Raw genomic sequence first — 112,271 nt, 5'->3', positions numbered from 1 at the left:
TGGTGCGAGTCCTTGTCGGCAAACCGGTTGACCTTGTCTTCGATGCTCGGGCAGTAGCGCGGGCCCACACCTTCGATCACGCCGGTGAACATCGGGCTTCGGTCGAACCCGGAGCGGATGATCTCGTGCGTGCGCTCGTTGGTGTGCGTGATCCAGCACGGCACCTGCTTCGGGTGTTGCGATACGTGGCCCATGAAGCTGAACACCGGCACGGGGTCCAGGTCACCCGGCTGCTCGGTGAGCTGAGAGAAGTCGATGCTGCGCCCGTCCAGCCGAGGCGGCGTGCCGGTCTTGAGCCGGCCTTGCGGCAGCTTCAATTCCTTCAGCCGCGCAGACAGTGACACGGCCGGCGGGTCCCCTGCCCGGCCGCCTGCGTGATTCTGCAAACCCACGTGGATCCGCCCGTCGAGGAAGGTGCCCGCGGTCAATACCACCGCCTTGGCTCGAAAGCGAATGCCAACTTGCGTGACGGCACCGACCACGCGGTCGCCTTCGACCATCAGGTCATCCACTGCCTGCTGGAACAGCGTCAAGTTCGGCTGGTTCTCCAGGCGATGCCGGATGGCGGCCTTGTACAGAATGCGATCAGCCTGGGCGCGGGTGGCGCGCACGGCCGGACCCTTCGAGCCGTTGAGGATGCGGAACTGAATGCCGGCTTCGTCGGTCGCAGCGGCCATCGCGCCACCCAGTGCATCGATCTCCTTGACCAAATGGCCCTTGCCGATGCCACCGATCGACGGGTTGCAGCTCATCTGGCCGAGCGTCTCGATGTTGTGCGTAAGCAGCATGGTGCTCGCACCCATGCGCGCGGCCGCAAGCGCAGCTTCGGTGCCGGCATGGCCGCCGCCGACGACGATCACGTCGAATTCATGGGGGTACAACATGGGGACTCCGAGGGCTGGGCGGCCGCGGCATCGCGGGCGACATCTGCGGGCGCAGGTCGTGAATTTTAGGCCGCGGCCTCTTCCCCGTCACTCGCCGCGGCACAAGCCCGCGGCCGTGCGTGGCTTCGTTGCCGAATAATCCTCGCCATGAACTGCCGCCCCGGCTGCGGTGCCTGCTGCATCGCGCCTTCCATCTCGAGTCCGATTCCCGGCATGCCACTCATCAATGGCATCAGCAAGCCCGCTGGCGTGCGGTGCATTCAGCTCACTGCCGACAACGCCTGCGCCATCTTCGGCCACCCCAACCGCCCTGCCGTCTGCTCCTCGCTACAGCCCGCCGTCGAGATGTGCGGCGACAACCAAGAGCAAGCCTTGCGATGGCTGGGCCACATGGAACGCGACACCGCGCCCTGAAGCGACATGCGGCTCATGGCGATTCAAGCAGGCCCTGCCACAGCGGAGACAGCCGAAACTTCTCCGCCTCGGTGAGCCCTTCGCTCAGCAACAGGCACTCGCGATGAAATGCCCGCATGCGCTGTCGCAGCTCGCTCTCGGCAAGCTCCAGTTCAAGCCGCTCGGAAGGCAGCGGTGCGTTCGCCATCTCGTCACCGGACAGCCCCCACAGCCCGAGCGCATTCCACGCCACACGCAGCCGATCGAGCCGGTGCAGCGCATCCGTCACCACGTCGGTGATCTTGGAGGTGCGGCGCTGTTCGTTCAGATCCAGCGCCAGTTGATGCGCCCGTGACAGCTGGCGATCGATGTCGGCCAACTGCGCTTCCAGAGTCGACGCGAGGGGAAGTGAATCGCCCGCGAAATCTTCATCTGCTTCCTGCGCCGCGTCGCAGATGAATGCCGCCCATGTCGGGTCGAATTCACCCGGGACCACACGCAGCGCAAAGCTCGCGCGCGTCAGCGGCGCATGCGCGACGTACAAGCTGCCCAGTGCCACCTCCACCACCGACAGCACGCGCCCCAGCGTCGACACCGCCTCGTCTCCCAGCCTGCCCGGGTATCCTGAACGATCGAGTCGCTCGTGGTGCTCGGCAACTGCCTGGCCGAGGCTTGCCGGGTAGTCGGTGAGCGTCGTCAACAGCATCTGCGCCACACGCGGGTGCACCACGAGATGCTTGTGGCCGAGGATGTCGAGTGCCTGCGCGTAGTCGAGGTAGAGCGGGTTGATGTAGACCTCGCCAATGTCGTGCAGCAAGCCGCCCAGCATCGCGAGGCGAATCTCGGTGTGGCTGGCCTGCCGGCTCGCCAGCATCGCCCCGGCCAACGCCATGCCGGTCACTGCATGTGCAAGCGTCGCGGGCCGCGTGGCGGCGGCGGTGGTCAGCAGCAATTGAGCGACCGAGTGCAGCGGAATCTGTTTGAGCTGCTCCACCAGTACTGGCGCCCAGGGCTTCAGCGCAGGCGCCAGCGGGTTGGTCGACTCGATCAGCTCCTGCAGGTCGTGCATCAGCGTGAAAAGCGTGACGCCGCCTTCTGCCTGCAGGCACACCTCCAGAGGCTGCTGCAACCTGCGCTGCAGCAGGCGCTGCTGCAGCGCAGCCGTCACCGGCTGGTCACGCGCCCACAGCTTGACGCCGCGCACATCGACGATGTCTTGCGAGGCAATGATCGGATAGGACTCGCCAGCCCGCGTCATCGCGGCCAGGGCATGGGGGTTGGGCTCGCTCCCTGGTGAGAGAGACAGGTGCATGGACACAGGTGCTCACCGGCCCGCGCCTGTGACGGTGCGGAGCTCTTGCGCTACGCGGCCGTCTTTCAGCACGATCACACGGCCAGCCGAGGCAATGGTTTCAGGGCGGTGCGCGACGATCACGCGTGTGAGGTCGAGCTGTCGAATGGCTTGGTTGACCAGGCGCTCACGGTCCACGTCGAGCGCGCTGGTGGCCTCGTCGAGGAACAGGATCTTCGGCTTCTTGTACAAGGCTCGCGCCAACAAGATGCGCTGCTTCTGCCCGCCCGAGATGCTGGCCCCCATGTCGCCGATCAGCGTGTGGTAGCCCATGGGCATCGCGCCGATCTCATCGTGCACGGCGGCGAGCTGTGCACATTGCGCCACCCAGGCCGGGTCCGCGTGCGCGTCGAAGAAGCTGATGTTGTCGGTGATCGAGCCGGCGAAAAGCTGATCGTCCTGCATGACGGTACCGATCATGTCGCGCCAGCTGCGCAAGCCGAGCTGGCGCAGAGGGACGCCGCCGACGCGAATCTCACCCGACTGCGGTGCGTGAATGCCGAGCATCAGCTTGAGCAACGTCGTCTTGCCGCAGCCCGACGGGCCGGAGATGGCCACCGACTCGCCGGGCTCGATCACGATGTTGATGTCTTTCAGCACCTCGGGCTCGTTGTCCGAGTAGCGGAAGCTCACGCCGTGCAGCTCCAGCCGCGCGGGCAGGTCGCCATCGCGAGCAGGCACGTCGGGCTCGGCCTCGGGTGCGGTGAGCACGATGTCGGCCAGGCGCTCGCCCTGCAGCTTCAGCATCTTCAGCTCGACCAGCTTGTCGATGAGCCCGCTCACGCGCAGCGCGAAGGTCTCTTTGTAGGCGAAGAAGGCGAACAGCATGCCGACCGAGAACCGGTGATCCATCACCAGCAGCGCACCGACCCAGATCACCGCGATGCGCTCCAGGCCGAACACCAGCTTGTGCATCACGCCGAACATCAAGTCGAGCTTGCGCGTGGCGATGTTGGCGTTCATCGCATCGACCACGCGGTTCATGAACTGCGCCTGGCGATCTTCTTGCCGGTTGAAGAGCTTGATGGACTGCACGCCGCGCAGCGATTCGAGGAAGTGCGTGGAGCGCTTGGCGTCGTGGACGATGGACTCCTCGGTCGCATCGCGCTGCGGGCGAAAGAAAGCCCAGCGCAGCAAGGCGTAGGCCGCCACGCTAGCAAAGGCAATCGCCGTGAGCGTGGCGCTGTAGAACCACATCACGGCAAACGTCAGCACCACCAACAAGCCGTCGAGCACCGCCTCGACGAAGCTTGTGGTCAGCGTCTGCTGCATCTGTTGGATGGCACCGAAGCGCGACAGGATGTCGCCCGTGTGGCGCTTCTCGAACCAGCTCACCGGCAGGCGCATCAGGTGCGCAAACACGTTCGACAGCCACTGCAGGTTGAGCGTGGCGGAGAGGTACAGCACGGCCCATGAGCGGATGGCGCCTGTCGCCACCTGCACCAGCACCAGCAGGCCGAAGCCCACGCCCAGCGTCACCAGCAGATCGCGGTCGGCGCTGACCAGTACGGTGTCGACCACCCATTGCATGAAAAATGGCGACAGCAGCATGAACACTTCAAGCGCGAGCGCCAACGCAAAGATCTGCCCCAGCGACCGCTTGAGACCGACGACGCGGCCGAGCAGCTGCCGCGTGCTGACCGCCTGCTTCTCGACCTTGGGTTTGAAGTCCGCCGCAGGCGACAGCTCGAGCACCACGCCGGTGAAGTACTTCCCTACCTCGCTCAGCCGCAGGCGCCGCACACCGCGCGCCGGGTCATGAATGGTGGCCCAATCACCGTGCAGCTCAGCCAGCACGACGAAGTGGTTCAGGTCCCAGTGCAGCACGCAGGGCAAGGCCAGCTGCGGCAGGTGTTCCATCTCGGCGCGCAGCGGGCGCGGGTTCAGCTGCATCTGGCCGGCCATGCGGACCAGGTCGGCCATGGTCGCGCCCTTGAGCGACAACGAGAAGCGCTTGCGCAAGCTCGGCAGATCGGTGCGCAGGCCATGTTGCGCGGCGACCATCGCAAGACACGCGAGGCCGCATTCAGCGGCCTCGGTCTGCAGAATCAGCGGAACGCGGCGCCCGCCCAAGCCCAGGTTGAGTCTGTCAAACATGGGCCGGCATTCTCACACCCGGCCCACGATGCTCAGCACAGGTTCGAAGACCCATTCGATCAGGCGGCGCCGGTCGAGCATCACGTCGGCATCGAGCTGCATGCCTGGGGCGAGCGCTTGCGCCTGGCCATAGGCCTGCACCGCCTGCTGATCGAGCGTGACGGTAATGCGGTAGAGCGGCTCGCTTGTGTCCAGGCCACGTGCCGGCAAGGCCAGGCTCGCCAGTTCGGCGGCCTGCAGTGGTGTGCGCGACACCTGCAGCACATGGCCCCCCTGGTGGCCGAACTTCTGGTACGGGTAGGCCTGATAGCGCAGCAGCACGGTTTGGTCCGAGCGCAAGAAGCCGACGGCGCTCGACGGCGCGAACAAGTGAGCCTGCAAATGCGCATCCGACGGCACCAGACTCGCGAGCGCCGTGTCCGGTGTGGCGGGCTGGCCACGCTCGGCCAGCACGGAGGTCATCACACCGTCTTGCGGTGCGCGGATCACGATGCGTGTCAGCGCCTGGCTCTCAGCCGATCGCTGTGCCAGCAGGGCCAGGTCGCGATCGATTTCGCCTTGCTGCGCCTGGGTGCGAAGCGGCAACTCGCGAAGCTGCGCTTCGAGGTTGCCGATCTCGCGCTGCTGCGCGGCGCTCTGGCGCTCAAGCCCCTGCAGCTGTGCCCGCAAGCCGAGCACCTCTTCGGTCTTGGCCTGCACCTGCGCCGACGAAACGAAGTTCTCGTTGCGCAGCGATTCCAACCGGGCCTGGGCCTGCTGCGCCAAGGCCAAGCGCTGGCGTTGCAAATCGGCCTCGGCACCCATCTGCGCCATCTCGCGGCGCATGTCGCCAATCTGCCGTTGCAGTGCCGCCGACTGCGATTGCTGCAACTCCGCAGTCTGCTTGCTCGATGCCTGCAGACTGCGCTGACGCGCAGCGAGGCTCGATTGCACGGTTGCCTGCGTGTCACCGCTGAGCGTGGCCCGCTCCAGCGACAGCACAAACAACACGTCACCCTGACGCACGGCCTGGCCTTCAACCACGTGCCGCTCGACCACGGTAGCCGCCTGCGGCGTCACAAGGCGAATCACGCCCCGGTCCGGCACCAAGTACCCGCTGACCCGGGCCTTGCGCGTGTACTCGCCATAGCTGAGGTACGACGTCACCGCCACCGCCGTGACAACAACAAGCGTTGTCAACACAGTGAACGACACCGGGCGTATCAGCTGGATGCTACCCAGCCAGCCCTGGCGCCGGCCTTCGACTACTTCGGGGCGGAAGAGGCTGCTCATGGCCGGCTAGCCGCAGGAGGCAGGTCGATAGCAAGCAACTTGCGTTACGACTACCAGCTTCCGTTCGGTGCGTCTCCGCCGGCGCCACCACTGATCTGCCCCAGGGTAGCTGCATCCAGAGGAATCGGTGCACTCGGCAATGCCGCTGGCTGACGATCAGCCAGCGGAGCAGGCACAGATGATGTCGTGGGAACGGTCTGATTGGTCGTGGGCTGCATGATCTGCTCCTGTAGGCGTCGTGCACGAAACGTTGTGCACTGACTCCATTGCAGCAGCAGCGATGCTTGCGGGTAACTGTCAGCTCTTACAGGATGACAAGCACCATGGCCTTGGAATAGGCCGCAACACAATCAGCGAATCAAACCCAAGCGCAATGCCTTCAACACCGCTTGGTGCTTGTTGACACACCCCAATTTGTGCATCGCATTGTTCGCATGCAAGACAGCCGTCCGCTCACTGATTCCCAGCACATTGGCAACCTCCCACGCCGTTTTGCCTTCCATCGTCCAACGCAGCGTCTCTAACTCTCTGGGCGTCAGTACAGGCAAGCCTGGCTCGGCTGCAGCAGGAATGAGGATCCGCACCGCAGCCTCCTGGGCGTGCACTGCAAACAGCTGCAACGCGGCAACCATGCGGGTTACTTCATTGGGATCCGTAGGCAGCGATTGATCGCGGTCTACCCCTAGCAGGAAGTGGCGCCCCTCTGGCATGTGCAACGCAAGCGATATTCCATGGCGATAGCCAAAACGAGCTTGTTGCTCCCACTTGTCCACTTGATCAGCTTTGAGATAGGTCGACTGGTCCCAAATGATCGGCACGCTCTTGATCTTGCAGTGCTGCATCACCGGATCACGCTTGGCGTTGTTGCGGTCCTGGAAGGTCGCCCGGTAAGCGGCAGGAGTGTTGTCAACGGTGATGAATTCAGGCTCGCCCAGGAAATGGTCGATCACAGTCATCGCAGACACGGTTTCGAAACCGAGTTGCCGCGTGAAGCGCACAAGCTCGGCCTGAAACTCGTCTCGCGTCTTGGCTTCCAACACAGACAAATAGCCACTTTGAAGCATGTTTTCCATTCGCTTCACGAGTCCCAAAGGCTCAGGCAACGCACAACTACGCTCCTACCCAGACAAAGGCTGCATCCAACTGGAGAGCAGGCTCGCTCGTTTAGTCATTGTGCAGAAAACGCACTTGACCACATTTTCCAAAAAGCATCAAACAGCCTTGGCGGCCATGCGGCTCCTAGACCATCCCACTCCAGCTTGATTCGCTGCAGCGACTACCAGATGAGTCCCAGACGCAAGGCCTTCAAAACAGCCTGATGCTTGTTCACACAGCCGAGCTTCTTCGTCGCGCTATGGGTATGACGTACCACCGTATGTTCCGCAATACCCAAGATGCGACCCAGCTCCCACGCAGTCTTGCCTTCCATTGTCCAACGCAGACACTCCAGCTCGCGTGGCGTGGGGTTCGGGAAGTCCTGCTCCTTTGGCGGCTTTGGCACAAGGACCTGCATCGCGACGTCTTGCGCGTACACCGTGAACAGCTGAAGGTCCGCCGTCATCCTATTGATCTCGGCCAGGCAAGTCGGCAACGACTGATCGCGATCGACACCGACCAAGAAGTGGAGTCCCTTCGGCATGTGCATCGCAAGCGAAATGCCACAACGGTACCCAAAGCGAGCTTGGTACTCCCACATTTCTCCTCGACTCGCCCTGACATAGGTGGCCTGATCCCAGACGATGGGCGCACTGTGAATTTTGCAATGTTGGGCCACGGGGTCACGCTTGGCATGCTCGCGATCCCTGAAGGTCTCCTGATAGGCAGCCGGCGTGTTGTCGACGGCTATGAACTCCGATTCGCGGAGAACATGGTCAATCACTGCTACGGCAGAGACAGTCTCGAAACCCAACTGCTCTGTGAAGCGCACGAACTCGGTCTGGAGCGCGTCACGGGTCTTGACTCCCAACACTGACAGGTAACGACTTTGAAGCATGCTCTCCATCCCGTTTCACGGCCCCATGCGGAGTTGGGTCAAGGTTCAAATGTATTGCCCACGTTCAAGCGAGCACAACTCTGCGTCAAAGGCAAGTAGCAAGAACTTGTCATTACGCAGGCCGCGCGATGTGGATACGCTGTTAACACGCAGCTACCCGGGGAAACTCAGGGCAAGCGAGCACAAAACGAGTCAGGGAGAGGGAGTGGGTAGCGTGTAGGTAAGAGCCGGATCCGAGCCCCGCCCCAGCGGGGCGGACGTGCTTCAACCACCTCCGCGGAACTGAGCTGACCGCAGCGCTTGCTTCGGGCCGTTATGGGACCCTTCGCTCACCCAGCACGCTGATCCTTGCGCAGCGCTACGCACACGCAACGTGTTGGCTGGCAACGCGCGTGACCGAAACTGTGGCAGCCCTGCGCGATAGCGGCGTTTTGCTGCTAGCCGCCCCTTCGCCATGTGGTGGGCCAGTGCCAGAAGGGCTCCCGTGCTGTCCCTGGCTGCTGCGGCGCTCCGATGCTCCTCGTCTGTCCCGAACCGCAACTGACCCGTCAGCGGGAATCTGCCCCTGTCTCCAGCACTGACGCATACCCATCTTGGGCGATGCGTCTTCGCCGTTCCGGCAAAGCTCGACGCCGGTTCAGCAAGTTCCAATGCCGAACCTGACAAGGTTTACACCTGACATCTCTGACAGCTGGCAGGTCTTACAGCTGTGCAGAAGCAGCCGTTCCCCAATGATTGATAAACCATCAAACGGATATCAACATGCTGCGTTCACAACACATTCCCCCCAAGACCACGCCCGCATGGATCGTCTGTGCGTGGCCCCCTGTCACCTGCAAGGCCGTCCAGGCCCCCGAGCTGCACTTCGTGCATCTGGGGACACGGGTACTGAATCCCGGCGACTCCGACACGCCCACGACCGGCCAGACCTTGTGGGGCGGGCCCTCGGGTGATGGTGCCGCCGGTGTCGCGTGGGACTGGGTGCAGATTCAGGAAGGCGTGGTCGCGATGGCCGACCCCTTTGGCCTCGTCACCAACCTGCAGCTGGTCGGCGCGCAGGGTCAGGTGCTCACCGGCTTCGAGGTCGCGCTCCGCCTGAACGAGCTCGTGCACGCGTTGCCTTGGCAAAGCGAAGTGCAGCGCGCGCTGGCGCGGGTCGAGCACTGAGCTCAAGCACAGAGCTTCCTCAGGCTGCGCTGCGGCGCAGCATCTCGATGTGAGGAATGCCGTCTTCCATGTAGTCCTCGCCGACGGCGACGAAGCCCACCTCGTTGTAGAAGCGTTGCAGGCGCGACTGCGCAGAGATGCGAATGCCCTGCCCCGCAAACACTTCGTCGGACAAGGCCAGCACGCGCTTAACGAGCTCACGCCCCAGACCCGTGCCGCGCGCGGCCGCGGTGGTGATGACGCGGCCCATCGATGGCTCGGCGTACTTCACACCCGGGTCCACCAGTCGCGCGTAAGCCAGCGGCTCCGCGTGCGCCGGTGACCATGCCGCGAGGTGGTAGGACTGCTCGTCGGCCTCGTCAGCATCGAGGTACACGCAATCCTGTTCGATGGAAAACACCTGCTGGCGTGCGCGGTAGATGCGCGCCAGTTGCAGTGCCGTGAGTTCGGGCAGGCGAGCGCGCTGCCAAGTGAGGGAAGCAAGGGGCTGGTTCATCCCGACATCATGCGCAAACCACGCGCACGAATCAAACCGCGGGGATTCGCATCCTCTCAGCGCACCGCCGCACTGCGCAGCCGCCGCGCCACGAAGACCACGCCCACCACGGTGAGCAGCACACACACCACGAGGGGCACCACCACCTGCTCGGGACCGAATCCCTCGCCCTTGAGCACGCGCATCATCAGCGTGTACTGCGCGAGTGCCGGCATCCACAGGTGCCACGGCGCCTCGCCGCTCTGGTTGAAGGTCGTCACCAAAGGCAGCAGCGACACGCCCAGCACCACCACCGTGCTGCTGGCCTGCGCTTCCTTGAAGGTCTTGCAACGGATGGCCACCGCCATCAGCACGGCCGACAAGGCGGCCGCAAATGGCAGCAGCACGGCGAGGAACATCAAGGCCTCGCGCAGCCCGAACTGGAACATCGCCTGCAGCGTGTCGCTTCGCAGCAGCCATTGCGCCGGCAGAAAGCTCAGACAGCTCAGCACCGCGATCAGCATGGCGAGCGCCGCCACCGCGCCCCACTTTCCGACCACCAGCGATGCGCGCGCCGCGGGCGTCATCAGCAAGGGCTCGAGCGACGACCGCTCGCGCTCGCCCGCCGTCGTGTCGAGCGCCGCGTTGAGCGCGCCGTAGAGCACCGCCATGATCACGAAGAACGGCAGCATGCCGGTGAGTTGCGCCGCGCGAGTCTGCGTGCTCGCGAGATCGCGCTCTTCCACCTGCAGCGGCTGCAGCAACTCGGGCGAGACGCCGCGCATCAGTAGGCTCACCTGCCCTCGTTCGCGGCCATAAGCATTCAGCAGCTGCACCGCGCGGCTCGCGCTCGACTGCGACTGCCGGTTGCCGCTGTCGGAGATCACCTCGATCACCGGCTGCTCGCCGGCCTGAAGCAAGGCTTCGAAACGCTCGGGCACCACCAGCACCGCGTCGGCGAGCTTCGATCGCCGCAGGCGCATCTCATAGTCGGCCGGTGCCGGCTTGACGGCATAACTCTGCCGCTCCAGAAAGTTCTTCAAACCAGGCGCGTGCTCGATGCCGGCCACCACCACCTCGCGCCGCTCGGCCTGCGCCTCGAATGAGGCCAGCAGGCTCGACAACGCGATCAGCACCATCGGCCCGAGCAGCACGGCAGAGAGCAGCACCACCATCAGCGTGCGGCGGTCGCGCAATGCGTCGAGCAACTCCTTGCGGAAGACGGCAAACGCCACGTTGACCGCGTTCATGCCGAGGCGTCCTCTGCAAATGCGAGCATCACGAAGGCCTGCTCGAAGTCGTCCTGACCGGTCTGCTCCAGCAACTCGGCCACCGTGCCTGCCGCCACCGTGCGGCCATGCGACACCACCACCACGCTGTCGCACAGGCGCTCCACCTCTTGCATGATGTGCGTGGAGAACACGATGCACTTGGCGCCACCCTCGGGCGTGCGCAGAAAGCGCAGCGTCTCGCGCAGCGCGCGCGTGGCCACCACGTCGAGGCCGTTGGTCGGCTCGTCGAGCACGATGTTGGCGGGGTCGTGCACCAGTGCGCGTGCAAGCGCCGTCTTCATGCGTTCGCCCTGGCTGAAACCGTCGGTGCGGCGGTCGAGCAAGGCCGTCATGTCCAGCATCTGCGCGAGGTTTTCGGCGCGGGCATTCGCGGCATCGCGCGCCATGCCCTGCAAGGCGCCGTAGTAGACGATGTTCTCGCGCGCCGTGAGCCGCGGGTACAGGCCGCGCGCATCGCTCAACACGCCCATGCGCGCCTGTGCCTCGCGCGGCCGGCGCACGACGTCGATGCCGTCCACCGCCACCCGCCCTGCGTCGGGTGTGATCAGGCCGGCCAGCATGCGCAGCGTGGTTGTCTTGCCGGCGCCGTTCGGCCCGAGCAGACCGGTGATGCGGCCATCGGGTGCGCTGAAGCTGATGTGCTGCACGGCCTGCACCGGCTTCGCGTCACGGCGCAAGCGCCAGCCGGTGCGCGGTGCGGCGAACTGCTTCGCCACGCCATCGATCGCGATCATGGCGCGCTCCCGGGCGCGACCGGCCTGAACACCGGCGGCCGTGGGATCGACTGCGCGCAACGCGCGTCCACCGCCAGCGCCGCCGCATCGTCAGTCGCATCGATGAAGCGCTGCATCACCTCGGGCATGCAGCCCAGGCTCATCACGCCATGGCCCGCCTGCGGCACGACCACGTGGCGCGCCAGCGGCCCCAACGCCTGCGCCACCCGGGCGCCATGCCGGGGCGGCGTGGCCGGGTCGATGCCGCCGCTCAGCAGCAGCACCGGCGCAGGGCTCTTGGGCAGCGTGTAGAACGCCGGCGGCAACTCGCCGCGCGGCCAGTCGGCGCAGACGCGCTGATAGAGGCGCGCCGCTTCGGAGCCAAAGTCGGCGCCCGGCGCATCGGTACTCTGCGCGAGGCGCGGCACGTCTTCAGCACACACCACCGAGAAGTGCATGCCCATCGCCGGCGCCATGGTCTTGCGGCTCGACAGGCCGCTGCCGAGCGTCAGCAAGGCCTGCACACGGCCGTTCGCCGCTTCGTGAATCGCCTCGGGCAAGGCCTGCGCGAGGAGTGGTGAATACAACGGGCCGCGCACCGCGCCGAGCACCATGTCACGCGTGAGCACGACACTCTCGGACTCGCCACTGAGCGGGTGCTGCACCGTCACGTTCCGCGGCAGGCGCTTCAGCCAAGCCGCCCATTCGTTACGCAGCTGGGGATAGGCACCAGCGCAGCCGGCATCGCCCTCGCAGGCCTGCAGCATCGCGTCGAAGGCCGCCTGCCCGTCCGTCGAGAAACTCGCCGGCAACACCATGTCGGGCGGCGCCACGCCATCGAGCACCATGCGCCGCACCGATTGCGGAAACTGCCGCAGGTAATCGAGCTCGGCACGCGTGCCGTACGAGGCGCCGACGAGGTTGATGCGCTCTGCACCCAGCTGGCGGCGCACGGCGTCCAGGTCTTGCGTGGCGATCGGTGTGGTGAAGAAGCGCAGGTCGCCATGCGGCAGTTTTTGCAGCTGCTCGCGGCATTCACGCAGCCGTGCGAGCTGGCGCTCTGGGTCGAACTGGTCGGCCAGAGGCTGGCGTCGCTTGTCATCGCAGACCAGCGGCGCCGAGCGGCCAGTGCCGCGCTGGTCGACGAACACGATGTCGCGCCGATTGTTCAGTCGCGAGAAGAGCGGCATCACATTGCCGGCCAGCGAAATGGCGCTCTGGCCCGGGCCACCGGCGATCAGGAACACCGGGTCTGGCAGCTTGCGCCGCGCGAGTGCGGGTACGACCACGTAATGCACTGCGATCTTCGCAGCATCGGGTCGCGCCGGGTCCAGCGCACGCTGCACCTCGCCACACAGCACCTCGTGGCGAATGCCTGCCACGCGACAAGGCTGGGCCTGTTCCGCCGCCGAGGCACCAACGCCCAGCAACGTGCCGGCCGCGAAGGCCAGCGCCACACGCCACCGCCGAACGATGCGTTTCACTGCCCGAGCAATCGCTTCAGTTCGCCGCTCTCGATCAGCTTGAGCAGATCGTTCGCGCCACCGACGAGCTGGCCCTTCACGAAGATCATCGGAAAGGTCGGCCATCCCGTCCACATCTTCAGCGCATTGCGGCGCCGCCATTGCCCGAAGTAGCTGCCGTACTCCAGGTAGTGATAAGGCACGCCAGCCGCGGCGAGCGCCTTGCGTGCGGCACGTCCGGGCGCGTTGAGCGCCATGCCCACCACCAGCACCGGGTTCGAGGCCGCTGCCGCCTGCACGTTGTGCACGATGTCGGCATTCAGGTTGGTCACCTTGTCGCGGATGGCGGGGTGCAGCGAAGACTCGTCGAGAACTTGGCGGGGCATTCAGGGGCTCCAGGCGGGAAAGCCGAGAGCTTAGCCTCCGGCCTTTAAGCCGGCTTTAAGAGCCGAGTCGATCCCACGCGTCGTGCCGCTCGCGCCGTTCCTGCCGGTAGTTGGTCACCTCGAGCCGCACGCCATCGGGGTCGGTGAAGAAGGTGGCCCAGTAGTCGGGCGCGTAGCCGGGGTGCAGGTGCGCCTCGCTCGCATCCACGCCAACCTCACGCAGCGCTTTTGCAACCGCGACCACGTCATCGACCGAGTCGACGCGCAAGCACAGGTGATGCAAGCCCGGCGAATACGGATCGTGCGCACGCAGCGCATGCGCCGGTCGCAGCACATAACCGAAGTGGCGGTTGTAGTACTGCACGTGCGGGTCGCCGTTGATCTCGAACCGGTTGGTGCGAAACCCGAGCACCGGCATCACCTTGTCGTAGAAGGCCTGCGAGCGCGCCATGTCCGACACGGTGATGTAGATGTGGTCGATCCCTGTGACCTCGGTCATGGCAGCCCTCTGTTCGATCTTGCGATCGCCGATCCGATCTCAAGCGGCCAGCATGCCGCGCTGGAAGTCTGCCATGGCCTGGTGGATCTCTTGCGCCGTGTTCATCACGAACGGGCCGTACTGCGCGATCGGCTCGTTCAGCGGTTGGCCGGCGATCAGCAGCACCTTGGCTGCGCCGTCCAGCGCACGAATGCGCACCCCATCGGCCGCCGCATCGTTGGTGAGGATGGCCATGCGCTCGCTGTCCACGCGCGTGCCTTCGACCTCCACCGCCCCGCCGAACACGTAAATGAATGCGTTGTGCCCGGCCGGCACAGCCTGCTCGAACACCGTGCCTTGCGGCAAGGCGATGTCGAGGTACAGCGGCTCGGTGGTAGGCCGCCTCACCGCGCCCGCCACGCCGTGGCTGCTGCCCGCGATCACGCGCACCGACACGCCGTCTTCCAGCGTGAAAACCGGCACGTCGGCAGGCGGCACGTCGCGATAGGCGGGCGCGGTGAGCTTGTCCTTGGCGGCCAGGTTCACCCACAGCTGGAAGCCGGCCATGCGGCCTTCTTCCTGCTCGGGCATTTCGGAATGGATGATGCCGCGGCCGGCCGTCATCCACTGCACGCTGCCGGGCTCCAGCAGGCCGACGTTGCCCACGCTGTCCTGGTGGCGCATGCGCCCGGCCAGCATGTACGTCACCGTCTCAAAGCCGCGGTGCGGGTGGCTCGGAAAGCCGCCGATGTAGTCGCTCGCCGCGTCGCTGCCGAAGGCATCGAGCATCAGGAACGGGTCGAGCCGCTTCTGCAGCGGCTGCGTCAGCACGCGCGTGAGCTTGACGCCGTCGCCATCGGACGTGGGCTGGCCGCGCACCAGGCGTTCAACACGGCGCGACGCGGTCAGGGCTGGGGTGGGAGTGGTGCGTGTGTTCATGACGATCACTCTACGCCGCGCCCCTTTGCGACAGACGCGGAGTTTTTGCATGGCGTGCTCAAACCGCTTGCATGCAAACGGGTCGACACAAAAGTGGCGTACGCGGTGTAATGAACACCCCTGCTTTCCGACCTAACCACCATGAAGCTCTACTACAGCCCCGGCGCGTGTTCGTTGTCTCCCCACATCGTTCTGGCCGAAGCTGGCCTGCCCTTCGAGCCGGTGCTCGCCAGCACCAAGACGCACAAGCTGCAGGATGGGACCGACTACTACGGCATCAACCCCAAGGGCTATGTGCCGCTGCTGGAGCTCGACAACGGCGAGCGCCTGAGCGAAGGGCCGGCCATCGTGCAGTACCTCGCCGACCTGGCCCCCACCAGCAAGCTGGCCCCAGCCGCAGGCACGATGTCGCGCTACCGCCTGCAGGAGTGGCTCAACTTCATCACCTCCGAGATCCACAAGGCCTTCACGCCACTCTTCACCCCCGGCACGCCCGAAGAAACGAAGACCGCGTACAAGGCCCGCCTCGCGAGCCGCTTCAGCTACGTGAACGACCAGCTCGCCGGCAAGCAGTACCTGATGGGCGACGACTTCACCGTGGCCGACGCCTACCTCTTCACCGTAACCCGGTGGTCGGGCAACGTGGGTGTCGACTACAGCTCGCTGCCCCACCTCGTGGCGTACATGGACCGCGTGGCGGCCCGACCGGCCGTGCAAGCGGCGATGAAGGCCGAAGGCCTGCTGAAATGAACCGCCGCGCAACTTTGCCGGTGGCCAGCTGATGGGCTGGTCGATGCTTGCCCCGCTGCTGGTCGCCGCAGCGGCCACCAGCGCGCCGCAGACCGGGCACTACGACGCCCGGCTCTGCGTCAGCGTCTCGGCTCAGCCCGCGAACTGCGGCGCGGCGCAGGCGCAAATGATGGCCGACGGCGAGTTGCGCATCCGCGTCGACGACATCGTCTACCACCTCGTGTTCGGCGAGGGCCAGTTGATCGGGGTGACGATGCACGGCAACATGCAGGTCGCCGAGTTCGCATCGCCCTACCGATGGATGGGCAACCTGCTCCAGTTCTCCGACGCGCCGCGCGGTCTGCGCTACGAAGTGCAGCTCGGCACCAAGTAGCAGGCGCTCCCCGTCGAGGTGCATTCCGGCCCCGGCGCCGGCCATCGCGATCCATTTGCGCGGCCGGCCTGCGCGCCACGGCGGCCTTTTCCTACAGGCTGTTTGCCCCATCGTCGGTAGAAATGCAGGGTTGCCAACGCCGCCCTGCCCATGCCCTCCAAGTCCCCCGCTTTTTCGTTCAAGGTGCTGACGGTGAACACCCACAAGGGCTTCACCTTCTTCAATCGAAAGTTCATCCTGCACGAGCTACGCGATGCCGTGCGCAGCGTAAGCGCCGACGTGGTCTTCTTGCAGGAGGTGCAGGGCTCGCACGAGAAGCACCCGAGCCGTTATGTCAACTGGCCCGAGGCGCCGCACTATGAATTTCTGGCCGACACCATCTGGCCCGAGTTCGCCTACGGCCGCAACGCGGTGTATCCGAGCGGCCACCATGGGAACGCGGTGCTGTCCAAGTTCCCGATCATCCACTACGAGAACCATGACGTCTCGATCATGGGCCCCGAGCGCCGCGGCATGCTGCATTGCGTGCTGCGCGTGCCCGGCCCCGACGTCGAAGTGCACGCCATCTGCGTGCACCTGGGCCTCGCGGAGGCGCACCGCAAGAAGCAGCTCGAATTGCTGTGCCACCTGGTCGACCACAAGGTGCCGCCGAATGCGCCGCTGCTGATCGCCGGTGACTTCAACGACTGGCGGCGGCGCGCGCACCGCGTGCTCGAGCGCTGCGCCGGCCTGCGCGAGGTCTTCGTCCATGCCCACGGCGTGGCCGCAAAGACCTTCCCTGCACGCTTCCCGATGCTCGCGCTCGACCGCATCTACGTGCGCAGCGCCAAGGTGCACGCGCCCGTCGTGTTGCCGCGCCGGCCCTGGTCGCACCTGTCGGACCACGCCCCCCTGGCCGCAGAGATCAGCCTATGAACCCGATGACGCGCTGGACGCCCGGCAACCACTTCAAGCTGCTCGAGAACGGCGAGGAGTTCTTCCCTGCCGTGTTCAACGCCATCGCCCACGCCGAGCACGAGGTGCTGCTCGAGACCTTCATCCTGTTCGAGGACAAGGTTGGCAAGGCGCTGCACGAAGTGCTGCTCGCGGCCGCAAAGCGTGGTGTGCAGATCGACATGCTGATCGACGGCTTCGGTTCGCCCGACCTCTCGCCCGAGTTCGTCGACGCGCTCACCAGCGCCGGCGTGCGACTGCGCGTGTTCGACCCGCGGCCGCCGTGGCTGGGCGTGCGCACGAATGTGTTCCGGCGCATGCACCGCAAGATCGTCGTCGTCGATGCGAAGCTCGCGTTCGTCGGCGGCATCAACTACTCGGCCGATCACCTCGCCGACTTCGGCCCCGCCGCCAAGCAGGACTACGCGGTTGAGGTGCGTGGCCCGCTGGTCACCGAGATCCACCGCTTCGCACGCGCCGCCATCCACGCACCGGCCGGCCCGCGACGCTGGTTCACCCGGGGCGGGCGCAGCGAACCCGTCCCCGAGCTGCCGCCAGCGGGCGAAGCGCAGGCGCTCCTCGTCACGCGCGACAACAACGCCCACCGCGACGACATCGAACGCCACTACCGCATCGCCATCCGCGCGGCGCGCAAGCGCGTGGTGATCGCGAACGCCTATTTCTTCCCCGGCTACCGGCTGCTGCGCGAGCTGCGTCGCGCGGCGCGGCGCGGTGTCGAGGTACGGCTGATCCTGCAGGGCGAGCCCGACATGGCCATCGTCAAGACCGCCGCCAACCTGCTCTACGACCACCTGCTGGCAGCCGGCGTGAAGATCTACGAATACTGCAAGCGCCCGTTGCACGGCAAGGTCGCGCTGGCGGACGACGAATGGGCCACCGTCGGCTCCAGCAACCTCGACCCGCTGAGCCTCTCGCTCAACCTCGAGGCCAACGTGATCATCCGCGACCGCGGGTTCAACCAGGTCCTGTTCGAGCGGCTCGACGATCTCATCGAACACAGCTGCAAGGAGGTGTCCCACTCGCAGGCCGGGCACAACAACCCGTGGTTGGCGATCCGCAGCTTCGTCGTCTTCCACTTCCTGCGCCGCTTCCCGGCCTGGGCCGGCTGGCTACCCGCCCACTCGCCCAAGGTCGTGACACGCGGCGCCGAGGACACCGACCTGAGAACGCAAGGCGGTGCCGGCAATGAAGAAGCGCTGCACCATGGGCACTGACATCGTCAGCGCTGCCCCGCCGCCCGTGCGCTCGCAGGGCCCGGCCTTCACCCGCAGCAGCTGGTGGCCGCTGGCCAAGCGCACAGCGACGCTGGTGTTCTTCGGGCTGGTGGTCTGGCTGCTCGTGGCCCAGGCCAGGTCGGTCGACTGGGCCGAGGTGATGGTGTCGATCCGGGCCTATCCGCCGCAGGTGCTCGCCGCTGCCGCGGGCTTTGCGATCGCGAGTTACGCGATGTACTGCAGCTTCGAGCTGCTGAGCCGCCGCTACGCGGGCCACAAGCTCAGCACGCCGAAGGTGCTGGCCGCCACCTTCATCAGCTATGCCTTCAACCTCAACCTCGGCGCGATCGTCGGCGGCCTCGGCTTTCGCTTCCGCCTCTATTCGCAGATGGGTCTGCCGCCGGACGTGATCTCGCGCGTCTTCGGTTTCACCATGCTCACCAACTGGCTCGGCTACATGACGCTGGCCGGCGTGGTGTGTCTGGTGCAACCGCTGGCCTTGCCGCCGGAGTGGGAGATGGGCGCCGTCGCATTGAGTGTTCTGGGTGCTGCGATGCTCGCGCTGTGCGGCAGCTACGTCGCGCTGTGCGGCCTGTCGACACGCCGCTGCTGGACGATCCGTGGCCACGAGCTGTGCCTGCCGTCGTTCCGGCTCGCCGTGCTGCAGCTGGTGGTGTCGTGCATCACGTGGATGATGATCGCCGCGGTGATCTACGTGTTGCTGCAGCACCGGGCCGACTACTTCACCGTGCTGGCGGTGCTCCTGGTGTCGGCCGTGGCCGGCATCATCACCCACGTGCCGGCGGGCTTGGGCGTGACCGAAGCGGTGTTCGTCACGCTGCTCTCACCACAGATTGCGCAGACCGAACTGCTGGCGGCACTGCTGGTGTTTCGCGCCGTGCACTACCTGATGCCGCTGGCCCAGGCGACGGTGCTCTACGCGCTGTTCGAAGCGCGGCTAAAGATCAAGGGCCCTATCCCGCCGAACGAGCCGCTGGCTTGAGCAGGCCCTCGCAGGCGCCGCGCTGGCCGTCGGCCTCGGGCAACGCGGCGCACATGCCGTCTAGCTGCCCCTGCAGGCGCCTCACCACGTCGCGGTGTTCGGGCGCCTTCTGCCAGGCCACCAGCTTGTCGCCCACGCGCTTCAAGGCCCGGGCGCTGCGTTCGTAGAACGCGTTCGGCGTGGCGGCGGCTTCGGTGAACACCTGCCCGGCCGCCTTCTCGATGCGCGCTTCGTCTTGCGGCGCCAGCTCGACCAAGGCATTCACATAGGTCGCGCCCCATTGCAGGCGCGTGGCCGGGCCCTCGCTGCGGTTGAAGGCTTCTTCGTACCAGTGCAGTGCCTCGGCCTTGTCGCCGCGCTTCTTGGCGTTGCCCGCCAGGCCGAGCATCAGGTAATAGGGCGAGTGGCTCTTGGCGAGGTTGGCCTTCAGCAAGGCGTCGGATTCATCGGGCACGCCGGCTTCTTCGAGCAGGTCGGCCGCGGTGGTGATGACGGCCTGCCGCTCGTAGCCGTCAGTCGTCTCGCGGTCGGCGCGGGCCACGTGGTCGCGCACGTCGGCCAGCAGCGCCGGCGGTACGCTGGGCTTGGCGTCCTTGGGTGCGTCGATGTGGGCGAGCTGGGCGCGGGCATACAGCGCTGTCAACCGGTCGGCGCGTGACAGGGTCGCATCGTTCGCCAGCCCGGCCAGGCTCGCGTCATAGGCTTCCAGCAGCTGCTGGCGCTGCGGCGTCTTCGGGGTGCTGAGCGCGCGCGTCAGTTCGACGGCGTTGTAGCTCAGAACGTCCATGTGCACGCGCGAAGGCTCCGCATCGCGCAGCACGGCCAGCAGGCGCTCGCGTGCGGCGGCATCGGGCTTGGCCTTGCCATCGCTCGCCGCCCAGGCCTTCAGGAACAGGCGCGTGTCGGCACCCGCGGTGTCGTGCGGACAGGCCGCCGCCAACTGCTTCAGCACGGCCGGCAGCTCCTTCTGCGGCACGATCTGCTGCTCGTCGGTGTCCCACGAATAGAAAGCCAGCATCTTCCAGTCGTTGGCGCTCAGGCCCTTGCCGCCAGAGCGGGCTTCGGCCAGCACCGCCTTCACCGGCCGCTGCGCATTCATGCCCACCGTGAGCACCTGTGTGTACTGCTGCGCGTCGACTTCGCCGGGCAGCCGCGTCAGCTCATCGCCAGCCGGACTGAACAGCACCATGGTCGGGTAGCCGCGCACCTTGAAGCGGGTGCCGAGCTTCTGCGCGCCGGGGCTGTCGCCGTCGATGTAGACCGGCACGAAGGCACGCGAGCGCTCGATGAAATCCTGCCGGTTGAAAAGCGTTGCCTTCACCTGGTTGCACGGCGGGCACCAGGCGGCGCCCCAGTAGACGAAGACCGGCTTGTTGTCGGTCTTGGCCAGAGCAAACGCGGCGTCGACGTCGGCATCGCTCACTGCCTGGCGCCAAGCGATGCCCTTCGCGGCTTCGGGTGGTGCGGCAGCGCTGGCTGGCGCAGACGGGGCCGCACTCGTGGCCACAGGCGCAGACGCCTCGTGCCTGGTACAAGCGGCCAAGCCCATCAGGACGGCAAGCAGGCTCAGCTGAAATCGGGCGCGTAGGTTCATGGGGGCAGTGTCCTGGAGAGGCGTCGAGCGTACCAAGCCAGGGGCACAACCGCAGCGTCCTACATGCGAACGCGGTGTTTGCCGAGGGGTGGCGAGCGCCGGGCTGCCTACCATCGCGCGAGGCCTGTCCGTCTTGTTGTCGACTCACGCCCACCCACTTTGGCCATGCCCGCCTGTGATGAACCTGCTGTCGCGTCTGCCCGCCCCGGGCCGCAAGATGAAAGTCGCGCTGGGCGTGCTGGCCGCCTTCGCGCTGCTGCTGGCGCTGTTCGACTGGAACTGGTTCCGCCCGGCGCTTGAGCGCCATCTGACCCGCACCTCTCAGCGCAGTGTGCAGATCGCTGACCTGCACCTGGGGCTCGATGCCGCGCTGCAGCCCACCGTGCGTCTGCGCGGCGTGCGCATCCAGAACGCTCCCTGGGCCGATCCGCGCCCCTTCGCGGTGGCGGGCGAAGCCCGTTTCACATTCGACTGGGCGAGCCTGTTCCAAGACGTGCGCGTCGTCACGCACCTGGCGCTGGTGGACGCCGACATCGACCTCGAACGCCAGGCCGACGGCCTGCGCAACTGGCGCCTCACGCGGCCCGACGACCGCGGCCCCGCGCGCCTGCGGGTGCTGTGGCTGGAGGCACACAACAGCCGCCTGCGCGTCATCCACCATGGCCTCGGCCTGACGCTGCAGACCGCCTCCACCACGCTGCCCATGGCCGACGGTCCGTTCACCCAGCGCATCGAGTTCAGCGGCAGCTTGCACGGCACGCCTTTCAGCGGCGACACGCTGGCCGGCCCGGTGCTGAGCCTGCAACGCACCGGCGGCTTCTTCCCGCTGCGCGGGCAAGCACGCTCGGGCGGGACCAAGCTGCAGCTCGACGGCCGCGTCGCCGACCTCGTGCGCCTCGGCGGCATCGACGCGCACGTGCAGCTCAGCGGGCCCAGCCTGAGCCAGCTCGAGCCTTTCTTCCCCACCGTGCCCTGGCCGGCATCCAAGCCCTACCGGGCGGAAGCGCAGGTGACCCGGAACGACGCGTCGATGGCGGCCAAAGACCTGCACCTCATCCTCGGCAGCAGCGATCTCGCCGGCGAGCTGAGCTACCACAAGCCCGACGACCGCGCCTCGCTGCAGGCCACGTTGCGCAGCGACAAGCTCAACCTCTCCGAGCTCGCATCTTTGGTCGACACAGCTGGTTCCAAACCAGCCGCCAAACCCGTCAAGCCCAGCCTGCGGGTGTTGCCCCAGACCGCATTGCCTCTGCAGCGCCTGAACGACGTCGACGCCCGTTTGAGCCTGACGCTGAAGACAGTCCTGCTGCCTGACCTGCCCGACCTGCATGGCGTGCGCGCCGATGCCACGCTGAAGCAAGGCCTGCTGCAGCTCGCGCTGCTCGACACCGAGTTCGCCGCCGGCCGGCTGAGCGGGCAGTTCTCGCTAGACGGCCGGCAAGACACGCCCGCGGTGCGCATCGACCTGCGTGCGCGCGGCCTGCGGCTGGAGAAGTTGTGGCCTGTCCTGCCCGATAAGGGCGGCCTCGAAGGGCCGGTCAGCGGCCACGCCCGCCTCACAGCCCGTGGCAGCTCGGTGGCCGCCTGGGCAGGCACTGCCACCGGGCAGCTCGGCCTGTCGATGGAAGGCGGCCAACTGAGCAACCGGCTCGACGCCAAGCTCGGCCTGAACGTCGGCAAGATGCTGCGCTCCTTCTTCAGCGAACGGCAGGTGCCGCTGCGCTGCGGCGCCGTGGCGATCGACTTCGACAACGGCATCGGCACCACGCGCCAGTTCGTCGTCGACACCGATCAGACGCATGTCGAGGGCCAAGGCAGCGTGCACCTGCGCGACGAAACCTGGGCCGTGCTGCTGACACCCCAGGCCCACAAGCCGGCGCTTTTGGCCCTGAACAGCTCGGTGCTGGCCAAGGGCAGCTTCCGCGACTTCAGCTACTCGCTCGACGGCAACAAACGCGCCACCACCGCCGCGAGCGGCGCCTGCACCGCGACCTGTGCGGCGGCTACGTCGCCCGGCTGCGGCTGAGCAGCGCGCAAAGCCGTTTCCAGCCGGAGTGCAGCGGCGGCCAGGTCCATGGCGCCTAGGGTCGCTGCGCTCGACTTCAAGTCGTGCGCCATGCGGAGGGAGAGTCCGGCATCGCCATCGGCCTGGGCCTGCACGAAGCGCTCGGGCCAGCCGTTCAAGGTCTGCGTGGCGGCTTGCGCCACACGCACGTAAAGGCCCATGTTGCCGTCCATGCGCGCGAGCGCGGTGGCAAGGTCGAAGCCCTCGAGCAAGGCCAGGCCCGGCAGCGGCCAGGGCGCGTTGGCAAAGGCCGCGATCTCTGGCCGCACCGCCTCGGCATCGGCCACGGGCTGACGGGCCAGCGCGCGGCGCAGCTGCGAGCGCGAGAACGGCTTGGACAGGTGCGCCGTGCAGCCCGCCTGCAGGCTGCGCCGCTCGTCGTCGGGCATCGCATTGGCCGTGAGCGCGATCACCGGAATGGGCGCGTCGCCACGCTCGCGTTCCACCGCGCGCATCGCGGCGGTGGCGCGGTAGCCGTCCATGCCGGGCATCTGCACGTCCATCAGAACCACGTCGTAGCGGTGGTCGCGAAAGCGCATCACCGCCGCCGCGCCGTCGTGCACCACGTCGATGTGGTGGCCGTCGCCTTCGAGGTAGGCCTCCACGAGCTGCACGTTCTGCGGGTTGTCGTCGGCCAGCAGGATGCGCAGACCGGGCATCAGGTCCGACGACGCCTCGGGCGAGCTGGGCGCCCACAGCGCCACCGGCATCTCCTGGCTGGCCGGCAAGTCGACCTCGACGTGGAACACCGAGCCCTCGCCTTCGCGGCTGTCGACACCGATCACGCCGCCCATCAGCGCCACCAGCCGCAGCGAGATGGTGAGGCCGAGGCCAGTGCCGCCGTAGGCCCGCTCCACGCCGCTGTCGGCCTGGGTGAAGGCCTGGAAGATCTCCTGCTGCTTGGGCGCGGCGATGCCGATGCCGGTGTCGCGCACCTCGAATCGCAGCCGATCGGGCGCACCTGGCACGCGCCGCACGGCGAGGGTGACGCTGCCGTGGTGGGTGAACTTGATCGCGTTGCCGAGCAGGTTGCGCAGCACCTGCACCAGGCGCGGCCCGTCGCCCACCACCACCGGCGGCAGGTCGGCGTCGAACTCGGTGCGCAGGCGCAGGCCCTTCTGCGACGCACGGGCCTCGAACAGCACCGTCTGCTTCGCAGCCAGGTCGACCAGCGAGAACGGCTGGCGGTGCAACTCCAGCAGCCCGGCCTCGATCTTCGACAGGTCGAGCAGGTCGTTCAGGATCTCCACCAGGCTGGCGCCCGCCGACTGGAACAGCGCCACGTGCCGGCCCTGGCGTTCGTCGAGCTGGGTCTGCGCGAGCAGCTCGGCCGAGCCGAGCAAGGCATTCATCGGCGTGCGAATCTCATGGCTCATGTGCGCGAGGAATTCGCTCTTCACGCGGCTGGCCGCTTCGGCCGCCGCACGCTCGCCTTCGAGCCGCAGTTGCGACGCCATCATCGCGCGGCGCCACTGCAGCAGCGAAAGCAGCGCAAAGAAGGTCAAGGCCAACACAAGCCAGGCCACGTGTGACTGCCGCCCGGCCATGGCATACGCCGTGCCGTCGAGCACCAGCAAGCCGAGCAGCGTGCCGAGCACCCAGGCGAGGTCGGCACCGGGTTTGAGTGCACCGCGCCGCAAGGCCGCCAGAGCGGGCACGCAGGCGAGCAGCAGCCACAGCGCATCGAGCCCCCGGCGCGGCGGCGTGATCAGCTGGCCGCTTTCCATCGCCATCAGGGTGTCGGCCACAGCGCCCGGGCCCCAGCGCGGGCCGAGCACCGTTTGCGCGCGGTCGCCGAGCACGGCGCTCGCGCCGATCACGACGACCTGGCCGCGAAACTCGCTGGTACTCGCCGCGCTGCCCGCCTCACTGGCCGCCAGCGCCGCACGCGCCACCGATTCGTAAGAACGCAGCGGCAGCGCGTCGGCACGGCGGTGAAACGCCGGGCGCACGCGGCCCGCCGCGTCGATGGGCCAGCGCAGGTCGTTCAGCTGCAGTTCGCCATCGAAGCAACGCAGCACGAGGTCTGTGTCACCGCGCGCCGCCAGCAGCGCCGCGAGCGGCAGGGAGGGCAGCACCTGCTCAGCGTCGGCGTGCCACAGCGGCCAGGCACGCAGCTGGCCGTCGGCATCGGTGGGGGTGGAAACCATGCCCAGCCGAGGCATCGCGGCCTGCAGCGATGGCGCCGGCAGCAGCAGCCCGGCCCAGCCCTGCACCGGACACCCCGCGGGCCCCTCTTTCGCCACCGCCTCGGTCGCCGACTGGGCCGGCAGCACGCTCGCCGCCAGCACCACGCGCCCGGGATACGCCGCCAGCACGTTCGCCAGCGCCCCATCGCCCTCGCGCGGGTCCGCCAAAACGAGATCGATCACCACCGCCCGCGCCCCGGCGTCGAGCAGGTGGCCCGTCACCTTCGCGAGCAGCTCGCGGCTCGGTGGCCAGCCGCCGAATTGCGGCCGCAGCGCCTGCACCGACGGTTCGTCAATGTCGACCAGCAGCACGCCACCGGCGGCCCGCTGAGGTGCGAACACGCGGGCCTGCAGGTCGTGCATTGCCGTCTGGGGTTTGTCGAGCACCCCAGCACTCCAGACGATGGCTGCGAGCGCCAGGGCCAGGCACCAGACCGCGGCCACGCTGCGGCGGCCGGGCGGTATCCACCCGTTGGCGACCTGGCCCATCACAACAACAAGAGCACCAGGGCAGCCGGCACCGCCCACCACCACGGGCTGAGCGAAACCTTGAACTGCTGCGCCGATCCGTAAGGCCCGACGAAACCATCGGCGTCGATGGTGCGCACGCGCAGGTAGTAGGTCCCGCGCGGCGGCTTGTCGAGCACGAGCTCGGGCAGGTTCTCGCGCCGCTCCAACACGATCTGCTGGAAGGCCGGGTCGCTGGCCACCTGCACGTCGTAAGCGTCGTCGCCCGACCGTGCGCGCCAGCGGAAGACGAGCTTCTTGCCCTCGCCCTTGGGCGCGTCCACCGGCGGCGGTGGGGGCGTTTCACGCAGCTCGAAGCTGGCCGCATCGCTGAACGGCCCCTGGTCATCGCCTTGGGCGATGCTGGCCAGGCGCCAGTGGTAGCGCCCCGCAGGCAGCGGCACGGCCAGGCGGGTGTCTTCAACGTCGGCACGGTCGAGCAGCAGGTTCTCGAAGCGCGCATCGCTTGCCACCTGGATGCGGTAGCGCACGGCGGCGGCCGCCGCCGTCCAGCTGAACTCGACACGCTCGCCATAGGCGCGGCCTTCATCCCGCGGCTCGCCGCTGAACGGCGGCTCGGGTCGGGCCTTCAGCGTGAAGGCCAGCCGGCCGTCGCGCCCCTCCAGGCCGCGCTCGTTGCGCGCACGCACCTGCAGCAGGTAGTGGCCGTCAGGCAGGTCGGCCCACTGCGCCGCGGGCCGCTCGAACAGGCCGTCGAGCAGGCGCTGGTTGAGGCTCTCGTCGGCGAAGACCTGCGCGCGGTAGGCCACGGCGCCGTCGAGCGGCGGCCAAGAGAAACTCAACGGCACGCGTTCGTACAGGGTGGGCAGCGTGCCGAGCCCGGGTGCCGCAGGCAGTGGCTGCACGCCGGTCGGCGGTCCCTCGGGCGTGGCGACCATGCCGAAACCAGCGTCGACGGCGCGCTCGCCGCGCAGCTTCGGTGACGCCACGGCCACACGCCCTTGCGTCACCTCGGCGGCGGTGGTATTTGCGCCTTCGGCCACGCGCACGCGGAACTCGGTGCCGCGCACACCCAGCGTCAAGGCCGGCGTGCGCACGTCGTAACGCGTGCCTGGCGCGTGGTCGGGGTTGATGCGTGAATCGGCCTCGCCCTTTTCGATGCCGATCCGCGAGCTGGTCACGCCGCTGCGGCCGAAGCTCAGCAGCGACTCCATGCGCACCCGCGAGCCGCCCGACACCAGCACGCGGCTCGCATCGGCCAGGCGCAAGGTGACGCTGGCATTGGCCTCGGTGATCAGCAGGTCACCCGGCTGCAGCGTGTCGCCGGCCGACAGGGCCACGGCGTCGGTCTTGCCGCTGTCGCGCATCGCGCGGCCGGTGACGAAGGCAACCGTCGCCACCGTGGCCTGCGCGTGCAGCCAGGTGACCGGCATCGTCAACTCGCGCCCGGGGGGCAGGCGCCGCGGGTTGGGCACACGGTTCAGGCGTTGCAGGCGCTGCCAGCTGATGCCCGGCGCCAGGTAGGTGCGTGCCACGCCGTACAAGGTGTCGCCTTTGACGACGCGGTAGGTCCAAGAGGGCTCGGTAGGTTTCTCTACCGCCAGCACGCCACATGGCAGCAGCCAGGCTCCGAGACAGGCCGTCTTCGCGATCCACGAACGAGACATGCAGACCCTCCTCACCCGGGAGCCGACACCTCTTCGGGCGTTCCCGAAGTCAAGATATCACGGGCTTGGCAGTTCGTCGCCCAACCAACCCTGAGCCTCGTCGTGGCGCCAGCCTTCGACCGGCGTGGCCCGCGCCAGCGCCATCCACAGGGGCAGTGACATCTTCATCGGGCGCTTGGGAGCCGGGCGCAGCACGTCGAGCTGTGTGACCGTTGCATCGGGCGCGGTGGCCATCACGCCGAACTCGGGCGGAATCTCCTCGGGCTTTGCAATGCCGTGCGCGATCACGTACCAGCATTCGCTGCTGAGCTGCAGGTAGGCGGCTCGCTTGGCCTCACGCCGCAGGTCCGACAGCAAGTCGCTGCGATGCACCTTGACCTCGTGCACGATGGGTTCGAGGTAAGCCTCGACCGTGGTGTGCCGGATGGAGAACACGTCGGGCATGGCCATCGCCCACCCACTTGCATCACCCACGTCGACCTTGGCGCGCAGGCTCAGGCCCCGCCACGCGATGCGCCCGGCCCGCGTCATCTCGAGCGCCACACGCTCGACCAGTGTTTCGTGGGCATCACGCCGTGCGCGGTTGCGCTGCAGCGTCTCGGCCAGCAGGGCCACGCCGGCATCGGTGACGCGCAGCGTCTCGTGGCCCGAGGGGTGGCGCACCCGCTCCAGCAGGCCGGCGGCGAGCAGCTCCACTTCCACCAGGTCCTGGCAGGGCCAGCCCGCCGAGCGCCAGATTTCGCGCAGCCGGCGGCTGTGGGTGACGGTTACGATTCCGGCCATTGGCAAGCCATGCAAACAGACAAGACAGAAAGAGAAGAATGAGTTTAGAGCGCCAGGGGCTCACCCCATGAGCCTGTCACTGATCGAACGCAGCCGCCGCGCCGTGTGGCACCCATGCAGCCAGATGAAGCAGCACGAGACGCAGCCGCTGTTGCCCGTCGCGCGTGCGGAGGGCGTCTGGCTCTACGACACCGACGGCAAGCGCTACCTCGACGGCATCAGCTCCTGGTGGGTCAACCTCTTTGGCCACGGGCACCCGCACATCAAGGCAGCGCTGGTCGATCAGCTGAACACGCTGTCGCACGTGATGCTGGCCGGCTGCACGCATGCGCCGGTGGTCGAACTCTCGGAGCGCTTGAGCGCACTCACTGGCCTCGGCCATGCGTTCTACGCGAGCGATGGCGCATCGGCCACCGAGATCGCGTTGAAGATGAGCGCGCATTACTGGCGCAACCACGGGCACCCGGAGAAGTCGCGCTTCATCGGGCTGCAGCACGGCTACCACGGTGAGACGGCGGGCGCGCTGTCGGTCACCGACATCCCGCTGTTCCGCGAAGCCTATGGCCCGCTGGTGCGCGTGAGCGCCACCGTGCCCAGCCCCGACGCGCGCGCCGCGGCCGAAGGCGTGTCGGCCATCGACCATGCGCGCCACTGTGCGCGGGCCTTGGAGGCGCACCTCGAAGTCCATCACGCCGAAACGGCCGCCTTGATCGTCGAGCCGCTGGTGCAATGCGCCGCCGGCATCGCGGTGCACGACCCCGAGTACCTGCGCCTCGCGCGCGCGCTCTGCGACCGCTACAACGTGCACCTGGTCGCCGACGAAATAGCAGTCGGCTTCGGCCGCACCGGCAGCCTGTTCGCGCACCAGCAGGCCGGCATCCTGCCGGACTTCATCTGCCTGTCCAAGGGGCTCACCGGCGGCACGATGGCGTTGTCGACCGTGCTCTGCACCGACGCCGTGTTCGATGCCTTCTACGACGACCGCACCGCACGCGGCTTTTTGCACTCGCACTCGTACACCGGCAATCCGCTGGCCTGCCGCGCGGCGCTCGCCACGCTCGAGATCTTCGACCAGGAAGACTGGATGGCGCGCAACCGCGCGACGGCAGCGCGCCTGAGCGCGCTGTGCGAGCCGCTCGCAACGCATGAGAAGGTGCTGCGCTCGCGCCAGCTCGGCATGTTGTGGGCCTTCGATGTCGCAACCGACGACCCGAAGTTCGCGAGCCGGTACCACGCGGCGGCCCTGCATCACGGCCTCTTGCTGCGGCCCATCGGCAACACGCTGTACTTCATGCCGCCTTATGTGATCGACGAAGCCGCATCGCAGTGGCTGGCTGACGGTGCGCTGGCCGCCTTGAACGAGGTGCTCGCGTGACGCTCGGCTACTTCGTCACGGGCACCGACACCGAGGTGGGTAAGACGCTGGTGAGTTGCGCGCTGTTGCTGCACCTGCGCAAGCAGCACGCACGGGTCGTCGGCATGAAGCCGGTCGCCGCCGGCACCACGCCGGACGGCGACAACGAAGACGCACAGGCCTTGCGCGCCGCCGGCTCGATCCGCGTCGCACGCGAACTAGACAACCCCTATTGCCTGCCGCTGCCGATGTCACCGCATCTGGCAGCGCGCTCAGCAGGCCAACGCATCGAGGTGAGCGTTCTCGTTGAGCGCTACCACCAGCTCGCAGCGCAAGCCGACGCGGTCGTTGTCGAAGGAGCCGGCGGCTTTCTCGTGCCGTTGAACGAGCGCGAGACCGGTGCCGACCTGGCCAAGGCACTGGGCTTGCCCGTCGTGCTGGTCGTGGGCCTGCGCCTGGGCTGCCTCAACCACGCCCTGCTGACGCAAGAAGCCATCCTGTCGCGCGGACTCACACTGGCCGGCTGGGTCGCCAACCGCATCGACCCGCAGATGTCAGCGCAAGAGGACAACATCGACACCTTGCGCCATCGCCTGCACGCCCCGCTGTGGGCCGACGTTCCGCGATTGGCAGACCCGGCGCCCGCACAAGTCGCGTGGAGCCCTGCTGCACCTTGCACATGAGTTCACTCCTTCTCCGTCTTTCCCCCTCCTCCTGTCAACGCTGCAACAGGCGTCTCATAGACTGCCGCTCCAATCAATCTGTGCCTGCGAGAGCCATGCCCATCCGGACAAAGAATGCGTTTCTTACCTGCTCACTCCTGCTGCTTTCTAGCGCGGCATCGGCGCAAGGCTATCTCGGTATCGCCATCGGCTCAGCTCAGCAGAAAATCGACTGCTCGGGCAAGGTGAGCTGCGACACCAAAGACAAGGGCCGCAAGCTGTACGGTGGCTACAAGCTGTCGTCGATCGTTGCCCTGGAGCTGAGCTACATCGACTTTGGGCGGGTCAACTTCCAAATGGGCGACGTCGTCTTGCGCTACACGGCCGGTTCGACTTCTATCGGAGGCGCGGTGTTTCTGCCGCTTTTGTCCCGGCTGACAGGCGTTGCGCGCCTCGGTGTCTCGTCAAGCAAGGCCGAGGTATCCGACTCCCGGGATAACTTCTACGCATCGACCTCTCAGACCCACACCAACCCCTACATCGGCCTTGGCCTGGGCTTTTCCATCACACCCACGCTGAGCCTCACCGGCAGCTTCGACAGGGCGCGCATCAAATTCAACGGCGCATCAGCCACGTCGACCTTGCTCGCTGTCGGCGTGAGCCAGGCCTTTTGACCATGAGCAGCAATTTCGAGACGCGCCTCGCCGAGCTCGACGCACAGCACCTGCGCCGCAAGCGCCGCGTCGTCGAAGCAAAAGACGGCCCGCATCTGCAGGTCAACGGGCGGCCCATGCTCTCGTTCGCGAGCAACGACTACCTTGGCCTCGCGCAGCACCCGGCGCTGATCCGTGCGGCGCAGGAGGCCGCAGCGCAGTACGGTGTCGGCGCCACCGGCTCGGCGATGATCAGCGGGCATGAAGCACCACACGATGCGTTGGAGCGAGAGCTCGCCGCCTTCGTGCAGCGGCCGCGCGCGCTCTACTTCGGCTCGGGCTACATGGCGAACATGGGGATCGTGCCGGCGCTGGTCGGCCGCGGCGATGCGGTGTTCTCGGATGCGCTGAACCACGCCTGCCTGATCGACGGTGCGCGCCTGTCGCGGGCCGAGTCGCACATCTACCCGCACAACGATCTCGCGACCCTGGCTGCTCAGCTGGCTGCATCCAAGGCGCCGCGCAAGCTGGTCGTCACCGATGCGGTGTTCAGCACGGATGGTGACTTCGCCCCGCTGCAGGCCATGCTCGGCCTGTGCGAGCAGCACGATGCCTTGCTGCTGATCGATGACGCCCATGGCTTCGGCGTCGTCGGCCCGCAAGGCCGCGGCACTGCCGCGCACCTCGGCCTGCAGTCGCCACGCCTGGTCTACATGGCCACGCTCGGCAAGGCAGCAGGCGGCTCGGGTGCCTTCGTCGCAGGCGAAGAGAACACCATCGAATGGATCATGCAGCGGGCTCGCACCTACATCTTCGCCACCGCCGCGCCGGCGATGGTGGTGCAGGCAGCACGCGAAAGCCTGAAGGTGATCGCGGCCGAAGGCTGGCGACGAGAGCAGCTCGCGTGCCTGATCACGCGCCTGCGTGCCGGCACGCAGGGTTTGCGCTGGCAACTCGCCGCGTCGCCCACCGCGATCCAGCCCTTGATGGTCGGCGGCAACGAACAGGCGCTGGTGCTCATGAAAGCGCTCGACGCACAAGGCCTGTGGGTGCCGGCCATCCGCCCGCCCACCGTGCCTGAGGGCACCGCGCGGCTGCGCATTTCGCTCTCCGCCGCACACAGCGAAGCCGATGTGGATCGGTTGATCCACGCATTGCAAGCCAGCTAGCCGTCCGTACCATCCGGCGACCTCTCACTCCGCCGCAGAGCCTCACGCCATGCAGCCCTACCCTCACCTGCTCGCGCCGCTCGACCTCGGCTTCACCACGCTGAAGAACCGCGTGCTCATGGGCAGCATGCACACCGGGCTCGAAGACGGGCGCAAGCACTTCCCCGCCATGGCCGCCTTCTTCGCCGAGCGCGCACGCGGTGGCGTGGGCCTGATGGTCACCGGCGGCTTCGCGCCGAACATCGAAGGCTGGGCCAAGCCCTTCGCCGGCATGTTGACCACGAGCGGCGCAGCCAAGCGGCACCAGCTCGTGACCAACGCGGTGCACGCCGAAGGCGGCAAGATCGCACTGCAGGTCCTGCACACCGGGCGCTATGGCTACCAGCCATTCTGCGTGGCACCGTCGCGCATCCAGTCGCCGATATCGCCGTTCACCCCTCGCGAGCTGGGGGCGCGTGGCATCGAGCGGCAGATCCGCGCCTTCGTGCGCTGCGCCAAGCTCGCGCGCGAGGCCGGCTACGACGGTGTCGAGGTGATGGGCAGCGAAGGCTACTTCATCAACCAGTTCCTCGTCACCCACACCAACAAGCGCGACGACGAATGGGGCGGCGCTTACGAGAACCGCATGCGCCTGCCGGTCGAGATCGTGCAGCGCACGCGCGAGGCGCTGGGGCCCGACTTCATCATCATCTACCGCCTGTCGATGCTCGACCTGATCCCCGATGGCAGCTCGTGGCCTGAGGTGGTGACCCTCGCAAAGGCGATTGCCGCGGCCGGCGCGACCATCATCAACACCGGCATCGGCTGGCACGAAGCGCGCGTGCCGACCATCGCCACCAGCGTGCCGCGCGGCGCCTTCGGCTGGGTCACGCAGAAGATGCGCCGCGAGCTCCGCGCCGCAGGGCTGAACATTCCGCTGATCACCAGCAACCGCATCAACATGCCCGAGGTGGCCGAGCAACTGCTGGCCGAAGGCTGCGCCGACATGGTGAGCCTGGCGCGCCCGCTGTTGGCCGACCCCGAGTTCGTCAACAAGGCGGCGCGCAACAAGAGTCTCGAGATCAACACCTGCATCGCCTGTAACCAGGCCTGCCTGGACCACACCTTCAAATCGCAGCTCGCCAGCTGCCTCGTCAACCCACGCGCCGGGCACGAGACGGAGCTGGTGATTCGCTTGGCGCCGAAGAAGAAGCGCGTCGCCGTGGTCGGTGCCGGGCCGGCCGGGCTCGCTGCGGCCACCACGCTCGCCGAGCGCGGTCACGAGGTACATCTGTTTGAAGCTGCCTCGATGATCGGCGGCCAGTTCAACATGGCCAAGCGCGTGCCGGGCAAGGAAGAGTTCGTCGAGGCGCTGCGCTACTTTCGCCAACGCATCGACGACACCGGCGTGAAGCTCTCGCTCGACACGCGCGTGACCGCCGACGATTTGCGCGATTTCGACGAGGTGGTGATCGCCACCGGCGTGCTGCCGCGCAACCCGAAGATCCCCGGCAGCGACGGTCCCAACGTGCTCAGCTACGTCGACGTGCTGCTGCACCAGAGGCCGGTCGGCGCACGCGTGGCCATCGTCGGCGCCGGTGGCATCGGCTTCGACGTGGCCGAGTACCTTGTCACCGCGCCCGGCCATTCGCCGACGATGAACCTCAAGGAATGGCTCGCCGAATGGGGTGTGGTCGACCCCGAGACCGTGCGCGGTGGTGTGGTGCGGGCCCGGCCTGCGCCGCCTGCGCGCCAGGTCACGCTGCTGCAGCGCAAGGCCGGCAAGCTCGGCAAGGGCCTGGGCAAGACAACCGGCTGGATCCACCGCGCCGCGCTGCAGATGAAGCAGGTCGAGATGATCGGCGGCGTCAACTACGAGCGCATCACGCCGCAGGGACTGTTCATCACCTATGGCGAGAAGCACAGCGACGGCCAGCTCATCGAGTGCGACACGGTCGTGCTCTGCGCCGGCCAGGAGCCACTTCGCGAGTTGCTCGAGCCTCTGAAGGCAGCCGGTGTCAGCACCCACTTGATCGGCGGCGCCGACGAAGCCGGCGAACTCGATGCCAAGCGCGCCATCGACCAGGGCACCCGGCTCGCTGCACAGCTGTGAGTCCGCTTTTGACGTAAGGGTTTGCCACCGGCCCCGCTGGGGCAAAAGGGCTAATCTGGCGGAAATGTTGCACCGCAGCAAACCCAGATGTCCATGAACTCGAAGCCCTTTTCCAAACTGATCGCCCAGGCGACGGCACTCACTCGCCGTGGCAGCCTGACCGAGGCCACACAGGCCATCCAGCGCGCCCTGCACCTGTCGCGCAAGCCTCAGCCTGCGCCGGCTCAGCCGGCAGACGACGTGGTGGTGCTAGACGGCCTAGTGCGCGAAGTCGAGACGCCACCAGTAGCGCCGCCACAACCGGCCAGCTTCGATGAGCTGCCCTTCGCCACGCCGCAGGGCCTGCGCCACTACAAGCTCTTTCTGCCGGCAGGCCTGGGTGACCGCCGCGCGCCGCTGGTGGTGATGCTGCACGGCTGCTCGCAAGACCCGGACGACTTCGCCGCCGGCACGCGCATGAACCAGTTTGCGCAGGCGCGCGGCTTTCGCGTGCTCTACCCGGCCCAGGCGCAGCGCTCCAACGCCTACAAGTGCTGGAACTGGTTTCGCCCCGGTGACCAGCGCCGCGACGCGGGTGAACCCGCGTTGCTCGCCGCCATCACCCGCCAGGTCATGCAGACACACGCCGTCGACCCTGACCGGATCTACGTCGCCGGCTTGTCGGCGGGTGGTGCGATGTCGGCCATCCTGGCGCGCGAGTACCCCGATCTGTTCGCCGCGGCCGGCGTGCATTCCGGCCTCGCGCAGGGTGCGGCCAACGACGTGGCCTCCGCCTTCAACGTGATGAAGAACGGCCCGAGCGCCGTGCTGGCCGCGCCTTCGGCCTCACCGGTGCCGATGATCGTGTTCCACGGCGACCAGGACGGCACCGTGCACCCTCGCAACGGCGAGCACCTGGTCGCAGGGCACGCCGCGTCGGAGGCATCACCCGGCTCAGCAGAAGGCGGCCGCAGCTACGTGCGCACCACCTACCGCGATACCGCCGGCCGGCCCATCGCCGAACACTGGCTGGTGCATGGCAGCGGCCATGCGTGGTCGGGTGGCAGTGAGGAAGGCAGCTACACCGACCCGCAAGGGCCGGACGCCACGCACGAGATGCTGCGCTTCTTCGGCGAGCACAAGCGGCACGCCAATTGAGCTATACGCCGCGATGCGGTGACTCGATCAACCTCAAAGCAGCGGCGCAACACGTCCCCAAGCTTGAGGATGTATGCCGCAACGTCCCCAAGAGGGAGGATGCCGCGCGCAGACGACCTTTCTACATTGGCCTTCCTGCGACGCCGTTCCATGGTGCCGCCCACGCCAAGGAGCTTCGTCATGCCAGTCAACCTCAACGCATTGCTCGCCTGGAAGAAGGCCAATGCCGATGAACTCAAGCTCTTGCAAAGTCTGCAGGGCAACATCCTCAAAGGGCACGGCCGCGACTTCACGGCCAACATCTTCTTCAAATTGAACCCCGCCAAGCAGGTCGAAGCGCGCCGCGCACTGCGCCAAATCACGAGCTTCCACATCACCAGCGCACATCGCCAGTTGCTCGAAGCCGAGCAGTTCAAGGCCACCGGCTCGGGCTCGACCCCATTCGTGCACCTCGCGCTGTCTTTCAAAGGCTATCAAGCGCTTGGTCTGGCCGCCAGCGCACCCAGCGATCCCGACTTCCAAGCCGGCATGAAGGCATCGGCCAGCCTCGCTGCGTTGGCGGACCCACCCATCAACAGTTGGGAGAACGCATTCCAACAAGAGATCCACGGCGTGTTGATCGCAGCACATGACAACCGCAGCGAAGCCGCGGCACTGACTCGCTCGCTGGAAGAACTGATTCAAGAGGGCGGCGGATCCGTTGTCCACGTTCAGCACGGCGCGGCACTGCGCAACAGGGCGGCGGTCGGCATCGAGAACTTCGGCTACGTCGACGGGCGCAGCCAGCCGCTGCTGTTGCAGGAAGACATCGAATCGGAGAACGCCCACGCCGGGTCGTCGCGGTGGGACCCGGCCTTCCCGCTGAACGCAGCCCTCATCGACGACCCAGGCGTCGCAGACGGAGTCAGCTTCGGCAGCCTGTTCGTTTTCCGCAAGCTAGAGCAAGACGTTCGCGGCTTCAAAAAGCGCGAGCAGCAGATCGCCGATGTCCTTGAGCTTAAGGGCGAAGCGCGCGAACTCGCCGGCGCCTTGATCGTCGGTCGCTTCGAGGATGGCACCCCTGTCACCCTGTCTGACGAGGCACGCGGCGAAGTCCCGTCGAACGACTTCAACTACACCGGCGACGCCGGCAAGCGATGCCCGTTCCACGCTCACATCCGCAAGTCGAACCCGCGTGGCAGCGGCGGCGCAGAAGCAGAGGCCGCCGAGCGGACACATTTGATGCCGCGCCGTGGCATCCCGTATGAAGACGTGAAGCGCAACGTCCACCCCGAAGAGTTGCCCGAGGCCGAGACCCTCGCCGAGTTCAACAGCGACGTGGCGCCGCTGCTGCCGACGGGTGGTGTCGGGCTTCTCTTCATGGCCTACAACCGCGAGATCGCGCACCAGTTCAAGTTCACTCAACAGACGTGGGTCAACAACACCGGCTTTCCTCTGCAGCCTTCCGGCGCCCATGGAATTGACCCGGTCATTGGCCAAGGCGCGGCGAACCCTACCGATCAAAAACTGCCCAAGCAGTGGGACAACCCGGCGGCCGGCACTGGCAACAACGTCAGTTTCGCCGGCTTCGTGAAGATGCGCGGCGGCGAATACTTCTTCTCACCGAGCCTGACGTTTCTTCGAAATCTCTGAGCGGTGCGAAAGAGTGCGGCGTGAAGGTCTCACTCCACCTTCACGCCCTTCCAGAACGCCACGCGCCCCTTGATCTGCGAGGCGGCCTCGCTAGGCTCGGGGTAGTACCAGACGGCATCAGGGTTCATCTCGCCGTTCACGAACAGGCTGTAGTAGTACGCCTGCCCTTTCCACGGGCAGCTCGTCCGGTGGTTGCTGAAGCTCACGTACTCGCGCTTCAGGCTGCTCTCGGGAAAGTAGTGGTTGCCTTCGACGATCACGGTGTCGTCGCTCTCGGCAATGGTGGCGCCGTTCCAAGTGGCTTTCATTCGCTGCTGCTCCTTGTCAGGACTTCTCAATAGGTCGCTCAAGCGTACAGCGCCTCGGCATTCTTCAGCCGCTGCGCGATCAGAGCCACCAGGCTCTTGTCGCCCTTCACCTCGACGCTGTCGCCGTGGCGCAGGATGTCCATCGCCAGCTCGGTCGGGTCGGCATACGGCACCTGCAGCTCGTAGCGGCCGTCGCTGAGCCAGCGGCCCTTCTGCTGCGCGTGCCACTCTTCCACCGCCACCCACTGCGCGGCATCGGCCTGGAAGACGAGCGTCGCCCACTTCACCTTGGTGCCCGTGCCGCTGTAGATGCCGTAGCCGGCGTCGAGCTCGGTCTCCAGGTCTTTGACGGCCACGTTGCGAGCCTTGGTCTCCAGTGGCTTGGCTTCTTGCACCGCGTCGAGGGCGAAGCGCCGCAGGCCCTCGCTCGCATGGCACCACGCGTCGAGGTACCAGGTGTTGCGGTAGTTCACCAGGCGCTGCGGCGACACCTCGCGCTCGCTGGTGCTACGGTCGCTGCGCTTGAAGTAGCGCAACCACACCCGCTTGCGCTGCACCAGCGCGCTGCCCAGCAGCTCGAAGTAGCGGCTGGGCGCGCGCCGCCGCGCGGTAGAGATCACCTTCACGCGACGCATCAGCTCGCGCGCCTCGCTCTCGTCGGCACCGAGCATGCCTTGCAGCTTGTCCATCATCGGCTGCAGATGGCGTGAGAGCACGCCATCGTCGTCGAGGCCGGTCATCAGCTGGTGCATGGTCAGCAGCGCGGTGATCTCCTTCTCGCTGAACCACAGGCCCGGCAACTCGTGGCGCTGCTGGGACGTGCTCGTTTCCGCCTCGAAGCGGTAGCCGTTGTCGAAACGGTCGTAGACGATGGGCGCGCTGAGCCGGTCGCGCAGGTACTGCAGGTCGCGCTTCAGCGTGGCGGGCGACACGTCGAGCTCGTCGCGCAGCGCCTCGAAGCTCACGCAGCCGCGGCTGCGCAGCAGCAGTTCGATCTTGTAGAAGCGTTCAGTCCGGTCCATGGATTCCGTTCAGGTGAAAGCGTTGTTCTTAGGCCTGTGCTGGCTCACCAGATGAGCCACCAGCAGAAGCATATCGCGAGATGCGGATTCGCCACACGATCAATGCATGATGCAGTAGCTCACTTCTTGAGCCACCCAGCCGCAACACTGGCTCCATCGCTGCAAGGGTTGCAGTGAATTCCGAACCGGAGCCCACCATGACCACCGAACTGCACACGATCAACACCGCCACCAGCCTCACCACGCACGAGCACATCGGCTTCGAGCTGGGCTGGGACTACGCGCACCACAGCGTCACGCCGCCCGCGCCGTATGCCCAGGAGCCTTCGCCGCTGCGCAACGGCTGGCTCGCCGGCCAGGCCAGCTTCGGCCTGCGCACGCTGGAGCCCACCCGCCACGTCCGCAAGTGGCTGCAGCTGCGACTGCACGCCTGGCTGCGCGGCCGCGGTGTCGAGCTGGTGCAGGTGACGCCCAACTACCTGCAGCAGATCGACGTGAGCCACTGCCCCATCACCCGCGCGCCGCTCAGCAGCGCGACGATGGAAGGCAGTGACGCCTCCATCGACCGCGTGCGCAGCGACGCCAGCTACGCCGCCGGCAACCTGGCCGTGATGGCTACCCGCGCCAACCACGCCAAGGCCGCCTACGGCTTTCGTGACGCCCTGCAGTTCGTGAAGCAGATCGAAGACGGCGCGCTGGGTGGCATCGACGGCCTGAGCGCCGCGCAATGGGCCCGCGTGGCGGTGCTGTGCAGCTTCGTCGAGCCACTGCCGCACGAAGAAGCCTGCACGCTGCCGATGCTGGTGCTGCCGCCCAACCGGCTGCGCCTGTTCAACCCCGCACAGGCGCTGCAGGCCTTCATCAGCCAGCAGCTGATGGTGCCCGGTTGGAGCCACCGCATCGCGCGCCTCGAAGACCTGCTGCCCGGCAAGGCCGTGAAGCGCGCCTTCCAGGTCTTCTTCCATGCGCTGCTGCCGCGCGTGCTCGAGGTCGGCAAGACCACCGACGCGCAAGCCCTGCGCTGGGCGATCGAAGACGCGTGGCGCAACCCGCTCGCGCTGCAGCGCTGGACGGCATTCGCCAGCCAGCTGACCGCCGCGCAGTGCGAAAACATCGTCGCCCGCGCCGGTGCACGCAAGCTCGGCGCGCAACTCGTGCAGCCGCTCAGCGACGAGCAGGCCGTGGACGGCTGGAACCTGGAGACGCGCGGTTATGTGCCGCACGCCGTGCTGCGCAAGCGCCTGCCGGCACCGCCGCGGCAGGCCGCGCAGCAGATGTCGCTGCTGCACTGACTCGCTGTCATTCCCGCCTCGCGGGAATGACGGGGCTACTGCGTGAAGTCGAGCGCGCCGGTGAGGTCACCCATCGGCGCGCTGCCGTTGGCGGCCAGGCCTTTGTCGCGCTCCACGATGCCCGGCAGCGACGCCAGCGACCAGCGGTGCGTGATGAAGCGCAGGATGGAACCGGTGTCGTACTGCGTGCTGTCGACGAAGCCCTTCTTCACATACGGCGACACGATGATCGCCGGAATGCGCGTGCCCGGGCCCCAGCGGTCGCCACGCGGCACCGGCGCGTGGTCATAGAAGCCGCCGTTCTCGTCGTAGGTGATGACGACCAGCATGCGCTTCCACTGCGGGCTCTGCTCCAGCTTGGCGATCACGTCGGCAATGTGCGCATCGCCATCGGCCAGGTTGGCGTAGCCGGCGTGCTGGTTGAGGTTGCCCTGTGGCTTGTAGAACGTCACTGCGGGTAACTGGCCAGCCGCGGCGTCGACGAGGAACTGGCTGTCGAAGTCGCGCAGGTGTTGCTGGCGCGCCTCGGCCTTCGTCAACGGGTCGAACGCCGTGTAGTAGTTGAAGGGCTGGTGGTGGGTCTGGAAGTTGATCTTGCCGCGGTAGATCTGGTTGCGCGCTTCCGGCGTGCCGGCGCTCACCGTGTTCCAGCCTCCCGCATACCAGGCCCAGGGCACGCCCTTGGCATCGAGCGTGTCACCGATGGTGGCTTGTGTCAGCGGAGGCAAGGTGCTCGGGCGCGTCAGGTCGGCCAGGCGGCCATCGCCACCCGCCACGGGTGCCGCGCCGCTGGGCTGGTAGGCCGGCTGCATGGTGTTGATCGTGTAGTACATGCCGCTCGCGTCCTTGGGCGTGAGGGCGCCGTCGCGCAGGTGGCGCGGCGCACCGGCGAGCACCGTCGTAGGCATGTTGGCCGCCGGCGAGAGGCGCACGAAGCGGCCCTGGTCGTCGACGTCGATGGCGCTGATCAGCTCCTTGGCCGGCGAGGTGTCGGCGTTGGGGTATTGCGGCGCGCAGGCACAGATGAGGTACTGGTGGTTCAGGTAGGACCCGCCGAACGCGCCCATGAAGAAGTTGTCGGCCAGCGCATAGCGCTGCGCCACCTTCCACAGCGCCATCTGGCTGCCGTCGTAGTAGCCCATGCTCAGGCCGCCGGCGTCGGAATAGGCCGCGAAGCGGTCGTTCGCGCCACCGCTGATCTGCATCATGTTGTTGTAGTAGCGGTGCACCAGGTCGCGCGTGATGACGGTCTGCGGCACCACCACCCCGCTGCTGCCCACGCCCTTCGGGTCGTCGATCTGGAACATCGCGTTCGGCAGGCCGGTCGATTGCGCCTGGGTCAGCGTCACCGGCTGGCCACCGGCGGTGAGTCCGCCCCAGGCCGGCGGCAGCACCGGCAGCACGCGGCCGTCGAAGTCTTTCTGCGGCGCGGCGATGCCCTTGGCGCTCGGGTTCTTGCCCGGAATGCCGTTGGCGCCGGGGAACAGGCCGTAGAGCGTGTCGAACCCACGGTTCTCCGCAAAGATCACCACCACCGTGTCGATGCCGTCGAGCGCCAAGTGGTTGCGCAACGCCTTCACGCGGTCGCCCGAGGTGCCGGCCGCGTCCACCGCGGCGCCGATGCGTGGCAGCAGCTGCGCCTGCTCGGCAACCACGGCCTCGTCTCTCGCATCGAGCAGCTTGTCTTCGGCAATCCCCAGCCGCTTGGCGAGCAAGGCGCGCGCAGCCGGCAGCGAGCCGCCGTTCGCGTCCACCAAGGCGCTCAGTTCGGTGGTGACAGGGCTGAGCACACTGATGCCGGCCGGCGCGCGCAACACGATCTTGTCGGCCTCGCCCACCAGCGGCTCGGTGCCGGCCAGTTCGAACGCACCCTTGGCATCGGCCACCGTGCCGGGCTCGCCGACGTCGCAACGCGCATTTGCGTTCACATCGCGACAAACCTTCATGGCCGCAAACCCCTGGGCCACGCCATGCGTCGCGTCGATCACGCTGGCTGTTTCGGTCGGCGCGGTGTCGGTTGGCGGCGTGGCACAAGCCGCCAGAAGCACGGGGAGCAGACAAGCGGCTGGTTTGAGTTTCATCTGGGTTTCCGGAAAGTCGGCAAGAAGGGAAGTATTCAGTAAGAAAACGGACCGTAGACTAAATCCCTCCATCCAGGAATCCCCGTTCTTCTTCACCTCCATGCGCCTGCCTCGCTACATCGCCACGGCCCTGCTGTGTTGCCTCGCCTTGCGGGCAGGCGGCGAGACGCCGGCACCGTATGCGCAGCAACCCGACGTTGCGCAACTCACCGCGCTGGGCCGGGCCATGTTCTTCGACCGGTCGCTGTCGGCCAGCGGCAAGGTATCGTGCGCCACCTGCCACGACCCGCGCCACGCCTACGGCCCGCCGCCCGGCCAGGCCATGCCGCGTGGCACGCTGCGCGCCGTGCCGTCGCTGCGTTACTTGCAGACAGTGCCGTCGTTCACCGAGCACTTCTTCGACAGCGATGGCGACGACAGCATCGACGCCGGCCCCACCGGCGGCCACACCTGGGACGGCCGTGCCGACTCGGTCCACGACCAGGCACGCCTGCCGATGCTGTCGCGCCACGAGATGGGCAACCCCGATGCCGCCCAGGTGGTGCGCAAGCTGGCACGCACCGACTATGCGGCGCAGTTCCGCCGCGTCTTCGGTGACGACGTGTTCAGCGACACGGCCCGCGCGTTCGATGGTGCCCTGCTGGCACTCGAGGTCTTCCAGCAATCGCCGGCCGACTTCTTCCCCTACAGCAGCCGCTACGACGCGGTGCTGCGCGGGCAGGCCACGCTGACTCCGCAGGAGGCGCGCGGTCTGTCTCTCTTCAACGACGCCGACAAGGGCAACTGCGCGTCATGCCACCGCAGCGAGCCCACGCCCGATGGGGCCTTTCCGCTGTTCACCGACTTCGGCCACATCGCCCTCGGCCTGCCACGCAACCACGCCATCGCGGCCAACGCGGACCCGCGCTTCTTCGACCTGGGCGTGTGCGGCCCGCAGCGCACCGACATGGTCGATCACCCCGAGTACTGCGGCCGCTTCCGTGCGCCGAGCTTGCGCAACGTGGCCCTGCGGGACCGCTTCTTTCACAACGGTGTCGCACGCTCGCTCGATGCTGCGGTGCGCTTCTATGTGGAACGCGACACCCGCCCTGAGCGTTGGTACAAAACGAGACAAAACGACAAGGGAATGAAGTACAACGACCTGCCTGCCGCGTACCATGCCAACGTCAACACGGAGCCACCTTTCGGCAGCCAGCCGGGTGACACACCGCGACTCGATGAACGCGACATCCGCGACATCGTCGCCTTCCTGAAGACACTCACTGATGCCGATCAGCTGCCTGCCCAGACGAAGGGCGGGCGCTGAGACGCTGTTTTCACCAAGACCCTCCTGACATGCCGTTGTCAGGAGCCGTCGGGCAGCATCACCCCGCCGCCCGGCACCCCGGTTCGCTTTTGCCAAGAACAACCATGCGCCAACCGCTTTATCGATTGCCCTACCGACTTGCCCCGCTGGCCTTGACGGCCCTGCTCGCCGCGTGCGCCAGCACGGCACCGCCACCGTCACCGCAGACCACTGCACCGACGCAATGGCAGGCGCCTCTGCCGCACAACGGGCAGCTCACCGACCTCGCGCGGTGGTGGCAGCAGTTCAACGACCCGCTGCTGACGCAGCTGATCGATGCCGCGCAGAAAGAAAGCCCCACGCTGGCCTCGGCCGCGTCGCGCCTCGAGCAATCGCGTGCCACCCGTGTGGCCGCTGGCGGAGCATTGCTGCCCACGCTGGATGCCACCGCCAGCACCGTTCGCGGCCGCACTGACCTGTCGTTGCCGGTGGGCACCAGCAGCTCCGTCGGCCTGCAGGCCGGCTGGGAGCTCGACCTCTTCGGCGGCGGCCGCGCCGCGCGCGACGCCGCACAGGCCCGTCTCGAAGGCGCCGAGGCCTCGTGGCATGCCGCACGCGTGGCCGTGGCCGCCGAAGTCGCGAGCGACTACCTCGCATTGCGCGCGTGCGAAGCCCAGGTCCTGCAGACACAGGCCGACGCCACCTCGCGTGCCGAGTCCGCCCGGCTGACCGACCTCAGCGCCAAGGCCGGCTTCCAGTCGCCGGCCAACGCCGCGCTGACCCGCGCGAGCGCCGCGCAGAGCAACGCGCTCCTCACCGCCCAGAAGGCGCAGTGCGACATGACGGTGAAGGCGCTGGTCGCCCTCACCGGGCTCGACGAGCCGGGCTTGCGCAGCCAGCTCGCAGCCGGTGCCGCGCGGCTGCCCGAGCCGGCGCAGATCGCCATCCAGACGGTGCCGGGCGAGGTGCTGAACCAGCGGCCCGATCTGTTTGCCTCCGGCCGCGACCTGGTTGCAGCCAGTGCCGACCTGTCTCAAAGCCGCGCCGCACGCCTGCCGCGCATCACGCTGGCCGGCTCCATCGGCGCCACCCGGCTCGACTTCAGCGGCGGCCATGTCGACGGCACCACCTGGTCGATGGGCCCGCTCGCCGTGACGCTGCCGCTGTTCGATGGCGGCACGCGCCGCGCCAACGTCGACGCCGCCCGTGCCCGCTACGACGCTGCGGCCATCACCTACCGCAGCCAGCTGCGCGGTGCGGTGCGCGAGGTCGAAGAAGCACTGGTGCAGCTGCAGAGCACCGCCGGCCGCGGTGACGATGCACGCATCGCGGCCGAAGGCTTCGAGACCTCGTTCCGCGCCACCGAGTCTCGCTACAAGAGCGGCGCGGCGAGCCTGTTCGAACTCGAAGACGCGCGCCGCAGTGCCGTGCAGGCACAGAGCGCGCTGATCGACCTGCAACGCGAACGCGTGGCCGCCTGGATCCTGCTCTACCGCGCACTGGGTGGCGGCTGGACGCCGGCCGAGCCCACCACGCAAGCCAAGAACTGAAAACGAACGCCTCATCATGCTGAACACCATGAACAACCGCCTCAAGCCTTTCGTTCTGCCCTGCCTCGGCGCCGCGTTGATCGCCGGCACCTTCGTCGCCTTCAGCGTGCGCGCGGCCGACGACAAGAAAGCCGCCTCGGCGCCCAAGGCCGCGCTCACCGTCACGGTGACACAGCCGCTCACCGCCAAGCTGCCGCTCAAGATCGCCGCCAACGGCAGCATCGCCGCCTGGCAAGAGGCCAGCGTGGGCACCGAAGCCAACGGCCTGCGCCTGGCCGAGGTGCGCGCCAACGTGGGTGACGTGGTCAAGCGCGGCCAGGTGCTGGCGGTGTTCGCCTCTGACACCGTGAAGGCCGATGCCGCCCAGGTGAATGCGAGCGTCGCCGAAGCCGAGGCCGCGCTGGCCGAAGCGGCCGCCAATGCGCAGCGCGCCCGCGACCTGCAGCCCAGCGGCGCGCTGAGTGCGCAGCAGATCACGCAGTACCTCACGGCCGAGCGCACGGCGCAGGCGCGGCTGCAGGCACAGCGCGCCGCCGCCCAGGTGGCACAGCTGCGACTGGTGCAGACCCAGGTGGTCGCGCCCGATGCCGGCGTGATCTCGTCGCGCAGCGCGACCGTCGGCGCCGTGCTGCCGGCGGGGCAAGAGCTGTTCCGCCTGATCCGCCAGGGCCGCCTGGAGTGGCGTGCCGAAGTGCCGTCGAGCGATCTGGTGCGCGTGAAGGTCGGCCTGCCGGCCACGGTGGCGGCCACCAGCGGCGGCGCACCGGTCACGGGCAAGGTGCGCATGGTCGCCCCGACGGTCGATGCGCAGACGCGCAACGGCATCGTCTATGTGGACCTGGGTGCCTCGACCGACGTCAAGGCCGGCATGTTTGCCCGTGGTGAGTTCGACGTCGGCCAGAGCGAGGCGCTCACGCTGCCGCAGACCGCGGTCGTGCTGCGCGATGGCTTCAACTACGTGCTCAAGGTCGGCCCGGATTCGAAGGTCACGCAGGCCAAGGTGGCCGTGGGCCGGCGTGTCGGCGACCGCATCGAGATCACCAGCGGGCTCGATGCCGCGGCCCGGGTCGTGGCCTCGGGTGGCGGCTTCTTGAGCGACGGCGACACGGTGAAGGTGGTCGACGGCGCTGCCGCCAAGCCCATCGCCACCAAGTAAGCCACCAAGTACAAGAAGGGCCGCGCCATGTTCAACGTTTCATCCTGGTCGATCCGCAACCCGACGCCATCGATCCTGCTCTTCATCATGCTGACGCTGGCCGGCCTGCTCGGCTTCCAGGCGATGAAGATCCAGAACTTCCCCGACATCGACCTGCCGATGGTCACCGTGACGGCCTCGCTGCCAGGCGCGTCGCCGGCGCAGCTCGAGACCGAGGTCGCCCGCAAGCTCGAGAACTCCATCGCCACGCTGCAGGGCGTGAAGCACATCTACGCCAACCTGCAGGACGGCACGGCCACTCTCACCGTTGAGTTCCGCCTCGAGAAGCCGACGCAGGAAGCCGTGGACGACGTGCGCGACGCGGTCTCGCGCGTGCGCTCCGACCTGCCGGCCGACCTGCGCGACCCGGTGATCCAGAAGGTCAACCTCGCCGGCACGCCGATCCTCACCTACACCGTGTCGTCGGCCCGCATGGACGACGAAGCGCTCTCGTGGTTCGTCGACAACCAGGTCACCAAGGCCATGCTGGCAGTGCCGGGTGTCGGCGCGGTCACCCGCGTGGGCGGCGTCTCGCGCGAAGTGCGTGTCGAGCTCGACCCGGGGCGCCTGCTCGCGCTCAATGCGACGGCCGCCGACATCTCGCGCCAGCTGCGGCAAATCCAGCAAGAAGCCTCGGGCGGCCGCGCCGACCTGGGCGGCGCCGAGCAGTCGGTGCGCACGCTGGCCAATGTTCAGTCGGCTGACGAAATGGCGGCGATGGAGATCACGCTGACCGATGGCCGCCACATCCGCCTCGACCAGGTGGCCAAGGTCAGCGACACAGTGGCCGAACAACGCCAGGCCGCGCTGCTCAACGGCAAGCCGGTGGTGGGCTTCGAGATCGTGCGCTCGCGCGGTGCCGGCGAGATCGACGTGACGACCGGCGTGCGCGCCACGCTCGACAAGCTGAAGACGGCCCACCCCGACATCGAGGTCACCGAGGCCTTCAACTTCGTCGACCCGGTGGTCGAGAACTACGACGGCTCGATGAAGCTGCTGTACGAAGGCGCTGCGCTGGCGGTGCTGGTGGTGTTTCTGTTCCTGCGCGACTGGCGTGCCACCTTCGTGTCGGCGGTGGCGCTGCCGCTGTCGGCCATCCCGACCTTCGCGGTGATGCACCTGTTCGGCTTCACCGTCAACGTGGTCACGCTGCTGAGCCTGTCGCTGGTGGTCGGCATCCTGGTCGACGACGCCATCGTCGAGATCGAGAACATCATGCGGCACCTGCGCACGGGTCTCAAGACGCCGTACCAGGCCGCGATGGAAGCGGCCGACGAGATCGGCCTCGCCGTGATCGCCACCACCTTCACGCTGATCGCCGTGTTCCTGCCGACCGCCTTCATGGGTGGCGTGCCGGGCAAGTTCTTCGTGCAGTTCGGCTGGACGGCGGCGATCGCAGTGTTCTTCTCGCTGGTCGTGGCCCGCATGCTGACGCCGATGATGGCGGCCTACATCCTCAAGGTGCCCAAGCACGAAGAGAAAGAGGCGCGCTGGCTGTCGACCTACATGGTCTGGGTCGGCTGGTGCCTCAAGCACCGCCTGTGGACGCTGCTGGGCGCGGCGGTCTTCTTCTTCGGCTCGTTCGCGCTGGTTCCGTTCCTGCCGACCGGCTTCATCCCGCCGGACGATCTGTCGCAGACGCAGGTGACGATCACGCTGCCGCCGGGCAGCACCTTCAAGGAAACCTACGCGCTCGCCGAGCAGGCGCGCCAGGTGGTGCAAAAGAACCAGTACGTGAAGATGATCTACACCGCCATCGGTGGTGGCAGCGCCGGCTCCGACCCATTCGCAGGCGGCGGCGCCAGCAACGTGCGCACGGCGGTGCTGACGATCAACATGACGCACCGCAACGACCGCAGCGGCGTCAGCAAGCAGGACATCGAAGCCCAGCTGCGCACGGCGATGGAAGCCGTGCCGGGTGCGCGGGTGAAGGTCGGCCTCGGCGCCTCGAGCGAGAAGTACGTGTTGGTGCTGGCCGGTGAAGACGGCCGCGCGCTGGCCGAGCATGCGTCGGTGGTGGAGCGCGAGCTGCGCACCATCCCCGGCATCGGTGCCGTCACCTCGACCGCGAGCCTGGTCCGCCCCGAGCTCATCGTGCGGCCCGACTTCGCGCGTGCGGCCGACCTGGGGGTGACCTCCGCGGCCATCGCCGACACGCTGCGCATCGCCACTTCGGGCGACTACGACCAGGGCCTCGCCAAGCTCAACCTGAGCCAGCGCCAGGTGCCGGTGGTGGTGAAGCTCTCTGAAGGCGGCCGCCAGGACATCGACGTGCTGTCTCGCCTGCCGGTGCCCGGCGCGCGCGGCCCGGTGCCGCTGTCTAACGTGGCCACGCTCGAGATCGCAAGCGGCCCCGCCGAGATCGCGCGCTACGACCGGTTGCGCAACGTCAACTTCGAGATCGAGCTGAACCAGCAGCCGCTGGGTGCGGTGCAGGCCGCTGCCGAGAACATGCCGAGCCTGAAGAACCTGCCGACCGGGATCATCCAGACCTCGGTGGGGGACGCCGAAGCGATGGCCGACCTGTTCGCGAGCTTCGGCATCGCGATGCTGACCGGCGTGCTGTGCATCTACATCGTGCTGGTGCTGCTGTTCAAGGACTTCGTGCAGCCGGTGACCATTCTGGTGGCGTTGGTGCTGTCGATCCCGGGTGCGTTCCTCGCGCTCTTCCTCACGCACACCGCGCTGTCGATGCCGTCGATGATCGGCCTGATCATGCTGATGGGCATCGCAACCAAGAACTCGATCCTGCTGATCGACTACGTGATCCTGGCGCGGCGCGAGCATGGGCTCAACCGCTGGGAGGCCATCCTCGATGCGTGCCACAAGCGCGCGCGGCCGATCGTGATGACCACCATCGCCATGGGCGCCGGCATGACGCCGATCGCGCTCGGCCTGGGCGTGGACCCGAGCTTCCGCGCACCGATGGCCATCGTCGTCATCGGCGGGCTGATCACCTCGACCTTCCTCAGCCTGCTGGTGATCCCGGTGGTGTTCACCTTCGTCGACGACGCCGAGCAGTGGTTCTCGCGCAAGCTCAAGCGCGGGCATCACCACCACGGCGTGTCGCCGAAAGCCGGTGACGTGGCCACCGGCGAGGCGAAGTAAAAAAGTCAGCGGCGCAGCGGCGGCGTGTCCTCGCCGCGCGCCGTCAGCTCGGGCGGAGGCAGGTCACCGCGCTCGACGCGGTCTTCCAGCTCGCCGATGTGCGCGGCCAGCGTGTTGGTGCTCTGCTCGAGCCGCAGCGCGTACTCGTTCTGCAGCCTGTCGATGCGGGCCAGCACCTCGGCGCGTGTGTCGATCGACGATTTCGCGACCCTGACCAGCTCGCTCGTCAGGTAGCTGCGCAGCTCGACGAATCGCGAGGCCTCGGCCTTGTCGGCGAGGTCGCGTTGGGCCTGCAGCTCCTTGCTCATGCGGCGGGTGTCCATCAGCATCGTCGACTGGACAGAGATCGCCCACATCGTGAACAGCAGGGCGAGAAAGAGCGACACGCCCAGCATGATCAGGCCGAGCGGCGCCTGCACAGTGGTGAAGACCAGCGAGATCGTCGACAGCGCCGTGAAGGCCGGCCAGTTGATGAGCGCGAACAGGCCCACCAGAACGAGAACGACGAAGAGGGAAATTGCGCGTGCCATGGGCGTCTCCTTGCCATGTGTAGGCACCCAGCCTAGGGTGCGCGGCGGCGCGGCGCTGTAGGACACCCGCGTTTGTTCACGCGGGACATGAACTACGGCTGAGGAGGCTGAAGCGGGGTCGCCCTACACAGCCACGATGGTGCTGTGCTTGATGCGCATCTGTTCCTTGTGCAGCGCCTCGGCCTGCCGCGCCGCGCGGCACGTCGGGCCGGTCAGCTTCGCTTCCATCCAGTCCAGAAAGGTCCGCGTGCGCGCCGGCATCAGCCGCCGGCCGGGGAACACCGCCCAGGCCTGTGCGCTCGGCAGCGACCAGTCCACCAGCACCGGCATCAGTTCACCGCTGTGGATGTAAGGCCCGGCGAAGTTGTCGGCCACGGTGGCGATGCCGACACCGGCGACCGCCAGGCGGGTGAGCAGGTCGGGCGAATTGGCGCGCGCCCGCGTGGGCGGCACGCCTTCCCAGTGCGACTCGCCCCGCGTCAGCGACCACGGCAGCACGTCGCCGCCGCGGGTCAGCAGGTGCAGGGCATCGTGCTCCATCAGCGCTTCGGGCTCGGGCGGCACGCCGCGGCGTTGCAGGTAGTCGGGCGAGGCGTAGAGGCCGACGGTGAAGTTGGCCAGTGGCCGGGCGGCGAGCGATGCGTCGTCGGTCAGGTCGCCCATGCGGATCGCCACGTCGAAGTTTTCGCCGATCAGGTCGACTCGCCGGGGCGAGAGATCCACCTCCAGCTGAACCGCTGGGTAGCTCGCCATGAATTCCGCCATCCATGGGCCCATCAGGTTGGGAGCGAAGTCGGCGGGCATGGACACGCGGAGGCGGCCACCCGGCTCCACCTGCCGGTGCTGTGCTAGCGAGGACGCGGCCTCCACTTCGTCCGACACATGGCGGGCGTGCTCGAGCACGCTGTGGCCGAAGTCGGTCACCGTGAGTTTGCGTGTCGTACGCAGAAGCAGGCGCTCACCCAGCTGCGATTCCAGCGCAGCCAGGCGGCGCGACACCGTCGACTTCGGAAGGCCCAGCCGGTCGCCGGCACGGCTGAAACTGCCTTCGTCCACCACGCGTGCGAAGAGCAAGAGGTCGTTGGGTTCGATCTGGTTCATGGCTGGCCACCGTTCCTTGGGTGGAACGATGTTATCCATTTCAACGGCTTCCGGTTTGATTTCGGGATAACTACATTGGCTTCATCGAAACCCGTTTACCAAGGACGCCACCATGAACATCCTGCAGATCAATTCCAGCGCACGCACCGTCGGCTCGCACTCCACCCGCATGGCGAACGACATCGTCTCGCGCCTGCAAGCCGCGCACCCCGGCGCCACCCTGACGCTGCGCGATCTCGGCCGCACCCCGCACCCGGCGCTCGACGAAGCCACGTTGCAGGCCCTGTTCACCCCCGCCGATCAACGCACGCCGGCACAGAACGCCCGCGTGGCGCAAGACGGCGAGCTGATCGCCGAGCTGCAGGCTGCCGACGTGGTGGTGCTGGGCGTGCCGATGTACAACTTCGGCGTGCCAGCCGCGCTGAAGAACTGGATCGACGCCGTCGCCCGCGTTGGCGTGACCTTCAAGTACACCGACAAAGGCCCGGTCGGCCTGCTGCAAGGCAAGAAGATCTACGTGGCACTGGCCCGCGGTGGCCTGTACCGCGACACGCCGGCCGACACCCAGGTGCCGTACCTCAAGACGCTGCTCGGCTTCCTCGGCATGACGGACGTCCAGTTCTTCTACGCCGAAGGCCTCGCGATGGGCCCGGACGCCGAGAAGAAGGCGCTGGCCTCGGCCGACCAGCAGATCGACGCTGCGCTGGTCTGACTCCCAGTCGTCAGGCGGCGGCCTCGGCCTCGCGCAAGAACAGCGAGGCATGCCGCCGCACGCCGGCCTCGATCGGCTCCCACACCTTCGCAGGGAAGTCGCGCGGCAGCAGCGGCCGCACACGATCCAGCGCGGGCTCGGCCTTCCGAACCAGCTGAACCATCGCCAGCCAGGCAGGCGTGCCGTCGGTCTTCAAGGCCAGCTCTCGCCAGTGGCGGGCGCGGATGCTGTCCAGCCGGTCGTGCGAGGTCTTCGAACGCAGGGCCATCGCGAGCCTGGCTTCCTGGTAGGGCAGCTTGTTGGAGCCTTGGCCAATCACCGGCCAGGCCGAGAGCACATCGTACAAAGGCGTCGCGCCGTAGCGGCCGCCGGGGTGCATGAAGAGGGAGAAGTTCTTCGCGTGCCCGTCGATCGCGGCCAGCAGCCAGAAGGCGAGCTGCGCGAGCATGAACTGCTGGCGGTCTTCGCGCGCCGAGTCGCTGCCGCCCAGCACCTCGAGGCAACGTGCCATGCCCGGGCCGCCGTCGCTCTCGTATTTGCCGGTGGGCGATGTGCCGGTCGCCTGGCACAGGTCTTCCTGCGGCAGGCGGGCGACCCAGCTGCCGTTGTCCATCCACTCGCGGTCGAACCGCTCGACGACCAGGGCGCGCTGCCTGCCGAAGGTGGCCATCTTGGTCGCAACCACCGGCAGGCCGAGCTCGCGCACCATCTGGCTGCACAGCCACTCGTTCTCGACCGAGTCGGAGAAGTCGGCGTCGTACCGCGTCACGGTGCCGAGCGGCAGCTTGAGGATGTGCGTGGTCGGTGTGGCGCCGGCCGGCCGCGCCCAGCGGCCTTCCACGCGCAGCAGCGCCGTCTTCTCCTGCGCACCGGCGATGGCGATGCGCAGGTCCGGGCTCTCGCCGCGCGCGCCGAGCGCGGGGCTGGCCGTCAGCTCGCGCAGCAGCGTCTCGACCTCGGTCTCGCTGAGATCGGCGTACTCGAGGCGGTCGAAGCCGGTCGGCGGCGCACCCTGCGGGAGCAGCTGCACGGCACCGACGCAGTCGCGGCCGATGGCCGTCAGCAGATCAAAGGCGTCGGTCGAGCGCGTCGCATGACGCGTGCGGATGCGCCGCCGGATCACGTCGCTGTCGGGCAGCAGGTTGTCGAAGTAGTTGGCTACCGCGTCGCCACGCACCTCGCGCAGGGCTGTGATCGGCAGTGACAGCGACAGCGCGCGTGCCCGCGGCGATTGAACCCAGTTCTTGTCGTAGGTGAGCACGTGGCCGCGGTCGGTGGACCAGGTGGCGACGAACTCGCCGTTCATCCACACGTCGAGACGGGGCATCAGGTGACGGCCTTGTACAGGCCTGGCACCCGCCGGTGGTCAGCGAGCTGGGACATGGCGCTGAGGGTGTGGTTCACGCCGAGATGGTAGGGCGCCCGGGGCACTTTCAGACATCGCACAAACGCGATGGCGGCAAGCGGCAGCGACAGGCCTCGCTTCAGGGCGATTTCATGGCGATGTCAGCGCCGTGGCATACCAATGCCTCAGCGCCTCTTCACGCAGCGTCTCGCGGGCCACATCGTCCAGCGGCACCCAGCGGCGGTGGCTGCAGGCGGCGCGGGCCATGAAGTCGAGCCAGCCGACGTGGGTGCGCAGCACGCGCTGCTGGCGGTGCTCGATCAGCGGGTTGAAGATGCCGTGGCGCGAGAACAGCTGGCGCGGGTTCTTCTTCACCCACAGCCAGGAGCCCATCTCCAGCGTCAGCGGCAGAAAGGTGCGTGCCGGCTGCAGCGCGGCGGACTGCAGGTAGAGGTGATCCCACAGGTCGCCATGCGCCAGGTACTGGCGGCTCTGTGGCTCCAGCACATAGCGGTGGTGGGTGTGCGTCTGATCGAGGATGCCTTTCAGCGCCAACAGCTCCGGCAGGTGCGCGATCGGCTCGGCCGTGTGCGCATGCGGAAACCAGATGCGGTCGCGCAGGCCGAAGCCCGAGTGGCAGTCCACCGCCAGGCTGAAGCTGCGGCTGAGCAGCTCCTCGTGCACCACCTGGCACAGCGCCTGGCTCTCGACCTCCATCGGCGCGCCGGCCGCGCCGCGATACCAGGGCAGGCCCGCGCTCAGGCGCTGGCCACCGATCAGAAAAGGCACGCGCGCCACGGCATCGACCGGCGCATTGCGCATCAGGTCAACCCCCCGCGCATTCGCCCGCGTGCCGCGTGCGATGCCCGCCGGGTTGACCAGCGGCATGAACACCATGCGCAGCGATTCGAGCTGGCGGTGCAACACGCCGTCCCATGGCAGCCGCATCACCAGGCTGCGCAGGAAGGCCAGCACCACCTCGGCACCGATGCGTTCGAGCCCATGCACACCGCCGAAGAAGCCGATCGCCGGCACGTCGAGGCTGGGGTTGCCGAGCGTGATCGCGTGCACGGGGTAACGCTGCGCGCCGGCCTCCACCTCGCACACCACGCGTTGCTGCAGGTGTGCGCTGCCCAGGTCCAGCAGGTGTTGCAGCTCGACCAGTTGAGGAAGGGTGGAAGGGCTCACCAGGGGGTTCACGAGGCGCAGGCGGCGGACACCGCAGCAGCATACGCAGCGCATGTGACAACTGTGCGAGCGTGACACCAAGCCGTCACATTCGCCGGCTACGGTGGCAAACAAGTTCACCCGGAAAGCCCGCCATGCAACGCAAGCTCATCGCGCCCTCTGCCCTCGCCATCGGCGGTGCCGTGCTGTGGGGCATGGTCGAGTTCGTGGCCTTGTGGCGCTCGCGCTGGTCGCAGCGCCTGAAGCTCCTACCCTGAAAACGTAAGCCCCTTCGCCCATCGCAATCCGCCCTGCGGCCTAGCATGGCCGCATGACACTTCCCCTCTCGGTGCTCGACCTGGTTCCCGTGGCCGCAGGCAGCAGCGCTGCCGAAGCCGCACGCCGCACCGTCGACCTCGCCCGCCTCGCCGAACAACTCGGCTTCGTGCGCTACTGGTTCGCCGAACACCATGGCATGCCGGCCGTGGCCAGTGCCGCGCCCGAGATCCTGATCGGCCACGTGGCCTCGGCGACCACGCGCTTGCGCGTCGGCTCGGGTGGCGTGATGCTGCCCAACCACCCGCCACTGCGCATCGCCGAGGCCTTCCGCACGCTGGCCGCCCTGCACCCCGGCCGCATCGACCTCGGGCTGGGCCGCGCGCCGGGCTCCGACGTGCAGGCCACGCGCGCGCTGCGTGCCGTCGACGGCGACAAATTCCCGTCGCTGCTGTCTGAGCTGCTCACCTGGTCAGGCGAAAACGACCTGCCAACCGACCACCCGATGCACGCCCTGCGCGCGATGCCCGACGACGCCCCGCTGCCACCCATCTGGATCCTCGGCTCTAGCGGCGCCAGCGCGCGCATGGCCGGCCAGGCCGGCATGGGCTACTCGTTCGCGAGCCACTTCAGCCCGACCCCGGCCACGCCGGCGTTCGAGGCCTACCGCCGCGCCTTCGAGCCGTCCGACCAGTTCGCCGAGCCGCACGCCATCCTCGGCGTGTCGGTCATCTGCGCGCCCACCGCGGAAGAAGCCGACTACCTCGCCAACAGCATGGACCTGGCCTGGGTACGCATCCGCCGCGGCGAGTTCGCCCCGCTGCCCAGCCCCGAAGAAGCCTTGGCCTACCCGTACACCGAAGCCGAGCGCCGTGTGGTCCGCGACTTCCGTGCGCTCGCCATCGTCGGCACGCCGGCCTTCGTGCGCGAAGAGATCGAGGCCAAGGCCGGCGCTTGCCAGGCCTCGGAGGTGATGGTCGTGAGCAACCTGCCCGACCATACCAAGCGCCTGCGCAGCTACGAGCTTCTGGCCAGCGCCTTCGCGTCGTAGACGCCGGCGATCGGCGGGCCGGTCAGTCCGGCAGCTCGCGCGTGCCCTCGCACAGCGGCGCGTGCACGCAGCCCAGCACGCGGCGATCCGCGTGACCGGCCTGCGACAGCACCCGCTCGACCATCGCCCCGCCGCACAAGGGGCAGGGCTGGTTGCGCACCCGCCAGGCCGCGGGCGGCAGCGTGGTGTCGAGAAACGGCCCTTCGCGGCGGATGACGACGGGCAGCGTCTTCTCCTCGCGCGAATGCAGCAAATCGCGCAGCTGCGTGCCGTCGATCAGCCGGATGTTGCGGCCTTCGCTGAAGCGCACCGCGTCGGGCGTGAAGACCCCCGAGGTCAGCACGAAGCCGCCCGCCGCACCGCGTGCCGCCATCAGGTTATGCAGCTCGCGCAGCGGCGCCACCCCCACGGCATTGACGCGCCAGGGTTTGCAGTCGACCAGGAACTGATCGTGGCCGCGCGTCAGCACCATGTCGACCGCGCGCCCGCCGTTGCCGCCGGTCTCGCTGACCACGTAGCCGCGGTGCCGAAAGCCATCGGCCGCCATCAGCTCGAACTGGTTCCAGCCGATGCCCTGGATCAGCGCCGGGCCGGCCGGCATCACCAGCTCAGGCTTCGTCGGGCGCAAGCCGAGCAGCCGGCTCGCAGCGGCGATCCAGCGCTTCAAAAAACCCTGCTGTGGAGCGGATGCCATCGAACCAGCGCTGCTGTGGACAAGAAGCCGAGGCTACCTGAGCCGCCGGCCGCCCACAATTCGGTAGAAGACGTACCTGCTGCCCCGCAAATGTCACCAAAGGTCTGCCTCATCGCAGCAGGTGGTGTTTGAAGTAGGCGGTGATCTTTCCGTTGACCTCGGCCGTTACCCGGGCACGGTCGTAGCCCGGCGGGTCGTTGAGCATGTCGCCGATCACCCCCGTCAACCCGGGAGGCAAAGGCGACAGCAGCGCGCCGTGGCCGGCACCGGGCAGGTCGGCCAGGTGTTCGCACGGCGTGCAAACCTGCAACACCCGGTCGCTGTGAGAGCGCGGGTTGAGCCAACGGTCGCCTTTCGCGGTGATGAGCGCCAGCGGCACGCGCGGGTTTGCCAGCGAAGCCATGTCGAAATCAGCTGCCGCCGGCACGCCCGCCACGATGGCCGTGATGCGCGGATCGGTGTGTTCGCGCCAGCTGCTGTCATCGAAGCGGTGGCGGATGACGAGCAGCGCCACCCACTTTTTCACGCCGTCCAGCACCCCGCCGGTGAGCTGTGTGGCAGGGCCTACACAGGTGGGGAAGTCGTCCACCAGGTGGGCCTCGCAATGCTGCTTGAACCGCTCGGGCGACCAGCGACCGCCCGCCAAACTGAGCGCGGTGTGCCCGCCAGCCGACATGCCGTACATCCCCACCTTGTCGAGCGACAAGCCTGGCGCAAACCGCGGGTCGCGGCCCACGGCATCGATGGCGCGTGACACCTCGGCCGGGCGCATGGTCCAGCTGTCGGGGCCGGCGCCGCTGCCGTCCTTGAAGTTGTCAGCGCGGTGCTCCGGCATTGCTACCACGAAGCCGACCTCGACCAGACTGCGCGCCAGATCGGAATACATCCAGGGCGAGCCGCCCGAGCCGTGCGAGATCACGATCAGCCGCCCGTTGCCGCGTTCGGGCGCGGCCGGCGTGGCCACCGACAGCGAGAGCGTGCCGAACAACACCGCCTGCTCGGCAGCGCGCGTCGGGTAGTACAGCGTCACCGGTCCGTCTTCCGCCGTGGCGGCGATCGTGTCCACGCCCATGGACGCCCCTGCCCACCAGGGCAAACACATCAGCCATGCACCGAGCGCCCACGCCACAAATCGATTTCGATCCATCTCTTCACTCCACGTCGAAGGCCACGCCGGCCCGAGCACCCTCGGTGCACCGCACTACGGCCGCAATGGCAGCTTCAATGCGGCCCGCGCTGCCAGCGCAGCCTCGCGCACGCTGCAGCCCTCGATGTGGTCGTTGACCAGCCCCATCGCCTGCATGAACGCATAGACCGTGGTCGGGCCGACGAAGCTCCAGCCGCGCTTCTTCAGGTCCTTCGACATCGCGATCGACTCCGCCGAGGTGGTGAAGCTCTTCAGCACCTCCAGCGTCATGCGCTTCGGGCGCGATGCCGGCGGTGGCTCGAAGCCCCAGGCATAGGCCGCGAGCGAGCCGAACTCGGCCTGCAACTCGATCACGCGCTTGGCGTTGTTGATGGTCGACTCGATCTTGCCGCGGTGCCGCACGATGCCGGTGTCGGCCAGCAGGCGGTCGATGTCGCTCTGCTTGAAGCGAGCCACGTGCTCGGCATCGAAGTTGGCAAAGCCGCGGCGAAAGTTCTCGCGCTTGTTGAGGATGGTGAGCCAGCTCAGCCCGGCCTGAAAGCCCTCGAGGCAGATCTTCTCGAACAGCCGCCGGTCGTCGGTGACGGGGAAACCCCATTCGTGGTCGTGATAGTGCTGGTACGCCAGCGAGGCCTCGCACCAGGCGCAACGGTGCGCACCGTCGGGGCCGGCGAACAGCCCCGGAGAAAGCTTGGGTTTGGACATGGGGCGCGACTCTACAGCCGGCCCGTGCAGCCCGGCACGCGGCAGCGGCAGTGCAGCCGACCCTGGTGGTGCGTCTCGCCGTAGTCGACGGTGATCTCCTCGCCCATGGCCACGTCGCGCATCGCGTAGAACTCGACCCGCCCCTGGCGGACGCGCAGCGTCGCATTGGGCCGGCACGAATGGTTGGCGAAGCGCAGTGCGTCGGTCGACTGCGACGCATCGATCGCGCGCCGCTCCGACACGGCAATGATCATGATGCGCGACAGCCCCTTGGCACGCGTGCGCGCTTCTTGCGCGCTGATGGCCTCGCCACGGATCTCGCCGATCTTGCGCCGCGCCGGGATGGCCTCGGCCGCAAACGCGCCCTGCCCGTCGATGGCGCTCGCGCGCACGTCCAATGCGAACCGCTTCGGCGTGCTGCGTGTCGCCTCGGGATCGGAAGCCGATTCGGGTGGCAAGAAACTGAGTCGAGGCATGGAAGCGATTGTCGCGTCAAGGCGGCCGCACCAGCGATCGGCGCACAAAATCACGCTTGCCCGTACCGGTGAGCGAAGTGGCGCGCAGAACGCTCGCTTTTCCATACATGTCTCGCCACGGCGACCGATAGTCTTGGCATCAGCGTGAATGCAAGGCAAGACACCATGAACCGCACCCACACCCAAGCCGCCAACCCACTCGCCCGCTACCCGGGCCCGGCACAGCACGATGCCATCGAATGGGAAGAGCTGCCCTCGCTCGCACCCCGCATGGTGCCGATGGACCTGAGGCCCGCAGCCAGCGTCAGGCCGATCGTGATGCGCACGCAGGCCACCGACTTCAACACCGCCTGGGGCGTGACGATGCCCGCCCACCTGGACACGGTGGCGCAACCCGCGATGTTCGAAGAGGCCATCAGCGGCCTCGTCACGCGCGAGGTCGACGAGCCCGAGCTCTTCAAGCACTTCTTCGGCTGAATCGGCCCCCCAGTCGCTTCCGCTCCTGCCCCCAGGGGGCGCCAACGCTATGCCCGGGAGACCCGTGCATGCGTCGTTGCTTGATGGGGCACCTCGCTTCGCTTGTGCGTTCCTATTCGGCCAAGGCTGCGCTTCACTCGAACCTGAACGGCGCCTCCAATTCGTTGGCGCGCAGCGTTCAGAATCCGGGCCTCCCAAGCCTGTACTGATGCCGATGGACATTGATCCGCTTGAAATTGCCAAGGTCAAAGATGAAGCGGAGCGCCCCGCCCGGAACCGCTGGTTGAACCCCGCTGTGGGTGTAGCCGTCGCGCTGCTGGCCACCTTCATGGGCATCTGCAAGGTGAAGGATGACAACATCGTGCAGGCCATGCAGCAGGCGCAGGCCGACAAGATCGATCACTGGTCGTTCTACCAGGCGCGCAACCTGCGCGAAGAGCTGGCGAAGGCCACGGTGGTGCAGCTGCGCCTGCAGGCTGCCGACCGCGCGGCCGACAAGCAGGCCCCGTATCAGGACGCCATCACGCATTACGAACAGCTGGCCAAGGAGCAGGCCACGAAGAAGGAAGAGCTGCGCAGCCAGGCTGCCAAGGACCAGGAGACCTACGACGCGCTCAACTTCCATGACGACCAGTTCGACCTGTCCGATGCCTTGATCGCCATCGCCATCTCTCTGCTCGCCATCACCTCGCTCACGCAGCTGCGGTGGCTCTACGGCCTGAGCATGGTGCCCGCCACCTTCGGCGTGATGATGGGCCTGGCCGGGTTGGCAGGCTGGGGCCTGCACCCGACCGCGCTCATCAAGCTGCTGAGTTAGGGCGACGCTGAACGAGTCCCTGCGAGGCGGCGCGCCTCGGTTTGGGATGGGCTGCAAGGCGCAAAGCGCAGCGATACCCGCAGGTATCGCGAGCATTTGCAACGCCGCAGACCGCCCAAAGCGAGGATGCGCCGTCCGCAAGGGACTTGTTCAGCGTTGCCTTCGTTCAGAGCTGAATCTCGGCGTGGCCCACGCCGTCGAACGCCACGCTGACGTGTTCGCCGGCATGCGCCTCCAGCGCGCCGCACCAGGTGCCCGTGGTCACCACCGTGCCGGCGGGCAGTGTGTCGCCGTCGCGGGTCGCGTGGCGCAGCCAGGCCGGCAGCGCCCAGGCCGGGTCGCCGCATGAATGCGTGCCACGGAATTCGCTGACCCGCGCGCCGATCTGCACACGGCAGGGCTGGGCCAGCCAGTCGCGCACAGAGAACGGCACCCACTCGCCCAGCACCAGCGCGCCATGCGACTGCAGGTCGGCCAGGCGCATCAGGGCCGGCGCCTTGAAGTTCTGCTTCCAGCGCGAGTCCACCACCTCGATCGACACCGTCATCGCATCGATCAGAGCGGTTGCGCTCTCCATGTCCAGCGTGGCGGCCAGCGCGGCATCGACCGGCCGGCCCAGGCGCAACGCGATCTCGGCCTCGATGACGCGCCAGTTGAACGGCCAGGCTTTTGCATCAGCCGGGCTGGCCCACACCCCGGCCGGCGGCAAGGGTGCATGCGTCATCACCGCGGAGCGAGATGCGCCGCCCGACTTCCAGTGGACCGGCACGCCCGCGTCGAACCAGCCCAGCTCATTGGCCACCGCCGCCTGGACGAGGTAGCCGTCATCGGCGGTGGTCACGGCTTGCGGCAGCGCAGCATCGTCGCTGACGCCACCGCTGCGGCGCGCTTGGACCAGGGCATCAATCACGGCATCGATGGGAGCGGGCATGGGTTCTCCTAGGATTTTGTCCAGCGATCTTCGCAGAGGATTTCACAGCTTCGACGCGACCTGTAAGACCTGACAGCTGCGGCAACACGAGGGCGCAAGGCCTAATGAACGCATAACGAGGACGGGAGGCGCGCTTGCAGTACCCATGCGCCGAGGGTGATTTGTTTTCATTCAGGCCAGGGTCCCGCATGCGTGTACTCATCATTGAAGACCTGCCCGTCAACATGCTTTTGACGGTCGCGATCCTGGAGCGTGCGGGGCATCAGCCTATCGAGGCCGAGACCGCCGCCCGGGGCATCGCGTTGGCACGCGAAGAGCGGCCCGATGCCATCCTGATGGACATCCAGCTGCCCGACATGGACGGCCTGGCGGCCACGCGCCTCATCAAGGCCGATGCCGATCTGCAAGACATTCCCGTCATCGCGCTGACTGCCTTCGCAATGAAAGGCGACGAAGAAGCCATGCGCGCCGCCGGCTGCGACGGCTACGTCACCAAGCCGATTCGCTACCGCGAGTTCCTGCAGGAGCTCGACAACGTGGTGGCCCTGTCGCGCCGCGCCGCCAGCTGAACACTCCACGCACGCGCACTGTCGGACGGCTCCCACAGTACGCAAGGGCCGGCGCCGACTGACGCGCAACGGCTGCGCTCCTATGCTGGGCACCAAAGTCGCCGCGCATTCCAGGAGCTCAGCATGCCCAGACTCCCAGACATCACCGTCTCGCCAGTGGGTCTGCCGACGAGCGACTCTGGCGCGCCTCCGCTTGCGGCCCGGAGGTCCAGGTCATGAGCCTCTCAACGGTCTGGCGCCTGGCAAAAGAGGCCGCGTCCTCGTGGAGCGATGACTACGCACCCAGCATGGGGGCCGCGCTCGCCTACTACACCACCTTCTCGGCTGCGCCGCTGATCCTGATCGTGGTGTCGGTCGCCGGCCTGGTGTTCGGCCAGGAAGCCGCCCGCGGCGAGATCTTTGCGCAGCTGCGTGGCTTGATCGGCGAGCAAGGCGCCGTCGCGGTGGAAGGCCTGCTGCAAAGCGTCTCCAAACCCAAGGACGGCGCGCTGGGCACGGTGATCGGCATCGTGGTGCTGCTGATCGGCGCGACCACCGTCTTCGCGGAGCTGCAAGACGCGCTTGACCGCATCTGGCGCGCACCGGCACGCACGCGCAGCAGCGGCCTGTGGACGCTGATTCGTGCACGGGTGCTGTCCTTCGGCATGATCCTCGGCATCGGCTTCCTGCTGATGGTCTCGCTGGTCGTGAGTGCAGCGCTGTCAGCCCTGGGCAACTGGTGGGCACCCATCTTCGGCGGCTGGGAGCTGCTGCTGCAAGGCGTCAACCTGCTGGTGAGCTTCGCACTCATCACCGTCATCTTCGCGCTGATCTACAAGATCATGCCGCGCGCACGCGTCGAGTGGCGCGACGTGTGGATTGGCGCCTCGGTGACCGCCCTGCTCTTCAGCATCGGCAAGTCGCTGATCGGCCTGTACATCGGGCGCAGCGGTGTCACCTCGGGCTTCGGTGCCGCCGGCTCGCTGGCCGTGCTGCTGGTGTGGGTGTACTACTCTGCGCAGATCTTCCTGCTCGGTGCCGAGTTCACCTGGGTCTATGCCCACAGCCACGGTTCGCGGCGGGGTCAGGCCGTCCCGCCGCAGGAGACGCCCAGCCGAACGAACGACAACCTGCCAGCTCGCCCATCGTTCGAGGAACCCGATTCGCAACGTGCGAAGGCTCCACCTCGACTCGTCGCGCGCGGAGCAGATGGGCCAACTCGGGCCGAGGGCCAGCCTCGACAGAAGCGCTCGTGATCCAGGCCGGTCTCGGCTCTGCTACTTGGCCTCGGTTCCGCGATGCTGAGGCCGGTCCTGCGCCAGCCACAGGCTGTTCTGGAAGACGCCGAAGAGGCTGTTCGGCGGCCGACGTTCCTCGGCCAGATCCTGCTCGTCAACCTCGACACACAGCAGCGCAAAGTCCATCTCGCCGATGACCACGCTCAACGCGCGAGGCTGTTGAAAATCAGGTGCCAGGTAGAGCGGGCTCACGCGGTCGCTCAACACATTGGCCGCACCCGAGACATGCACCAGCTTACCCGTGCCGGCGTTCAGGACGGTCAGCATCACGTTCGAATCGCGTGCGATGTCGCTCGCGACGCCACGGCCCTTTGGAATCACGAACCAGAGGTGAGCGCCGTCTTCGGAGCACGTGCCCACACGCAGCTTGCGCGAACGCGGCACCCCGCTGGTGGTCAGCGTGGTGATCACACAGTTCTTGCCAGGCGCAAACAGGCCATTCGATTCGCGGCCAAAGAGAAACGACAGGGGCGTCATGCAGAAATTCCGAAGGTGCCCAAGCAGGGCAATCGGTGTTCCGGGTCATGACTCCTGCGTGCGGCTCAAAGCCCGTGCAATCGCTGCTGAAAAAGTAACCGATGGCCCAGCAACGGCCGCAGCAAAGGCTCAGGCCATCGCGCCATCGGCCTTCAACAGCGTTTCAAGGCATTGCTCGCGAATGCCGTAGAACTGCTTGATCTCGGCAATCTGCGCCAGCACTTCGCCGGGAGGCTTGGGTTGTGCTCGCTTCACCGCGAGGATCATCTTGTTCTTGTTGGTGTGTTCGAGCGAGATGAACTCGAACACCTGCGTGTCGTAGCCGCTCGCATCGAGCAGCAGCGCGCGCAGGCCATCGGTCAGCATCTCGGCCTCCTGGCCCAGGTGCACGCCATGCTGCAAGATGGGCCGCAACGGGTGCGGGCTCAGCAGCTGCGGCCGGATCTGCTTGTGGCAGCAAGGCGAGCACATGATGATGTCGGCCTCAGCGCGAATGCCGAGGTGAATCGCGTAGTCGGTCGCCACGTCGCAGGCGTGCAGCGCGATCATCACGTTCAGCGCAGCGGGCTGGTAGCTGCGCACGTCGCCCTCTTCGATGCGCAAGCCGTCGATGCCGAGCTTGGCGATGGCCTGGTTGCACAGCCGCACCATGTCGGGCCGCAGCTCCACACCGGTGACTTGCGCGTCCACACCCTTGGCCTCGCGCAGCCAGTCGTGGATGGCAAAGGTGAGGTAGCCCTTGCCCGAGCCGAAGTCGATCAAGTTCAGCTGCTTCGCATCCGCCAGGCGCGACGAGGCCAGCGCATGCGCGAACACCTCGACGAACTTGTTGATCTGCTTCCACTTGCGCGACATCGCCGGGATCAGCTGGTGCTGCGCCGTCGTCACGCCGAGTTCGGTGAGGAATGGGCGGTCGATCTCCAGCCAGCGCTGCTTTTCGCGGTCGTGCGTGGCCGGCGCATCGACAGCCTGCTCGGCCTTGCCCACATGCACGGTGCACTGGCCCTTCTTGCTGATCGACAGCTGCCACTCTTCGTCGCGCGTGTGCAGGTGCGCGTTGCGGAACACCGCACCCAGCAGCTCGCCCAGCGTCGCCATGCCTTCGGCGAGTGAGAAGTTCTTGGTGATGTCACGCGTCTTGTGCGTGTAGACCAGCGACAGCGACGTCTCACCACGCAACACCACCTGCCGCGCCGTCACGCGCACCAACTCGTCGGGCGCGCGCTGCGGCTTGGCGAGCACCAGGCGCGCGAAGCTGCCGTCATCGAGGCTGCTCTCGAAACGCGAGAAGAAGCGCGCAAACGCCGGGTCTGCAGCAAGTTCGTGGGTGGGATTCATGGCGAGGTGAAACAGCGGCCTCGAATTGTCGTCCACCATGTCAAGCCCTTGCTGACGACACGCGAGAATGGCCGTCGCCATGCCCACCGCCCCCGCGAAGAAAGCCCGCGCCAAACCCCGCCGCAAAGCCGCTGCCAAGCCCACGGCAACGCCGCGCTCCCATCACTATCACGTCTACGTCATCGAGCTCGCCGACCAGGTCTGGAACAACGCCCGCTTCCGCGCCGCCAACCCCGACTATCAACTCGGCAAACCCTTCGTCTACGTCGGCATGACCGGCTTGGACCCGGACGTGCGCTTCGACAAGCACAAGGCCGGCATCCAGTCGAACCGCTTCGTCTTCGACCACGGCCTGCGCCTGTTGCCGCAGCTCTACGAGGTCTACAACCCGATGCCGTACGACGGGGCGCGCGACATGGAGGTGGAGCTCGCGATCGGCCTGCGCGAAAAAGGCTGGGGTGTCTGGCAGGCCTGAGCTTTCGCTCCGCCTAGCCTCGCGGGCTGAATGTGCGCGGAAACACCACGGCGCGCCCACGGTCCTTCAGCCGGTATCCCATCGGCGGCCGGTTGGAGTCGCTCTCCACCACGCCCACCTCGGCCAGAAAATCGGCCGCCATCATGCGGGTGCGGAATCCGCTCTTGTCCACCGGCCGGTCGAGCACGATCTCGTACATGCGTTGTAGCTGCGGCAACGTGAAAGGCTCGGGCAGCAGGAAGGCCGGCAGCGAGGTGTACTCGACCTTGCTTCTCAAACGCTCCACCGCCGCCAGCAGGATCTCGGCGTGGTCGAACGCGAGGCGCGGCTTCTTCAGCAAGCCGTCGACCTCGAACCACGCCACATCGGCCGCATTGGCGCCCTTGTTGAGCGCGACTCCGTCACCCGGAATGAGCGCGAAATACGCATGCGTGGCCGACCATCCACGTGGGTCCCGCGTGGCGCTGCCCCAGCTGCCGAGCTGTTCGAGGTAGGGGCTCTGGACGTTGGTCTTCTCCTGCAGCTTGCGCAGTGCGCAGGCCACGAGATCGGCATCAATGCCCACGTCTACAAAGCCGCCCGGCAAGGCCCACGCGCCGGGGTAGGGCTCATCGTCCGCGGTGGGCCGCTTCACCAGCAGCACCTGCAGCGCGTCCTCGCGCACGGTGAAGATCACCACGTCGACGGTGGTGAACGGCCGGGCGAAGTCGCGTGGTTGGGGAGCGGCGCGCCGGTTCACGCTTTGGTCAAGCCCAGAAAGTGATCCAGCATGTGGAAGTGGTCGTCATGGAACCGGTCTTCCAGTGCCGACAGCTTCTCGATCGGTACCCACTCCACCGCTTGTGCGTCGTCGTCGGCCTGTACTTCGGGCAGCTCGCGGTCGCCGAGGTCGAAGTAGTGCGCGTGGGTGATGGTGCGGCCGCGCAGGCTGCGGTCGGGGTGGTCGAACACGGCGGCTTCGACCAGGCTGTGGCGCATGGTCAGGTCGAGCAGCGTGAGGTGGGTTTCTTCCTTCAGCTCGCGCAGGCACGACTGGTAGGCCGTTTCGCGCTGTTCGATGAAGCCCCCCGGCACGGCCCACAGGCCGCGGCCCGGTGCGCGGCCACGCTGGATCAGCAGCACGCGGCCGGCGCACTTCACCACTGCATCCACCGTCACGAACACCGGCGGGTACGGGGCGCTCGCCCATTCGGCGCGGTACTTGCGCAGCTGCGCCCACTCCTCTGCAAGTGCCGCGAAGAACGGCAGCGAGACCCAGGCGCGGATGAAGGCCAGCGTGCTGGCGGGCGCCTGGTCGGTCAGTGCGGCGAGCGTAGGCTCGATCGCATCGGCGGCCGACGAGAACAAGGCATCGCGCAAGTGGGTTCCGTCGGCCGCGGGCACGCGGTCGACCGAGATCACCGTCCAGCTGCTGAAGGCGCGCAGGTACTCGCTGGTCGCGTCCTTGTAGTGGCCGACGAGGGCCACGCTCTTGGTGTTACCACCGCCCATCGCTTCCACACCAGCGTGCACGGCCTTCACCCAGCGTGATTCGTCGTAGTAGTCGCGCACCGGCAGAAAACCCACCCGCTCGCGCTCTTCGAGCGTGAGCGTCAGGCGAACCATCTCGGCGCGCTCCTGCCAGCTGAACGGGTTCTTTGGCGTGCGCGCCTGGTGCGCCGAGCCGATCACCAGGATTACCCGCGGTGCGACGGACAGCGCATGCCGCAGCAAGGCCAGGTGCCCGTTGTGGAAGGGCTGGAAACGGCCGACGTAGACGGCGACGTCGTGGCTTGGGGTCATGGACATCCTCAGACGTGTTTGGCAGCGATCGGCATCTGCCGCCCGGTGCCGAAGGAGCGTGCGCGCACGCGGATGATCGGCGGCGACTGGCGGCGCTTGTATTCGTTGCGGGCGATCATTCCGCGGATGCGTTCGACCAGCGCATTGCCTGTCGCATCTGCGCGCTGGCGCGCCACGAAGGCGGTGGCCTGCTCGTACTCCCACGCGGCCAGACGCTTGCCCTCGATCAGCACTTTCAATATCTCATCGAGCACCGGGTACGGCGGCAGGCTGTCGGTGTCGACCTGCCCAGGCGCCAGCTCGGCCGAGGGCGGCTTGTCGATCACGGCCTGCGGGATGAGTTCGCGGCCGGCCGCCTCGTTCACGTAGGCCGACAGCGCGAACACCTCCGTCTTGTACAGGTCACCGAGCAGGCCGAGGCCGCCGTTGGTGTCGCCGTACAAGGTGCAGTAGCCGACCGACAGCTCCGACTTGTTGCCGGTGGTGAGCAGCAGATGACCGAAGTGGTTGCTGTATTCCATCAGCACCGTGCCGCGGATGCGCGCCTGCAGGTTCTCGAGCGGCAGGCCCTTGAGCGGCGTGCCGAAGCTGGCCTCGAACTGCCGCGCGTACACGTCGACCGCTTCCTTGATCGGGTGGGTGTGCAGCGTGATGCCGAGGTTGCGGCACAGCGTGACCGAATCGTCCACCGACCCTGACGACGAGAAGGACGACGGCATGGTCACGCCGACGACGTTCTCGGGCCCGAGCGCCTGCACGGCCAGGGCCAGGGTGAGCGCGCTGTCGATGCCGCCTGACGAGCCGACCACCACTTGGCGGAAGCCACAACGCCGCGCGTAGTCGCGCAGGCCCAGCACGATCTGCGCTTGGTAGAACGCGAGCGTCGGCAGGCCCTTCGGGTCAACAGCGGGCAGCGCATCGCCATTGCCGGCGAGGAAGCGGCCATTCTCGAAGCGCAGCGTCGTCACGTCTTCGACGAAGCGCTGGGCTTCGTAGACGAAGCCGTGATCGGGCTGGACTGCGAACGAGGCGCCATCGAAAACGATCTGGTCCTGCCCGCCGATCTGGTTCACGTAAAGGATGGGCAGGCCGTGGCGCTTGCTCGCGTCACCGAACACCTGGTGGCGCTGCTCGCGCTTGCCCACGTTCGACGGGCTCGCGTTGATGGACACCACCAGGTCGGGCGAGGCGTCGGCCATGCGGGTGAACGGGTTCACCAGGTAGTCGAGGCCTTCGTCGTTCCAGCCGTCTTCGCAGATCATCAGCCCGACCTGCGCGTCGCCGATGCGCAGCACGCGCGCCACGTCGGGCCCCGGCTCGAAGTGGCGGTGCTCGTCGAATACGTTGTAGGTGGGCAGCAGCTGCTTGGCGTAGCGCAGCACGATCTCGCCGGCCTTGATGACGATCAGCGCGTTGTACAGCTGCTTGCCCGGCCCGGTGCGCGGCACCGGCGCGCCGATCACCCAGTGCAGGCCGCGCAGCTGGCGCGAGGCGTTCTGCAGGCTTTCGATGCCGGCGGCCACGCGGTCCATGAAGAGCGGCTCGTCGAGCAGGTCGCCGGGGTAGTAGCCGGTCAGTGACAGCTCGGAGAAAACGATCAGGTCCGAGCCGTCGACGGCGGCCTGCTGCGCCGCGGCGATCATCTTCTGGGCGTTGCCTTCGATGTCGCCGACGAAGTAGTTCAGTTGGGCAATGGTGAGTTTGAGCATCACGACTCCTTCACATCCTGTCTTTCAGACTTCTTTCACATGGAACACCTGCCGCAGGTAGGCGAGGAAGGTCTCGTCCGTGCACATGGTCTTGCCGGGCGAGTCCGACAGCTTGGCCACCGGCTGGCCGTTGCAGTGGGTCAGCTTCATCACGATGTTGAGCGGCTTCAGGCCCACGTCGTTGCTGAGCGAGGTGCCGATGCCGAAGCCAAGCTGCGTGCGGTCGGCAAAGTGGCGGTAGATGGAGAACGCGGTCGGCAGGTTGAGCCCGTCCGAGAACACCAGGCGCTTGGTGTGCGCGTCGATGCGCAGCTTCTGGTAGTGCGCCAGCGCCTTCTCGCCCCATACGATGGGGTCGCCCGAATCGTGGCGCAGGCCGTCGAAGAGCTTGGCGAAGTAGAGGTCAAAGTCGGCGATGAAGGCGTCCATGCCGACCACGTCGGTGAGCGCCACGCCCAGGTCGCCGCGGTACTCCTGGACCCAGTCTTCGAGCGCCACCTTCTGGAAGTCGCGCAAGCGCACGCCGAACGACTGATACGCCTGCAGGTACTCATGCGCCATGGTGCCGATGGGCACGAGGCCGAGCGTGCGCGCCAGGTGCACGTTCGAGGTGCCCTTGAAGAACTGCGGCACGGCGTCACGCAAGGTGCTCACCACCTCGGCATGCCACTCACCGCTGTAGCGGCGGCGAATGCCGAAGTCAAAGAACTCGAAGGGGTGGGCGCGCTGCGGTTCGGTGCCGAACGCCCTCAGCAGCGCCACCTTTGCCTGCAGACGCTCGCGGCCCTGCGCCAGTGCAGTGGCGGCATCGAAGCGGCGGAAGTACAGCTCGTTGACCATGGCCAGCACATAGATCTCGAAGCCCATCACGTGCACCTGCGGGCCTTCGACCACGATCTCCAGGTGCGGCCCGTTCGCCGTGGCGCGGATGAAGCGCCGCTGGAAACGGAAGATGCGCAGGAAGTCGACGAAGTCGGCCTTGATGAAGCGCAGGCCACCCAGGTAAGCCAGCTCGTCTTCGCTGAACGACAGGCTGCACAGGTGGTCGAGCTGCGCGTTCACTTCGGGCAGCAGCTCGGCCAGCGGATACGCCGTCTCGTTGCGGCAGACGAAGCGGTATTCGGTTTGCGCCTGCGGGTGGCCATGCAGCAGCGTCTGCCACATCGTGAACTTGTAGAGGTCGGTCTCGAGCAGGTGTTGGATGACGGGGGTCATGTGGACTTTCAGTGGGTCAGGCAACGACGTTGGCCTGTATCTCGGCGAGCAGGTCGGCGGTGGTCGCCAGCTGCACGCCGCGCTTGCTCATGTCGGCGAAGAACGCCTCATGCTGCGTCTGGAAGCCGCTCACCGGGCTCATGCAATCGGTGAGCAGCACGATGCGTTCCGGCCGGCCGCCGGGCAGGTGGTCGGCAATGTCTTCGGTGGTGGCCTTCACGCAGTGGCTGCTGGCCTCGCCGGCGATCACCAGCAGGTCGGCCTGGTCGAGTGCGGCGAGCAACGGTCGGTTGAGCAACGTGTCGGGATCGGACTCGTCGGGCACTTCGGCCTGCATTGCGCTGTAGTGCTCGGTCCAGATGTTGGAGCCCTTGGCCACCTTGCGCACGACCTTCAGTTGCTGCGTTTCCCAGACGTTGTAGGCGTTGCGCACGTCGGCATGCACGTTGTGGCCCCAGCTGCCTATCTCGCAGTGCACCGGCCACACCATCAGCGTGTAGCGGCCGCGCGCATCGAGCGCGTCGAGGTAGGCCAGCGCACGCGGCAAGGCGGCCGGGTCGCGTGGCTGGAACTCGCCATCGCGCACCTGCTGTGCCTTGATGGCGGTGAAGGGCGCCACCGAGCTGCCGTCGCCCCGCTTCCAGAACGTGGGGTGAGCGATGTGCAGGCGGTTGTGCGAGTCGAGCGTGACGGTGATGTCGCTCCAGCTCGCCACGGTGTCGCGCATGAAGGCGGCGAGGCGCAGCATGTCGGCGTGCGCGCCGGCCACTGGCAAGGTGGGCGACACGCGCTGACCCGTCAGCGGGTCGGCGGGGCGGTGGCTTTCGGGCAGGTCGCAGAAGTCGTTCTGCGGGTCGATGATGAGCAACTGGATCTGACGCTTCATGGTCTTCTCTCCTGATGTGGGCTCAGTATAGCCACATAAGATGTACTGTGCAACTTACTTGCTGAGGGCTGTTCAGGGCCGACAGCCGCGACCCCGGCGGCCAGTGTCAGCCCAATGCCTTGGCGTGGTGGGCGATGTGGTCGGCCATGAAGGTGGCGATGAAGTAGTAGCCGTGGTCGTACCCCTCATGCCGGCGCAGCCTGAGCGGCTGGCCGGCGGCCAGGCACGCGGCCTCGAACAACTCGGGCTTCAGCTGCTCGGCCAGGAATTTGTCGGCCAGTCCTTGGTCGATCAGCAGCGGCGGCACACGCGCCCCGCCCTTCACGAGTTCGGTCGCGTCGTGCCGTGCCCAGGCCGCCGGGTCATCACCGAGGTAGCCGCTGAACGCCTTCACACCCCAGGGGCACTGCGTCGGCGAGGCAATCGGCGCGAAGGCCGAGACGCTCTGGTACAGGCCCGGGTTGTTCAGCGCCAGCGTCAGCGCGCCATGGCCACCCATCGAGTGGCCGAAGAGACCGACCTTGTCGTCGCGTGCGTTGAAGTGTTCGAGCACCAGCTTGCGCAGCTCGCGCGTGATGTAGCTGCCCATGCGCCAATGCGCGCTCCAGGGCGCCTCGGTCGCATCGAGGTAGAAGCCGGCCGCGGTGCCGAAGTCCCAGGCCGCATCAGCACCTTCGACACCGGTGTCGCGCGGGCTGGTGTCGGGCGTGACGAGCATCAGCCCGTGCTCGGCCGCCAAGCGCTGTGCGCCGGCCTTGATGGCGAAGGTCTCTTCAGTGCAGGTGAGGCCGGCAAGGTAGAAAAGCACGGGCACCGGCCCGCCCTTCGCCTGCGGCGGCACGAACACGCCGAACTTCATGGGCGTGCCGGTCTCGTCGGACTCATGTTGATAGAAGCCCTGCACGCCGCCGAAGCAGGCGTGCTCGCTGAGCGTGGTGAGGGAGCGCGTGCCTTGCATGGTGGCCATCAGTACATCACCACCGAGCGGATCGACTCGCCGCTCTTCATCAACTCGAAGCCCTTGTTGATGTCTTCCAGCTTGAGCTTGTGGGTGATCAGGTCGTCGATGTTGATCTTGCCGTCCATGTACCAGTCGACGATCTTGGGCACGTCGGTGCGGCCACGTGCGCCACCAAAGGCCGAGCCTTCCCACTTGCGGCCGGTGACGAGCTGGAACGGCCGCGTGCTGATCTCGGCGCCGGCTTCCGCCACGCCGATGATGATGCTGCGGCCCCAACCCTTGTGCGTGCACTCGAGCGCCTGGCGCATCAGCTTGGTGTTGCCGACGCATTCGAAGCTGTAGTCGGCACCGCCGTCGGTGAGCTGCACGATGGTGTCGACCACGTTCTCCACGTTCTTCGGGTTGACGAAGTGCGTCATGCCGAACTTGCGCGCCATCGCTTCGCGCTCGGGGTTGAGGTCCACGCCGATGATCTTGTCGGCGCCGACCATCTTGGCGCCCTGGATCACGTTGAGCCCGATGCCACCCAGGCCGAACACCACCACGTTGGCGCCGGCTTCGACCTTGGCGGTGAAGATTACCGCGCCCACGCCGGTGGTGACGCCGCAGCCGACGTAGCAAATCTTGTCGAACGGTGCATCGGAGCGCACCTTGGCCACCGCGATCTCGGGCACCACGATGTAGTTGCTGAAGGTGCTGGTGCCCATGTAGTGCAGCAGCGGCTTGCCGTCGAGCGAGAAGCGCGAGGTCGCGTCGGGCATCAGCCCCTTGCCCTGCGTGCCGCGGATCAGCTGGCAGAGATTGGTCTTGCGCGAGAGGCAGAACTTGCACTGCCGGCACTCGGGTGTGTAAAGCGGGATCACGTGGTCGTCTTTGCGCAGCGTGGTCACGCCGGGGCCTACGTCGACCACGACGCCCGCACCTTCGTGCCCGAGGATCGCCGGGAACAGCCCTTCCGGATCGGCGCCCGACAGCGTGTAGTAGTCGGTGTGGCAGATGCCGGTCGCCTTGACCTCGATCAACACCTCGCCGGCCTTCGGTCCCTCCAGGTCGACGGTTTCGATGGTCAGGGGTTGGCCTGCTTTCCAGGCAACGGCGGCGCGGGTTTTCATGGGGGTAGGTTCCGAAAATTGGGCTGGGGAATGGCGGACCTTACCGCGTTCTGCTTTCCCTCCGCGGGGCAGTGAAACGCATGAAACCACGCGCCACCATCAGACAGCCCGCGCGCGTATATTGCGCAGCTCCCGACTTTCAGCCACCCACCTGGAGACCCCGATGAGCACACGCGGTCAGATGATCAAGACGAGCATGAGCGACGGCGCCTCGATCGACGTCTACCAGGTGCAGCCCCAGGGCACGCGCCGCGGCGGGCTGGTGCTGATCCAGGAGATCTTCGGCGTCACCCCGCACATCCAGCAGCAGGCAGACGCCTTCGCCGACCAGGGCTACGAAGTCTGGGCGCCGGCCATCTTCGACCGCGAAGCACCCGGCCTCCAGCTCGGCCGCAGCGCCGAAGAGATGCAGCAAGCGATGAAGCTGGCGCGCGAACTGCACCCCTTTGCGCAATCGGTCGCCGACGCGCAGACCTGCGTCGAGCGCCTCAAGCCGCGCGGCCCCGTCTTCATCACTGGTTACTGCTACGGCGGCAGCGTCACCTGGGCCGTGGCCTGCCGCACCGAGGGGCTCGCGGCAGCCTCGGGTTACTACGGCAGCGTCATCCCGAACCTCGCGTCCGAGACGCCGAAGTGCGCCACCATCCTGCACTTCGGCCGCCAGGACCAGAGCATTCCGATGGACGCTGTCGAGAAGGTGAAGGCCGCGCACCCCGCCGTGCCGGTCCACATCTACGAAGCCGGCCACGGCTTCAACGGCGACGGGCCGCACCACAACGACGCCGCCGCTGCCCTGGCCTGGGAGCGCACGCTCGCGCTGTTCCGCGCAGCCGCCTGACTTTCGCTTTCGCATGCCAATCACCCACGCCATGAATTTCGCCGACACGCTCAAGCAGCTGCCTCCCGTCACCCACCTCGCCGGCCTGCAACTGCTCGACGAACAGGGCGCGATCGCCGCCACCCTCGAGAACAAGCCCGGCCAGGCCGGCTCCGTGGCGGTGTACGCGGCGCTCGCTCAGCGCCATGGCGGTGCGATCACCGTGCAGGCCGCGCACGAAGGCCTGGCGCTCTACGCCGAGCACACCACCGATGCACGCGCACACCCCGGCAAGCACCCGAACATCGACCGCCTGCTCGCGCTGATCGAGGCCGGTGGCCGCTACCACGTGACGCTCCTGCCGGCCTGAACGCCTGCCACAAGACCGAGCAACCTCACGCCATGCAGACATGGCGAAGCTCTGGTACCTTCCGCACCCTGACAGAGACGACCGAGGAGACAAACGCATGAGCCTCGCCCGGCCGCCCGAAGGGGCTCATTCCCGCATGGCGGGCTCGGAAACCGTTTGCAGGGTCCGCTCGTGAGCAATTTGCAAGACCGCCTGCGCACGCTGTCGCCCGGCATGCTGGCCGGCATCAAGCGTGGCATCGAAAAAGAGAGCCTGCGAGCGCAGCCGAATGGCGCGCTCGCGTTGACGCCGCACCCTGCGGCGCTGGGCTCGGCACTGACCCACCCGCACATCACCACCGACTTCAGCGAGTCGCAGATCGAGCTCGTCACAGGCGTGCACGGCGGCATCGAAGACTGCCTCGAAGAACTCACCCAGATCCACCAAGCCAGCTACCGCGCGATGCGCGACATGGGCGACGAGATGCTGTGGGTGTCGAGCATGCCGTGCGAGCTGCCCACCGACGAAACCATCCCGCTCGGGCGCTATGGCAACTCGAACGTGGGCCGCGCCAAGAGCGTGTACCGCATGGGCCTCGGCCACCGCTACGGCCGGCGCATGCAGACGATCTCGGGCATCCACTACAACTGGTCGCTGCCGGGCCTGGATGGCCAAAAGCGTGATGAAGCCTACTTCGGCCTGATCCGCAACTTCCGCCGCCATTCTTTCCTGTTGCTGTACCTCTTCGGCGCTTCGCCCGCCGTGGGTGCGAGCTTCGTGGCCGGCCGCCAGCACGAGCTGCAGCCGCTGTCTGAGCAGACGCTGTACATGCCGCACGGCACCTCGCTGCGCATGGGCCGCCTTGGCTACCAGAGTGATGCGCAAGCCACGCTCGCCGTCAGCTACAACAGCCTCGCCAGCTACGGCGCCTCGCTGCAGGAAGCACTGACGCGCCCCTACCCGGCCTACTCGAGCATCGGCATCCAGAACCCGGGTGGCGAGTACAACCAGCTCGCCAACAGCCTGCTGCAGATCGAGAACGAGTTCTACGGCACCATCCGTCCGAAGCGCGTGATCTTCCCGGGCGAGCGGCCACTGCACGCGCTGCGCGAGCGCGGCGTCGAATACGTCGAGGTCCGGCTGATGGACCTGAACCCCTTCGTGCCCATCGGCATCGTCGCCGACACCATGCGCTTTCTCGACGTCTTCCTGCTGCACTGCCTGCTCAGCGAAAGCCCGCCCGACACGCCCGACGAAATCGCCGCACTCGGCCGCAACCAGCACCGCACCGCCGCCCGCGGCCGCGAACCCGGCCTGCGCCTGGAACGTGGCGGCCGCGAGGTCACGCTGACCGAATGGGGCGCACAGCTGGTCGAAGAATGCGCGCCCATCGCTGCCGCGCTCGACGCGGTGAACGGCAACACGCTCTACAGCGCGGCCGTGGCTGGCGCGTCGGCCACGCTGGGCAACGCCAGCCTCACACCTTCGGCGCGCGTGCTCGCCGCGATGGCCAAGGACTTCGGCAACTCGTTCCAGCAATTCACGCAGGCACAAAGCAAACAGACCCAGGCCGAGCTGCTCGCGCGGCCCTTCCCGCCCGACGTCGAGGCCCGCTTCAACGAGATGGCGCGCGAATCGATCGAAGCGCAGAAGAACATCGAGGCGGCCGACACGATGCCGTTCGAGATCTATCGGCAGCAGTACCTGTCGCCGCAGCGGCTGGGCTTGTAGAAGCGCGTCCGCTGCAGCGCTCAGGGCTTGCGCTGCAGCGTCAGCAGCACCTGCGCAAACATCGCATCCACCACCGGTGACCGCGCCGACGCCTTGCTGCGGATCACCACCACCTCCATCGCCGGCAACGGCGGCAGGCCGTGTTTCTCCTGCAGTATCTGGAAGCCAGGCGGCACGCTGCAGCGCGTGAGCGCCGCCACCGCCAGGCCGCTCTCCACAGCGGCCAACTGGCCCGCGAGGCTGGAGCTGTTGTAGACCACGCGGTGCGCAATGCGCTTGGCATTCAGCGCTGCCACCACGCCCTTGCGGGCCAGGCTGCCTTGCTCGTAGGCCGCGACCGGCAGCGGTGAGCGCCGCCAGGCTTCGTGCTGCGTAGCCCCGACCCACACCAGCGGCTCGCGAAACAGGCGCGTGCCCACGCCGGCACGTGGCTGCGACACCAGCGCCAGGTCGACTTCTCCGCGCTGCACGCGCGGCACCAGCGCGGTCGACTGCTCGCAGCTCAGCTCGATCTCCACATCCGCATGCCGGTTCACGAAGCTGCGCAGCACCGGCGTGAAGTAGGTCGCCGCGTAGTCGTCGGGCACGCCCACGCGGATGCGCCCGGAAAGCTGCGGGCCATGCAAAGAGGTGAGCGTCTCGCCATGCAGCTCGAGCAGGCGCCGCGCGTAGGCCAGCAGCTTGAGCCCGGCCGGCGTGAGCTCCAGGTGGCGCGGCCCGCGCGACAGCACCGGCCGGCCGACGGCGTCTTCGAGCTTCTTGATCTGCATGCTCACCGCTGATTGAGAGCGGTGGATCAGCGGCGCTGCGGCCGAGAGCGAACCCGCGTCGACCACCGCCACGAAGGCACGCAGCCAGTCGAGTTGGAGGTCAGCAGCAGGCATGGGACAAGGCGTTCATCTGCCCGATTATCGAATGCAAATATTCAGAACTATTCGTTTTACAGCACCTGCCGCGCTGGCCACACTGCGCTGCATGACGAACACTCCCGCCTCGCTCGCGCTGCCAGCGCCCTCTTCACCTGCAATCGCAGCACAGGGCAGCCCGTGGCGCATGGTGGCCGGCGGCGTGCTGCTGGGCACGCTGGGTGTGTTCGTGGAGGAAGCGGCACAAGACCCGCTGACCACCGTGTGGTTCCGCTGTGCCTTCGGTGCGCTCGCGTTGGCGGCCTGGGCGGCGGCAACCGGTCGGCTGAGTGAGTTCCGCCTCTCGCGCCGGGGCCTGCTGATCGCGCTCGGCTCGGGCAGCCTGACGGTGCTGAACTGGTCGTTGTTCTTCGCCGCGATCGAGCGCACGTCGATCGCTGTCGCCACCGTCGTCTTCCATGTGCAGCCGTTCTGGGTGATGGCGCTGGCGGCGTGGTGGCTGCACGAGCCGGTCTCACGCCGGCAGTGGGCCGCCACCGCACTGGCGCTGGTGGGCCTCACGCTCGCGATGGGCATCTTCGGCCACGGCGCGATGGCACTCGAGCCGTCCTACCTCTGGGGCGTGGCCATGTGCCTGGGTGGCTCGCTGAGTTATGCCGTGGTCACGCTGATCGCGCGCTCGGCCGGCACGGTAAGCCCGCTCGCCTTGGCGTGGTGGCAGTGCCTCGCCGGCACGGTGCTCACGCTGCCGTGGCTGCTCTGGCACGGGCTGCCGCCGTTGGGCGCACCGTGGGCCTGGCTGGTCGGTCTGGGCGTGGTGCACACCGGCCTGGCGTATGTGCTGCTGTTCGCCGGCATGTCGGGGCTCGCGGCGGGGCGCATTGCGGTGCTCCAGTTCGTCTACCCCATCACCGCGGTGATCGTCGACTGGGCGGTGTACGGCCGCGCGCTCGACCGCGTGCAGCTGCTCGGCGTGGGCTTGATGGCGATGGCACTGCTCGCGACCCGCTGGCCAGCACGCCCCAAGGCCTGAGGGCTCAGCTGCGGCGCGCTCGCTTCGCGGCCAGTGCCGCACCGGCCACGCACTGCGGCATCTCGGCTACGACCTGATCGACCTTCACGTGCAGATCGGCAGCCGCGGCGAAGTGCGCGAGCAGCCCGTCCACCACCACGCGCACGCGCGGCGCGAGGTACTGGCGATGCGGGTAGTGCACGACGATCTCGCGCTTGCCCGGCTCGTGCACGCCAGGCATCAGCAGCTTCAGGCCGCCGGCACGCAGGTGGGGCAGCGCATGGTGCAGCCCCACCTGCACGATGCCCGCGCCGGCCAGCGCGAGGTCGATCAGCGCCTCGGGGTCGCTGGCCGTGAGTTGCGCTTCGGGCGTGATCTCCAGCCGCCGCCCGCCCGGCCGCACGAAGCGCCACACCTGCGCCGGCTGCGCCTCGAAGCGCACCGTGGCGCAACGGTGGCCCTGCAGCTCATCGGGTGAGGTCGGTACGCCGGCGTTCTTCAAGTACGCCGTGCTGGCCGCCAGCACCACCGGCAGCGCGCAGACGCGTCGCGCGATCAGGCTCGAGTCTTCGATCACCGCGCCGCGGACGCCGATGTCGTAGCCCTGCGCCACCAGGTCGACCGCGCGGTTGTCGAGGTCGACGTCGATTGCAAGCTGCGGGTACTGTGCCGTGATGGCAGGCAGCGCCGGCAGCAGCCAGCGCCGGCCGAAGGCCATGCCCACCGAGATGCGCACGCGGCCGGCCGGTTCGCGTGCCGATTGCGACACCCCCGCCACGGCCTGGTCGAGCTGGCGCAACGCCACCCTGGCTTCGGCGAGGAACTGCTTGCCCTCACTGGTGAGCGACAGCCGCCGGGTGCTGCGATTCAGCAACCGCACGCCCAGCTGCTGCTCCAGTTTCGCCAAGCTTTTGCTGACTGCCGCGGGCGTCAGGTCAAGCCGCTCGGCCGCGGCAGTGAGGCTGCCGCTGACGGCGGTTTCAACGAAAGCGAGCAGTCCCTGCAGATTCTTCATGGATGCATTCTCAACTCGAATTCATCAATTCATCAACCGCAGATGACTTCCGTTCCGAGGCCTTCGTTTCTACAGTGAAGCCACTCACCCACCACTTCCTTGAAAGGAACTCACATGAAGATCGGCATCATCGGCTCCGGCGACGTCGCCAAGTCCCTCGGCGCGGGCCTGCGCCGCAAAGGCCACGAGGTGCTGCTCGGCACGTCTGACCCGGCCAAGCTCGCCACCTGGGCGGCGGGCACCGGCGGCGCGCAAACCGGCAGCTTCGCGCAGGCCGCGGCTTTCGGCGAGGTCGTCATCCTCGCGGTGAAAGGCACAGCCGCCATCGCAGCCATCAAGGCAGCCGGGCCGCAAGCGCTGGCCGGCAAGGCGGTGATCGACGCCTGCAACCCCATTGCCGATGCGCCGCCCATGAACGGCGTGCTGCAGTTCTTCACCGGCCCGAACGAATCGCTGCTCGAATCACTGCAGCGCGAGTTCCCCGCCGTTCACTTCGTGAAGGCTTACAACTCGGTGGGTGCTGCCCACATGGTCGACCCGCAATTCGCCGGCGGCCCGCCCACGATGTTCATCGCCGGCAACAACGAGGCGGCCAAGGCAAACGTGGCCTCGCTGGTGCGCGAAACCGGCTGGGAGGTGGCCGACATGGGCCGTGCCGAAGCCGCACGCGCCATCGAGCCGCTGTGCATGCTGTGGTGCATCCCCGGCATGCTGCGCAATGAATGGGCGCACGCCTTCAAGCTGGTGAAACCCGCCTGAGCGGCAGAACTGCGAAGCCGCGCTATGACGCCGTCGTGCCCGTAGCCTGCAGATGCGGGTGCAGCAGCCGCTGCATCAGCGACTGCGCTTCGGCCTCGCGCCGGCGGCGCCGCGCGCGCCGCACCGAGATCGCATCGGCAAAGCGCTTCAGCAGCCGCACCTCGTTCGGCGTCCACTGCCGTGTCTGGCCGAGCTGCGTGCAGCAAAGCACGCCCCAGGTGCTGCCGTTGACGCCGATTGCTGCATAAAGCGACGAGCGGATGTCGTTCGGCACCAGGTAGCTGGCCACCATCGCCTGCAGGCGCGGGTCGGCCCAGGCGTCGTGGCTGGCGTAGATGCCCTGCCCGATCAGCGTATCGAAGTAGTCGTCCAGGTTCGGCCCACCGATCACGAGCGGCTCGGTAATGGGTATGCGGCTTGCACCATCGAAACCAGCGAGTCGGCGCATCACCCGCGGCCCAGACTGGCTCTCGACCGCCCACAGGCTCACGCGAGAGCACTGAAGCTGGCCCTGAACGTGCTCCGCCACGCGCAAGGAGGCGCCTGGCAGCGAGAGCGTGCCGCTGTCGAGCCCGGCGCCGATGTCGCTCAGCAGTTCAGGGAAACCCTTCATGGCGAGAACAGAGTTGGATCGCCCGAGCGTAGCGCGGCCACCGCCGCCTTGCGCCCGCTGTTTTCGGGAAAAGTCGTGCTTTCCCGGCAGACATCGACCGATACCCAAGGCCGCGTCCCGATTCAATGGCGGCATGTGGAAGCATTTGATCGCGTCCTTTGCGTGCGGGTTGGCCGGAGCGGCCTGGGCCGACGCGTCGGCGCTGACCGACACCGAAAACCGCTGGATCACCCTAAGCTGGCCCGCCGTCGCCTATGCACGCGAACAGGGCCTGCCGCTCGACATCGTGGTGCAGCCCCAACCCACCCCCGACAACGCCCCGCTGGCCATGGCCTTCATCGAGGGGCGCTGCAAGCTGGTGCTGTCGATGCGCGGCAACCCCGAAGCGCAGTCCACGCTCGATGCCATCCCGCCCGCCCTGTTGAAACCGGTCGTCGAAGCGATGGCGGCCCACGAACTCGGCCACTGCTGGCGCTATGTGCGCGGTGCCTGGCACACGCTGCCCGCTGGCTTTGCCTCCACGCGCGACACCGCACCGGCCGACCCGCAGCTGGGCCAGAAATTGCGCGAGATGCAGGACACCCGCCGCGAAGAAGCCTTCGCCGACCTGGTCGGCCTCGCATGGACGCAGCGCCACCACCCCGAGCGCTATGCCGAGGTGCACGCCTGGCTCGTCGAATTCCGCAATGACCCGGCTTACCCCGGCAGCCACCACGACACGCTGGCGTGGATACGGCTCGCCGCCGCACCCACCGCGTTCAAGGCGGCCGAGACGCCCTTTGACCAAGCCTGGCCGCTCTGGCAACAAGGGCTGCGCGCCGGCGAGTGAGCTCCCTCCCGGCGTAGGCGATTGCCGACACCGGTATGCGCAGCGGTCCGGGTGACGTCACCCGGCATCTGCCACAGCATGGCTCGTCAAAGGGCTCGTCGAGCCCTGCTCAGAGGAGCCGCCATGCAAAAGCAATCCCGCCCCGAAACCCTCGGTGTGTTCTCGCCCGTGAACCACGTGGTCATCTCGTTCCCCACCGTGCAGGACATGGAAGGCGCGGCCGATGCGCTGGGCCGCGAAGGCTGGCAGGGTGACCAGGTCATCCGCTACTCGCCCGAGCAGATGAAGGCGCAGGCCAAGATCGACCTCGCCCGCGCCAGCCCGCTGGCCGACCTGGGCCAGGAGGCCAACCTCGTGCGCGCCCATGCCGCGCTGGCCGACGAGGGCTACAGCTTCCTCGTGGTGCACGCACCGAAGGAAGAGCAGACGCGCCGGGTGGCCGACATCGCCAAGTCCTTCCACGCCGAGCGCGCACAGAAGTACGGCAACTTCCTGATCGAGGAGTTGATCGAGTCGAACGACGACGAAGGCCAGGTGTTCGAATCGCCCGCGCGCGGGCTCGATGCCCAGACCGAGTCGGGCAAGGAAGAAGACCGCCGCCACTGACGGCCCGCCCTGACGCCGCTTGACGGCCTCCAATCCGCATGGAGTGCGGGTACTGCATCGGCATGGAACTTGCCAGTTCCGTGCCGCGCAGTTTCCACCACCGCCGTCTTCTGATTGGAGCCTTCATGCAAACGGGTCACCTCAAACCGACGTTGAACGCTTGGCATCTGTGGGGGCTGGCCGTCGGGCTGGTGATCTCGGGCGAGTACTTCGGCTGGAGCTACGGTTGGGCGACCGCCGGCACGCTGGGCTTCATGATCACGTCCATCGTCGTCGCGGCGATGTACACCACCTTCATCTTCAGCTTCACCGAGCTGACCACCGCGATTCCCAATGCCGGCGGGCCCTTCGCCTATGCGTCGCGCGCCTTCGGCCCGGTGGGCGGCTTCATCGCCGGTTTCGCCACGCTGATCGAATTCGTCTTCGCGCCACCCGCCATCGCGATGGCGATCGGCTCGTACCTGCAGGTGCAGTTTCCGGGGGCCGACCAGAAGCTCATGGCCACCGGCGCCTACATGATCTTCATGGCGCTCAACATCGTGGGCGTGAAGACCGCGGCGACCTTCGAGCTCATCGTCACCGTGCTTGCAATCTTCGAGCTGCTGGTGTTCATGGGTGTGGTCGCACCGGGCTTCTCGGTCGCCAACTTCGCGGCCCACGGCTGGGCCGGCCAAGACACGTTCAGCGTGGTCGCCTTCTCGGGCATGTTTGCCGCGATTCCATTTGCGATCTGGTTCTTCCTGGCGATCGAAGGCGTGGCCATGGCCGCCGAAGAAGCCAAGGACCCGAAGCGCACCATTCCGGTGGCCTACATCGCCGGCATCGTCACCCTGGTGCTGCTTGCCATCGGCGTGATGGTGTTCGCCGGCGGCGTGGGCGATTGGCGCAAGCTGTCCAACATCAACGACCCGCTGCCACAGGCGATGAAGGCCGTGGTGGGCGACAACAGCAACTGGCTGCACATGCTGGTGTGGATCGGCCTGTTCGGGCTGGTGGCCTCGTTCCACGGGATCATCCTCGGCTACTCGCGGCAGATCTTCGCGCTCGGCCGGGCGGGCTACCTGCCCAGCTTCTTCGCTGCCATCCACCCTCGCTTCGGCACGCCGCACCGCGCCGTGCTGGCCGGCGGCGTGATGGGCATCGCCGCCATCTTCAGCGACGAGCTCTTCTCCTTCGGCGGGCAGACGCTGACGGCCAACATCGTCACGATGTCGGTGTTCGGTGCCATCGTGATGTACATCATGTCGATGCTCAGCCTGTTTGCGCTGCGCAAGAAGGAACCGAACCTGGCGCGGCCCTTCCCGGCCATCGGCTACCCGGTGTTTCCTGCGATTGCCCTTGCGCTGGCGGTGCTCTGCCTGGCCGCGATGGTGTACTACAACACCCTGCTGGCGGGCGTGTTTGCCGGGATCATGATCCTGGCGTATGTTGTCTTCATGCTCGGTGGCAGCAAGCGCCGCGAGGCGGCCGCCGCCATCGTGTCGACCGCCGGCTGAGCCCGTGCGGCTCGGCAGCCGCAGCTCCGCCAACCAGGTCATCGAGGCAACGAACACATGCCCTATCACCACCGCATCGGCACGCAGACCTGGCAGTTCGCCGACCTGAAGGCGGTGATGGCCAAGGCCACGCCGTTGCGCTCGGGTGACCAGCTCGCCGGCGTGGCGGCCACGAGCTACGCCGAGCGCATGGGCGCGCGCATGTGCCTGGCCGAGCTGCCGCTGCAGCGCTTTCTCGACGAAGCGCTCGTGCCCTACGAGAGCGACGAGATCACGCGCCTCATCATCGACACGCACGACAAGGCGGCCTTCGCCGAGATCTCGCACCTCACCGTCGGTGGCTTTCGCGACTGGCTGCTGTCCGACGCGGCCGACAGCGCCGCACTCGCTCGCGTGCATGCCGGCATCACGCCCGAGATGGCGGCCGCGGTGAGCAAGCTGATGCGCAACCAGGACCTGATCCTCGTGGCGCGCAAGTGCCATGTCGTCACCCGCTTTCGCAACACCATCGGGCTGCCGGGCCGCCTGTCGGTGCGGCTGCAGCCCAACCACCCGACCGACAGCCCGCAAGGCATCGCGGTGTCCATGCTCGACGGCCTGCTGTATGGCGCCGGCGATGCGGTGATCGGCATCAACCCGGCGACCGACAGCATCCCGGCATTGGTCGACCTGCTGCACCTGATGGACGAGGTGATCTCACGCTTCGAGATCCCCACGCAATCGTGCGTGCTGACCCACGTGACCAACACCATCCAGGCGATCGAGGCAGGCGCGCCGGTCGACCTGGTGTTCCAGTCGATCGCCGGCACCGAGCAGGCCAACACCAGCTTCGGCATCAACCTCGCGGTGCTGAAGGAGGCACGCGAGGCCGCGCTGTCGCTCAAGCGAGCGACGGTGGGCGATCCAACGACTGCGAATGTCATGTACTTCGAGACAGGCCAGGGCTCGGCGCTGTCGGCCAACGCCCACCATGGCGTCGACCAGCAGACCTGCGAGGTGCGCGCTTATGCGGTGGCGCGTGCGTACGCGCCGCTGCTCAGCAACACCGTGGTCGGCTTCATCGGGCCGGAGTACCTGTACGACGGCAAGCAGATCATCCGCGCCGGCCTTGAAGACCACTTCTGCGGCAAGCTGCTCGGCCTGCCGCTGGGCTGCGACGTCTGCTACACCAACCACGCCGAGGCCGACTCCGACGACATGGACAACCTGATGACGCTGCTCGGCGCCGCCGGCCTCAGCTTCATCATGGGCGTGCCGGGTGCAGACGACATCATGCTCAACTACCAGAGCACCTCGTTCCACGACGCGCTGTACCTGCGCGAGGTGCTGGGCCTGCAACGCGCGCCCGAGTTCGAGGCCTGGCTGCAAAAGATGAACATCACCGACCCCGCCGGCCGCGTGAAACCGATCCTGTCGGGCCACCAGTTGATCGAGCAGATGCGCGCGCCGCGCCTGGCCGCCTGAGCGTCACACGAGCCTCGCATGGCTGACAACACCCTCGTCACGCCGGACCCCTGGGGCGAGCTGCGTGTGCACACACAGGCGCGCGTGGCACTTGGCCGATCGGGCGTAAGCATGCCGACGCAAGAGGTGCTGGGCTTTGCGTATGCCCACGCGCTGGCACGCGACGCGGTGCATCTGCCGCTCGACGTGCCGCTGCTCTGCGAGCAGTTGCAGGCCAAGGGCTGGCCGACCGTGGCGGTGCACAGCGCGGCGGTCGACCGCGCGACTTACCTGCTGCGCCCCGACCTCGGCCGGCGACTCGATGAAGCCTCGCTCGCCACGCTGAGCGAACATGCCTCGCCGGGCGGGTGCGACGTGCAACTCGTGATCGGTGACGGCCTGTCATCGCTGGCTGTCAGCCGCCACGCCGTGCCGCTGATCGAGCAGATCCGCGCGCAGGCTCCGGCGGCCTGGCGCTTCGGCCCCGTCGTGGTTGCACAGCAAGCGCGCGTGGCGCTCGGTGACGTGGTCGGCGAGCGCCTGCACGCCAAGCTGGTTGTGATGCTGATCGGTGAGCGCCCCGGCCTCAGCTCTCCCGACAGCCTGGGGCTGTACCTCACGTGGGCGCCGCGCAGCGGCCGCAGCGACGCCGAGCGCAACTGCATCTCGAACGTGCGGCCCGAAGGCTTGAATTACGCGCGGGCCGTGCACAAGCTGCTGTGGCTGTGCCGCGAAGCTCAGCGCCTGCAGCTCACCGGCGTGCAGCTGAAGGACCGCAGCGACGTGGTGGAACTCGGCAATGTGACGGCGGCCGACGCGCTGCCGCGCGCCTGAGCCTCAGCGGATGTGCAACGCGCTCAAGCCGAAGATGCCGATCAAGCCGACCAGAATCAGATAGATGGCGACGATGAAATTGAGCAGCTTGGGCATGATCAGGATCAGGATGCCGGCGAGCAGTGAAATCAGCGGCGTCAGGCTCAAATGGAAGTTCATGCATTACCTCGGAGATGTGGTGAGCCGGCGATCCTAAGGCCGTCCACACGCCCTGCCTTAACCCAGACTGGCCCCGTCTCACGGGAGGCGCATACTGGTCACTTTCGCGCGAGCAAGAAACCATGACCGCTATCAAGACTTTCCGCCACCAGGACTACGAACTGATCTGCAGCGCGAAAGCCATCGACAGCGGCAAGTTCGTTCCAACGCTCATCGTCTCCAAGCAAGCCTGGCCGACGCGGCCCCGCGTGATCGCGATGCAGCGTGCCGACTACGAAAGCGAAGAGATCGCGATCGACGCTGCCTACACGCAAGGCATCGAGTGGGTGCAGAACTTCGGCTGAAGGCCGGCCTTGTCAGCGCAATGGGCACGCGCAGGTAGGACAGCGCCCACAGGCAGACGCCCTGCCTTCCGACTTCACTTCACGGTGCCCCGGTTCACCATCGGGAGCCGAGCCACTGCTGAAGAAGGAAACCCATGCAAATCCTGTTGCACACCGACTCGCACGTCGACGGCAACCACCCCCTCGCCGGCCACCTGGACACCGTGGTCAAAGACGCGCTGGGCCATTTTGGTGAACGCATCACGCGGGTCGAGGCGCACGTCAGCGATGCCAACAGCCACTCCAAGACCAACCCTGACGACGTTCACTGCACGCTCGAAGCTCGGCTCAAAGGCAGGGAGCCGGTGGCCGTGAAGGACCACGCGCCGACCGCGCACCAGGCCATCCACGGGGCCATCGGCAAACTCAAGCGCGCCATCACCACGGCGCTCGACAAACGCGATGATCGCCGCCACCCCGCACCGCTGAGCGACGTGGCCCCGGACGAGACCACGAGCCTGCCCGAGGGCTGAACGCGGCGCCTAAGAGGGTGTGAACGGACCCAGCGGGTCCATTCATACCCGCTCAGTCCTTCGGGCCGAGGCGGTCCATGTCGTGTATCTCGCGCTCGTGCGTCGGCGGGCCATCGAGCGAGATGCTTTCCCAGCCGTTGTCGTAATCGACCACCCGGAAGCGGCGCTCGGGCAGGTGCCCGTGCGTGCTCGGGAAAAGTGCGAACACCTGGTCTCCGGCGTGCAGTGCCGCCACCACCGCATCCACCGTGGCGACGCGCTCGGGCTCGGCCCAGTCGTTGGTGTGCGTATCGACGCGCCCCCACAGAACGGCGATCACTCGCCCGTCTTTGTCGAGGCGGACTTTGGAGACGGCGAACACAGTCATGGCTTTCCTTCGAGCAAGAGGTGGGACACCCAGATGCGCCGCGCGGAACCCGCGGCACAGCCAACGGACTCCGAGGGTACACCGGGGTAGCCCGCTCTTGCAGGCCTCGTGCACCGAAGGCCTGAGCCCGCCGGGGTCAGCGGCCGGTTTCCTTCAGGTAGGCCGCGCGCGCCGCGACACCGGTGTTCGCGAAGTCGGTGAACACGCCGTCGATGCCGGCACGGAAGTACGGCAGGTACTCGGCCAGCGGGTCGCCCTTGAAGGCGCCGGCCAGGTACTTGGCCTCGTTGCGGAAGGTATAGCTGTGCACGAAGAGGCCCGCCTTGTGCGCATCGGCGATCAGGCTCGTCGGCGTCACCGTGTTCACGTCGGCCAGCGAGCCCGTGTAGGGCGTGCCGTCGGCGTTGGTGGCCTTCCATGGCGACACCGTCAGCGACATCACCTGCGGCTTCCACGGGCCGATGCCGTCGGCGTAGGTCTTGATCTCGGCCAGGCCCGCGGGCGTGAGCATCTCGCCGAAGAAGCGGCCGTCGCCGGCGAGCGTCCAGCTGTAGGGGCGGCCGTCGACGAAGTTGTAGACGTCGTCGGTCTTGTAGATCATCTCGCCGGTCTTGTAGTTGACGTCGTTGCCGTCGACCAGCTGCACCAGGCGTGTGTTCAGGCCGTTGGCACGCATGTACTTCAGGCTTGCGGGGTCGAAGCTCTGCACCAGGATCGGTGAGGTTTTGCTGTTGAGGTTGTTGTCCTTGACCAGCTTGATGATGGCGTCTTCGAACGGGTGGCTGCCTGTGCCGCACCCGTTGGCAATGGCTTGCGCGTTGTTCCAGTACGGGTTCTTGGCCTCGGGGTAGACCGTGATGGTCCGGCCTGTGGTGGCGCTCTTGGCCTTGGCGAGGTCGATGATCTCCTGCATCGTCAGCACGGGGAACTTGCCGTTCTCGGCCGTCGGGCGCTGGTCGCGCGCGTCGTAGGTGGTGCCGGCGATCCACTGCTTGAGTTCGGCCACCGTGAAGTCGGTGATCGACCAGTCGTTGGTGTGGTCCTCGCCGTCGACAATCAGCGACTTCAGCACCGACTTCGGATCGGCCGGGTCGGTGAGGTCGCTCAGGTACTGGGCCGGGCCGCCGTAGGTGGCGAGCGAATACGTCACGTCGACCAGCCGGCCGGGCACCGTGCGCTTGCGCGCGGCCACGGTGGCGTTGGTCGCAGCCACTTCGGTGATGTTGGTGTTGTCGCTGAGCCAGGGGTTGTGGCGCGCGACGAGCACGCAGTCTTTCGACAGGTGCAGGTCTTCTTCGAGTGAATCGGCACCTGCGTCGGCGGCGGCCACGTAGGCCGGTTCGGTCTCTTCGGGGTGCAAGCCCGGCAGGCCACGGTGGCCGATGACCAGGGGTGCGGCGCCATCGAGCGTCTTGAGCGGCGTGGGAGCCGGCGCGTCGTCGTCACCACCGCCGCAAGCCGTCGCCACCAGCGCGGCGGCGATCAAGGTGAGTGTGGCGATCGGGCGCTGGCTGCGCCGTGAGGACGTGGGCTTCATGGGAATGTTCCAGAGGGAAAACGACGATCGTCGGTTGCTCCGGTGACAGCGCCATGATAGCTGCGTCATTTGACGTAGGAGTGCTCCGACCTCAAGCCGCGGACTGATCCCTCAGCACGCGAAAGGCAGCGCGTATACGCTTCATCGAACGCGGAAGGCGTGTTGCTTCACCTTCCATTTCATCAACCTGAGTGAAGGAACCGTATGAACAAGGATCAAGTCAAGGGCGCCACCAAGGACGCCGCAGGTAAGGTGCAGCAGAAGACCGGTGAGGTGATCGGCAGCACCGAGCAGCAGGCCAAGGGCCTCGCCAAGCAGGTCGAAGGAAAGACCCAGAAGAACTACGGCGACGCTAAGGAAGTCATCAAGGACGCCAACCGCAAGCCCTGAGTTGACGCCATGAGAACGGGCGCGGCCTGTGTGCCGCGCCCGTTCCGTTTGACCGCTTCCAACATCCAAGAGACCATGAAAACCCTGAGCTGTGAACGTTGCGGGCAACGGGTGTTCTTCGAGAACGTGGCCTGCGAGAACTGCGGCGCGGCGCTCGGCTTCGTGCCGGCCGAGATGCGCATGGGCTCGTTCGACATCGACGACGACGGCGCATGGAAGCGGGCCACCAGCGGCGACACCTCGCTGCAGCCGTGCTCCAACTACACGCAGCACCAGGTCTGCAATTGGATGGTGCCCACCGGCTCGGCGAACCCGCTGTGCCAGTCGTGCGCTACCACCTTCATCGTGCCCGCGCTGAGCAAGGCCGAGAACCTCGCGTATTGGTCGCTCATCGAGCAGGCCAAGCGGCGGCTTTTCTACAGCCTGCTCTCGCTGAAGTTGCCCATGCCCAGCAAGGCGCAAGACCCGGAGCATGGCGTGTCGTTCCAGTTCCTGGAGCAGCTCACGCCCACCGAGAAGGTGATGACGGGGCACGACAGCGGCGTGATCACGCTCAACATCGCCGAGGCTGACGACGCGCAGCGCGAGCAGGCGCGTGCGCACCTGCACGAGCCCTACCGCACGCTGCTCGGCCACTTCCGCCACGAGATCGGCCACTACTACTGGGACCGCCTGGTCGACGGCTCACCGTGGCTCGAAGAATTCCGCACCCTGTTCGGCGACGAACGTGCCGACTACGCCGAGGCGCTAGCCAAGCACTACGCCTCGCCCGCGGCCGACTGGCAGGACAACTTCGTCAGCTCGTATGCGAGCTCGCATCCGTGGGAAGACTGGGCCGAGTGCTGGGCGCACTACATGCACCTGCAGGACGGGCTCGAAACCGCAGCCGCGTGGGGCCTCACGCTGAGCCATGCCCTGCCCGATGCGCCGCCGGTCGAAGCCCAGGCGCTGGACCTTGCCGCACCGTCGCTCGAGCACGCGTTGATCGAACAGTGGCTGCCGGTGTCGCAGTTCGTCAACGCCATGTCGCGTAGCCTCGGCTCCCACGACGGCTACCCCTTCGTCGTGCCGGCACCCGTCATCGAGAAGCTCGAGTTCATCCACAAGGTGATCGGCGCGGCCGTGCGAGGTGACGTGCCGATGCGCTTCTCTGCCACGGAAGAGCCGGCCGAGGTCAGCTGAACCTGGCTGGCAACAGGTCAGCGCGCCTTGGGGCTTGTGGCAATGCCCTGCGTGGCCGCCCACGACGAGATGTCGTCACGGCGAATGGCCGCGGCCATCAAGCCCGGGAACGCATCGGGCGTGCAGGCGAATGACGGCACACCCAGCGCGGCTAGCTTGGCCGCCAGGGCGCGGTCGTAGGCCGGCGCGCCTTCGTCGCTCAGCGCGAGCAGGGTGATGAACTGCACGCCGCTGTCGACCAGCTCCATCGCACGGCGCAGCAGGTTGGCCTCGACGCCGCCCTCGTACAGGTCGGAGATCAGCACGAAGATTGTGTTGCGCGGCTCACGGATGATGGACTGGCAGTAGCCGACCGCACCGTTGATGTCGGTGCCACCGCCGAGCTGCACGCCGAAGAGCAACTCCACCGGGTCATCGAGCTGCTCGGTCAGGTCGACCACCGCGGTGTCGAACACCACCAGCTTGGTCGCCACCGCCGGCAGCGTGGCCATCACGGCGCCGAAGATGCTTGCATAGACGACGGAGTTCGCCATCGAGCCGCTCTGGTCGATGCACAACACCACCTCGCGCTGCGGCCGGCGGGCCTTGCGTCCATAGCCCAGCAAGGTCTCCGGGACCACGGTGCGGTACTCCGGCTGCCAATGCTTGAGGTTGGCGCGAATGGTCCGGTGCCAGTCGATCTCGGCGTGACGTGGCCGGCGGTTGCGCTGGCTGCGGTCGAGCGCACCGCTGATCGCAGAGCGCAGCGGCTCTTCCAGGCGCTTCATCAACTCGTCGACCACTGCGCGCACCACCTGGCGAGCGGTCTCCTTGGTGCCGGCAGGAATGACGCGTGACAAGGCCATGAGGTTCGCCACCAGGTGAACGTCAGGCTGCACGCTGCGCAGCATCTCGGGCTGCAGCAGCATGTCGCGCATGTTCAATCGCTCCAGTGCGTCACGTTGCATGACCTGCACCACCGAACTCGGAAAGTACTTGCGGATGTCGCCCAGCCAGCGGGCGACGCTCGGGGCCGAGCCGCCTCGCCCGCCGCGCCGGTCCTTTGACTGCAGACCGCCGGGGCCTTGTGCGTCGTACAAGGCCGCGAGGGCCTGGTCCATCTCGGCCGCAGGGCCGGACGGCACGCCGCAAGACGCATCGGCCTCGCCGCCCAGGACCAGCCGCCAGCGGAGTCGGTGTTCTTCGTCGCTAAGCGGTGTGGTCATGGTTCGACTCCCAGGAGCTGGCGCAGCACGGGCAAGGGCAACACGGCGCGGGCTTCGTCCCAGGTGGCTGCGGCCACCGGTGCTGCGGCCGCCTGGGCACCTCGGCCGGCACGCTGCCCCAGGTCGCGCCGCTCGCCTGCACCGAAGACCGAGAACGTGCGCCGGATCAAGGGCAGCACGCGAATGAAGTGCTCGTTGCTCAAGCCGGCAAGCCATTCATCGACGAGACGCCACACCTCTGCATCGTGCAGCAGGACCACCGCGTTGCGGTTCAGGAATCCATCCAGCCAGGCCGCTGCCTTCGACGGCTCCGCACCGGCCGACAGGTGCAGCGACAGGGCTTGCGCCGCCTGCTCCGTGGACCAGGCACCCGCGTCGAGCAGCAATCTCGTCGCGACCCCTTGCAGCAACTCGTGGGCGCTCTGCTGGGCGGCCAGCTGGCCGAGCGAGCGCTGCCAAGCTCGTGTCTGTTCATCACCCTGGCGCAACGCCACGGCAGCATGTGCACCCAACAACTTGTCGCGCAGCGATTCGGCAGCCGCATCGTCGAGCGACGAACCGGCGAGCGGCAGGCTGAGCGCGGCGCGCACGATGAGCCCGTCCAGCACGTGGCCCACCATCTCGGCATCGGTCTGGCGCACGTTGCCGTAGCGAAACACGTTGGCCAGCGGCGGCAGGGCGGCGAGCAGCTGCAGCGCATCGCCCGTCACCGCGGCACGGTTTTCGAGAGCGCGCGTGGCGGCGGTCACGGCGCCGTCCAGGTCGGCCAGCAAGGCGCGGTCGACCAGCGCCGACAGATCGGCCAGGTTGTCCAGTTCAGCGCATCGATCGATCACGCGCGCCGTGGCGGCCTGCACCGCGGTCTGGCCCCACAGGCTGGCTTCGATCAGGCGCAGTGCGAACTCGGGCTGCCATTGCAGCGTCCACACTTCGTGGAAGGTGCCACGAGACGAGCGACCGACCTTCGCGACCGCACCCCACGGCAGGTCGAGCAGGTTCAGGCGATGCAGCAGGTGGCTGCGTGCCAGGTCGTTGGCATTGCGCAGGTCCAGGTCCAGCGTTTTCTGCAGGGCCTCGGGCTTGAGCCGCAAGGTCTTCTGCATCTGTTCGACATCGCGTTGCAGCGGCACCGTCGGCACGTCGGGCGGCACGCTGCCGAAACGATCGCCGACAACCAGCGCATCATGAATGAAATGCAACACCGCCTCGTCGCCGAGGGTCAGCACTGTGCGCGTGGCTTCGTGCAACTCCTCCAGCCCAGGGGCGGGGCGTTCGCGCATCGCGGCGAGTGCATCCGCCAACCGGGTGGCTTCGATCAGGTGGGCCGACGAACAGTCAAGGTCGCGCTCACGCATCAGGCGCGCGACACGCGCCAGCCAGCCGACAGCCCGGGGTTGCTGGCCGTCCTGGCTCTTCCACAAGTGCTCGTACCAGCCCGGGGATTGCACGCCGGCTCCATAGCCGCTCGCACGTGCCAGGTGGCGGTAGGTCCACGGCACCCAGGTCGTCTGCACCTTCACCTTGGGCAAGCCCTTCAGCAAGGCCGCATCGGCTTTCACGGTGACGTCGGCCGCCAACCCGCCCAGATGCCACGCCCCGCAGACGACGGCAATGCGTTCGAAGCCTTCTTTCAGCGCAGCACGCACACATTGCCTCATGTGGGCTTCGCGCATCGCCTCGCGCTGTGCCTCGGCTGCGCTGCGGTGCTTGTCGCCCGTCTCGGCACGCAGCGTGGTCATGGCCTCGGCAATGGCGGCGAACAGCTGCTCGCCGTCACCCCGTTCTTCGACCATGTGGTTCCACCACGATTCGCCGTCGGCGTAACCCGCCGCATGGGCGAGCCAGTTGAGCGGGTCGCCGGTTTCGGGGGTATCGGATGTCGCCGGGGATGAAGCCGGCTCGGTGGCCTGTTCCATTTCAGCTTCGGGCTCGGGCGGAGCCTCACGCTCGGCCTTGTCCAACGCCAGGCCATGCACCAGCGGCAGGTCGATGAAACGCACGGGCACGGCCGCCGACACGGCCCAGCGCAGCGCCTGCCACTCCGGCGAGAACTCGGCGAAGGGGTGGTACACCGCCAGGCGCGGTTCATCGGGGCAGTAGCTGAGCAGGGCCACCGGCGGATGCATGCCCTCTGCCATCACGGCCTGCAGCACCGCTTCGCCCTCGGGCGGACCTTCGATCAGCACGCAATCCGGCTTCAGGGCCTCGAAGGCACGCAGCAGGCTGCGCGCACACCCTGGCCCATGGTGGCGAATGCCGAAGTAGTGAGGTGCTGTCATCGAAGCCCCGGGCCGCGGTGACCCGCTTCAAGCAGCGTGCAGGGCGTCATCTTCAGCCCTGGTCGCGGAAGGCGCGGTACAGGTCCTTCCAGTCGCTGCGCTCCTTCATCACGGTTTCCAGGTACTCGTTCCAGACCACGGTATCCTGAACCGGGTCCTTCACCACGGCACCGATGAGACCGGATGCCATGTCGTGCGCACGCAGCACGCCATCGCCGAAGTGGCCTGCCAGCGCGAGGCCGCTGTTGATGACGGAGATTGCCTCGGCGGTCGACAGCGTGGACGTCGGCGACTTGATCTGCGTCTTGCCATCTTCCGTCTTGCCGTTGCGCAGCTCGCGAAAGATCTGCACGATACGACGCACTTCTTTCAGTGCAGGCGGCTCGGCTGGCAACTGCAAGGCGCGGCCCATCTCGGCAACACGCTTGACCACGATGGCGACTTCATCGTCTTCACTAGCCGGCACCGGCAGCACCACCGTGTTGAAGCGCCGCTTCAAGGCTGCTGAAAGCTCGTTGACGCCCTTGTCGCGGTTGTTGGCCGTGGCGATGACGCTGAAGCCCCGCACGGCCTGCACTTCGCTGCCCAGCTCGGGAATCGGCAGCGTCTTCTCCGACAGCACGGTGATCAGGCTGTCCTGCACATCGGATGGAATGCGCGTGAGCTCTTCGACGCGCGCGATCTTGCCGTTGCGCATGGCCTGCATCATCGGGCTGGGCACCAGTGCCTTCTCGGACGGGCCGTTGGCGAGCAACTGGGCGTAGTTCCAGCCGTAGCGCAGCTGCTCTTCGCTGGTGCCGGCCGTGCCCTGGATCAAGAGCGTCGAGTCGCCACTGATGGCCGCGGCCAAGTGCTCCGACACCCACGACTTCGCGGTGCCCGGCACGCCATAGAGCAGCAATGCGCGGTCGGTGGCCAGCGTCGCGACGGCAATCTCCATCAAGCGCAGGCTGCCGATGTACTTGGCGCTGACTTCGAAGCCGTTGTCCAGCTTGCCGCCCATCAGATAGCGCACCACGGCCCAGGGCGAGAGCGCCCAGTTCTCCGGCCGCGGGCGCTGATCGAACTTGCCCAGCTCGGCCAGTTCTTCTGCGAACTGCTGTTCGGCATGCTGGCGCATGACCTGATTGATCACCTGGTTGGTTTGAACGGTCATGGGGTACCCGAGATCGTGAGGGAGTGAAGGGCTTGCCGAACGGCCACGACGTGCGTCGTCACCTGCAGGACTTCGGCCAGGGAGGTGGTTTCGTCGGGATGGCGCGTCAGCTGCGACATGCCCTGCAATGCATCGGCGTGAAGGGCGCAGCACAGGTCCGGCAACAGCCCGCGCAGCGCATAGTCGTCATTCAGCGCACGGCTTTCGGCACGTCGCCGGATCGCATCGACCAGCGTGGCCGAGAGCGAGGCCGACAGCGTCTGGCCGGCCGGGCACGCGACGAGCACCTGGTTCACCACCAGGTGAATCGACGTGCCGCCCTCGCGCAGTTGCCTCAGCCAGTGGCGCTCGCGTGCCGCCGGCGGCAGCAGCGCAAGCACGGTCGCCGGGTCGTCGCGCAAAGCCACCGATGGCCACTTGTCCAGGAACGCTTCGCACCACGCCATGTCGGTCGCGGCGAACAGCACGTCGCGCCAACCACGCAGCAAGGCTTCGGTCCAGTCGGTCTCGTGGGCCCAATGAAGCAGCTCGGCGGGGCTCATGCCGGTGTGCTGCGTCCACCAGCCGAGCGGCACCTGCCGGACGAGTTGATAGAGCCACCAGGCTCGTTCTCCCAGCGATTCGTTCTTCGGGCGAACGGCGTCGAGGTTGTCGGCCTTCCAGTCGCTTGCCGCTGACGCCGGTGCGTCGATCTGCCAGCGCTTGCGCAACAGCACGCGCTCGTGCTTCAGCAAGGCGTCCATGCGGGCCATCGCCCGCTTCGGGTGGGCTGCGTCGGGCAGCCGCAGAAGAAGGTTGCCAGCGGCCTGTCTCACTTCGCGACTGCGGTCGGCGCGCAGCGTGTCGAGCAGCGGCTCGTCGTCGAGGTTCAACCTCTCGCTCAGTTCAGCCACCAGATCGGCGCGCTCCTTGGCGCCCAACTCGTCGAGCACCCCTGCCAGCCGCTCGCGCGCGGCATTCGGGTCGGCGGCTCGCTCTTGCCTCAGGAAGTTGCGCCGCTGCTCGAAGCTTCCTTCGTTCCATTGCGCTTCTTGCGGCGCTTCGGCGCTAATGCCTGCGGCAAAGCGCCAGTCGTCGCGTTGCGCTGCCAGCCAAAGGCCTCGCTCGCCCAGCACCGGTGACAGCAGAGGCCGCAGAGACAACGACCGTCGCCCCAGTTCCAGGGCCTGCGGCAACAGAGCGGTCGGCAATCGGCAATGCGCTCGTTCGAGTGCAATGCAAACCTCGTGCTGCAGCCGCGCCGGACCGTCGTTGAGCGCCCACGCGACCAAGTGGCTCACCGGTCCGTCGGGCAGAGATGGCAATGCATCGTCGCTCGCGGCAGCTGGCAACGGCTCTGTCCACAGAACGCCCTGGGTTGCCGCCAAGTCACAGGCGGCTAGCACGGCAGCCGCACGCAGCACGGCAGACGCCGTGTTGCCGTTCGCGTCGGCCACCTGCGCCACCAGCTGGCCCACCTCGCCAGGCCAGGAAGGCAGCGGCGAGGCCTGGCGATCGGTGCCGACCATCGCCAAGGGCAGCAGGGGCGTCCAGATGCTCATGCTGCACCGCCTTGCCAGTGCGGCAGAGGCGACCCGTCTTCCCAGGCGGAGAGTGGTTTCAGGACGCGCCCGTCCCACTCCCCCATCAGCTGGCAAGGCCGGCCACCACTGCTGCCGAGCAGCTTCCATTGTTCGGCAACAGCCAACGCCAGCGGGAGCGCCCGGCCCTGCGAGACAGCGAGCAGGCCGTCACCGGAGCGCACCGCCACGGCGTCTCTCACGATGAGCGGATGCAAGCCGGACCACGGGCATGCCGACACGCGCTGCGCGATCGCCATCCATTCGTCGCCCAAGGCCCCACTCGGCCAAGCCGCGGGGCCGGGTACCGAGCAAGGCTCGGCGCTCAGCGCGCGCAACGGGCTGGCACCGGGAAAGAACGCCAAGGTCGTCTCGACGCTGCTGCCAACCAGCCACGCCTGCTCGAACCCGCGGCCCCCGAAGGCGTGGTCGAGCAGCCAGGCTCGGCGGCCGCTGCGGTGGCCGTGCAACCAGACGCGTCGCTCGGTCAGCTTGTCGTCACGTTCCTCGAGCGCGCTGCCGAGCACGGTCCAACGGTCCGGCACGCGTTCACCGGCGGTGACCACCTCGGCCTTCTCGTGCGGCCAGCCCACGGCGGCACGAAGGTCGGCCTGCATGGGGGCGGTCAAGGCGTCACGCCGCCGCAAGGCTTCGCAGAGCAGTTGCAGCAAGCCCAGGCGGTGGAGCGTGCGCTCGGGCCAATCGACCCCGTTGTTGACGCCGACCGCGGCCTCGCGAACGCGATACCCGAGACCCGGCGCCTGCGCATCGACCATGCGCGCAGCCATCGTGTGCCAGCTCTTCAGCACCTCGCTGTTGAGTGAGCCCAGCCCTCGCGCCATTTGATCTGCCAGCCAGCGTTGCAACTCCTGCCCGGCGTCGGCGATGCGTTGCCAACGCTGGCCCTCGCGCTTGGCAGCGGCCTGCGGGTCAACCGGTGCTGCGGCTTTTTCGAGTTGCCGCTCCTCCTTCTTCTGCGCTTTCTCGCCACGCGAGGCCAGCCACTCGCTCACCCACGCCGGGGATTCGCCCGCGGCGAACAAGGTGGCGTCTTGCGCTCTCATCATCAGGAGCGCCAGGCCATGCTTGCACGGGAACTTGCGGCTGGGGCAGCTGCAGCGAAAGGCCGGGCCGCTCAGGTCGACCTGTGTCTGATAGGGCTTGGACCCGCTGCCCTGGCACTCGCCCCAGGCCGCCGCTTCATTGGCACCGAGCAACGGCCATTTGGCCGGCACCGTCAAACCACGCGCAGCCTTGGCCGACGCGTCGTCCGGGGCCAGCGAGAGAACCGCCTCGAGGGTCAGCACGCTGGCTGCCCGCGCCTCGGTTCGATCATGAGGGTCACGTCAACGGGTGGTCTGAAAACGCGCATGAAGGGGTGCTGGCGGGCGACACATGCACCGAATTTACTTCACGGCATCTCGTCCGTGCCGATGCCTCGTCAGCAAGAGCCGCCGACCGTGAACGGCGTTGCAATCTCCCTCGCCGTGTAGACGCCGGCGCGCTTCAGCGAGGCCGCACCGCCTCGGTCGGCCGCACGTTCAGATAGACCGGCACCGGCGAGGTCGCACCGCGGATCAACTTGAGCGCGCAGTCGCGGTTCATGCGGGTCGCGTCGAGCGCCTGGTGCAAGGCGTCGACGCTGTCGATCACCACGCCGTCGATGCCGACGATCAGGTCGTGGGCGTGCACACCGGCGAGCGCGGCGGGGCTGTGGGGCTCGACGGACGACACGCGCACACCGCTCGATTGCGGGAGCTCGTAGGCGAGCACCACGCGGCGGTCCAGCGTCTGCGTGGCACCGGCCACGCCCAGGTAGCCGCGGCGCACGCGGCCGTGCTGAAGCAGCTGTGGGATGACCCACGAGGCAATGTCCACCGCCACCGCGAAGCAAATCGCCTGTGCGCCGCGGATGATGGCGGTGTTGACGCCGATCACCTCGCCGCGCGAGTCCAGCAAGGGGCCGCCGGAGTTGCCGGGGTTTAGCGCCGCGTCGGTCTGGATCACATCGGGAATGAGCCGGCCGGTGCTCGCACGCATGCTGCGACCCAGCGCGCTGACGATGCCGGCCGTCACCGTGTGCTCGAAGCCCAGCGGGTTGCCGATCGCGATGGCGATCTGCCCGCGCTTCAAGCCGGCAGATCGGCCGAGCGAAGCGTGTGTGAGCGTGCCCTTGGAGAGACCGTCGATGCTCAGCACCGCGAGGTCGGTGTCCGGGTCGTCGCCGACCCAATGCGCCGCAAACTCGCGGCCATCCGCCAGCGACACGCGGTAGTTCAAGGCCGGCCGGGCCGCCACCGGCGGCTGGCCGGCACGCACCACATGCGAGTTGGTCAGCAGGTAGCCGTCTGGCGTGAAGAGAAAGCCCGAGCCACCACCGAGCGATGAATCGGTGCCACGCAGCTGAACGGCAGCCACGCTGGGGCCGACGCGTTCGACCACGTCGCTGACGGTTTGCGAATAAGCGTCGTGAAGAAAAGCGTCGGTCGCACCCAAGAGAGGTCTCCTTAGTTCGCCTAGGTGCGAACGAAGGGAGCCGTTTCAAGGGGCGGGCATCGCGGACGCGGGCGGGCCGAAGATGGCGTCGAACGCCCAGGTGAACACGAAGGTGTAGATGAGGAAGAACACCACCAGGCTCATGTCCATCACCAGGGCCTGCCAAAGGCTCACGTCGAGCCACCACGCCATCAGCGGCACGAGGAACACCACCAGGCCGAACTCGAAGCCCAGCGCATGCACGATGCGCCGGCCGAGTGTGCGCTCGCGGTTTTGCTGGCGCGCCTCCCAGCGCTCGAACAGCGCATTGAACACGGCGTTCCAGGCCACCGCGATGGCCGAGGTGACCGTCGCGAGCACGCCGCTGTCGAACACGCCGGCGCCCGACATCAGCATCAGGCCGATGCTGGCCATCACGATGGCGATCGCTTCGTAGAGGGCGACGTAGACGATGCGCCTCAGGGTGCCTTGCATGGGAATCGTTCAGGAAGTGCGAGGGCGCCTCGCGGCTGGCCGGCGCCGGACGGGCGATTTCAGCACACGCTTCAGCACGTGCTAGCCACAGGCTCCCACGGCGCATCGGAGCGCTGCGACAGCTCTTCCACCAGCACCCGCAGGGCGCGTCGGTCCAGTGCCTGCAGTGCATCCGTCCGTGCCGCGTCGTCGACCGGCAGGAAGGCCGCGGCCCCGAAGTCGCTGAGTAGCGCACCACCCTGCCAATCCACCAGCAGGTTGTGGGCGTACAGGTCGCCGTGGCCGAGACCTCGGGCGTGCAGGTGGCTCAACGCGGCAGTGGCCGCCTGGGCGATGGCCTGCGCTTGGGCCCGCGGCAGGCGCAGGCCGAGGCGGTACACGTCGCGGGTGCAGCTCGCCATGCTGGGCGGGCCGGCGAGCGGTGCCCAGTGCGAGGCCAGTCGCGGCAGCACCAGGCCCGGCGTGCCCTGCGGGTGGCCGGCCAGCACGCCGCGCACGCCGACCAGGTGGGCGTGCTCGCCGGCGGCCAGAGAGGCTGCCATCTCGCACTGCGGGAGGCCGTCGCTGGTGACCGCTCCCTTGAACAGCTTCACGGCCACGTCCTCGCCCGGCCCGTGGGCCGGCTGCCAGCGGGCCGCGTGAATGTGGCCGGAAGCGCCTTCGCCAAGCAGCGCGCCCAGCTGCAACTCGGCCCAGGGAATGGGAGCGGCCGCAGCCCGCGTGTGCGCTGCCTGCTCGCGCACCGCACTGAACGGGTTGCCGGCATGGGCCAGCCACGCCAGCTGCGGCAAGGCAAGCACCTCGTCGGGCAAGGCGTCTTCCACCTGCTCGAAGTGGTTGGCCGACACGCGCAGCAGCTCCAGCCGCTGCAGGCGGCCCATGCCCGCAGGCAAGCGGCGCAGGCGGTTGCCGGCCAGCATCAGCTTCTGCATCCGGGTGCAGTCGGTCAGGTTCGATGGCAGCGCGGTGATGCGGTTGTCGGTCAGGATCAGCCAGCGCAGCGTGGGCGACAGCGCTTGCGCCGGCACGTCTTCGATGCGGTTGGCCTTGACGCCCAGCGTGTCCAGCACGGGCAGCCGACCCAGCACCGGTGGCAGCGTCGTCAGGCGGTTGTTCGATGCGAAAACGGTGTGCAGCCGCGACAGCTGCGCGAGCTCGTCAGGCAACGAGACCAGCACGTTGCCCGACACGTCGAGCACCTCCAGCGTGTCGGCCAGCGACAGCACCTCGTCGGGCAAGGCCGTGAGGCCGCAGCCGCGCAGGTCGAGGTGGGTGCTGCCCTGCAGTTCGCCGGCCCGCAGCCGGTCCAGTGTTCGAGCCACAGCGGCGGCGGGCGTGGGAGTGGAAGCCATCAAATGCATCGCGGAGGTGGGACTGCATTCTCGACGCTGGCCGGCGCCCGGCCGGGCCGGCCCGCCCCAGCCTCAGAACACCACGCCGGCCTGCAGGATCACATTCGCGTAGGGCGTGAACTCTCCGGTGCGCACGATCGCGCGGGCCGCGGCGGAGCGCGCCTTGAAGGCCTCATGGTCGACCTGCTCCATCGGCGTGTCGCCGAGCAACACGCGCAACCGGGCCGCGAGTTCGGGCGCGCGCTGCAGCATCTCGCTCGCATGCACGGCGCGCTCGACCTGCAGCTCGCCCAGCACAGCCCCCAGCACCGCCTCGAACGAGGGCACGCCGCGCGTCACCGCGAGGTCGATGCAATGCGTGCCGGGCGGCACCGGCAGGCCGGCGTCGGCGATGACGAGCAGGTCGCCATGGCCCATGGTCGCGATCAGCTGCGAGAGTTCAGCGTGCAGCAAGCCTGTCTTCTTCATGGTGACCCCAGTTCGTGACGGCGTGGCATGCCGGCCAGCGCGCCGGCGCGCGTGACGCTCAGTGCTGCCGCACGTTGTGCATAGGCCGCAGCCGCGCACACGTCGGCGCCCTCGCTGCGGGCGACGGCGTAGGCGCCGATAAAGGTGTCGCCAGCGCCGGTGGCGTCGACAACGGTGCCGACGGCCGGTGCGGGAAGGTGGCGGTCAATGGATGCGGTGGCTACTTGCACACCTTGTGCGCCGAGCGTGACCAGCACGGTCCCCGGCCCCATCGCGCGTAGGCAGGCCGCGGCCTCGGCAGCATCGAAGGCTTGGCCAGCGGGCCAGCCGACCAGCGCCGCGGCTTCGGTCTCGTTGGGCACCAGCACGTCGACCTGTGCCAGCAGCTCTGCTGGCAAGGCCTGCGCCGGCGCAGGGTTCAGCAGCACCGGCACACCGGCGGCATGCGCCAGCGCGACGGCATGGCGCACCACGGGCAATGGTGTCTCCAGCTGGCAGATGAAGAGCGCGGCACCGGCGATCAGCGCGGCAGCCGCGTCGACTTGCGCGATGCTCAGCGCCGCATTCGCGCCAGCGGCCAGCGCGATGCTGTTCTGCCCCGCGCTGTCGACCAGGATCATCGCCACGCCGGTGCGTGTGCCAGCGGCCTCGTGCAGGTGATGGGTGTCGACCCCCTCGGCCTGCAGCACGCAGCGCGCCTCACGGCCGAAATCGTCGTCGCCCACACAGCCGATGAACGCAACCTTCGCACCCAGCCGCGCAGCGGCCACGGCCTGGTTGGCACCCTTGCCGCCGGGCAGGGTCTGGAAGTCCTGCCCATGCACCGTCTGCCCCGGCAAGGGCAAGGCGGGGCAGCGCAGGACCAGATCGACGTTGACGCTGCCCAGCACCACGATGAGCCCGCTCATGCGCCGAGCTCCGTGCAGGGGCCGGACGAGCTGCGCACCAGCAGCGAAGGCTGCAGGATCGTGCGCTGCAAGGCACGGCCCGGGTCGGCGATGCGCTCCAGCAGCAGCTGCGCCGCCAGCTGGCCAGTCTGGTGCTTGGGCTGCACCACGCTGCTGAGCGGCGGGTTGCTGTGCGCGGCGAGCGCGATGTCGTCGAAGCCGACCACCGACAGGTCCTGCGGGATGCGCAAACCGAGCGAGGCAGCAGCGCAGATGGCGCCGATGGCCATCAGGTCATTGGAGGCGAACACCGCCGTCGGGCGTTTGGCCGGTGGCTTGCGTTTGAGCAGCGCGGACAAGGCGGCATGGCCGCCCGCGCTCGTGAAGTCGGCGCTGCGCAGCAGCTGCTCGTCGACCGCCACGCCCGCCGTGGCCAGCGCACGCCGGTAGCCCTGCACCCGCTCACGTGCTGACGACAGGCCTTGCGGCCCGGCCAGGCAGGCGATGCGGCGGTGGCCCAGCTCCAGCAGGTGGCGCGTGGCAAGAAAGCCGCCGGCCTCGTGGTTCACCTCCACCAGGTCGGCGGCCAGGTCGTCGATCTCGCGGTCGACCACCACCAGCGGCATGCGGGTGGCGCGCAGCGTGTCGAGCAGCTCCACGTCGCTGCCGGACGACATCACGATCAGCCCGTCGACCTGCTTCTCGCTCAGCAGCCGCACGTAGTGGCTCTGCTTGATCGGGTCGTCGTCGGAGTTGCAGAGGATGACGTTGAAGCCGGCCTCGTAAAAGCTGTCTTCGATGCCGCGGATGATCTCGGCGAAGTACGGGTTGGAGCTGTTCGGAATCATCATCCCGACGGTGTGCGTGCGGTTGCTCTTCAAGCTGCGCGCCAGTGCGCTGGGCACGTAGCGCAGCGCCTCGATGGCCTGCTGCACGCGCACGCGCGTGGGCTCGGCGACGAAGCGCGTGTCGTTGATCACGTGCGACACCGTGGCCACCGACACCTGTGCGTGCTGGGCCACGTCCTTGATGGTGCTCATCCCTCTGCGTCCGGTTCCTGAAGTTGTTGTTTAGGTCACGACGCTGCACGCGTCAGCCGCGCACGGTACACGTCCAGCACCACTGCCAGGATGATGACGAAGCCGGTGACCATCTGGCGCAGGAAGTCGCTCATGCCGATCAGGATCAGCCCGTTGGCCAGCACGCCGATGATGCAGGCGCCGAGCAGCGTACCGACGATGGAGCCGCGCCCGCCGCTCAGGCTGGTGCCGCCAATGATCACCGCGGCAATCGCGTTCAGCTCGAAGCCGATGCCCGAGATGGGGCTCGCGATGGTCAGCCGCGTCATGTAGATCACCGCGCCCACGCCCACCGCCGCGCCACAGATCACGAAGGCGGCGATCTTGTAGGCACGCACGTTGTGGCCCGCCAGGCGCACCGCCTCTTCGTTGTTGCCGATGGCGTAGATCAGCCGGCCGAACACCGTGCGGTTGAGCACGAACCAGCCGATGGCGACCAGCGCCAGCGCCACCAGAAAGATCGCCGGCGCGCCCAGCACCGTGGCGCTGCCGAAATCGTTGAAGGCATCGGGGAACTCGTAGATGGAGCGCGCCTGCGTCCACTGCAGCGCCGCACCGCGCGCGATGTTGAGCATGCCCAGCGTGACGATGAACGACGGGATGGCCCACCAGGCCGAGATCGCGCCGTTGGCCAGGCCGCACAGCGCACCGACCGCGATGCTGGCGGCCAGCGCGAGCGCGATGGCCACACCGGTGTCCAGCCCCTCGAGCTTCAGCACCGTGCCCGCCACGACGGCGCAGAAGGCCATCACCGAGCCGACCGACAGGTCGATGCCGCCGATCAGGATCACGAAGGTCATGCCCACCGCGAGGATCACGTTGATCGAGATCTGCGTGAAGATGTTGGTGATGTTGTTGGCCGTCAGGAAGATCGGCGACAGCAGCGCGAACACGCCGACCAGCGCCACCAGCGCGACGCCGATGCCGGCCTCGCGCAGCACGGCGCGGGTGTGCTGGCGCACGGAGGTGCGCGGCGCCGCGGCAGGCGCCAGAGAGGGAGGATTCGGAGTGTTCATGGGTCAGGCGGTAGCGTTGACGTTCTCGGTCTCGCGGTGCGCGGCTCGCGTGTATTCCTGGTAAGCCATCGCGAGGATGGTTTCTTCGTCGAAGCGGTCGCGCGGCAGCTCGCCGGTGATCACGCCGCGGCTCATCACCAGCATGCGGTCGCACAGGCCCATCAGCTCGCGCAGGTCGGACGAGACCACCAGCACCGCGAGCCCCTGCGCGGCCATGCGTTGCAGCAGTGAGTGGATCTCGGCCTTGGCACCGACGTCCACGCCGCGCGTGGGCTCGTCGAGCAGCAGCACCTTGGGCTCGCGCAGCAGCCACTTGCCGAGCACCACCTTCTGCTGGTTGCCGCCCGACAGCTCGCGCACCGGCTGGTCGATGGACGCCAGGCGGATCTGCAGGTCGGCGGCCATGCGGCGCGCCGCGTCGGCCTCGGTGCCGGCCTGCATCAGCCCGGAGTTCGACACCGCGGCGAGGTGGGCCAGCGTCACGTTGGCGCGGATGGGCATGTCGAGGATCAGGCCCTCGTCCTTGCGGTTCTCGGTCAGCAGGCAGATGCCTTCGGCGATGGCGGCCCGGGGTGAATCGATGTGCACCGCGCGGCCATCGCGGAACACCTGGCCGGCAACGGCCGGGTCGGCGCCGAAGATCGCGCGCACCGTCTCCGTCCGTCCCGATCCAACGAGCCCGGCCAGGCCCACGATCTCGCCGTAGCGCAGCTCGAACGCCAACGGCGCATCACCCCGCTGGCCGCGGAAGCGCAGGCCTTCGACGCGCAGCGCCGGCGCACGTTGGGTGTCGAGCACCGGGGCCGCGCGGTGCGCGCGTTCAGCCAGGTCGCGGCCGACCATCAGGCGCACCAGGTCCTCGGAGGTCGTCTCAGCCATCGTTTGCGTCGCCACCTTGCGGCCGTTGCGCAGCACGGTGACGCGGTCGCACACCTCGAACAGCTCCTGCAGGTGGTGCGACACGAACACCACCGTCACGCCGCGCGCACGCAGCTGGCGGATGAGCTGCAGCAGGCGGTCGGTTTCGCGCGGGGTGAGCGTGGCGGTGGGCTCGTCCATGATCACCACACGGCTGTCGCCCGACAGCGCCTTGGCGATCTCGATCAACTGGCGCTGTGCCATTCCCAGCGTGGCCACGCGCGTCGAAGGGGCCAGGTCGTCCAGCCCCACCAGCGCCAGCAACTCGGTGGCGCGGCGATTGAGTTCGCGCCGGTCGAGTAGGCCGAGCCACCCACCCGCGCGCTTGCGCGGCAGGTGCTCGAACAACAGGTTCTCGGCCACCGACAGCTCGTCGAGCATGTGCAGCTCCTGGTGCACCACGCGGATGCCGGCACGCATCGCGTCCAGCGGGTTGTGTGGCGCGTAGGGCTGCCCGAACAGCTGCATGGACCCAGCGTCGGCGCGGTCGGCGCCGCACAGGATCTTGATGAGGCTGGACTTGCCTGCCCCGTTCTCGCCGGCCAGCGCATGCACCTCGCCCTGCAGCAGCGTCAGGTCGACGCTGTCGAGCGCCACCACGCCAGGGTGGCGACGGGTGAGGCCTTGCAGGGCGAGGGCGGGGGTCGGCGTGTTCATGGGTTCAGTCGATATGAGCCGGTGCCGGCCTTGCGGCCGGCCCCGGCTCATCAAGGTCACTTGACGGTCTTCTCTGTCACCAGCGAGATCGGCGTCTTGACCCAGCCGGTCAGCGGCTTCTTGTCCTTGAACGCCTTGAGGCCGTAGTCGATGGCGTTGGCTGCCATCTCGCTGCCGAACTGGTCGACCGTGGCCAGCACCTTGCCCTGCTTGATCAGCGGCTTGATCGCAGGGATGTTGTCGAAGCCCACGACCTTGATCTGCCCTGTCTTCTTGGCCGCGTCGATGGCCTTGACCACGCCCACGGCCATCGAGTCGTTGGCCACCATCACGCCCTTGATGTCGGGGTTGGCGGTCAGGATGTTGGTGAACACCGCGTTGGCTTCTTCGGTCTCCCAATGCGCCGTCTGCGAGGCCACGACCTGCAGCTTGCCGGCTTTGGCGGCGTCCTCGAAGCCGAGGCGGCGCTGCGTCGCGTTGTCCGCACCGGGGTTGCCTTCGATGATCACGATCTTGGCGCCCGGGCCCAGTGCCTTGGCAAGCTCGTCCCCGGCCATCTTGGCGCCAGCGCGGTTGTCGGGGCCGACAAAGGCGAGGTCGAGACCCGCCTTCTTCAGCGCGGCCGGGTCCAGCGCCACGTCGAAGTTGATGACGGTGATGCCGGCCTTCAGCGCCTTGGCGATCGGCGCCACCATGGCACGCGAGTCGGCCGGGGCGATGACGATCACGTCGTACTTCTGGGTGATGAAGTTCTCGACCGCGGCGGTCTGCGCGTCGAAGTCGGTCTCGGACTGCATGCCCACGGCCTTCAGCTCGAAGTCCCCGCGCTTCTTCTCGTGCGCGATCGCGCCTTCGGTCATGTTCTTGAAGAACTCGTTGGCCAGTGACTTCATCACCAGGCCGACACGCGGCTTGGCGGTCTGCGCCTGGGCGACGGGTACGAGCAGGGCCAGCGTGGCTGCCGCGGCCAAAGCGCGGCGGGTGAAACGGATCGTCATGTCTTGTCTCCTCTGTGGGCGGAATCGGAGTGCCCGGGCGGCGTGCCCGGGTACCGTCTGCGCAAACGATTACGTAAACGTTTACGTCGGGTGCGTATTCGAGTCCACGAAGGCGAAACCGGGAAGAGGGATTACCCGAGGCGTCCATGCCCTTCAGGCAAATGACTCGAGTGGCAGGCAGAGTGCGGTGAGGAGTGCTGCGACGGGGGATCTCTCATGTTCGAATGTTGGAGAGCGCCGTCGCGGGTTCGTCGGACTTGACGTCGTTATCGCCTCTAGATCGACGCATCGCTTGAGAGTTGCATCGTCTGTCTTTGCTCAATAGTTAGCCAATCAATTGCAGGCCTCTGAGGCGTGACCTGGCGTGACGGCGCAATGTGGGTTCAGGTTCTCGGTCGCAACCCGACCTCCCGAAGGATCCGGAGTAACTCCGAGGCGACCTTCTCGCTATTTCGATAGTCGCTCGTCACCACGATCTCACCCTTCCAAATAGGGCGGCTCGCGACTTCGTCACGAATGACCACGTCAACGTCCGACATCATCCCGGTCGACATGCTTGAAGTGATTTTTCGTGCTGATACCAGCACCGTATGCGTCGCGCCGGTAAGCGATGACGATTTCATGGAAGACTGGAGCATTGGCTGAACGCTGCTATCGGGGGCGACTTTCTCGATGTGGCGCGAAATTCGCCGGAATGCATCTTCCAGGGCACCGTTCCCAACGGTGGTCGCCGGCATTCCAATGCGCAGTGAAGAGAGGCCGCTTGGCGTGAACACTGCCTTGTCTACGAAGACGATGACGACCTTCGCATTGGAGACTGAGGTTGAACTCGCATTTGCCGGCTCAACAAAGGATCCTCGCAGGTCCGAGCTGGCGCAGCCAGACAGTACGAAAGCGAGGACCACGACCACCAAAGAATTCGCTCGCATGGTCGTTTCCTTCGCAGAGTTGATGAGCTTGAATGTTGCCACTGGGATGCGCGCCATGCCGCCTGAGTCAACGCTCGCGTGTCGCTTCTTGCGTGACCTTCCTGACGGGGATACGAGTTCGTGCGTAGCGGCGGGCTCTGAAGGACTCCTGCAACGCTCAGCCGCTCTTCACTCGGTCGTAGATGGCAGACACGGCGTCCGTACGCGTCCGCTTTGCCGCAAGAACTGCCGCACGGCACTCGCAGAACTGTGCGCGAGTCGCACATTGTTCTGCACCCAACGGCAGGCAGGTGACTGGCACCTCAACGCGGCGATCAACCGGTCGCGGTAACTCTGGCTGCCAGTCGCATCTGAGTGGCGCCAAGCGCAATTACTCTGGCGCCCTACGCCATCCCGAAATGCTCAAACGTCGATGTTCGCCGCCCTCAAGGCGTTGGCTTCGATGAACTCACGCCGAGGTTCAACCTCATCGCCCATCAGCATCGTGAACACGCGGTCGGCTTCGATCGCGTCGTCGATCTGCACGCGCAGCAAACGGCGCACGGTCGGGTCCATCGTGGTCTCCCACAACTGCGAGGGATTCATCTCGCCGAGACCCTTGTAGCGCTGGCGGCCCACGGCGGACTCGGCTTGCTGCAGCAACCAGGCCATGGCCTGACGGAAGTCGCCGACCTTGGCTTCCTTCTGCTTCTCGCCTTCGCCACGCTTGACGACGGCATCAGCACTGACCAGGCCCTTGAAGGTGAGGCCGGCGGTGCTCAGCGCTTCGTAGTCGGCACCGTGCACGAAGTCGGCGGTGATCACGCTGCTCTTCACGTTGCCATGGTGCATGCGGCTGATGCGCAGGATGTGCTTGTCGGTGCGCGCATCGAACTCGGCAGTGACTTCAGCGTCATGCAGCGCGGCCTTGAGGGCGGCTGCCGACTCTTCGGCACCTTCGAGCGTGTCGAGCTTGAGCACCAGGCCGTTGGCCATGGCGCGCAGGCCTTCGACGTCCATCCACTTGCTCAGCCGGTCGACGACGTTGTTGGCCAGCACGTATTGGCGGGCCAGCGTGTCGAGCGTGTCGCCTTGCAGCACGGCGCCACCGACACCCGTTTCGAGCTTGGCGTCTTTCAGTGCCACCTTGAGCAGGTAAGCGTCGAGTTCGCCGCCGTCTTTCAGGTACTGCTCTTCCTTGCCGAGCTTGACCTTGTAGAGCGGCGGCTGCGCGATGTAGATGTGACCGCGCTCGACGATCTCGGGCATCTGGCGATAGAAGAACGTGAGCAGCAGGGTGCGGATGTGCGCTCCGTCCACGTCGGCGTCGGTCATGATGATGATGCGGTGGTAGCGCAGCTTGTCGGGGTTGAACTCTTCCTTGCCGATGCTGGTACCCAGCGCGGTGATCAGCGTGAGGATTTCATTGCTGGTCAGCAGGCGCTCGAAGCGGGCGCGTTCCACGTTCAGGATCTTGCCGCGCAGCGGGAGGATCGCCTGGAACTTGCGGTCACGGCCCTGCTTGGCAGAGCCGCCGGCGGAGTCGCCCTCGACGATGTAGATCTCGCACAGCGAAGGATCTTTCTCTTGGCAGTCGGCCAGCTTGCCGGGCAGACCCATGCCGTCGAGCACGCCTTTGCGGCGCGTCATCTCGCGGGCCTTGCGGGCCGCTTCACGTGCACGCGAGGCGTCGACGATCTTGCCGCAGATGATCTTGGCATCGACCGGGTTCTCGAGCAGGTAGTCGGTGAGGGCCTTGCTCACGACGTCTTCGACCGGGCCACGCACTTCGCTGCTGACGAGCTTGTCTTTGGTCTGGCTGGAGAACTTGGGCTCGGGCACCTTCACGCTGAGCACGCAGCACAGACCTTCGCGCATGTCATCGCCAGTGACTTCGACCTTGGCCTTCTTGGCGAAATCGTTGTCGTCGATGTACTTGTTGATCACCCGTGTCATCGCGGCACGCAGGCCGGTGAGGTGGGTGCCGCCGTCACGCTGCGGAATGTTGTTGGTGAAGCACAGCACGTTCTCGCTGTAGCCATCGTTCCACTGCATCGCCACATCGGCGGTGATGGTCGTGCCCTGGTCGCTCATCTTCTCGCCCATGGCGCCGAAGATGTTCGGGTGCAGGGCCTTCTTGCCGGTGTTGATGAACTCGACGAAACCCTTCACGCCGCCGGCGTAGGCAAAGGTGTCTTCGCGGTTGTTGCGTTCGTCGATGAGGCGGATCTTCACGCCGTTGTTCAGGAAGCTCAGCTCGCGCAGCTTCTTGCTGAGGATGTCGTAGTGGAAGTCGATGTTGGAGAAGATCTCCAGGTCGGGCAGGAAGTGAACTTCGGTGCCACGCTTCTCGGTCTCGCCGATCACCTTCAGAGGCGACACCTCGAAGCCATCACGCTGCTCGAGCAGGCGGTCTTGCGGGATGCCTTGCTTGAACTCCATGAAGTGCACCTTGCCATCACGGCGCACCGTGAGGCGCAGCCACTTCGACAAACCGTTCACGCAGCTCACGCCCACGCCGTGCAAGCCACCCGAGACCTTGTAGCTGTTCTGGTTGAACTTGCCACCTGCATGCAGCTCGGTGAGTGCGATCTCGGCCGCACTGCGCTTGGGTTCGTGCTTGTCGTCCATCTTCACGCCGGTGGGAATGCCGCGGCCGTTGTCGGTGACGCTGATGGAGTTGTCGGAATGGATGGTGACGACGATGTCATCGCAATAGCCGGCCAGCGATTCGTCGATCGAGTTGTCGACCACCTCGAACACGAGGTGGTGCAAGCCGGTGCCGTCGGAGGTGTCGCCGATGTACATGCCAGGGCGTTTGCGGACAGCTTCCAGGCCTTCGAGGATCTGGATGCTGCCTTCGCCATAGGCAGCGCTCGAGGCGGCGTAGTCGGCTGCCGTGGCGGCTTTCTTGGCGGCGTCTTCGGGGAGGTTTTGCACGTCGGTCATTGCTGCTAGAGGCTCACGGTTCGGGCTGCATCCACTGCGTTGCAGCCCCGGTAAAAGCGTTGAAGCGGGCCAGAGCCCGCTTTCATCCAGATGAGGCCATCGAGGCCGTTTTAAATGCGCATCGGCATCACGACGTACTTGAAGCCGGCCTGTTCGGGCACGGTGATCAAGACGCTGGAGTTGGTGTCTTGCAGTTCGAGCTTGACCATCTCGACGCTCATGTTGGCCAGCGCGTCCATCAGGTAGGTGACGTTGAAGCCGATCTCGATGCTGTCACCGGCGTAGTCGATCTCGAGTTCTTCTTTCGCTTCTTCCTGCTCGGCATTGCTCGACGCAATGCGCAAGGTGCCGGCTTCGATGTTGACGCGCACGCCCTTGAACTTCTCGCTGGTCAGGATGGCGGCCCGCTGCAGGCTGGCCAGCAAAGGCGCACGGCCTAGCGTGATGTGGTTCTTGTGGTTCTTCGGGATCACGCGGTTGTAGTCGGGGAACTTGCCCTCGACCAGCTTGGTGACGAACTCCATGCCGCTGAAGCTGAACTTGGCCTGGTTGCCAGCAAAGCGCATCTCGATCGGGCCGCTGTTGTCGCCGTCCTTTTCGTCCTTCAGCAGGCGCTGCAGCTCGAGCACGGTCTTGCGCGGCAGGATGACCTCTTGCTTCGGGATCTCGACGTCGAGCGTAGCCTGCGCCAGTGCCAGGCGGTGGCCGTCGGTTGCGACCAGCGTGAGGTTCTTGCCTTCGGCCACGAACAGGATGCCGTTGAGGTAGTAGCGGATGTCGTGCACCGCCATCGCGAAGTGCACCTGGTTGATCAGCAGCTTGAGCGTCTTCTGCGGCACGCTGAACATCGGACCGAAGTCGGCGGCCTCTTGCACCAGCGGGAAGTCGTCGCTCGGCAGCGTCTGCAGCGTGAAGCGGCTCTTGCCGCCTTGCAGCGTGAGCTTGTTCTGGTTGGAGCTCAGCGTGACGATCTGGTCGTTCGGCAGCGAACGCAGGATGTCGATCAGCTTGCGGGCACCCACCGTGGTGCTGAAGTTCGTGGCATCGCCATCGAGGTCGGCCATGGTGCGAACCTGGATCTCGAGATCGCTGGTCGTGAACTCGATTTGCCCTCCGGTCTTGCGGATCAGCACATTGGCCAGGATGGGCAATGTGTGCCGGCGCTCGACGATGCCAGAGACGGCTTGCAGAGCACTCAGAACTTTTTCTTGTGCTGCCTTCAAGACAATCATGTGAACCTCTTAATTTAGTCGTCTTAGTAGAGGACGACGTTTTCTGTGGAGAACGTCATTTTCCCCTTTTCCATCAACCGCTTACCTTGCCACGAACCCTGTGCGCGAACGCCCCGGAAAGACGGGAGTCACAGACAACAACTTTGAACAAGTGACAAGGCCTGTGGACAGTTCGAAAGTTGTCATGAAGTTGTCCCCAGGCTTGTGACTTGACATTGCATTCAACCCTTCAGCGTTTGTTCGAGCACATGCAGCTGCTGGTTGAGCTCGGTGTTCTTCTGGCGCTCGGCAGCAATCTTGCGCACCGCGTGCAGCACCGTGGTGTGGTCGCGGCCACCAAAGAGCTCGCCGATCTCGGGCAGGCTCTTCTGCGTCATTTCCTTGGCGATGTACATGGCAATCTGGCGCGGGCGGGCGATGCTGGCTGGGCGCTTCTTGCTGTACATGTCGGCGACCTTGATCTTGTAGAAATCGGCCACCGTCTTCTGGATGTTCTCGACCCCGACCTGGCGGTTCTGGATCGACAGCAGGTCCTTCAAGGCCTCGCGCGCGAGCTGGATGTTGATGTCCTTCTGCGAGAAGCGTGAGTACGCCAGGATCTTGCGCAGTGCACCTTCGAGCTCGCGCACATTGGCGCGCACATTCTTGGCGACGAAGAAGGCGACGTCTTCGGGCATTGGCGTGCCTTCGAGGTCGGCCTTGCGCATCAGGATGGCCACGCGCATCTCGAGCTCGGGCGGCTCGATGGCCACCGTGAGACCGGCGTCGAAGCGCGAGGTCAGGCGCTCGTCGATGTCCACCAACCCCTTGGGGTAGGTGTCGCTGGTCATGATGATGTGCGCCTTCTTGGCCAGCAGCGCTTCGAAGGCGTTGAAGAACTCTTCCTGCGTGCGCTCCTTGCCGGCAAAGAACTGCACGTCGTCGATCAGCAGCAGGTCGAGCTGGTGGTACTTGGCCTTCAGCTCGTCGAAGGTCTTGCGCTGGTAGTTCTTCACCACGTCGGTGATGAACTGCTCGGCGTGCAGGTACAGCACGCGGGCATCGCTGCGATCGGCCAGCAGCGCGTTGCCGACCGCATGCACCAGGTGGGTCTTGCCCAGGCCGACACCGCCGTAGATGAACAAGGGGTTGTACATCTGGCCTGGCGCCCCGGCGACGTGCAGCGCGGCAGTGCGCGCCATCTGGTTGGCGCGGCCAGGTACGAGCGTGTCGAAGGTGAGTGCCGGATTCAGGCGGTGGCGTGGCAATGACGCCGAATTGGTGTCGCCCGACAGGCGGGCCGACGTGGAGGGCACCGCATGCGCCCCGTTGCTGTGGCCATGGCCATTGAGCGCCTGCGTGACGGCCATCGGCCCGTTGGCACGGACCGAGACAGTCGGAATGCGGGCTGGAGTGACCTCGCGGGCAGCGAGCGTCAGGTCCAGGCGAACCGGCTTGCCGGCGAGTTCGCTCAACACGGCTTCAATGCGGCTGGCGTACTGGTTGCGGATCCAATCCAGCTTGAAGCGATTGGGTACGCGCAGGGATGCCACCGCCCCGTCGCTGCCATCGTCGGTGACGTCGGCAGCAGGCAGGGGGCGGATCCAGGTGTTGAATTGTTGTTCGGGCAACTCCGCGGCGAGTCGCTCGCAGCCGCGTTGCCAGAGGTCAGCGCTCATATTGTGGAAAAGTCTTCTCGGAGCGGCGGGATTCTACGTCGCCAACGGTCGGAAAAAGGCGGTTATCCACAGTTTCGGCGAACCGGTCAATAGCCCGGTGGAGGCGCATGCCGCCGTGCAAGTCTTTGACTTTGAAAGGGGTTTTTGGTGTAATAGTGGGTTTCCCGGAGCCCTTTTCGGGAACGTCAATGACGGTGGGTAGCAGTAGAAGAGACGGGCCGCGGCGAACATGCCGCGCGCAGCGGTCGAGAGCTTAGCCCCGTTCAGCAGGATCCATCATGAAACGCACCTACCAAGCCTCCAAGACCCGCCGCGCCCGTACCCATGGCTTCCTCGTCCGTATGAAGACACGCGGCGGCCGTGCTGTGATCAACGCACGCCGCGCC

General features: G+C 67.1%; 105 protein-coding genes (2 of these 105 only partly in view). 43 read left to right on the top strand and 62 right to left on the bottom strand.

Translation table 11 applies throughout. From position 1 onward, the window contains the following. Positions 1-884: the beginning of a tRNA uridine-5-carboxymethylaminomethyl(34) synthesis enzyme MnmG gene (gene mnmG, locus AC1DYS_RS03985; protein ID WP_477896258.1), read on the bottom strand. Its footprint begins 1,081 nt before the window's first position; the window shows 884 of its 1,965 coding nt (coding positions 1-884); it begins with the start codon at positions 882-884; its stop codon lies beyond the left edge, outside the window. 147 nt (positions 885-1,031) lie between these two features. Here mnmG and AC1DYS_RS03980 point away from each other — a divergent pair, with 147 nt between their 5' ends. Continuing rightward, the gene (locus AC1DYS_RS03980; RefSeq protein ID WP_477896257.1) at positions 1,032-1,298 is read left to right on the top strand and encodes a YkgJ family cysteine cluster protein; all 267 of its coding nucleotides are present in this window, start codon (positions 1,032-1,034) and stop codon (positions 1,296-1,298) included. A gap of 13 nt (positions 1,299-1,311) precedes the next feature. Here AC1DYS_RS03980 and AC1DYS_RS03975 read toward each other — a convergent pair whose 3' ends face one another. The 5 genes from AC1DYS_RS03975 to AC1DYS_RS03955 all read right to left on the bottom strand — a co-directional run bounded on the left by AC1DYS_RS03975 (position 1,312) and on the right by AC1DYS_RS03955 (position 7,999). After that, on the bottom strand, positions 1,312-2,589 hold the full coding sequence (locus tag AC1DYS_RS03975) for an HD-GYP domain-containing protein (RefSeq protein ID WP_477896255.1): 1,278 nt from the start codon (positions 2,587-2,589) through the stop codon (positions 1,312-1,314). Between the two features lie 12 nt (positions 2,590-2,601). Then, on the bottom strand, positions 2,602-4,725 hold the full coding sequence (locus AC1DYS_RS03970; RefSeq protein ID WP_477896253.1) for a peptidase domain-containing ABC transporter: 2,124 nt from the start codon (positions 4,723-4,725) through the stop codon (positions 2,602-2,604). A gap of 12 nt (positions 4,726-4,737) precedes the next feature. Beyond that, positions 4,738-5,997 (bottom strand): HlyD family secretion protein, encoded by a 1,260-nt coding sequence (locus AC1DYS_RS03965; protein WP_477896251.1) that lies wholly within the window; start codon positions 5,995-5,997, stop codon positions 4,738-4,740. A 350-nt stretch (positions 5,998-6,347) separates the two neighbouring features. Further along, positions 6,348-7,070, bottom strand: a complete 723-nt coding sequence (locus AC1DYS_RS03960; protein ID WP_477896249.1) for an autoinducer binding domain-containing protein — start codon at positions 7,068-7,070, stop codon at positions 6,348-6,350. Between the two features lie 203 nt (positions 7,071-7,273). Further along, positions 7,274-7,999, bottom strand: coding sequence for a helix-turn-helix transcriptional regulator (locus tag AC1DYS_RS03955; RefSeq protein ID WP_477896248.1), 726 nt, complete (start codon positions 7,997-7,999; stop codon positions 7,274-7,276). 753 nt (positions 8,000-8,752) lie between these two features. Between AC1DYS_RS03955 and AC1DYS_RS03950 the strand changes: the two genes are divergently transcribed. After that, complete coding sequence (locus AC1DYS_RS03950; protein WP_477896247.1) at positions 8,753-9,157, top strand: DUF4902 domain-containing protein; 405 nt, start codon at positions 8,753-8,755, stop codon at positions 9,155-9,157. 19 nt (positions 9,158-9,176) lie between these two features. Here the strand turns inward: AC1DYS_RS03950 and AC1DYS_RS03945 are convergent, their stop codons facing one another. Genes AC1DYS_RS03945 through AC1DYS_RS03915 form a run of 7 tightly spaced genes read right to left on the bottom strand, consistent with a single transcriptional unit; the run spans position 9,177 to position 14,903 of the window. Beyond that, positions 9,177-9,653: a GNAT family N-acetyltransferase gene (locus AC1DYS_RS03945; RefSeq protein ID WP_477896245.1), complete on the bottom strand. Its 477-nt coding sequence runs from the start codon at positions 9,651-9,653 to the stop codon at positions 9,177-9,179. 56 nt (positions 9,654-9,709) lie between these two features. Next, positions 9,710-10,882: an ABC transporter permease gene (locus AC1DYS_RS03940; RefSeq protein WP_477896243.1), complete on the bottom strand. Its 1,173-nt coding sequence runs from the start codon at positions 10,880-10,882 to the stop codon at positions 9,710-9,712. Continuing rightward, on the bottom strand, positions 10,879-11,658 hold the full coding sequence (locus tag AC1DYS_RS03935) for an ABC transporter ATP-binding protein (protein ID WP_477896241.1): 780 nt from the start codon (positions 11,656-11,658) through the stop codon (positions 10,879-10,881). Before AC1DYS_RS03935 ends, AC1DYS_RS03940 begins: the two co-directional genes overlap by 4 nt. Next, positions 11,655-13,121: an alpha/beta hydrolase gene (locus AC1DYS_RS03930; protein ID WP_477896239.1), complete on the bottom strand. Its 1,467-nt coding sequence runs from the start codon at positions 13,119-13,121 to the stop codon at positions 11,655-11,657. Before AC1DYS_RS03930 ends, AC1DYS_RS03935 begins: the two co-directional genes overlap by 4 nt. After that, positions 13,118-13,486 (bottom strand): glutaredoxin domain-containing protein, encoded by a 369-nt coding sequence (locus AC1DYS_RS03925; protein WP_477896238.1) that lies wholly within the window; start codon positions 13,484-13,486, stop codon positions 13,118-13,120. The genes AC1DYS_RS03930 and AC1DYS_RS03925 overlap by 4 nt, the downstream gene beginning before the upstream one ends. 55 nt (positions 13,487-13,541) lie before the next feature. After that, positions 13,542-13,985 carry a VOC family protein gene (locus AC1DYS_RS03920; RefSeq protein ID WP_477896236.1) on the bottom strand — a complete coding sequence of 148 codons (444 nt, stop codon included), beginning with the start codon at positions 13,983-13,985 and terminating at the stop codon, positions 13,542-13,544. Positions 13,986-14,024: 39 nt separating this feature from the next. Further along, the gene (locus AC1DYS_RS03915) at positions 14,025-14,903 is read right to left on the bottom strand and encodes a pirin family protein (RefSeq protein WP_477896234.1); all 879 of its coding nucleotides are present in this window, start codon (positions 14,901-14,903) and stop codon (positions 14,025-14,027) included. A gap of 141 nt (positions 14,904-15,044) precedes the next feature. Here AC1DYS_RS03915 and gstA point away from each other — a divergent pair, with 141 nt between their 5' ends. The 5 genes from gstA (at position 15,045) to AC1DYS_RS03890 (ending at position 19,197) form a co-directional block, all read left to right on the top strand. Then, positions 15,045-15,653, top strand: coding sequence for a glutathione transferase GstA (gstA, locus tag AC1DYS_RS03910; RefSeq protein ID WP_477896232.1), 609 nt, complete (start codon positions 15,045-15,047; stop codon positions 15,651-15,653). Between the two features lie 43 nt (positions 15,654-15,696). After that, positions 15,697-16,026 carry a hypothetical protein gene (locus tag AC1DYS_RS03905; protein ID WP_477896230.1) on the top strand — a complete coding sequence of 110 codons (330 nt, stop codon included), beginning with the start codon at positions 15,697-15,699 and terminating at the stop codon, positions 16,024-16,026. Between the two features lie 150 nt (positions 16,027-16,176). Beyond that, positions 16,177-16,941 (top strand): endonuclease/exonuclease/phosphatase family protein, encoded by a 765-nt coding sequence (locus tag AC1DYS_RS03900; RefSeq protein WP_477896229.1) that lies wholly within the window; start codon positions 16,177-16,179, stop codon positions 16,939-16,941. Positions 16,942-16,946: 5 nt separating this feature from the next. Next, the gene (gene clsB / locus AC1DYS_RS03895; RefSeq protein ID WP_477896228.1) at positions 16,947-18,194 is read left to right on the top strand and encodes a cardiolipin synthase ClsB; all 1,248 of its coding nucleotides are present in this window, start codon (positions 16,947-16,949) and stop codon (positions 18,192-18,194) included. Continuing rightward, positions 18,184-19,197, top strand: coding sequence for a lysylphosphatidylglycerol synthase domain-containing protein (locus AC1DYS_RS03890; RefSeq protein ID WP_477896227.1), 1,014 nt, complete (start codon positions 18,184-18,186; stop codon positions 19,195-19,197). Before clsB ends, AC1DYS_RS03890 begins: the two co-directional genes overlap by 11 nt. Here the strand turns inward: AC1DYS_RS03890 and AC1DYS_RS03885 are convergent. Then, the gene (locus AC1DYS_RS03885) at positions 19,169-20,791 is read right to left on the bottom strand and encodes a thioredoxin family protein (RefSeq protein WP_477896226.1); all 1,623 of its coding nucleotides are present in this window, start codon (positions 20,789-20,791) and stop codon (positions 19,169-19,171) included. The genes AC1DYS_RS03890 and AC1DYS_RS03885 overlap by 29 nt on opposite strands. Positions 20,792-20,969: 178 nt before the next feature. Here AC1DYS_RS03885 and AC1DYS_RS03880 point away from each other — a divergent pair, with 178 nt between their 5' ends. Next, positions 20,970-22,817 (top strand): AsmA family protein, encoded by a 1,848-nt coding sequence (locus tag AC1DYS_RS03880; RefSeq protein ID WP_477896225.1) that lies wholly within the window; start codon positions 20,970-20,972, stop codon positions 22,815-22,817. On the opposite strand, the gene AC1DYS_RS03875 is transcribed toward AC1DYS_RS03880, so the two are convergent. Genes AC1DYS_RS03875 through AC1DYS_RS03865 form a run of 3 tightly spaced genes read right to left on the bottom strand, consistent with a single transcriptional unit; the run spans position 22,724 to position 27,963 of the window. Then, positions 22,724-25,534, bottom strand: a complete 2,811-nt coding sequence (locus tag AC1DYS_RS03875; protein WP_477896224.1) for a CHASE2 domain-containing protein — start codon at positions 25,532-25,534, stop codon at positions 22,724-22,726. The genes AC1DYS_RS03880 and AC1DYS_RS03875 overlap by 94 nt on opposite strands. Next, positions 25,534-27,180, bottom strand: coding sequence for a FecR family protein (locus AC1DYS_RS03870; protein ID WP_477896222.1), 1,647 nt, complete (start codon positions 27,178-27,180; stop codon positions 25,534-25,536). Before AC1DYS_RS03870 ends, AC1DYS_RS03875 begins: the two co-directional genes overlap by 1 nt. A 57-nt stretch (positions 27,181-27,237) precedes the next feature. Further along, positions 27,238-27,963: a hypothetical protein gene (locus AC1DYS_RS03865; RefSeq protein ID WP_477896220.1), complete on the bottom strand. Its 726-nt coding sequence runs from the start codon at positions 27,961-27,963 to the stop codon at positions 27,238-27,240. 67 nt (positions 27,964-28,030) lie between these two features. On the opposite strand from AC1DYS_RS03865, the gene bioA reads away from it, so the two are divergent. From bioA to AC1DYS_RS03830, 7 genes are all read left to right on the top strand, one after another. Then, the gene (gene bioA / locus AC1DYS_RS03860; RefSeq protein WP_477896218.1) at positions 28,031-29,338 is read left to right on the top strand and encodes an adenosylmethionine--8-amino-7-oxononanoate transaminase; all 1,308 of its coding nucleotides are present in this window, start codon (positions 28,031-28,033) and stop codon (positions 29,336-29,338) included. Continuing rightward, positions 29,335-30,000, top strand: coding sequence for a dethiobiotin synthase (gene bioD, locus AC1DYS_RS03855; protein ID WP_477896216.1), 666 nt, complete (start codon positions 29,335-29,337; stop codon positions 29,998-30,000). The genes bioA and bioD overlap by 4 nt, the downstream gene beginning before the upstream one ends. After that, positions 29,997-30,653 carry an outer membrane beta-barrel protein gene (locus AC1DYS_RS03850; protein ID WP_477896214.1) on the top strand — a complete coding sequence of 219 codons (657 nt, stop codon included), beginning with the start codon at positions 29,997-29,999 and terminating at the stop codon, positions 30,651-30,653. The genes bioD and AC1DYS_RS03850 overlap by 4 nt, the downstream gene beginning before the upstream one ends. Positions 30,654-30,655: 2 nt before the next feature. Next, on the top strand, positions 30,656-31,801 hold the full coding sequence (bioF, locus tag AC1DYS_RS03845; RefSeq protein ID WP_477896212.1) for an 8-amino-7-oxononanoate synthase: 1,146 nt from the start codon (positions 30,656-30,658) through the stop codon (positions 31,799-31,801). Positions 31,802-31,850: 49 nt separating this feature from the next. Continuing rightward, entirely contained in the window at positions 31,851-33,893 is a 2,043-nt protein-coding gene (locus AC1DYS_RS03840; RefSeq protein ID WP_477896210.1) for an oxidoreductase, read from the top strand. A 93-nt stretch (positions 33,894-33,986) separates the two neighbouring features. Continuing rightward, the gene (locus AC1DYS_RS03835; protein WP_477896208.1) at positions 33,987-35,030 is read left to right on the top strand and encodes an extracellular catalytic domain type 1 short-chain-length polyhydroxyalkanoate depolymerase; all 1,044 of its coding nucleotides are present in this window, start codon (positions 33,987-33,989) and stop codon (positions 35,028-35,030) included. A gap of 180 nt (positions 35,031-35,210) precedes the next feature. Further along, positions 35,211-36,662 (top strand): Dyp-type peroxidase, encoded by a 1,452-nt coding sequence (locus tag AC1DYS_RS03830; protein WP_477896206.1) that lies wholly within the window; start codon positions 35,211-35,213, stop codon positions 36,660-36,662. A 29-nt stretch (positions 36,663-36,691) separates the two neighbouring features. Here the strand turns inward: AC1DYS_RS03830 and AC1DYS_RS03825 are convergent, their stop codons facing one another. Together AC1DYS_RS03825 and AC1DYS_RS03820 are read right to left on the bottom strand one after the other, a co-directional pair. Continuing rightward, positions 36,692-36,970, bottom strand: a complete 279-nt coding sequence (locus AC1DYS_RS03825; protein ID WP_477896204.1) for a DUF427 domain-containing protein — start codon at positions 36,968-36,970, stop codon at positions 36,692-36,694. A 38-nt stretch (positions 36,971-37,008) separates the two neighbouring features. After that, the gene (locus AC1DYS_RS03820; protein WP_477896202.1) at positions 37,009-37,992 is read right to left on the bottom strand and encodes a helix-turn-helix transcriptional regulator; all 984 of its coding nucleotides are present in this window, start codon (positions 37,990-37,992) and stop codon (positions 37,009-37,011) included. 197 nt (positions 37,993-38,189) lie between these two features. Between AC1DYS_RS03820 and AC1DYS_RS03815 the strand changes: the two genes are divergently transcribed. Then, entirely contained in the window at positions 38,190-39,284 is a 1,095-nt protein-coding gene (locus tag AC1DYS_RS03815) for a hypothetical protein (RefSeq protein ID WP_477896200.1), read from the top strand. A gap of 35 nt (positions 39,285-39,319) precedes the next feature. Here the strand turns inward: AC1DYS_RS03815 and acpA are convergent, their stop codons facing one another. Then, the gene (gene acpA / locus AC1DYS_RS03810; RefSeq protein WP_477896198.1) at positions 39,320-41,365 is read right to left on the bottom strand and encodes an acid phosphatase; all 2,046 of its coding nucleotides are present in this window, start codon (positions 41,363-41,365) and stop codon (positions 39,320-39,322) included. A gap of 100 nt (positions 41,366-41,465) precedes the next feature. Here acpA and AC1DYS_RS03805 point away from each other — a divergent pair, with 100 nt between their 5' ends. From AC1DYS_RS03805 to AC1DYS_RS03790, 4 genes are all read left to right on the top strand, one after another. Next, the gene (locus AC1DYS_RS03805; protein ID WP_477896196.1) at positions 41,466-42,671 is read left to right on the top strand and encodes a cytochrome-c peroxidase; all 1,206 of its coding nucleotides are present in this window, start codon (positions 41,466-41,468) and stop codon (positions 42,669-42,671) included. Positions 42,672-42,775: 104 nt separating this feature from the next. After that, positions 42,776-44,200, top strand: a complete 1,425-nt coding sequence (locus AC1DYS_RS03800) for an efflux transporter outer membrane subunit (RefSeq protein WP_477896194.1) — start codon at positions 42,776-42,778, stop codon at positions 44,198-44,200. Between the two features lie 16 nt (positions 44,201-44,216). Further along, positions 44,217-45,356 (top strand): efflux RND transporter periplasmic adaptor subunit, encoded by a 1,140-nt coding sequence (locus AC1DYS_RS03795; RefSeq protein ID WP_477896192.1) that lies wholly within the window; start codon positions 44,217-44,219, stop codon positions 45,354-45,356. Between the two features lie 27 nt (positions 45,357-45,383). Continuing rightward, complete coding sequence (locus tag AC1DYS_RS03790; protein WP_477896190.1) at positions 45,384-48,503, top strand: efflux RND transporter permease subunit; 3,120 nt, start codon at positions 45,384-45,386, stop codon at positions 48,501-48,503. Between the two features lie 5 nt (positions 48,504-48,508). Here AC1DYS_RS03790 and AC1DYS_RS03785 read toward each other — a convergent pair whose 3' ends face one another. Both AC1DYS_RS03785 and AC1DYS_RS03780 read right to left on the bottom strand, forming a co-directional pair. Beyond that, positions 48,509-49,033 carry a LapA family protein gene (locus AC1DYS_RS03785; RefSeq protein WP_477896188.1) on the bottom strand — a complete coding sequence of 175 codons (525 nt, stop codon included), beginning with the start codon at positions 49,031-49,033 and terminating at the stop codon, positions 48,509-48,511. A gap of 123 nt (positions 49,034-49,156) precedes the next feature. Then, complete coding sequence (locus AC1DYS_RS03780) at positions 49,157-50,134, bottom strand: LysR family transcriptional regulator (protein ID WP_477896186.1); 978 nt, start codon at positions 50,132-50,134, stop codon at positions 49,157-49,159. Between the two features lie 112 nt (positions 50,135-50,246). Between AC1DYS_RS03780 and AC1DYS_RS03775 the strand changes: the two genes are divergently transcribed. Further along, positions 50,247-50,846: an FMN-dependent NADH-azoreductase gene (locus AC1DYS_RS03775; protein ID WP_477896184.1), complete on the top strand. Its 600-nt coding sequence runs from the start codon at positions 50,247-50,249 to the stop codon at positions 50,844-50,846. A gap of 10 nt (positions 50,847-50,856) precedes the next feature. Here AC1DYS_RS03775 and AC1DYS_RS03770 read toward each other — a convergent pair whose 3' ends face one another. Beyond that, entirely contained in the window at positions 50,857-52,173 is a 1,317-nt protein-coding gene (locus AC1DYS_RS03770; RefSeq protein ID WP_477896182.1) for a type II toxin-antitoxin system HipA family toxin, read from the bottom strand. Between the two features lie 168 nt (positions 52,174-52,341). Continuing rightward, positions 52,342-53,379, bottom strand: a complete 1,038-nt coding sequence (locus tag AC1DYS_RS03765; RefSeq protein ID WP_477896181.1) for a M14 family zinc carboxypeptidase — start codon at positions 53,377-53,379, stop codon at positions 52,342-52,344. A gap of 134 nt (positions 53,380-53,513) precedes the next feature. Between AC1DYS_RS03765 and AC1DYS_RS03760 the strand changes: the two genes are divergently transcribed. Beyond that, positions 53,514-53,636 (top strand): hypothetical protein, encoded by a 123-nt coding sequence (locus AC1DYS_RS03760; RefSeq protein WP_477896179.1) that lies wholly within the window; start codon positions 53,514-53,516, stop codon positions 53,634-53,636. Positions 53,637-53,689: 53 nt separating this feature from the next. Next, complete coding sequence (locus tag AC1DYS_RS03755; RefSeq protein WP_477896177.1) at positions 53,690-54,685, top strand: LLM class flavin-dependent oxidoreductase; 996 nt, start codon at positions 53,690-53,692, stop codon at positions 54,683-54,685. A 22-nt stretch (positions 54,686-54,707) separates the two neighbouring features. Here the strand turns inward: AC1DYS_RS03755 and AC1DYS_RS03750 are convergent, their stop codons facing one another. The 4 genes from AC1DYS_RS03750 to AC1DYS_RS03735 form a co-directional block, all read right to left on the bottom strand. Next, positions 54,708-55,379 carry a restriction endonuclease gene (locus AC1DYS_RS03750; protein ID WP_477896175.1) on the bottom strand — a complete coding sequence of 224 codons (672 nt, stop codon included), beginning with the start codon at positions 55,377-55,379 and terminating at the stop codon, positions 54,708-54,710. A gap of 109 nt (positions 55,380-55,488) precedes the next feature. Next, complete coding sequence (locus tag AC1DYS_RS03745; protein ID WP_477896173.1) at positions 55,489-56,451, bottom strand: alpha/beta hydrolase family protein; 963 nt, start codon at positions 56,449-56,451, stop codon at positions 55,489-55,491. Positions 56,452-56,580: 129 nt separating this feature from the next. Continuing rightward, entirely contained in the window at positions 56,581-57,231 is a 651-nt protein-coding gene (locus AC1DYS_RS03740) for a DNA-3-methyladenine glycosylase I (RefSeq protein ID WP_477896171.1), read from the bottom strand. Positions 57,232-57,242: 11 nt separating this feature from the next. Further along, the gene (locus AC1DYS_RS03735; RefSeq protein ID WP_477896169.1) at positions 57,243-57,707 is read right to left on the bottom strand and encodes an SET domain-containing protein; all 465 of its coding nucleotides are present in this window, start codon (positions 57,705-57,707) and stop codon (positions 57,243-57,245) included. Between the two features lie 165 nt (positions 57,708-57,872). Here AC1DYS_RS03735 and AC1DYS_RS03730 point away from each other — a divergent pair, with 165 nt between their 5' ends. Next, on the top strand, positions 57,873-58,184 hold the full coding sequence (locus AC1DYS_RS03730) for a hypothetical protein (protein WP_477896167.1): 312 nt from the start codon (positions 57,873-57,875) through the stop codon (positions 58,182-58,184). A gap of 208 nt (positions 58,185-58,392) precedes the next feature. Beyond that, positions 58,393-59,001, top strand: a complete 609-nt coding sequence (locus tag AC1DYS_RS03725) for a DUF4337 domain-containing protein (RefSeq protein WP_477896165.1) — start codon at positions 58,393-58,395, stop codon at positions 58,999-59,001. 166 nt (positions 59,002-59,167) lie between these two features. Here the strand turns inward: AC1DYS_RS03725 and AC1DYS_RS03720 are convergent, their stop codons facing one another. Then, positions 59,168-59,932 (bottom strand): fumarylacetoacetate hydrolase family protein, encoded by a 765-nt coding sequence (locus AC1DYS_RS03720; RefSeq protein ID WP_477896163.1) that lies wholly within the window; start codon positions 59,930-59,932, stop codon positions 59,168-59,170. Positions 59,933-60,120: 188 nt separating this feature from the next. Here AC1DYS_RS03720 and AC1DYS_RS03715 point away from each other — a divergent pair, with 188 nt between their 5' ends. Together AC1DYS_RS03715 and AC1DYS_RS03710 are read left to right on the top strand one after the other, a co-directional pair. After that, on the top strand, positions 60,121-60,501 hold the full coding sequence (locus tag AC1DYS_RS03715; protein ID WP_477896161.1) for a response regulator: 381 nt from the start codon (positions 60,121-60,123) through the stop codon (positions 60,499-60,501). Between the two features lie 215 nt (positions 60,502-60,716). Next, entirely contained in the window at positions 60,717-61,736 is a 1,020-nt protein-coding gene (locus AC1DYS_RS03710; protein ID WP_477896159.1) for a YihY/virulence factor BrkB family protein, read from the top strand. A gap of 21 nt (positions 61,737-61,757) precedes the next feature. On the opposite strand, the gene AC1DYS_RS03705 is transcribed toward AC1DYS_RS03710, so the two are convergent. Both AC1DYS_RS03705 and AC1DYS_RS03700 read right to left on the bottom strand, forming a co-directional pair. Continuing rightward, positions 61,758-62,255, bottom strand: a complete 498-nt coding sequence (locus AC1DYS_RS03705) for a pyridoxamine 5'-phosphate oxidase family protein (protein WP_477896157.1) — start codon at positions 62,253-62,255, stop codon at positions 61,758-61,760. Positions 62,256-62,384: 129 nt separating this feature from the next. Beyond that, complete coding sequence (locus AC1DYS_RS03700) at positions 62,385-63,593, bottom strand: class I SAM-dependent methyltransferase (RefSeq protein WP_477896155.1); 1,209 nt, start codon at positions 63,591-63,593, stop codon at positions 62,385-62,387. A gap of 79 nt (positions 63,594-63,672) precedes the next feature. Here AC1DYS_RS03700 and AC1DYS_RS03695 point away from each other — a divergent pair, with 79 nt between their 5' ends. Further along, the gene (locus AC1DYS_RS03695) at positions 63,673-64,068 is read left to right on the top strand and encodes a hypothetical protein (protein ID WP_477896153.1); all 396 of its coding nucleotides are present in this window, start codon (positions 63,673-63,675) and stop codon (positions 64,066-64,068) included. 13 nt (positions 64,069-64,081) lie between these two features. Here AC1DYS_RS03695 and AC1DYS_RS03690 read toward each other — a convergent pair whose 3' ends face one another. From AC1DYS_RS03690 to AC1DYS_RS03660, 7 genes are all read right to left on the bottom strand, one after another. Then, the gene (locus AC1DYS_RS03690; RefSeq protein ID WP_477896151.1) at positions 64,082-64,807 is read right to left on the bottom strand and encodes an NUDIX hydrolase; all 726 of its coding nucleotides are present in this window, start codon (positions 64,805-64,807) and stop codon (positions 64,082-64,084) included. Beyond that, on the bottom strand, positions 64,804-65,850 hold the full coding sequence (locus AC1DYS_RS03685) for a bifunctional nicotinamide-nucleotide adenylyltransferase/Nudix hydroxylase (RefSeq protein ID WP_477896149.1): 1,047 nt from the start codon (positions 65,848-65,850) through the stop codon (positions 64,804-64,806). Before AC1DYS_RS03685 ends, AC1DYS_RS03690 begins: the two co-directional genes overlap by 4 nt. Before the next feature lie 8 nt (positions 65,851-65,858). Beyond that, a complete protein-coding gene (locus AC1DYS_RS03680) occupies positions 65,859-67,559 on the bottom strand; it encodes an NAD+ synthase (protein ID WP_477896147.1) in 1,701 nt (566 codons plus the stop codon). Between the two features lie 24 nt (positions 67,560-67,583). Beyond that, positions 67,584-68,774 carry a nicotinate phosphoribosyltransferase gene (gene pncB, locus AC1DYS_RS03675; RefSeq protein ID WP_477896145.1) on the bottom strand — a complete coding sequence of 397 codons (1,191 nt, stop codon included), beginning with the start codon at positions 68,772-68,774 and terminating at the stop codon, positions 67,584-67,586. 16 nt (positions 68,775-68,790) lie between these two features. Continuing rightward, on the bottom strand, positions 68,791-69,660 hold the full coding sequence (locus AC1DYS_RS03670; RefSeq protein WP_477896143.1) for a cysteine hydrolase family protein: 870 nt from the start codon (positions 69,658-69,660) through the stop codon (positions 68,791-68,793). A gap of 106 nt (positions 69,661-69,766) precedes the next feature. Beyond that, positions 69,767-70,618 (bottom strand): S-formylglutathione hydrolase, encoded by an 852-nt coding sequence (fghA, locus tag AC1DYS_RS03665; RefSeq protein ID WP_477897262.1) that lies wholly within the window; start codon positions 70,616-70,618, stop codon positions 69,767-69,769. A gap of 8 nt (positions 70,619-70,626) precedes the next feature. Then, on the bottom strand, positions 70,627-71,733 hold the full coding sequence (locus tag AC1DYS_RS03660) for an S-(hydroxymethyl)glutathione dehydrogenase/class III alcohol dehydrogenase (protein ID WP_477896141.1): 1,107 nt from the start codon (positions 71,731-71,733) through the stop codon (positions 70,627-70,629). Between the two features lie 163 nt (positions 71,734-71,896). Between AC1DYS_RS03660 and AC1DYS_RS03655 the strand changes: the two genes are divergently transcribed. The 3 genes from AC1DYS_RS03655 (at position 71,897) to gshA (ending at position 74,630) form a co-directional block, all read left to right on the top strand. Further along, a complete protein-coding gene (locus AC1DYS_RS03655; protein ID WP_477896139.1) occupies positions 71,897-72,571 on the top strand; it encodes a dienelactone hydrolase family protein in 675 nt (224 codons plus the stop codon). Between the two features lie 31 nt (positions 72,572-72,602). Beyond that, the gene (locus AC1DYS_RS03650; protein WP_477896137.1) at positions 72,603-72,920 is read left to right on the top strand and encodes a DUF2322 family protein; all 318 of its coding nucleotides are present in this window, start codon (positions 72,603-72,605) and stop codon (positions 72,918-72,920) included. Between the two features lie 213 nt (positions 72,921-73,133). After that, positions 73,134-74,630, top strand: a complete 1,497-nt coding sequence (gshA, locus tag AC1DYS_RS03645; RefSeq protein WP_477897260.1) for a glutamate--cysteine ligase — start codon at positions 73,134-73,136, stop codon at positions 74,628-74,630. 20 nt (positions 74,631-74,650) lie between these two features. On the opposite strand, the gene AC1DYS_RS03640 is transcribed toward gshA, so the two are convergent. Continuing rightward, positions 74,651-75,514 carry a LysR family transcriptional regulator gene (locus AC1DYS_RS03640; RefSeq protein WP_477896135.1) on the bottom strand — a complete coding sequence of 288 codons (864 nt, stop codon included), beginning with the start codon at positions 75,512-75,514 and terminating at the stop codon, positions 74,651-74,653. 91 nt (positions 75,515-75,605) lie between these two features. Here AC1DYS_RS03640 and AC1DYS_RS03635 point away from each other — a divergent pair, with 91 nt between their 5' ends. After that, entirely contained in the window at positions 75,606-76,529 is a 924-nt protein-coding gene (locus AC1DYS_RS03635; protein WP_477896133.1) for a DMT family transporter, read from the top strand. A gap of 4 nt (positions 76,530-76,533) precedes the next feature. On the opposite strand, the gene AC1DYS_RS03630 is transcribed toward AC1DYS_RS03635, so the two are convergent. After that, on the bottom strand, positions 76,534-77,523 hold the full coding sequence (locus AC1DYS_RS03630; protein ID WP_477896131.1) for a LysR family transcriptional regulator: 990 nt from the start codon (positions 77,521-77,523) through the stop codon (positions 76,534-76,536). Positions 77,524-77,637: 114 nt separating this feature from the next. Here AC1DYS_RS03630 and AC1DYS_RS03625 point away from each other — a divergent pair, with 114 nt between their 5' ends. Next, positions 77,638-78,282: an NADPH-dependent F420 reductase gene (locus tag AC1DYS_RS03625; protein ID WP_477896129.1), complete on the top strand. Its 645-nt coding sequence runs from the start codon at positions 77,638-77,640 to the stop codon at positions 78,280-78,282. 22 nt (positions 78,283-78,304) lie between these two features. Here AC1DYS_RS03625 and AC1DYS_RS03620 read toward each other — a convergent pair whose 3' ends face one another. Next, on the bottom strand, positions 78,305-78,895 hold the full coding sequence (locus AC1DYS_RS03620; RefSeq protein WP_477896127.1) for a GAF domain-containing protein: 591 nt from the start codon (positions 78,893-78,895) through the stop codon (positions 78,305-78,307). Positions 78,896-79,028: 133 nt separating this feature from the next. On the opposite strand from AC1DYS_RS03620, the gene AC1DYS_RS03615 reads away from it, so the two are divergent. The 5 genes from AC1DYS_RS03615 (at position 79,029) to eutC (ending at position 84,103) form a co-directional block, all read left to right on the top strand. Continuing rightward, positions 79,029-79,724, top strand: a complete 696-nt coding sequence (locus AC1DYS_RS03615) for a hypothetical protein (protein ID WP_477896125.1) — start codon at positions 79,029-79,031, stop codon at positions 79,722-79,724. Between the two features lie 123 nt (positions 79,725-79,847). Continuing rightward, complete coding sequence (locus tag AC1DYS_RS03610) at positions 79,848-80,330, top strand: hypothetical protein (protein ID WP_477896123.1); 483 nt, start codon at positions 79,848-79,850, stop codon at positions 80,328-80,330. Between the two features lie 125 nt (positions 80,331-80,455). After that, positions 80,456-81,826: an ethanolamine permease gene (eat, locus tag AC1DYS_RS03605; RefSeq protein WP_477896121.1), complete on the top strand. Its 1,371-nt coding sequence runs from the start codon at positions 80,456-80,458 to the stop codon at positions 81,824-81,826. Positions 81,827-81,883: 57 nt separating this feature from the next. Continuing rightward, positions 81,884-83,290: an ethanolamine ammonia-lyase subunit EutB gene (locus AC1DYS_RS03600; protein WP_477896119.1), complete on the top strand. Its 1,407-nt coding sequence runs from the start codon at positions 81,884-81,886 to the stop codon at positions 83,288-83,290. Positions 83,291-83,308: 18 nt separating this feature from the next. Further along, a complete protein-coding gene (gene eutC / locus AC1DYS_RS03595; protein WP_477896117.1) occupies positions 83,309-84,103 on the top strand; it encodes an ethanolamine ammonia-lyase subunit EutC in 795 nt (264 codons plus the stop codon). Between the two features lie 3 nt (positions 84,104-84,106). Here the strand turns inward: eutC and AC1DYS_RS03590 are convergent, their stop codons facing one another. Continuing rightward, on the bottom strand, positions 84,107-84,262 hold the full coding sequence (locus tag AC1DYS_RS03590) for a DUF3096 domain-containing protein (protein WP_477896115.1): 156 nt from the start codon (positions 84,260-84,262) through the stop codon (positions 84,107-84,109). A 122-nt stretch (positions 84,263-84,384) separates the two neighbouring features. Between AC1DYS_RS03590 and AC1DYS_RS03585 the strand changes: the two genes are divergently transcribed. Both AC1DYS_RS03585 and AC1DYS_RS03580 read left to right on the top strand, forming a co-directional pair. Next, positions 84,385-84,606 carry a hypothetical protein gene (locus tag AC1DYS_RS03585; RefSeq protein ID WP_047497361.1) on the top strand — a complete coding sequence of 74 codons (222 nt, stop codon included), beginning with the start codon at positions 84,385-84,387 and terminating at the stop codon, positions 84,604-84,606. 134 nt (positions 84,607-84,740) lie between these two features. Beyond that, positions 84,741-85,118 carry an HPF/RaiA family ribosome-associated protein gene (locus AC1DYS_RS03580; RefSeq protein WP_477896113.1) on the top strand — a complete coding sequence of 126 codons (378 nt, stop codon included), beginning with the start codon at positions 84,741-84,743 and terminating at the stop codon, positions 85,116-85,118. A 52-nt stretch (positions 85,119-85,170) separates the two neighbouring features. Here AC1DYS_RS03580 and AC1DYS_RS03575 read toward each other — a convergent pair whose 3' ends face one another. Together AC1DYS_RS03575 and AC1DYS_RS03570 are read right to left on the bottom strand one after the other, a co-directional pair. Then, on the bottom strand, positions 85,171-85,485 hold the full coding sequence (locus AC1DYS_RS03575) for a hypothetical protein (RefSeq protein WP_477896111.1): 315 nt from the start codon (positions 85,483-85,485) through the stop codon (positions 85,171-85,173). A gap of 136 nt (positions 85,486-85,621) precedes the next feature. After that, the gene (locus AC1DYS_RS03570) at positions 85,622-87,022 is read right to left on the bottom strand and encodes a glycerophosphodiester phosphodiesterase family protein (protein WP_477896109.1); all 1,401 of its coding nucleotides are present in this window, start codon (positions 87,020-87,022) and stop codon (positions 85,622-85,624) included. A 204-nt stretch (positions 87,023-87,226) separates the two neighbouring features. Here AC1DYS_RS03570 and AC1DYS_RS03565 point away from each other — a divergent pair, with 204 nt between their 5' ends. Both AC1DYS_RS03565 and AC1DYS_RS03560 read left to right on the top strand, forming a co-directional pair. Then, positions 87,227-87,412, top strand: coding sequence for a CsbD family protein (locus AC1DYS_RS03565; protein WP_477896107.1), 186 nt, complete (start codon positions 87,227-87,229; stop codon positions 87,410-87,412). 75 nt (positions 87,413-87,487) lie between these two features. Then, a complete protein-coding gene (locus AC1DYS_RS03560; RefSeq protein ID WP_477896105.1) occupies positions 87,488-88,594 on the top strand; it encodes a zinc-binding metallopeptidase family protein in 1,107 nt (368 codons plus the stop codon). A gap of 17 nt (positions 88,595-88,611) precedes the next feature. Here the strand turns inward: AC1DYS_RS03560 and AC1DYS_RS03555 are convergent, their stop codons facing one another. From AC1DYS_RS03555 to dnaA, 18 genes are all read right to left on the bottom strand, one after another. Then, entirely contained in the window at positions 88,612-89,799 is a 1,188-nt protein-coding gene (locus AC1DYS_RS03555) for a VWA domain-containing protein (protein ID WP_477896103.1), read from the bottom strand. Then, positions 89,796-92,078, bottom strand: a complete 2,283-nt coding sequence (locus AC1DYS_RS03550; RefSeq protein ID WP_477896101.1) for a DUF5682 family protein — start codon at positions 92,076-92,078, stop codon at positions 89,796-89,798. Before AC1DYS_RS03550 ends, AC1DYS_RS03555 begins: the two co-directional genes overlap by 4 nt. Positions 92,079-92,130: 52 nt before the next feature. Then, positions 92,131-93,210, bottom strand: coding sequence for an ATP-binding protein (locus AC1DYS_RS03545; RefSeq protein WP_477897258.1), 1,080 nt, complete (start codon positions 93,208-93,210; stop codon positions 92,131-92,133). Positions 93,211-93,230: 20 nt separating this feature from the next. Beyond that, positions 93,231-94,775, bottom strand: coding sequence for a DUF5691 domain-containing protein (locus tag AC1DYS_RS03540; RefSeq protein WP_477896099.1), 1,545 nt, complete (start codon positions 94,773-94,775; stop codon positions 93,231-93,233). Beyond that, positions 94,772-96,100, bottom strand: a complete 1,329-nt coding sequence (locus AC1DYS_RS03535) for an SWIM zinc finger family protein (RefSeq protein WP_477896097.1) — start codon at positions 96,098-96,100, stop codon at positions 94,772-94,774. Before AC1DYS_RS03535 ends, AC1DYS_RS03540 begins: the two co-directional genes overlap by 4 nt. Before the next feature lie 199 nt (positions 96,101-96,299). Then, positions 96,300-97,289 (bottom strand): S1C family serine protease, encoded by a 990-nt coding sequence (locus AC1DYS_RS03530; protein ID WP_477896095.1) that lies wholly within the window; start codon positions 97,287-97,289, stop codon positions 96,300-96,302. Positions 97,290-97,334: 45 nt separating this feature from the next. Next, positions 97,335-97,763 (bottom strand): PACE efflux transporter, encoded by a 429-nt coding sequence (locus AC1DYS_RS03525; protein ID WP_477896093.1) that lies wholly within the window; start codon positions 97,761-97,763, stop codon positions 97,335-97,337. A 71-nt stretch (positions 97,764-97,834) separates the two neighbouring features. Then, positions 97,835-99,115, bottom strand: coding sequence for a leucine-rich repeat domain-containing protein (locus AC1DYS_RS03520; protein ID WP_477896091.1), 1,281 nt, complete (start codon positions 99,113-99,115; stop codon positions 97,835-97,837). Between the two features lie 72 nt (positions 99,116-99,187). Beyond that, positions 99,188-99,583 (bottom strand): D-ribose pyranase, encoded by a 396-nt coding sequence (rbsD, locus tag AC1DYS_RS03515; protein WP_477896089.1) that lies wholly within the window; start codon positions 99,581-99,583, stop codon positions 99,188-99,190. After that, on the bottom strand, positions 99,580-100,491 hold the full coding sequence (gene rbsK / locus AC1DYS_RS03510; protein ID WP_477896087.1) for a ribokinase: 912 nt from the start codon (positions 100,489-100,491) through the stop codon (positions 99,580-99,582). The genes rbsD and rbsK overlap by 4 nt, the downstream gene beginning before the upstream one ends. After that, on the bottom strand, positions 100,488-101,510 hold the full coding sequence (locus tag AC1DYS_RS03505) for a LacI family DNA-binding transcriptional regulator (protein ID WP_477896085.1): 1,023 nt from the start codon (positions 101,508-101,510) through the stop codon (positions 100,488-100,490). Before AC1DYS_RS03505 ends, rbsK begins: the two co-directional genes overlap by 4 nt. A 35-nt stretch (positions 101,511-101,545) precedes the next feature. Then, positions 101,546-102,565, bottom strand: a complete 1,020-nt coding sequence (locus AC1DYS_RS03500) for an ABC transporter permease (protein WP_477896083.1) — start codon at positions 102,563-102,565, stop codon at positions 101,546-101,548. 3 nt (positions 102,566-102,568) lie between these two features. Then, a complete protein-coding gene (locus AC1DYS_RS03495; protein ID WP_477896081.1) occupies positions 102,569-104,140 on the bottom strand; it encodes a sugar ABC transporter ATP-binding protein in 1,572 nt (523 codons plus the stop codon). A 56-nt stretch (positions 104,141-104,196) separates the two neighbouring features. Then, positions 104,197-105,138, bottom strand: coding sequence for a sugar ABC transporter substrate-binding protein (locus AC1DYS_RS03490; protein ID WP_477896079.1), 942 nt, complete (start codon positions 105,136-105,138; stop codon positions 104,197-104,199). A gap of 383 nt (positions 105,139-105,521) precedes the next feature. Next, entirely contained in the window at positions 105,522-106,124 is a 603-nt protein-coding gene (locus AC1DYS_RS03485; protein ID WP_477896077.1) for a hypothetical protein, read from the bottom strand. A 345-nt stretch (positions 106,125-106,469) separates the two neighbouring features. Continuing rightward, positions 106,470-108,995, bottom strand: a complete 2,526-nt coding sequence (gene gyrB / locus AC1DYS_RS03480) for a DNA topoisomerase (ATP-hydrolyzing) subunit B (protein WP_477896075.1) — start codon at positions 108,993-108,995, stop codon at positions 106,470-106,472. Between the two features lie 110 nt (positions 108,996-109,105). Then, positions 109,106-110,227, bottom strand: a complete 1,122-nt coding sequence (gene dnaN, locus AC1DYS_RS03475; RefSeq protein WP_477896073.1) for a DNA polymerase III subunit beta — start codon at positions 110,225-110,227, stop codon at positions 109,106-109,108. A gap of 221 nt (positions 110,228-110,448) precedes the next feature. After that, positions 110,449-111,885 (bottom strand): chromosomal replication initiator protein DnaA, encoded by a 1,437-nt coding sequence (gene dnaA / locus AC1DYS_RS03470; RefSeq protein WP_047486753.1) that lies wholly within the window; start codon positions 111,883-111,885, stop codon positions 110,449-110,451. 278 nt (positions 111,886-112,163) lie between these two features. Between dnaA and rpmH the strand changes: the two genes are divergently transcribed. Next, positions 112,164-112,271: the 5' portion of a 50S ribosomal protein L34 gene (rpmH, locus tag AC1DYS_RS03465; protein ID WP_047486751.1), read on the top strand. The gene runs 27 nt beyond the window's last position; only the first 108 of its 135 coding nucleotides appear in the window; it begins with the start codon at positions 112,164-112,166; its stop codon lies off the right edge, out of view.

Source organism: Rhizobacter sp. P2_G4, assembly GCF_056403575.1.
Note: the sequence above shows the minus strand (reverse complement) of the source record. Positions and strands in the feature narration are given on the sequence as shown.

Coding starts and splice junctions, on each gene's coding strand:
- AC1DYS_RS03980 (WP_477896257.1), top strand. CDS start 1,032: ATGAACTGCCGCCCCGGCTGCGGTGCCTGCTGCATCGCGCCTTCCATC.
- AC1DYS_RS03975 (WP_477896255.1), bottom strand. CDS start 2,589: ATGCACCTGTCTCTCTCACCAGGGAGCGAGCCCAACCCCCATGCCCTG.
- AC1DYS_RS03970 (WP_477896253.1), bottom strand. CDS start 4,725: ATGTTTGACAGACTCAACCTGGGCTTGGGCGGGCGCCGCGTTCCGCTG.
- AC1DYS_RS03965 (WP_477896251.1), bottom strand. CDS start 5,997: ATGAGCAGCCTCTTCCGCCCCGAAGTAGTCGAAGGCCGGCGCCAGGGC.
- AC1DYS_RS03960 (WP_477896249.1), bottom strand. CDS start 7,070: ATGGAAAACATGCTTCAAAGTGGCTATTTGTCTGTGTTGGAAGCCAAG.
- AC1DYS_RS03955 (WP_477896248.1), bottom strand. CDS start 7,999: ATGGAGAGCATGCTTCAAAGTCGTTACCTGTCAGTGTTGGGAGTCAAG.
- AC1DYS_RS03950 (WP_477896247.1), top strand. CDS start 8,753: ATGCTGCGTTCACAACACATTCCCCCCAAGACCACGCCCGCATGGATC.
- AC1DYS_RS03945 (WP_477896245.1), bottom strand. CDS start 9,653: ATGAACCAGCCCCTTGCTTCCCTCACTTGGCAGCGCGCTCGCCTGCCC.
- AC1DYS_RS03940 (WP_477896243.1), bottom strand. CDS start 10,882: ATGAACGCGGTCAACGTGGCGTTTGCCGTCTTCCGCAAGGAGTTGCTC.
- AC1DYS_RS03935 (WP_477896241.1), bottom strand. CDS start 11,658: ATGATCGCGATCGATGGCGTGGCGAAGCAGTTCGCCGCACCGCGCACC.
- AC1DYS_RS03925 (WP_477896238.1), bottom strand. CDS start 13,486: ATGCCCCGCCAAGTTCTCGACGAGTCTTCGCTGCACCCCGCCATCCGC.
- AC1DYS_RS03920 (WP_477896236.1), bottom strand. CDS start 13,985: ATGACCGAGGTCACAGGGATCGACCACATCTACATCACCGTGTCGGAC.
- AC1DYS_RS03915 (WP_477896234.1), bottom strand. CDS start 14,903: ATGAACACACGCACCACTCCCACCCCAGCCCTGACCGCGTCGCGCCGT.
- gstA (WP_477896232.1), top strand. CDS start 15,045: ATGAAGCTCTACTACAGCCCCGGCGCGTGTTCGTTGTCTCCCCACATC.
- AC1DYS_RS03905 (WP_477896230.1), top strand. CDS start 15,697: ATGCTTGCCCCGCTGCTGGTCGCCGCAGCGGCCACCAGCGCGCCGCAG.
- AC1DYS_RS03900 (WP_477896229.1), top strand. CDS start 16,177: ATGCCCTCCAAGTCCCCCGCTTTTTCGTTCAAGGTGCTGACGGTGAAC.
- clsB (WP_477896228.1), top strand. CDS start 16,947: ATGACGCGCTGGACGCCCGGCAACCACTTCAAGCTGCTCGAGAACGGC.
- AC1DYS_RS03890 (WP_477896227.1), top strand. CDS start 18,184: ATGGGCACTGACATCGTCAGCGCTGCCCCGCCGCCCGTGCGCTCGCAG.
- AC1DYS_RS03885 (WP_477896226.1), bottom strand. CDS start 20,791: ATGAACCTACGCGCCCGATTTCAGCTGAGCCTGCTTGCCGTCCTGATG.
- AC1DYS_RS03880 (WP_477896225.1), top strand. CDS start 20,970: ATGAACCTGCTGTCGCGTCTGCCCGCCCCGGGCCGCAAGATGAAAGTC.
- AC1DYS_RS03875 (WP_477896224.1), bottom strand. CDS start 25,534: ATGGGCCAGGTCGCCAACGGGTGGATACCGCCCGGCCGCCGCAGCGTG.
- AC1DYS_RS03870 (WP_477896222.1), bottom strand. CDS start 27,180: ATGTCTCGTTCGTGGATCGCGAAGACGGCCTGTCTCGGAGCCTGGCTG.
- AC1DYS_RS03865 (WP_477896220.1), bottom strand. CDS start 27,963: ATGGCCGGAATCGTAACCGTCACCCACAGCCGCCGGCTGCGCGAAATC.
- bioA (WP_477896218.1), top strand. CDS start 28,031: ATGAGCCTGTCACTGATCGAACGCAGCCGCCGCGCCGTGTGGCACCCA.
- AC1DYS_RS03850 (WP_477896214.1), top strand. CDS start 29,997: ATGAGTTCACTCCTTCTCCGTCTTTCCCCCTCCTCCTGTCAACGCTGC.
- bioF (WP_477896212.1), top strand. CDS start 30,656: ATGAGCAGCAATTTCGAGACGCGCCTCGCCGAGCTCGACGCACAGCAC.
- AC1DYS_RS03840 (WP_477896210.1), top strand. CDS start 31,851: ATGCAGCCCTACCCTCACCTGCTCGCGCCGCTCGACCTCGGCTTCACC.
- AC1DYS_RS03835 (WP_477896208.1), top strand. CDS start 33,987: ATGAACTCGAAGCCCTTTTCCAAACTGATCGCCCAGGCGACGGCACTC.
- AC1DYS_RS03830 (WP_477896206.1), top strand. CDS start 35,211: ATGCCAGTCAACCTCAACGCATTGCTCGCCTGGAAGAAGGCCAATGCC.
- AC1DYS_RS03825 (WP_477896204.1), bottom strand. CDS start 36,970: ATGAAAGCCACTTGGAACGGCGCCACCATTGCCGAGAGCGACGACACC.
- AC1DYS_RS03820 (WP_477896202.1), bottom strand. CDS start 37,992: ATGGACCGGACTGAACGCTTCTACAAGATCGAACTGCTGCTGCGCAGC.
- AC1DYS_RS03815 (WP_477896200.1), top strand. CDS start 38,190: ATGACCACCGAACTGCACACGATCAACACCGCCACCAGCCTCACCACG.
- acpA (WP_477896198.1), bottom strand. CDS start 41,365: ATGAAACTCAAACCAGCCGCTTGTCTGCTCCCCGTGCTTCTGGCGGCT.
- AC1DYS_RS03805 (WP_477896196.1), top strand. CDS start 41,466: ATGCGCCTGCCTCGCTACATCGCCACGGCCCTGCTGTGTTGCCTCGCC.
- AC1DYS_RS03800 (WP_477896194.1), top strand. CDS start 42,776: ATGCGCCAACCGCTTTATCGATTGCCCTACCGACTTGCCCCGCTGGCC.
- AC1DYS_RS03795 (WP_477896192.1), top strand. CDS start 44,217: ATGCTGAACACCATGAACAACCGCCTCAAGCCTTTCGTTCTGCCCTGC.
- AC1DYS_RS03790 (WP_477896190.1), top strand. CDS start 45,384: ATGTTCAACGTTTCATCCTGGTCGATCCGCAACCCGACGCCATCGATC.
- AC1DYS_RS03785 (WP_477896188.1), bottom strand. CDS start 49,033: ATGGCACGCGCAATTTCCCTCTTCGTCGTTCTCGTTCTGGTGGGCCTG.
- AC1DYS_RS03780 (WP_477896186.1), bottom strand. CDS start 50,134: ATGAACCAGATCGAACCCAACGACCTCTTGCTCTTCGCACGCGTGGTG.
- AC1DYS_RS03775 (WP_477896184.1), top strand. CDS start 50,247: ATGAACATCCTGCAGATCAATTCCAGCGCACGCACCGTCGGCTCGCAC.
- AC1DYS_RS03770 (WP_477896182.1), bottom strand. CDS start 52,173: ATGCCCCGTCTCGACGTGTGGATGAACGGCGAGTTCGTCGCCACCTGG.
- AC1DYS_RS03760 (WP_477896179.1), top strand. CDS start 53,514: ATGCAACGCAAGCTCATCGCGCCCTCTGCCCTCGCCATCGGCGGTGCC.
- AC1DYS_RS03755 (WP_477896177.1), top strand. CDS start 53,690: ATGACACTTCCCCTCTCGGTGCTCGACCTGGTTCCCGTGGCCGCAGGC.
- AC1DYS_RS03750 (WP_477896175.1), bottom strand. CDS start 55,379: ATGGCATCCGCTCCACAGCAGGGTTTTTTGAAGCGCTGGATCGCCGCT.
- AC1DYS_RS03745 (WP_477896173.1), bottom strand. CDS start 56,451: ATGGGCGTGGACACGATCGCCGCCACGGCGGAAGACGGACCGGTGACG.
- AC1DYS_RS03740 (WP_477896171.1), bottom strand. CDS start 57,231: ATGTCCAAACCCAAGCTTTCTCCGGGGCTGTTCGCCGGCCCCGACGGT.
- AC1DYS_RS03735 (WP_477896169.1), bottom strand. CDS start 57,707: ATGCCTCGACTCAGTTTCTTGCCACCCGAATCGGCTTCCGATCCCGAG.
- AC1DYS_RS03730 (WP_477896167.1), top strand. CDS start 57,873: ATGAACCGCACCCACACCCAAGCCGCCAACCCACTCGCCCGCTACCCG.
- AC1DYS_RS03725 (WP_477896165.1), top strand. CDS start 58,393: ATGCCGATGGACATTGATCCGCTTGAAATTGCCAAGGTCAAAGATGAA.
- AC1DYS_RS03720 (WP_477896163.1), bottom strand. CDS start 59,932: ATGCCCGCTCCCATCGATGCCGTGATTGATGCCCTGGTCCAAGCGCGC.
- AC1DYS_RS03715 (WP_477896161.1), top strand. CDS start 60,121: ATGCGTGTACTCATCATTGAAGACCTGCCCGTCAACATGCTTTTGACG.
- AC1DYS_RS03710 (WP_477896159.1), top strand. CDS start 60,717: ATGAGCCTCTCAACGGTCTGGCGCCTGGCAAAAGAGGCCGCGTCCTCG.
- AC1DYS_RS03705 (WP_477896157.1), bottom strand. CDS start 62,255: ATGACGCCCCTGTCGTTTCTCTTTGGCCGCGAATCGAATGGCCTGTTT.
- AC1DYS_RS03700 (WP_477896155.1), bottom strand. CDS start 63,593: ATGAATCCCACCCACGAACTTGCTGCAGACCCGGCGTTTGCGCGCTTC.
- AC1DYS_RS03695 (WP_477896153.1), top strand. CDS start 63,673: ATGCCCACCGCCCCCGCGAAGAAAGCCCGCGCCAAACCCCGCCGCAAA.
- AC1DYS_RS03685 (WP_477896149.1), bottom strand. CDS start 65,850: ATGACCCCAAGCCACGACGTCGCCGTCTACGTCGGCCGTTTCCAGCCC.
- AC1DYS_RS03680 (WP_477896147.1), bottom strand. CDS start 67,559: ATGCTCAAACTCACCATTGCCCAACTGAACTACTTCGTCGGCGACATC.
- pncB (WP_477896145.1), bottom strand. CDS start 68,774: ATGACCCCCGTCATCCAACACCTGCTCGAGACCGACCTCTACAAGTTC.
- AC1DYS_RS03670 (WP_477896143.1), bottom strand. CDS start 69,660: ATGAAGCGTCAGATCCAGTTGCTCATCATCGACCCGCAGAACGACTTC.
- fghA (WP_477897262.1), bottom strand. CDS start 70,618: ATGCAAGGCACGCGCTCCCTCACCACGCTCAGCGAGCACGCCTGCTTC.
- AC1DYS_RS03660 (WP_477896141.1), bottom strand. CDS start 71,733: ATGAAAACCCGCGCCGCCGTTGCCTGGAAAGCAGGCCAACCCCTGACC.
- AC1DYS_RS03655 (WP_477896139.1), top strand. CDS start 71,897: ATGAGCACACGCGGTCAGATGATCAAGACGAGCATGAGCGACGGCGCC.
- AC1DYS_RS03650 (WP_477896137.1), top strand. CDS start 72,603: ATGAATTTCGCCGACACGCTCAAGCAGCTGCCTCCCGTCACCCACCTC.
- gshA (WP_477897260.1), top strand. CDS start 73,134: ATGCTGGCCGGCATCAAGCGTGGCATCGAAAAAGAGAGCCTGCGAGCG.
- AC1DYS_RS03640 (WP_477896135.1), bottom strand. CDS start 75,514: ATGCCTGCTGCTGACCTCCAACTCGACTGGCTGCGTGCCTTCGTGGCG.
- AC1DYS_RS03635 (WP_477896133.1), top strand. CDS start 75,606: ATGACGAACACTCCCGCCTCGCTCGCGCTGCCAGCGCCCTCTTCACCT.
- AC1DYS_RS03630 (WP_477896131.1), bottom strand. CDS start 77,523: ATGAAGAATCTGCAGGGACTGCTCGCTTTCGTTGAAACCGCCGTCAGC.
- AC1DYS_RS03625 (WP_477896129.1), top strand. CDS start 77,638: ATGAAGATCGGCATCATCGGCTCCGGCGACGTCGCCAAGTCCCTCGGC.
- AC1DYS_RS03620 (WP_477896127.1), bottom strand. CDS start 78,895: ATGAAGGGTTTCCCTGAACTGCTGAGCGACATCGGCGCCGGGCTCGAC.
- AC1DYS_RS03615 (WP_477896125.1), top strand. CDS start 79,029: ATGTGGAAGCATTTGATCGCGTCCTTTGCGTGCGGGTTGGCCGGAGCG.
- AC1DYS_RS03610 (WP_477896123.1), top strand. CDS start 79,848: ATGCAAAAGCAATCCCGCCCCGAAACCCTCGGTGTGTTCTCGCCCGTG.
- eat (WP_477896121.1), top strand. CDS start 80,456: ATGCAAACGGGTCACCTCAAACCGACGTTGAACGCTTGGCATCTGTGG.
- AC1DYS_RS03600 (WP_477896119.1), top strand. CDS start 81,884: ATGCCCTATCACCACCGCATCGGCACGCAGACCTGGCAGTTCGCCGAC.
- eutC (WP_477896117.1), top strand. CDS start 83,309: ATGGCTGACAACACCCTCGTCACGCCGGACCCCTGGGGCGAGCTGCGT.
- AC1DYS_RS03590 (WP_477896115.1), bottom strand. CDS start 84,262: ATGAACTTCCATTTGAGCCTGACGCCGCTGATTTCACTGCTCGCCGGC.
- AC1DYS_RS03585 (WP_047497361.1), top strand. CDS start 84,385: ATGACCGCTATCAAGACTTTCCGCCACCAGGACTACGAACTGATCTGC.
- AC1DYS_RS03580 (WP_477896113.1), top strand. CDS start 84,741: ATGCAAATCCTGTTGCACACCGACTCGCACGTCGACGGCAACCACCCC.
- AC1DYS_RS03575 (WP_477896111.1), bottom strand. CDS start 85,485: ATGACTGTGTTCGCCGTCTCCAAAGTCCGCCTCGACAAAGACGGGCGA.
- AC1DYS_RS03570 (WP_477896109.1), bottom strand. CDS start 87,022: ATGAAGCCCACGTCCTCACGGCGCAGCCAGCGCCCGATCGCCACACTC.
- AC1DYS_RS03565 (WP_477896107.1), top strand. CDS start 87,227: ATGAACAAGGATCAAGTCAAGGGCGCCACCAAGGACGCCGCAGGTAAG.
- AC1DYS_RS03560 (WP_477896105.1), top strand. CDS start 87,488: ATGAAAACCCTGAGCTGTGAACGTTGCGGGCAACGGGTGTTCTTCGAG.
- AC1DYS_RS03555 (WP_477896103.1), bottom strand. CDS start 89,799: ATGACCACACCGCTTAGCGACGAAGAACACCGACTCCGCTGGCGGCTG.
- AC1DYS_RS03550 (WP_477896101.1), bottom strand. CDS start 92,078: ATGACAGCACCTCACTACTTCGGCATTCGCCACCATGGGCCAGGGTGT.
- AC1DYS_RS03540 (WP_477896099.1), bottom strand. CDS start 94,775: ATGAGCATCTGGACGCCCCTGCTGCCCTTGGCGATGGTCGGCACCGAT.
- AC1DYS_RS03525 (WP_477896093.1), bottom strand. CDS start 97,763: ATGCAAGGCACCCTGAGGCGCATCGTCTACGTCGCCCTCTACGAAGCG.
- AC1DYS_RS03520 (WP_477896091.1), bottom strand. CDS start 99,115: ATGGCTTCCACTCCCACGCCCGCCGCCGCTGTGGCTCGAACACTGGAC.
- rbsD (WP_477896089.1), bottom strand. CDS start 99,583: ATGAAGAAGACAGGCTTGCTGCACGCTGAACTCTCGCAGCTGATCGCG.
- rbsK (WP_477896087.1), bottom strand. CDS start 100,491: ATGAGCGGGCTCATCGTGGTGCTGGGCAGCGTCAACGTCGATCTGGTC.
- AC1DYS_RS03505 (WP_477896085.1), bottom strand. CDS start 101,510: ATGAGCACCATCAAGGACGTGGCCCAGCACGCACAGGTGTCGGTGGCC.
- AC1DYS_RS03500 (WP_477896083.1), bottom strand. CDS start 102,565: ATGAACACTCCGAATCCTCCCTCTCTGGCGCCTGCCGCGGCGCCGCGC.
- AC1DYS_RS03495 (WP_477896081.1), bottom strand. CDS start 104,140: ATGAACACGCCGACCCCCGCCCTCGCCCTGCAAGGCCTCACCCGTCGC.
- AC1DYS_RS03490 (WP_477896079.1), bottom strand. CDS start 105,138: ATGACGATCCGTTTCACCCGCCGCGCTTTGGCCGCGGCAGCCACGCTG.
- AC1DYS_RS03485 (WP_477896077.1), bottom strand. CDS start 106,124: ATGGCGCGCATCCCAGTGGCAACATTCAAGCTCATCAACTCTGCGAAG.
- gyrB (WP_477896075.1), bottom strand. CDS start 108,995: ATGACCGACGTGCAAAACCTCCCCGAAGACGCCGCCAAGAAAGCCGCC.
- dnaN (WP_477896073.1), bottom strand. CDS start 110,227: ATGATTGTCTTGAAGGCAGCACAAGAAAAAGTTCTGAGTGCTCTGCAA.
- dnaA (WP_047486753.1), bottom strand. CDS start 111,885: ATGAGCGCTGACCTCTGGCAACGCGGCTGCGAGCGACTCGCCGCGGAG.